Annotated in this window: 72 protein-coding genes, 2 pseudogenes and 1 riboswitch; of the genes and pseudogenes, 33 read left to right on the top strand and 41 right to left on the bottom strand. The window is 69.5% G+C overall.

Going from position 1 to position 84490, the window contains the following annotated elements:
* The 3 genes and pseudogenes from AB0I19_RS26605 to AB0I19_RS26615 all read left to right on the top strand — a co-directional run.
* Positions 1-324: pseudogene (locus AB0I19_RS26605) on the top strand (acetyl-coenzyme A synthetase); the annotation flags it as partial.
* A gap of 89 nt (positions 325-413) precedes the next feature.
* Positions 414-1034, top strand: coding sequence for an LON peptidase substrate-binding domain-containing protein (locus AB0I19_RS26610; protein ID WP_357152330.1), 621 nt, complete (start codon positions 414-416; stop codon positions 1032-1034).
* Positions 1035-1298: 264 nt separating this feature from the next.
* Positions 1299-1706 (top strand): Rieske (2Fe-2S) protein, encoded by a 408-nt coding sequence (locus tag AB0I19_RS26615; RefSeq protein WP_357152219.1) that lies wholly within the window; start codon positions 1299-1301, stop codon positions 1704-1706.
* Positions 1707-1745: 39 nt separating this feature from the next.
* On the opposite strand, the gene AB0I19_RS26620 is transcribed toward AB0I19_RS26615, so the two are convergent.
* Entirely contained in the window at positions 1746-2213 is a 468-nt protein-coding gene (locus tag AB0I19_RS26620; RefSeq protein WP_357152222.1) for a VOC family protein, read from the bottom strand.
* Positions 2214-2329: 116 nt separating this feature from the next.
* On the opposite strand from AB0I19_RS26620, the gene AB0I19_RS26625 reads away from it, so the two are divergent.
* Complete coding sequence (locus AB0I19_RS26625) at positions 2330-3178, top strand: TIGR03619 family F420-dependent LLM class oxidoreductase (protein ID WP_357152224.1); 849 nt, start codon at positions 2330-2332, stop codon at positions 3176-3178.
* Positions 3179-3362: 184 nt separating this feature from the next.
* On the opposite strand, the gene AB0I19_RS26630 is transcribed toward AB0I19_RS26625, so the two are convergent.
* A complete protein-coding gene (locus AB0I19_RS26630) occupies positions 3363-4073 on the bottom strand; it encodes a hypothetical protein (RefSeq protein ID WP_357152226.1) in 711 nt (236 codons plus the stop codon).
* Positions 4070-5017, bottom strand: a complete 948-nt coding sequence (locus AB0I19_RS26635; protein ID WP_225282275.1) for a hypothetical protein — start codon at positions 5015-5017, stop codon at positions 4070-4072. The genes AB0I19_RS26630 and AB0I19_RS26635 overlap by 4 nt, the downstream gene beginning before the upstream one ends.
* Before the next feature lie 164 nt (positions 5018-5181).
* On the opposite strand from AB0I19_RS26635, the gene lspA reads away from it, so the two are divergent.
* The 3 genes from lspA to AB0I19_RS26650 all read left to right on the top strand — a co-directional run bounded on the left by lspA (position 5182) and on the right by AB0I19_RS26650 (position 7404).
* Entirely contained in the window at positions 5182-5715 is a 534-nt protein-coding gene (lspA, locus tag AB0I19_RS26640; RefSeq protein WP_067643255.1) for a signal peptidase II, read from the top strand.
* Entirely contained in the window at positions 5712-6638 is a 927-nt protein-coding gene (locus AB0I19_RS26645; RefSeq protein WP_357152229.1) for an RluA family pseudouridine synthase, read from the top strand. Before lspA ends, AB0I19_RS26645 begins: the two co-directional genes overlap by 4 nt.
* A gap of 94 nt (positions 6639-6732) precedes the next feature.
* Positions 6733-7404: a hypothetical protein gene (locus tag AB0I19_RS26650; RefSeq protein WP_357152231.1), complete on the top strand. Its 672-nt coding sequence runs from the start codon at positions 6733-6735 to the stop codon at positions 7402-7404.
* A gap of 4 nt (positions 7405-7408) precedes the next feature.
* Here AB0I19_RS26650 and AB0I19_RS26655 read toward each other — a convergent pair whose 3' ends face one another.
* The gene (locus tag AB0I19_RS26655; RefSeq protein ID WP_357152234.1) at positions 7409-8227 is read right to left on the bottom strand and encodes a PhzF family phenazine biosynthesis protein; all 819 of its coding nucleotides are present in this window, start codon (positions 8225-8227) and stop codon (positions 7409-7411) included.
* Positions 8228-8297: 70 nt separating this feature from the next.
* Positions 8298-10718, bottom strand: coding sequence for an HAD-IC family P-type ATPase (locus AB0I19_RS26660; protein WP_357152236.1), 2421 nt, complete (start codon positions 10716-10718; stop codon positions 8298-8300).
* 35 nt (positions 10719-10753) lie between these two features.
* On the opposite strand from AB0I19_RS26660, the gene rarD reads away from it, so the two are divergent.
* Together rarD and AB0I19_RS26670 are read left to right on the top strand one after the other, a co-directional pair.
* On the top strand, positions 10754-11668 hold the full coding sequence (gene rarD, locus AB0I19_RS26665) for an EamA family transporter RarD (RefSeq protein WP_067497514.1): 915 nt from the start codon (positions 10754-10756) through the stop codon (positions 11666-11668).
* Between the two features lie 118 nt (positions 11669-11786).
* Positions 11787-12719 (top strand): ADP-ribosylglycohydrolase family protein, encoded by a 933-nt coding sequence (locus tag AB0I19_RS26670; protein WP_357152239.1) that lies wholly within the window; start codon positions 11787-11789, stop codon positions 12717-12719.
* 305 nt (positions 12720-13024) lie between these two features.
* Here the strand turns inward: AB0I19_RS26670 and AB0I19_RS26675 are convergent, their stop codons facing one another.
* The 3 genes from AB0I19_RS26675 to AB0I19_RS26685 all read right to left on the bottom strand — a co-directional run bounded on the left by AB0I19_RS26675 (position 13025) and on the right by AB0I19_RS26685 (position 18245).
* A complete protein-coding gene (locus AB0I19_RS26675) occupies positions 13025-16255 on the bottom strand; it encodes an arabinosyltransferase domain-containing protein (RefSeq protein WP_357152242.1) in 3231 nt (1076 codons plus the stop codon).
* Between the two features lie 73 nt (positions 16256-16328).
* Positions 16329-16823 (bottom strand): hypothetical protein, encoded by a 495-nt coding sequence (locus tag AB0I19_RS26680; protein ID WP_357152245.1) that lies wholly within the window; start codon positions 16821-16823, stop codon positions 16329-16331.
* Positions 16824-16868: 45 nt separating this feature from the next.
* Positions 16869-18245: a DNA polymerase IV gene (locus tag AB0I19_RS26685; RefSeq protein WP_357152248.1), complete on the bottom strand. Its 1377-nt coding sequence runs from the start codon at positions 18243-18245 to the stop codon at positions 16869-16871.
* A 94-nt stretch (positions 18246-18339) separates the two neighbouring features.
* Here AB0I19_RS26685 and AB0I19_RS26690 point away from each other — a divergent pair, with 94 nt between their 5' ends.
* Positions 18340-19215, top strand: a complete 876-nt coding sequence (locus AB0I19_RS26690; protein WP_067497501.1) for a UTP--glucose-1-phosphate uridylyltransferase — start codon at positions 18340-18342, stop codon at positions 19213-19215.
* Positions 19216-19675: 460 nt separating this feature from the next.
* Here the strand turns inward: AB0I19_RS26690 and ileS are convergent, their stop codons facing one another.
* The 22 genes from ileS to AB0I19_RS26800 all read right to left on the bottom strand — a co-directional run bounded on the left by ileS (position 19676) and on the right by AB0I19_RS26800 (position 44997).
* Entirely contained in the window at positions 19676-22810 is a 3135-nt protein-coding gene (gene ileS / locus AB0I19_RS26695) for an isoleucine--tRNA ligase (protein WP_357152251.1), read from the bottom strand.
* A gap of 269 nt (positions 22811-23079) precedes the next feature.
* Complete coding sequence (locus tag AB0I19_RS26700; protein WP_067497495.1) at positions 23080-23280, bottom strand: hypothetical protein; 201 nt, start codon at positions 23278-23280, stop codon at positions 23080-23082.
* 86 nt (positions 23281-23366) lie between these two features.
* Positions 23367-24230 (bottom strand): DivIVA domain-containing protein, encoded by an 864-nt coding sequence (locus AB0I19_RS26705; protein WP_181699249.1) that lies wholly within the window; start codon positions 24228-24230, stop codon positions 23367-23369.
* Between the two features lie 60 nt (positions 24231-24290).
* A complete protein-coding gene (locus tag AB0I19_RS26710; RefSeq protein WP_067497489.1) occupies positions 24291-24593 on the bottom strand; it encodes a YggT family protein in 303 nt (100 codons plus the stop codon).
* An 89-nt stretch (positions 24594-24682) separates the two neighbouring features.
* Positions 24683-25438, bottom strand: coding sequence for a cell division protein SepF (sepF, locus tag AB0I19_RS26715; RefSeq protein ID WP_067497486.1), 756 nt, complete (start codon positions 25436-25438; stop codon positions 24683-24685).
* 107 nt (positions 25439-25545) lie between these two features.
* Positions 25546-26283: a YggS family pyridoxal phosphate-dependent enzyme gene (locus AB0I19_RS26720; RefSeq protein WP_357152253.1), complete on the bottom strand. Its 738-nt coding sequence runs from the start codon at positions 26281-26283 to the stop codon at positions 25546-25548.
* Positions 26284-26317: 34 nt separating this feature from the next.
* Complete coding sequence (pgeF, locus tag AB0I19_RS26725) at positions 26318-27049, bottom strand: peptidoglycan editing factor PgeF (protein ID WP_357152255.1); 732 nt, start codon at positions 27047-27049, stop codon at positions 26318-26320.
* A gap of 150 nt (positions 27050-27199) precedes the next feature.
* Entirely contained in the window at positions 27200-28459 is a 1260-nt protein-coding gene (gene ftsZ, locus AB0I19_RS26730) for a cell division protein FtsZ (RefSeq protein ID WP_067497477.1), read from the bottom strand.
* A gap of 132 nt (positions 28460-28591) precedes the next feature.
* Positions 28592-29269, bottom strand: coding sequence for an FtsQ-type POTRA domain-containing protein (locus AB0I19_RS26735; protein ID WP_357152333.1), 678 nt, complete (start codon positions 29267-29269; stop codon positions 28592-28594).
* An 8-nt stretch (positions 29270-29277) separates the two neighbouring features.
* Positions 29278-30720 (bottom strand): UDP-N-acetylmuramate--L-alanine ligase, encoded by a 1443-nt coding sequence (gene murC / locus AB0I19_RS26740; RefSeq protein ID WP_357152336.1) that lies wholly within the window; start codon positions 30718-30720, stop codon positions 29278-29280.
* Between the two features lie 125 nt (positions 30721-30845).
* Positions 30846-31955, bottom strand: coding sequence for an undecaprenyldiphospho-muramoylpentapeptide beta-N-acetylglucosaminyltransferase (gene murG / locus AB0I19_RS26745; RefSeq protein WP_357152257.1), 1110 nt, complete (start codon positions 31953-31955; stop codon positions 30846-30848).
* Positions 31952-33400, bottom strand: coding sequence for a putative lipid II flippase FtsW (gene ftsW, locus AB0I19_RS26750; protein ID WP_357152259.1), 1449 nt, complete (start codon positions 33398-33400; stop codon positions 31952-31954). Before ftsW ends, murG begins: the two co-directional genes overlap by 4 nt.
* Positions 33397-34833 (bottom strand): UDP-N-acetylmuramoyl-L-alanine--D-glutamate ligase, encoded by a 1437-nt coding sequence (murD, locus tag AB0I19_RS26755; protein ID WP_067642884.1) that lies wholly within the window; start codon positions 34831-34833, stop codon positions 33397-33399. The genes ftsW and murD overlap by 4 nt, the downstream gene beginning before the upstream one ends.
* Before the next feature lie 50 nt (positions 34834-34883).
* Positions 34884-35960 (bottom strand): phospho-N-acetylmuramoyl-pentapeptide-transferase, encoded by a 1077-nt coding sequence (mraY, locus tag AB0I19_RS26760; protein ID WP_067497468.1) that lies wholly within the window; start codon positions 35958-35960, stop codon positions 34884-34886.
* Positions 35957-37456 (bottom strand): UDP-N-acetylmuramoyl-tripeptide--D-alanyl-D-alanine ligase, encoded by a 1500-nt coding sequence (murF, locus tag AB0I19_RS26765; protein WP_357152261.1) that lies wholly within the window; start codon positions 37454-37456, stop codon positions 35957-35959. The genes mraY and murF overlap by 4 nt, the downstream gene beginning before the upstream one ends.
* On the bottom strand, positions 37453-39084 hold the full coding sequence (locus AB0I19_RS26770) for a UDP-N-acetylmuramoyl-L-alanyl-D-glutamate--2,6-diaminopimelate ligase (RefSeq protein ID WP_357152263.1): 1632 nt from the start codon (positions 39082-39084) through the stop codon (positions 37453-37455). The genes murF and AB0I19_RS26770 overlap by 4 nt, the downstream gene beginning before the upstream one ends.
* 57 nt (positions 39085-39141) lie before the next feature.
* On the bottom strand, positions 39142-40902 hold the full coding sequence (locus AB0I19_RS26775) for a penicillin-binding protein 2 (RefSeq protein WP_245655503.1): 1761 nt from the start codon (positions 40900-40902) through the stop codon (positions 39142-39144).
* A 119-nt stretch (positions 40903-41021) separates the two neighbouring features.
* A complete protein-coding gene (locus AB0I19_RS26780; RefSeq protein WP_357152266.1) occupies positions 41022-41951 on the bottom strand; it encodes a hypothetical protein in 930 nt (309 codons plus the stop codon).
* Entirely contained in the window at positions 41948-42946 is a 999-nt protein-coding gene (gene rsmH / locus AB0I19_RS26785; protein ID WP_357152268.1) for a 16S rRNA (cytosine(1402)-N(4))-methyltransferase RsmH, read from the bottom strand. Before rsmH ends, AB0I19_RS26780 begins: the two co-directional genes overlap by 4 nt.
* Positions 42947-43138: 192 nt before the next feature.
* Positions 43139-43570: a division/cell wall cluster transcriptional repressor MraZ gene (gene mraZ, locus AB0I19_RS26790; protein WP_067497455.1), complete on the bottom strand. Its 432-nt coding sequence runs from the start codon at positions 43568-43570 to the stop codon at positions 43139-43141.
* 429 nt (positions 43571-43999) lie between these two features.
* Entirely contained in the window at positions 44000-44422 is a 423-nt protein-coding gene (locus tag AB0I19_RS26795) for a DUF3040 domain-containing protein (protein WP_357152270.1), read from the bottom strand.
* 125 nt (positions 44423-44547) lie between these two features.
* Positions 44548-44997, bottom strand: a complete 450-nt coding sequence (locus AB0I19_RS26800) for an SAV_6107 family HEPN domain-containing protein (protein WP_067497449.1) — start codon at positions 44995-44997, stop codon at positions 44548-44550.
* A gap of 100 nt (positions 44998-45097) precedes the next feature.
* On the opposite strand from AB0I19_RS26800, the gene AB0I19_RS26805 reads away from it, so the two are divergent.
* The 5 genes from AB0I19_RS26805 to AB0I19_RS26825 all read left to right on the top strand — a co-directional run bounded on the left by AB0I19_RS26805 (position 45098) and on the right by AB0I19_RS26825 (position 50307).
* A complete protein-coding gene (locus AB0I19_RS26805; RefSeq protein WP_357152273.1) occupies positions 45098-45733 on the top strand; it encodes an N-acetyltransferase in 636 nt (211 codons plus the stop codon).
* Positions 45730-47307 (top strand): NAD(P)/FAD-dependent oxidoreductase, encoded by a 1578-nt coding sequence (locus tag AB0I19_RS26810; RefSeq protein ID WP_357152276.1) that lies wholly within the window; start codon positions 45730-45732, stop codon positions 47305-47307. Before AB0I19_RS26805 ends, AB0I19_RS26810 begins: the two co-directional genes overlap by 4 nt.
* A gap of 163 nt (positions 47308-47470) precedes the next feature.
* Entirely contained in the window at positions 47471-48292 is an 822-nt protein-coding gene (locus AB0I19_RS26815) for a carotenoid biosynthesis protein (protein ID WP_357152279.1), read from the top strand.
* A gap of 97 nt (positions 48293-48389) precedes the next feature.
* Positions 48390-49133, top strand: coding sequence for a DUF3153 domain-containing protein (locus AB0I19_RS26820; protein ID WP_067497557.1), 744 nt, complete (start codon positions 48390-48392; stop codon positions 49131-49133).
* 1 nt (position 49134) lies between these two features.
* Positions 49135-50307 (top strand): glycosyltransferase family 2 protein, encoded by a 1173-nt coding sequence (locus AB0I19_RS26825; protein WP_357152282.1) that lies wholly within the window; start codon positions 49135-49137, stop codon positions 50305-50307.
* 84 nt (positions 50308-50391) lie between these two features.
* On the opposite strand, the gene AB0I19_RS26830 is transcribed toward AB0I19_RS26825, so the two are convergent.
* Entirely contained in the window at positions 50392-51099 is a 708-nt protein-coding gene (locus AB0I19_RS26830; RefSeq protein ID WP_357152285.1) for a hypothetical protein, read from the bottom strand.
* A gap of 258 nt (positions 51100-51357) precedes the next feature.
* A riboswitch (SAM riboswitch) is annotated at positions 51358-51454 on the top strand.
* A gap of 6 nt (positions 51455-51460) precedes the next feature.
* On the opposite strand from AB0I19_RS26830, the gene AB0I19_RS26835 reads away from it, so the two are divergent.
* The 10 genes and pseudogenes from AB0I19_RS26835 (at position 51461) to AB0I19_RS26880 (ending at position 63685) form a co-directional block, all read left to right on the top strand.
* A complete protein-coding gene (locus AB0I19_RS26835) occupies positions 51461-52531 on the top strand; it encodes an LLM class flavin-dependent oxidoreductase (protein ID WP_357152288.1) in 1071 nt (356 codons plus the stop codon).
* Positions 52528-54150, top strand: a complete 1623-nt coding sequence (locus AB0I19_RS26840; RefSeq protein ID WP_357152291.1) for an ABC transporter substrate-binding protein — start codon at positions 52528-52530, stop codon at positions 54148-54150. The genes AB0I19_RS26835 and AB0I19_RS26840 overlap by 4 nt, the downstream gene beginning before the upstream one ends.
* A 16-nt stretch (positions 54151-54166) precedes the next feature.
* Positions 54167-55210, top strand: coding sequence for an ABC transporter permease (locus AB0I19_RS26845; protein WP_357152340.1), 1044 nt, complete (start codon positions 54167-54169; stop codon positions 55208-55210).
* Between the two features lie 567 nt (positions 55211-55777).
* A complete protein-coding gene (locus tag AB0I19_RS26850; RefSeq protein WP_357152343.1) occupies positions 55778-56611 on the top strand; it encodes an ABC transporter permease in 834 nt (277 codons plus the stop codon).
* Positions 56608-58287 carry an ABC transporter ATP-binding protein gene (locus AB0I19_RS26855; RefSeq protein ID WP_357152294.1) on the top strand — a complete coding sequence of 560 codons (1680 nt, stop codon included), beginning with the start codon at positions 56608-56610 and terminating at the stop codon, positions 58285-58287. Before AB0I19_RS26850 ends, AB0I19_RS26855 begins: the two co-directional genes overlap by 4 nt.
* A pseudogene (locus tag AB0I19_RS26860) lies at positions 58284-59465 on the top strand (LLM class flavin-dependent oxidoreductase); the annotation flags it as partial. The gene AB0I19_RS26855 and the pseudogene AB0I19_RS26860, both read left to right, overlap by 4 nt.
* 215 nt (positions 59466-59680) lie before the next feature.
* On the top strand, positions 59681-61048 hold the full coding sequence (locus AB0I19_RS26865) for an NtaA/DmoA family FMN-dependent monooxygenase (RefSeq protein WP_357152297.1): 1368 nt from the start codon (positions 59681-59683) through the stop codon (positions 61046-61048).
* Positions 61045-61854 carry a DUF1684 domain-containing protein gene (locus tag AB0I19_RS26870; protein WP_357152299.1) on the top strand — a complete coding sequence of 270 codons (810 nt, stop codon included), beginning with the start codon at positions 61045-61047 and terminating at the stop codon, positions 61852-61854. The genes AB0I19_RS26865 and AB0I19_RS26870 overlap by 4 nt, the downstream gene beginning before the upstream one ends.
* Positions 61851-63002 carry an LLM class flavin-dependent oxidoreductase gene (locus tag AB0I19_RS26875; RefSeq protein ID WP_357152302.1) on the top strand — a complete coding sequence of 384 codons (1152 nt, stop codon included), beginning with the start codon at positions 61851-61853 and terminating at the stop codon, positions 63000-63002. The genes AB0I19_RS26870 and AB0I19_RS26875 overlap by 4 nt, the downstream gene beginning before the upstream one ends.
* Positions 63003-63100: 98 nt before the next feature.
* Entirely contained in the window at positions 63101-63685 is a 585-nt protein-coding gene (locus AB0I19_RS26880) for a DUF2867 domain-containing protein (protein WP_357152305.1), read from the top strand.
* 33 nt (positions 63686-63718) lie between these two features.
* Here the strand turns inward: AB0I19_RS26880 and AB0I19_RS26885 are convergent, their stop codons facing one another.
* Entirely contained in the window at positions 63719-64660 is a 942-nt protein-coding gene (locus tag AB0I19_RS26885; protein ID WP_357152346.1) for a methylenetetrahydrofolate reductase, read from the bottom strand.
* A 500-nt stretch (positions 64661-65160) separates the two neighbouring features.
* On the opposite strand from AB0I19_RS26885, the gene AB0I19_RS26890 reads away from it, so the two are divergent.
* The 4 genes from AB0I19_RS26890 to AB0I19_RS26905 all read left to right on the top strand — a co-directional run bounded on the left by AB0I19_RS26890 (position 65161) and on the right by AB0I19_RS26905 (position 70589).
* Positions 65161-66189: a polyprenyl synthetase family protein gene (locus AB0I19_RS26890; protein ID WP_357152349.1), complete on the top strand. Its 1029-nt coding sequence runs from the start codon at positions 65161-65163 to the stop codon at positions 66187-66189.
* A gap of 7 nt (positions 66190-66196) precedes the next feature.
* Positions 66197-67783 (top strand): phytoene desaturase family protein, encoded by a 1587-nt coding sequence (crtI, locus tag AB0I19_RS26895; protein ID WP_357152307.1) that lies wholly within the window; start codon positions 66197-66199, stop codon positions 67781-67783.
* Positions 67784-67884: 101 nt separating this feature from the next.
* The gene (locus AB0I19_RS26900; RefSeq protein WP_357152310.1) at positions 67885-69546 is read left to right on the top strand and encodes an alpha-(1->6)-mannopyranosyltransferase A; all 1662 of its coding nucleotides are present in this window, start codon (positions 67885-67887) and stop codon (positions 69544-69546) included.
* Positions 69543-70589 (top strand): phytoene/squalene synthase family protein, encoded by a 1047-nt coding sequence (locus AB0I19_RS26905; protein ID WP_357152313.1) that lies wholly within the window; start codon positions 69543-69545, stop codon positions 70587-70589. The genes AB0I19_RS26900 and AB0I19_RS26905 overlap by 4 nt, the downstream gene beginning before the upstream one ends.
* Before the next feature lie 83 nt (positions 70590-70672).
* Here the strand turns inward: AB0I19_RS26905 and AB0I19_RS26910 are convergent, their stop codons facing one another.
* Positions 70673-71041 (bottom strand): Rv2175c family DNA-binding protein, encoded by a 369-nt coding sequence (locus tag AB0I19_RS26910; protein WP_357152315.1) that lies wholly within the window; start codon positions 71039-71041, stop codon positions 70673-70675.
* Positions 71042-71168: 127 nt separating this feature from the next.
* Here AB0I19_RS26910 and pknB point away from each other — a divergent pair, with 127 nt between their 5' ends.
* A complete protein-coding gene (pknB, locus tag AB0I19_RS26915) occupies positions 71169-73088 on the top strand; it encodes a Stk1 family PASTA domain-containing Ser/Thr kinase (RefSeq protein ID WP_357152352.1) in 1920 nt (639 codons plus the stop codon).
* Between the two features lie 102 nt (positions 73089-73190).
* Here pknB and AB0I19_RS26920 read toward each other — a convergent pair whose 3' ends face one another.
* Complete coding sequence (locus AB0I19_RS26920) at positions 73191-74576, bottom strand: class II 3-deoxy-7-phosphoheptulonate synthase (RefSeq protein ID WP_357152318.1); 1386 nt, start codon at positions 74574-74576, stop codon at positions 73191-73193.
* A 193-nt stretch (positions 74577-74769) separates the two neighbouring features.
* On the opposite strand from AB0I19_RS26920, the gene AB0I19_RS26925 reads away from it, so the two are divergent.
* The gene (locus AB0I19_RS26925; RefSeq protein WP_067642942.1) at positions 74770-75267 is read left to right on the top strand and encodes a polyadenylate-specific 3'-exoribonuclease AS; all 498 of its coding nucleotides are present in this window, start codon (positions 74770-74772) and stop codon (positions 75265-75267) included.
* A gap of 54 nt (positions 75268-75321) precedes the next feature.
* Here AB0I19_RS26925 and AB0I19_RS26930 read toward each other — a convergent pair whose 3' ends face one another.
* From AB0I19_RS26930 to AB0I19_RS26945, 4 genes are all read right to left on the bottom strand, one after another.
* Complete coding sequence (locus tag AB0I19_RS26930) at positions 75322-76953, bottom strand: cytochrome bc complex cytochrome b subunit (RefSeq protein ID WP_356986135.1); 1632 nt, start codon at positions 76951-76953, stop codon at positions 75322-75324.
* Positions 76950-78089, bottom strand: coding sequence for a ubiquinol-cytochrome c reductase iron-sulfur subunit (locus AB0I19_RS26935; RefSeq protein ID WP_181699193.1), 1140 nt, complete (start codon positions 78087-78089; stop codon positions 76950-76952). Before AB0I19_RS26935 ends, AB0I19_RS26930 begins: the two co-directional genes overlap by 4 nt.
* 118 nt (positions 78090-78207) lie before the next feature.
* Positions 78208-79065 (bottom strand): cytochrome c, encoded by an 858-nt coding sequence (locus tag AB0I19_RS26940; protein ID WP_084457473.1) that lies wholly within the window; start codon positions 79063-79065, stop codon positions 78208-78210.
* 58 nt (positions 79066-79123) lie between these two features.
* Positions 79124-79735: a heme-copper oxidase subunit III gene (locus AB0I19_RS26945; protein ID WP_067497399.1), complete on the bottom strand. Its 612-nt coding sequence runs from the start codon at positions 79733-79735 to the stop codon at positions 79124-79126.
* Between the two features lie 180 nt (positions 79736-79915).
* Here AB0I19_RS26945 and AB0I19_RS26950 point away from each other — a divergent pair, with 180 nt between their 5' ends.
* The gene (locus AB0I19_RS26950; protein ID WP_181699190.1) at positions 79916-80335 is read left to right on the top strand and encodes a hypothetical protein; all 420 of its coding nucleotides are present in this window, start codon (positions 79916-79918) and stop codon (positions 80333-80335) included.
* A gap of 110 nt (positions 80336-80445) precedes the next feature.
* Positions 80446-81507 (top strand): anthranilate phosphoribosyltransferase, encoded by a 1062-nt coding sequence (trpD, locus tag AB0I19_RS26955; protein ID WP_357152321.1) that lies wholly within the window; start codon positions 80446-80448, stop codon positions 81505-81507.
* Between the two features lie 5 nt (positions 81508-81512).
* Here trpD and AB0I19_RS26960 read toward each other — a convergent pair whose 3' ends face one another.
* The 3 genes from AB0I19_RS26960 to AB0I19_RS26970 all read right to left on the bottom strand — a co-directional run bounded on the left by AB0I19_RS26960 (position 81513) and on the right by AB0I19_RS26970 (position 84299).
* Positions 81513-81788 carry an Lrp/AsnC ligand binding domain-containing protein gene (locus AB0I19_RS26960; RefSeq protein WP_067497390.1) on the bottom strand — a complete coding sequence of 92 codons (276 nt, stop codon included), beginning with the start codon at positions 81786-81788 and terminating at the stop codon, positions 81513-81515.
* A 4-nt stretch (positions 81789-81792) separates the two neighbouring features.
* On the bottom strand, positions 81793-82323 hold the full coding sequence (locus AB0I19_RS26965; RefSeq protein WP_357152324.1) for a hypothetical protein: 531 nt from the start codon (positions 82321-82323) through the stop codon (positions 81793-81795).
* 116 nt (positions 82324-82439) lie between these two features.
* On the bottom strand, positions 82440-84299 hold the full coding sequence (locus tag AB0I19_RS26970; RefSeq protein ID WP_357152327.1) for a DEDD exonuclease domain-containing protein: 1860 nt from the start codon (positions 84297-84299) through the stop codon (positions 82440-82442).
* Positions 84300-84490: the final 191 nt, after the last annotated feature.

Here is an 84490-nt window from a genome sequence, read left to right on the forward strand (position 1 = left end):
CTCGTCGGCCACCCCAGCGTCGCCGAAGCCGCCGTCGTCGGCGCCACCGACCCCACCACCGGCCAAGGCATCGTCGCCTTCGTCATCCTCACCGGCTCAACCACACCCGACGACACCCTCGTCGACACCCTCAAAGCCGAAGTCTCCAAACAGATCAGCCCCATCGCCAAACCCCGCGAAATCCACATCGTCCCCGAACTCCCCAAAACCCGCAGCGGCAAAATCATGCGCCGACTCCTCCGCGACATCGCCGAAGGACGCGAACTCGGCGACACCTCCACCCTCGTCGACCCCGCCGTCTTCGAGGCGATCGCCAAGGCATGAACGCTTGGGACCAGGGCTCTCGGCTCCCCGGCGAGTCCGAACACGGACAACGTGATCGAAACGGGCATGCTGTGACCGTGGAGATTCCGATGTTCCCCCTGGGTACCGTGCTGCTGCCCGGTGAGCCGTTGTCCCTGCAGATCTTCGAGCCACGGTATGTGGCGCTGGTTCGCGACTGCCTCGACGGCAGTCGCGAACCGGAGTTCGGCGTGGTGCTGATCGAACGTGGCAGCGAGGTCGGCGGTGGCGAGGTGCGCACCGATGTGGGTGTGCTCGCCCAGATCACCGATGTGACCGAACTGCCCGGCGACCGGTTCCGGCTGCGCTGCCTCGGCACCGAACGCCTGCGGGTTCAGCAGTGGCTCCCCGACGACCCGTACCCCCGCGCCGAGACCTCGGTCTGGCCGGACGAACCCGGCGCCGACGACACCGCCCTACTGGACGACCTGCGCGAACGCGCCACCCGCCTCCACGACCTCACCACCCGCCTCGCCCTGCGCAGCGGCATCCGCCACCCACCACCGTCGGCCACCCTCGACCAGCTCCCCACCGACCCGACCACCCGCTCCTACACTCTCACCGCCGCCCTCCCCATCTCCCTGACCGACCGCCAAACCGCCCTCACCGCCCCCGACCCCCACACCCGCCTCACCCACCTGTCGACAGCCCTCGACGACGCCATCGCCATGGTCGAGTTCCGCCTCCAATAGCGGGGCGCGGACTCAGGTGCGCGGCACCGGACGGTGCGGTGAACGGGTCGACCTTTCGGGATTCGCCAGGCACCGTTCGAGCGCACCGAAGGCCTCGAACACCTCGGGAGCCTCGAAGGCGCGATTGCGGCGCCCGACCGTGAGCCGGCGGAGGACGCCCGCCTCGACCAAGCCTGGCCCGTGTGTCGTTCGAACCGGGAGGGCATTCGTGCCGTTTTCTGAGGGAAGAGCGGAATCGGCCGCTCGGTGTTCGAGGAGGCGGCGATGAGCGGTGATGTTGTGGTGGGGCGACGGAGTGTGGTGGTGGGGGCCGGGGTGCTGGCCGCGGTGGCGGTGGTGCCTGCGTGTGGGGACGGGGGCGGGCCGGGGTCGACGGGGGCGCCTGTCGCGCCGGGGACGGCATTGGCCAAGACCGGGGACGTGCCGGTGGGTGGTGGGGTGATCGTCGGCGACACCGTGATCACGCAGCCGACGGCGGGGGCGTTCGTCGGGCTTTCGGCGACCTGCACGCATGCGGGGTGCAAGGTGACGTCGGTGAAGGACGGGGTGATCGTGTGCCCGTGTCACGGGAGCCGGTTCGAACTGGACGGGGCTGTGCGTGGTGGGCCCGCGCGCGACCCGCTGCCTACGAAACCGGTTCGGATCGAAGGGGATTCGATCGTTTCCGGGTAGCGGTTGCGCCGGGCTCCGGTCCGGAGCCCGGCGGTGCGCTCAGCTCGCGTTCATCATTTCGGCCATGCGCCGGTCCATTTCCTCCGGCGACACGTCCTCGATGTGGGTGGCCACGGTCCAGCGGTGACCCCACGGGTCCTCGAAGGAGCCGGTGCGGTCACCGTAGAACTGGTCGGCCATCGGGGTGATCTCCGAGGCGCCCGCTTCGAGGGCGGCGGCGAAGACGGCGTCGGCGTCGGGGACGTAGACCATCAGGTTCACCGGCGAGCCGCCGATGGACTTCGGGTCGACGAAGCCGATGTCGGGAACAGGGTCGCCGACCATCAGGACGGAGTCGCCGATCAGCAGTTCGCTGTGGACGATCGTGCCGTCGGGACCCGGCATGCGCATGCGTTCGGTGGCGCCGAGGACGGAAATGTAGAAAGCGAGCGCTTCCGCGGCTCCCGCACAGGCGATACCGGGACAGATTGCCGGATAACCAGCGGGAATGGGTGACACATCGGACATCGGAAACCTCCGGGTCGACGGTGTTGCTCGGATGCCGTCGAGCCTATTCCTCTGTCGCCCACACCGGAACCCTGGTAGAACTTGTTTCAGTTTTGACTATCCAGGAGGGCCGGGGCGTGCGGTACGGGATCGTGTTGTTCACCAGTGACCGGGGCATTACGCCCGCCGACGCGGCCTCGGCCGCCGAGCAGGCGGGATTCGACGCCTTCTACGTGCCCGAGCACACCCATATCCCGGTGGTCCGGGCCGCGGCGCATCCGCAGACCGGCGATTCCTCGCTGCCCGACGACCGCTACCTGCGCACCCTCGACCCGTGGGTCGCCCTGGCCACCGCCGCCGCGGTCACCAGCCGGATCACCCTGTCGACGGCGGTGGCGCTGCCCGCCGAGCACCACCCGATCACCCTGGCCAAGTCCATCGCCTCGCTCGATCACCTCAGCGGCGGCCGGGTGGAACTCGGTGTCGGCTTCGGCTGGAACACCGACGAACTCGCCCACCACGGGGTGCCCGCCAACAAGCGCCGCACGGTGCTGCGCGAACATCTCGACGCCATGCGGACGCTGTGGTCGAACGAGGAGGCCGAGTTCGACGGCGATTTCGTGAAGTTCGGGCCGAGCTGGTCGTGGCCGAAGCCGGTGCGCGCGGGAGTTCCGGTGCTGCTCGGCGCGGGCGGCACCGAGAAGACCTTCACCTGGCTCGCCGCGCACGCCGACGGCTGGATCACCACTCCCACCGAAGACGACCTCGGCGCGAAAATCGAACTGCTGCGGCGTGTCTGGAAGGAAGCCGAGCGCGAGGGCAACCCGCGCGTGATCGCGCTCGCGGGCAAGCACAATGCCGAACAGCTCGCTCGGTGGGCCGATCTCGGTGTCACGGAGGTTGTCTTCGGACTGCCGGACCGGGACGCTGCCGAGGTGACCGGCTACATCGCGCATCTCGGCGGAAAGCTCGGCCTGCTCGGCTGACGAGCGGGCCCACTCCGGCCGCACCTGTCACACCTGCGGCCGCCGCTCCGGCCGCACCGGTAGCTCGTGCGGCCCGCTCCGGCCGCCGGTTATACCTGTGCGGCTGACCAACTGCCCCGGTCACACCTGCGACGCCGACCGGCCTTCGGACGCGCCGGGGTGGAGCCCGGCCGGCGGTCGACGCTCAGCCGCGCAGCTTGCGCACCTGAGCCGCCGTAAGGTCGGCCAGTACGCCGGGATCGACTTCTTCCGGAGCGGTCACGACCACCTGGACCAGCGTGTTGCCCACCTGAACGAGTGAGGTTGCAGAAGTCAGGGTCAGGCCCTCGCTCGTGGCAGTCAAGGTGAACGCCGAACCCGCGTCACCGACCGGGGGCTGATCCAGCGGGGCGGTCCGGTAGTCGATGCGCACACCCGCGTCGTCACCTGTGTAGCTGGTGCAGCGGCGTGGTCTCGATTGCAGCGAGTCGAACGCGGCGGCGAGCGCGGTGTCGGGATAGCTCGCGGCGTCGATATCGATGGTGGCGAAGCTCGGTCCGGCGAATTGGACCGAGGCGGCGGCGGCCGAGCCGGGCCACTGCTGGGCGATCGGTGTGAGCAGCCTGCCGCAGTCGGCGGGGTCGGTCGGCGCGTCGGCGGGCACCGCGGTGTCGTCGCCCGCGCTGCGGGGTGGGACCGCCGTGAAGTCGCCGGGCAGGTCGGTGGCGGCGAGCAGGCCCGCGGTCAGCTGCGCTTGATCGCGCACGACGGGTCCGGATCCGGGAGCCACCGCGGCGGGCGAGGGCCAGGTCGTCGCACAGGACGCACCGCAGTCGTCGGATGTCGACGAGCACGCTGCCAGCGCGGCGCAGGCCGAAGCGACCGCACCCGCGCGGGCCAGGGCCGATCGCATCATTCGGTCCAGGAGATGCGGGTCGACTGGGTCTGCACGAGCGTGCTCACGCTGCGCGGATCGTGATAGGTCTGCTGACCGCCCACCTCGATGGCACCCGAAACGGGCAGCGGCAGACCGAGATCGACGGTGATCGTGCCCGCGCCCTGCATCACGTAGTTCTGGATGTCCAGGGCGCCCGCGTTGTTGGGCAGCGTCCACACGTTTCCGGTGGGGGTCTGGTTCACCTGCAGGTCGATGGTGAGCCGGTCGCCGTCGCGGCTCACCAGGGTCGCGGTGGTGACCTGATCGAGGGTGACGCCGCCGGTGATCTGCTGATGCACGGTCCACACCGCGCCGACTCCGACGGGCTCGTCGGGGAACGCCACGGACTGGTACACCGCCTGGTAGAACGCCTGCTCGAGCGCGGCCCGCGCCGAATTGGGCGTCTCGGGTGAGGGCGCCATCCGCAGCTCGGTGATGGCACCGAGGTCGCTCATCGCGAGCCCGGCCTGGGAACCGTCGGCATTGGTGAACGCCTTGTTCAGCGCCGGGTCGGGGGTGGTGACGGTGCCGACCGTCAGATCCACGCCGTCGACATCGGCGCGCGCGGTCATCGGGATGGTGAGCGCGGCGGGCGAGAAGTCGCGCACCGGTTGGTCGTTGACCTGCTGCTGGATGCGGTAGTCGGTGCGCAGCGTCACCTCCTGGGTGGCGCCGACACTGTAGAGGGGGCGCAGTCGGCTGCGCGGCTCGTCGCCCGGGGAGACGACGGTGGCGACCGCGGCCGTGATCGGCACGGTCACTTCCTTGCCGATACCGAGCGGCTCGAGGCCCTCGGAATCGGCGGTCGACGGCGACCGATCGGCGCACCCGGCACCGAAGGTCGCGAACCCGAGCACGAGCGCCACCAGAAACACCCCGGGGCGCGCGATGCGGGGTAAGCGAGAACTAGACAACACCGTCACAGCGATCAGGGTACGACCGCTTCCTGAGGAACTGCTGGGACTCCGGCCGGTCCGCGACGCGGCTCCGCGAACGACTAAGGAATGATGGACACGTGAGTGAAGACCGGTCAACCGACAACGCCGCAGTCCCCGCGACCGGCGACGCCGCCGACGCACCGGAAACCATCGCGGTGACCGAGACCGAAACCCCAGGTCGCCGCCGGTTGACAACGCTGCTGATCATCGCCGCCGTGCTGTTCGGCCTCGACCTGCTGACCAAGTGCCTCGCGGTCGCCTACATCGATCCCGACGACCCGGTGCCGATCATCGGCGACTTCGCGCGCCTGGACCTCGTGCGCAATCCGGGCGCGGCGTTCTCGATGGCGACCGGCATGACCTGGCTGCTCACCTTGATCGCGGCCGCCGTGGTGGTCGGCGTCATCCGCATCGGGCGCACCTTGCGTTCGCTGTGGTGGGCGATCGGCCTGGGCATGGTGCTCGGCGGGGCGATGGGCAACCTGGTGGACCGGATCTTCCGCTCCCCCGGCCCGCTGCAGGGCCATGTCGTCGACTTCGTCGCGATCGGCTGGTGGCCGGTGTTCAACGTGGCCGACTCGGCCATCGTGTGCGGGGCGATTCTGCTGGTCGCGCTGACGATCTTCGGTTTCGAACCAGACGGCACCCGCAGCGGTCGCAAACACACGGAGGAGACCGCGTGAGAGAAACACGAACCATGCCCGTACCCGACGGGTTGGACGGGATGCGGGTGGACGCGGGACTCTCGCGGCTGCTCGGCCTGTCGCGCACGGCGGTGGCCGCGCTCGCCGAGGAAGGGTCGGTGCAGCTCGACGGTATCGCCGCGGGCAAGTCCGACCGGCTCACCGCGGGCGCCTGGCTGGAAGTGATCTTCCCCGAACCCAAACGTGAACTGACCGTGGAAGCGGCCCCGGTGGAGGGGATGAAGATCCTCTACGCCGACGACGACATCGTCGCGGTGGACAAGCCGATCGGTGTCGCCGCGCACTCGGGTGTCGGATGGACGGGCCCGACCGTGGTCGGTGGACTGGCCGCGATGGGTTACCGCATCTCGACCTCCGGCGCGCACGAACGGCAGGGCATCGTGCACCGCCTCGATGTGGGCACCTCCGGCGTGATGGTCGTCGCTCAATCCGAACACGCCTACACGATGCTCAAGCGCGCCTTCAAGGAACGCACGGTCGACAAGCAATACCATGCTCTCGTGCAGGGACACCCGGATCCGAGCAGCGGCACCATCGACGCGCCGATCGGGCGGGCGCGCGGCAACGACTGGAAGTTCGCCGTCACCGGCGACGGCAGGCCGAGCATCACCCACTACGACACCATCGAGGCGTTCCAGGCGGCGAGCCTGCTCGACGTGCATCTCGAGACCGGGCGCACCCATCAGATCCGCGTGCATTTCTCCGCGATCCGTCACCCCTGCGCGGGTGATCTCACCTACGGCGCCGATCCCACGCTGGCCAAGCGGCTCGGGCTGGAACGGCAGTGGCTGCACGCGCGTCAGCTGGGTTTCCATCACCCGGCCGACGGGCGCTGGCTCGAGATCACCAGCGAGTATCCCGCCGACCTGGCGGGCGCCCTGGACGTATTACGCAATGCCTGACGACCCGCGGTCGTCCGAACCGGCGTCGACGACGGCGCCGGACGATCGCGGGGATCTCGTCGCGCCGACTGTCCCGCCCGAAGAAGTAGCGGGCGTGGACGATTCGACCGGTCTGTCGGGACGGTCGAAGGTGGTGCTCGGTGCGGCGGCGGCGCTGGCCGTGGTGCTGCTGATCGTGGCGTTCACCCGTCCGCACGCGGCGGGTCACGTGGCGACCGATCGCCTGGGGCCCGCGCAGGGCGAGCAGGTCGACGACTACCTCGCCGACGCTCGAGCCTCCCTCGACGGCACCGATGCCGATCCGCGCTGGGCGCTGGTGTCGTTCACGGAATACCTGACGCCGCAACAGCTTCCGGGTATTGCGGACGGGCTGCGGATCTCCGGGGTGATCCAGCACGTGCCGATCGATCGGGTGCAGACCCCGGTCGTCACCGTCGCTACGCCCGCCGGCGACGAACCCGCCGTACGCTCGGGCGACGCGGCTGCGGGGCTGCTCGAATCGCAGCAGATCCGGGACGGGCGCAGTGCCGAGGTGGTGCGCGTGAGCGTTTCCCGGCTGCGGGCCGGATGCGCGTGCACGGCCGGGATCGTCGTCCGTGGCACCCTTCCCCAACTCCGCGATCTCGCCGAGATGCCGGGAGTGCGTGCGGTGCAAGCACTTCCGGCCGACGCCCTCGCCGGGCGCTTCGCGGTGAGCCCGCTGCTGCCGGAGAACACCGGCACCATCACCCCGACTCCCGACGACGGTCCTGTTCCCGCTGAGTAGGGCCTCAGTCCGGCAGGGTGACGACTCCGTCGAGATACCGCCTGCATCGCCCCAGGAGCAGGACCCGGTTGTCGGCGAGTTCGCCGCGCAAGGTGCCGCCGCGGCGGGACAGTTGGCGGGCGGTGAGGGTGGAGCGCCCGAGTTCGCGGGCCCACAGGGGAACCAGCTGTGCGTGGGCCGAGCCGGTGACCGGGTCTTCCGGAACGCCGACGCCGGGGCCGAAGAAGCGGGAGACGAAGTCGCTCGAGCGACCGGGAGCGGTGAGGACCGCGCCGCGCGGCAGCTGCGGAAAGGCACCGAAATCGGGTGTGGCCGAACGCACTTCGTCTTCGTCGTCGACCACGATGATTTCGTCCTGGCCGGTGTAGGCGCGCACCGGGGTGACACCTAGCGCCGCGACCAGGGCGGGGTCGGGGTCGACCTGGACCGAGGCGAGGGCGGGCAGGTTCAGGACGTATTCGTCGTCGTCGGTGCGGTCGACGTGCAACCAGCCGGAACGGGTGTAGAAGCTGACGCGGTCGTGTTCGGGGTGGATGTCGGAGATGATCTGAGCGGCCGAGGCGAGGGTGGCGTGCCCGCACATGTCCACCTCGACCGCCGGGGTGAACCAGCGCAGGTGGAACGCGGGCCACTCACCGGGCGGGCCGCCTGCCTCCGGGGGTAATTGGGAGGTATAGAACGCCGTCTCGGCGAGGTTGTTCTCCTCGGCGAGCTGTTGCAGCAATGTGTCCGGCAGCCAGGTGGGCAACGGCATGACCGCGGCCGGGTTGCCCGAGAACGGCGCGTCGGCGAAAGCGTCGATCTGGTGCAGCAATACCTCCATAACCGGCAAAGGTACTCCAACACCGAAACTTCGCCCGGCACAAGGGTTCTCGAGGCGCGCCCGGCCCCGGCTACGCCCCCTGTGCCCCGACCGGCGGGACGAGCTTGCCCGCGTTGCCGGTCAGTCGCGCCTGCACCCACCAGGCCAGTTCCACCAGCACGATGCCGATCACACCGCACACCACCGCGGCCAGGGTGAGCCGCGGATTCGACGGGTCGAGCTTGAAGAACTCGCGGGTGAACGGAATCGTGAACAGCGCGACATAGGCCAGCACCGACACCGCGATCAGCACCACCTTCCACCACACGTACGGGCGCGCGACCAGCGCGAGCACCCACACCGCGATCATGATGAGCGTGATCAGCGCGGTGGTCCCGGCCTGCACCCGCTGCGTCTCCGAGGCCTCGGGGCCCGCGTACGCGATCAGGTAGGCCACGAACGTCGCGACTCCGATCACCACACCCGAGGGCACCGCCAGCCGCATCACCCGGCCGACGAACCCGGTGCGAGCGCGCTCGTTGTTGGGCGCGAGCGACAGCACGAACGCCGGGATGCCGATGGTGAACCAGGCCGCGATGGTCACGTGGCGCGGCAGGAACGGATAACCGATGGGGTCGTAGCCGAAGATCTGCGAACCCACACCCGCCAGGCCGACCAGGAAGGCCAGCAGCACCGAATACACGGTCTTGGTGAGGAACAGATTCGACACCCGCTCGATATTGCCGATGACGCGCCGCCCCTCCCCCACCACGTACGGCAGGGTCGCGAACTTGTTGTCCAGCAACACGATCTGGGCCACCGCGCGGGTGGCCGGGCTGCCGGCGCCCATGGCGACACCGATGTCGGCGTCCTTGAGGGCGAGCACGTCGTTGACGCCGTCACCGGTCATGGCGACGGTGTGGCCGCGCGACTGCAGGGCGCCGACCATGGCCCGTTTCTGGTCGGGGCGCACCCGGCCGAAGGTGGACTTCCCGTCGAGCACGTCGGCGAGTTCGTCGCGATCCTCGGGCAGGGTGCGCGCGTCGACGGGATCGGATCCACCGGGCAGGTCGAGCGAGGCGGCGACGGCGCCGACCGAGACGGCGTTGTCGCCGGAGATCACCTTGATCGAGACATGCTGGCTCGCGAAGTATTCGAGGGTGTCCTTGGCGTCGGGACGCACCTTCTGTTCGAGCACGACGAGGGCGGCGGGCTCCACCCGGCCCGGCGCGTCGGGGGCGTCGACCGGGCGGTCACCGCGCGCGAGCAACAGCACCCGCAGACCCTGGGCACCCACCTCCTCGGCGTGTGCCGCGGTCTCGGAGGTGGGGTCGAGCAGCACGTCGGGAGCGCCGAGGAGCCAATCTCCGTGGACGCCATAGGAAATGCCGCTCCACTTCTTGGCCGAGGAGAACGGGGCGACGGCCGTCCCGGTCCAGTCCGGGCGGTCGGGCAGCGCCTCGCCGATGGCCTGCACACTGGCATTGGGACGTGGATCGTCTGCCGCCAACGCGGCGAGTACCCGACGCACGCTCGCCTCGTCGAAGGAACCGAGTGGTTCGACGCGGGCCAGGCGCATGCCGTTCTCGGTGAGGGTGCCGGTCTTGTCCGCGCACACCACGTCGACGCGGGCCAGGCCCTCGATGGCGGGCAGTTCCTGCACCAGGCAGTTGCGTTTGCCGAGGCGGACCACACCGACCGCGAAGGCGATGGAGGTCATCAGCACCAGGCCCTCGGGGACCATCGGGACCAGGGCCGCGACCATGCCGGTCACCGCCGGGCGCCACGACTCGCCGCTGGAGACGAGCTGGTTGTAGATGCTGAGCAGGCCGGCCGGAATCAGCAGGTAGGTGATGAATTTCAGGATCTTGTCGATACCCGAGCGCAGTTCCGAGTGCACCAGGGTGAACTTGCTGGCCTCTTCGGCCAGCTTGGCGGCGTAGGCGTCCCTGCCGACCTTCGTCGCACGGTAGGCGCCCGAGCCCGACACCACGAAACTGCCCGACATCACCGGCGCGCCGACACCCTTGTCGATCGGATCGGCCTCACCGGTGAGCAGCGACTCGTCCACCTCGAGGGCGGCGGCCTCGGTCACCTCGCCGTCGACCACGATCTGGTCGCCGGGGCCGAGCTCGATCAGGTCGTCGAGCACCACCTCGCCCGGGGCGATCTCCTTGGCGACGCCGTCGCGACGCACGGTCGGCATGGCCTGGCCGACGATGGCCAGCTGGTCGAGGGTGCGTTTGGCGCGCACCTCCTGGATGATGCCGATCGCGCTGTTGGCCACGATGAGCAGCCCGAACATGCCGTCGATGATCGAACCGGTCGACAGCACGAGCAGGAAGAGCACACCGAGGATGGCGTTGATGCGGGTGAACACGTTCGCGCGAACGATCTCGCCGACCGACCGGCTCGCCCGCGCGGGCACGTCGTTGGTCTGACCGTCACGGCGCCGCTGTTCGACCTCTGTTGCGCTGAGCCCGGTGGCGGGCTCCCGCACGGATATGGACATGCTCGACAGGCTACGTCAGTCGTAACATGGGATGAATGCAGCCAAGAACGTCCCCGCCCGGTGTCGTCTTCGGGACGGGGGCTTATCTGATCTGGGGTCTGTTTCCGGCGTTCTTCGGGTTGCTGGCGTTCGCGTCGGCCGTGGAGGTGGTGGCGCAGCGGATCATCTGGACCCTGGTCGTCGTGGTACTGGTGTTGCTGCTCAGCGGGCGGCTGCGGGAGATGCGGGCGATCGACGCGCGGACCTGGCGGCTGGCGGCGGTCGCGTCGGCGGCGATCTCGATCAACTGGGGCGTCTACGTGTTCGGGGTGATCTCCGGGAATGTGGTGGAGTGCGCGCTCGGGTACTTCATCAATCCGCTGGTGACGGTGGCGTTCGGGGTGGTGTTCTTCCGGGAACGGCTCTCCCGGGCGCAGTGGGCCGCGCTCTCGCTCGGTGCGCTGGCGGTGGTCGTGCTCACCGTCGACTACGGCCGACCACCGGTGATCGCCCTGGTGCTGGCGTGTTCGTTCGCCACCTACGGGCTGGTGAAGAAGGTGATCCGGCTCGACGCGCTGCGCGGGATCGCCGCCGAGGGGATGGTCGCCGCCCCGTTCGCGCTGGCGTTCGTGATCGTCTTGCTGGCTACAGGGCGCAGTGAGTTCACCTCCAGTCCCGCGCATTTCGGGCTGATGATGGCCACCGGGCCGGTCACCCTGATCCCGCTGCTGCTGTTCGCCGTGGCCGCCCAGCGCGTCCCTCTGTCGACCATGGGCATCCTCCAATACCTCACCCCCGCCCTCCAGATGGCCTGGGGTGTCGCGGTGATGCACGAACCGATGCCGCCCTCCCGCTGGATCGGTTTCGCCCTCATCTGGACCGCGCTGGCTGTCTTCACCACCGATGCCCTCCGCCGAGCTCACCGCAACCGCCACCCCGCTCCCCAGCCCGCCGAAAGCCTGGATGCCTGACCACCACACTTTTGTGGCGCGATTCAGCCCGATGTCGGCTGCGGCGGCAGCGGCGGTGTTGGATTATCGGAGCCCGGCTGAGCGGAGTGTGGCGGTACGGTCGGGTCGACTTATTGTGATGAAAGGGGTGGATGCCGTGCGTGGTTCGGGGTTTGCGGATCGGGTGGCCGGGGTGCTGGTGGGGACGGCTGCCGGGGACGCGCTGGGGGCGGGGTACGAGTTCACCAAGCCCGGGGCCGATGTGGTGATCGACATGATCGGCGGTGGGCCGTTCAACTGGGCACCCGGTGAGTGGACCGACGACACCTCGATGGCCTTGGTGGTCGCCCAGGCCGCGGCACAGGGGCCCGGGATCGACCTGGACGCGGTGGCCGAGGGGTTCGTGCGCTGGTACGACACCGATCCGCCGGATATCGGCAATCAGACCAGGGCGGTGCTGTCGATGAAGCCGAGCTCGGCGCTGGACATGCAGGCGGCGGCGATGTCGCTGACCGGGCGGACCGGCGGGAACGGGTCGCTGATGCGCACGGCGCCGGTGGCGCTCGCCTACCTCGACGACGCGGCCGAATGCGTGGTGGCGGCCGGGCGGGTCGGCATGCTCACCCATTACGACGAGCAGGCGGTCGAAGCCTGCAAGATCTGGACCTACGCCATCCGGCACGCCGTACTGCACGCGAACTTCGACGGCGTACGCGAATACGTCAGCGGCTCAGCGTATTCCGACTACTGGACCGCCCGCCTCGACGAGGCCGAATACGGCACCCCCGCCGACTTCCCCAACAACGGCTGGGTCGTCCACGCCCTGCAGACCGCCTGGTGGGCCATCACCACCACGGACGGCTCGTCGCCGACCCATCTCCCGCTCGCCCTCGAGGCATGCGTCCGCGCGGGCAACGACACCGACACCACCGCCGCCATCGCAGGCGGCCTCCTCGGCGCCCGCTGGGGCGCCTCCGCCGTCCCCACCCGCTGGCGCGACATCCTCCACGGCTACCCGGGCCTCACCGCCCCCGACCTCCCCACCCTCGCCCACCGCATCACCACCACCTGACACCCGCGCAGACGCAACCCCGCCCAGGCACGCAGGTTCGCTCAAATGCCCTGGGCGTCGGCGGCAACCGCGCACATCGAGGCCGCCGCTGCCACTGGACAACCGATCACCACGCCGTGATGGCGGGCTTCGGTCCCGAATCAATCCACCACAGCGTGGTGAGCAACCGTCGGGGCGGCGCCCGAAATCGAGCCGCCACAGCGTGCCTCAGGGCATGGGGCGATTGGACGAATGATCACCACGCCGTAGTGGCGGATTTCGGGGTGAAATCCAGCCACCTGAGCGTGGTGATCAAGTGTCCGGGGTTACCAGGCGGTGATGACCGGGCCGGGAGTCCAGGTGCCCCACTCGGTGCGGGGGTTCACCGAGACCTCGGCGGGGGTGGCTGTGGTGTCTCGGGGGAGGTATTGCTCGAGGGAGCCCCAGTCCTTGTCCCAGTCGTTGTTCAGGTAGGTGGGGAGGGTGCGGGCGGTGAAGAGGAGTTGGGTCCAGCCGAGTGGGCCGCCGCCGTCGTGGCCCTGCCAGAGGTTGGTGATGGTGGCGCCGTTGCGGTCGGGGAGGATGCGGTATTCGGGGTGGGCGGCGACGCCGTTGTGGGTGGGCAGGTGGTTCTGGCACGGGAAGTGCAGGCCGACAGCCCAATCCAGCAGCACGGGGGTGTCGCGGCCGAGCAAGGCGTTCAGGGTGGTCGTCTGGGGCATGCGCGGCGGGGTCACCGCGAGCCACTGGTCGGGGCCGAGATCCTTGTCGGCGGCGACCAGGCGGACCGCCGTGGCGTCGGCGGGGAGCTGGTCGAGCGGGACACGCAGATTGCGCCAGACGGGCGCGGGGCCGATGTCGATCGGCATGACCTGACCGGTGACCCGCACCGTGCCGTCGGGTGCGGCGGTGCCGTATTCGACCGTCAGGTCCTGGCCGGGGTGCACGATGCCGTCGGCGTCGACCGACCGGATCCGGCCTGCCACCGACACCGCGAGCAGCGGGCCGCGCGGGCCTTCGGGCAGGCGGAACCAGCCGGTGGTCAGGGAGGCGGGTTCCTGCGTGCCCGGCCGGTAGCTGCCGAGTACCGGGGTGGTGGCCGGGTCGAGGCCGAACGGGAGCTGCAGCGAACCCTGGCGTGATTCCGAGCCGGCCGACGTGGTCGCGTCGCGCAGCTCGTCGGGGTCGTCGGAGACCGAATTCGCTTGGCCGGTGGTGGATTCCACCTCGTCGGAGGTGAGCACGGGAGCCACGCCGTCGGGGCGGAAACCGGTCGATTCGCCCGTCATGGTCGTGGTCATGTCACCGGCGAGCGGGGTGAGCATCGAGGCGTTGGCGTCGGTTTCGACGAGCACCTCGTCGGCCATCCCACAGCCACCGCCGAATGCCGCGTTCAGGTTCGAGCTCGCCACCGAGTACGCCGGGTACTGGGCGACGGCGGCCTTGGCGAACGACGCCACCTCGAACAGCACCATCATCGCGGCGGCAACCGCGAGCACGGGCACACCGCTCAGCCGCGTCGGCTTGGCCGACGGACTCGGGTGGATGTGGAACCAGGCGGCGATCAGCAGCGCGAGACCGGTGAGCCCGGCGAACACGGTGGACACGCCGAACCCGGCGACCGACGGCGGCTTGTCCCACCACGGCACACCCCACGCCGACACGTACCAGTAGCCGTTGGCGCCGACGAAGGTCACCGCGAGCGCGAAGAACACCGCGGCGGCGAACAGCGCCCGGTTGCGCAAGGGCCGCAGCACTTGCGGGCTCACGGCGACCGCGGTGACGGCGGCGACGCAGGTGGCGAGACCGGCGAACACACCGAACTGGTGTGTCCACTTGGTCGGCGAGAACATCATCAGCACCATGGCGGCGAGGGTGATGCCGAGCAGGCGCCGGGTGGGGCCGACGGCGGTGCCGGGAATGTGACCGCCGCGCCGCAGCATGGTCGCCGCGCACACGACGAGGCCGAGCAGCATGACGAACACCCCGAAACGGCGGGTGAGCCAGCCGTCGGCGTTGATCTGCAACAGGAACTGGTAGCGCAGGAACTCGAAGAACCAGGACTCCCCCGGCCCGATCTTCTCGTGCACCGCGAACATCTCGCGCACACCGGCCAGGGTGCGGTCGGCGAAGACGACGGTGAGCACGACAACGCCCGCCGCGAGGATCGGCAACAGCTGCGACAGGTAGCCGATCGTCTTGGCCCGGCGCACGATCACCGCCGTCATGGTGCGCGCACCGGCCACCAGCGCGCCGAGGCAGATCAGCCCCGACGGCGCACCGGTGAGGGTGAAGGCGGCCACGATCACCGCCACCGCGTACGGCAGCAACCGTCGCGTGGCGATGGCCCGCTCCACCGACACCCAGGTGACCAGAACACCGAGGGCGACAACGAATTCCGCGCGCAAGCCGTTGTTGTAGGGCAGCCAGAAGGCGAGGAACACCAGCGCCGCGGTCCAGGTGACGAGCTTGCTGTGCCGCAACGCGATACCCAGGCGCGGCAGCACTTCACGGCTGATCAACCACCAGGTGAGCACACCGGCGAGCAGCGCGGGCAGGCGGACGAGCGGGCTGACGGTGGAGATGTGGGTGAGCCAGCCGATGATGTCGGTGTAGGGGGTGTAGAACGGGCCCTCGTCGACGCTGAACCAGCGGTAGTAGTTCGACATGTTGCCCGAACTGCGCGCACCCCTTGCCATCCCGAGGATGTAGCCGTCGTCGGAGGTGTTGGCGCCGATGAAGTGCCAGACGCCGAGCACCGCGAACACCAGCCAGTCGACCGGGCGCAGCCGCCACCAGCGCTGCGGCAGGAACCGGCGCGCTGACCGGCCGTCGGCGGCGTCGAGCCGGTGCAGCGCGAACAGGGCCACGAGCGTCGCGAGCACGCACAGCGCGATCACCGCGAGCTTGGGCCAGGTGGGTGAGGTGATGTAGCGCGAATCGACGTCGACCCGCACCGTCAGGTCGGCGGGTGCGGCACCGGTGAGCTCGCTGAACACCCCGACCACCTGTGGGCGGAGATCACCGGCGAGGGTGGCGCCCTCCCCGAGTCCCGTTGTGGTGACCGTTGATCCGGTCGGCGAGAGGGTGACGGTGAGCGCGCAGGACCGGTCGAGCACCTCGGCCAGCGGCGCGGTCCACACCAGCATCGAGCGCGACACCACGTCGACCCGGCCGGGGCGCTCGGGGGTATCGGCGACGACCTTGACGACGAAGCCGTATTTCTCCATGTCGGCCGACTGCCGCGGCACGGTGGACACGACAACCCCGCCGGTCGCCGCGACCGAACTCAATGCCGCGCACGGCACCGTCGCCGTCAGCGCGGCCGGGGCGTAGGCCACGAGCGGTGCCTCGACCGAAGCGGGCGAGCCCTGCTGCGGCCAGGACACGCTCGCGGCGTCGACGCGGACCGGCAGGAAGGGGATGGCCGCGGCGCTGAGCACCGCGATCAGCCCGGCGACGATCGCCACGACCCGCGCCCAGCCGGGCGAACCCGGTCGCACCGGCTCCGAAGCACCCTTGGGCGGATGCCCCTGCCGCACGATCGTCTCAACCACGGGGCCTGATCCTAACCGCGCGCCCGCCCGCGCCCCAGCCGCCCCGGTGTGGAGCCGTCGGCACAGCGGAATGTCAGACGCACGCGACCGACTGCTGACCGAGATTCGTCAGCATGGTGCAGGCCCACGCCTTCTGCACCTTCCACTTACCGGCGTCGGCGACGAAGGGCACGTCCACCACATTCGTCTGCCCGTTCACCGTGAAGTTCGCCTTGGCGTTCACGCTGTCACCGAACGACGTTACCTCGGTGACCTGCACCTGCGCACCGGCGTCGCGGGCGGCGACGGCCAGGCGGTTCGGCAGCTCGGGATCGGCCTCGCCGCCCTGCACGAAGTCCAGCTTCTGCTCGTTGGGCACCGACGGGTCGAGCGCGGTGTTGAGCTGGGCGTTGAGCTCCTCCACCGACGGCACCGGTGGCAGCGCGTCGTCGGTGGCGGTCGTCGTGGTCGCCTTGGCACTGGTGGTGGTCTTGGCGGCGGGCTTGTCTTCGGTGCACGCGCTCAGCCCGAGTGCGGTGATCACGGCCAGGCTGGCGATCGCGACACGGCCGATCCTGCGGTGGGTCAACTGCTCGTCCTTCGGTTCGAGGGGCGGGCTGCCGGGCGTGGCCGCTCAGTCGAGGCTGGCGAGCGGGTCGGCGGGCGACAGTCCCGTTTCGTCGGCAGGAAAGGTACGCGCCGGGCCGGGGCCTGTCGAACTGGTCTCGAAACGCACTGTCACCACGCCGTAGCCCGCCCCCTGCACCCACCCGTGCCCGAATTCCGGATGCCGCACGTCCATACCCGGAAGCCATTGCCCCACCGGCATTTCCGGTTGCTCGGCCGCCGGCTCGGGCGCCTCGACGGAGTCGGTGTCGATATCGGCGGGCAGCGCCTGGTCGAGTTCGGGGAACAGCGATTCCTGGCGAACCAGGGTGAGCCCGCCGTAACCGACCCCGACCAGCCGGATCGGCCCGAGTTCGGTGGGGTCGATGGCCGAACGTTGCGCGGCCGCGGCGAGCGTGCCCAGTTCGGTGGTGGCATACGGCAGCGTGAACGAGCGGGTCACGATGCTCATGTCGGACTTCTTGAGTTTGAGGACGACGGTGCGGGCGGCGCGACCGTCGCGTTCGAGTCGGCGGTGCGCCGAGGCGGCCATGGCGGTGATCGCGGTGCGCAGGTCGGCGAGGGTGACGATGTCGCGTTCGTAGGTGTTCTCGGCGCTGATCTGCTTGGCCTCGGCACGCTCGCTGACCGGCCGGTCGTCGATTCCGCGCGCCAGCCGGTGCAGCGCGGCCCCGACACTGCCGCCGAGGATCGAGGCGGCCTCGGATTCCGGCAGCGCGGCGAACGCGCCGACGGTCTCGATACCGAGGCTGCGTAAGCGCGATTCGGCAACCGGACCGATGCCCCATAGTTTGCGCACCGGCAACCCGGCGAGTAGCGCGCCCTGTTCGGCCGGCGAGATCACCCGCATCCCATCGGGTTTCGCCAGCCCGGAGCCGATCTTGGCCAGCTGTTTTCCGGTGCCCGCCCCGATGGAGGCGGTGAGACCCGTCCGCGCACGGACCAGCGCGCGCAGCATCGCGCAGTACTCCTCGACCGTGGCGACGCTCGCCCCGGCGAGCTCCGCAGGCTCGGCGAACGCCTCGTCGAACGACAACGTCTCGAGCACCGGTACCCGGCTGCGCAGCGCGTCGAACACCCGCCCGCTCAGCACCGAGTACACGGCCCCGCGTGGCGGCACAACCACCGCCGAGACGCCGACCAGCCGCCGCGCCTGATGCATGGGCATGGCCGACCGCGCACCGAACACCCGCGCCTCATAGCTCGCGCCTGCCACCACCCCGCGCTGACCGACGCCACCCACGAGCACCGGCCTACCGCGCAGGGTCGGCCGGGTGAGCTGTTCGGCCGAGGCGAAGAAGGCGTCCATATCGATGTGCAGCACCCACCGACGTGCGGTGACCGCAGCATCGGGCCTGGCCTCGACCGGGACATGGGTACTCACGAGCGCAATGTACGCGGCCCCACCGACAGATCCTCGACACCCGGCCGCCACCGAGGCACCGCACAGACACCTCGAAATGTGTGATGATCGGGTGATGAAGATCCGTAAGGCTGTTATCCCGGCCGCGGGAATCGGCTCCCGGCTGCTGCCCCTGACCAAGGCGACGCCGAAGGAGATGCTGCCGGTCGGCGACAAACCCGTCATCGAGCACACGGTGCGCGAGCTGGTCGCCTCCGGTATCACCGACATCACCATCGTGGTGACCAGTGGCAAGTCGCTGATCCAGGACCATTTCCGGCCGAACCCGGCGCTGGTCGCCCAATTGCGCGCCGACGGCAAGTCCGCCTACGCCGACGCCGTGGAGGAGGTGGGTGAGCTATCGCGCGAGGGCCACATCACCTACCTCGACCAGCACGGCCCGTACGGCAACGGCACCCCGGTGCTGAATGCCGCCCGCCACCTGGGCGACGAACCGATGCTGGTGCTCTGGCCCGACGACGTGTTCGTCGCCGAGGTACCGCGCGCCCAGCAGCTCATCAAGGCCTACGAGTCCACCGGCTGCCCGGTGCTCGCCCTGATGCCGATGGAACCGGGCGAGTCGCAGCGCTACGGCGTGCCGGTGGTGCGAGAGGACCTCGACGACGGGTTGCTGCGCATCTCCGGGCTGATGGAGAAGCCGAAGCCGGAGGATGCGCCGTCGGCGTACGCGGCCATCGGCGGGTACGTGGTGACGCCGGGCATCATCGACGAGCTGCAGCTGCAGACCGACAACTGGTACACCCATCGCACCGGCGAGGTGTACCTGACCGACGCGATCAACAAGTACGCCGCCGAACACGCGGTGTACGGGCAGGTGATCCAGGGCCGCTGGTACGACACCGGTAACCCCGCCGACTATCTTGTCGCCCAATTCGCTTCTGCGCTGGCCCATCCCGAGTACGGGCCACTGCTGCGTCAGCTCGTGGACTAGCGGTTCGCCTGCGCCGCTCCCGCGCGGCGCAGGCGAGCGGTCAACACCGTTTGTCCGCGAGAACGAGGTTCGTCGCGATCGTCGCCACGAATCCGAACAGCAGGCGCCGCAGAACTTTTCGCCGCACAGGTGGACTCCCCTCGTCCCGGCGACGGGTCGCCGACTGGTCGGTTACCGGGCGGCATCTCACCGATCGCGGCACGCCGCCCGTCGATCCGGCGCCGCGACGGAGGTGCGCTCACTTCCGCCGCGGCCCCGTTTCCACAGGACACTCATCACGAACCGTCGCTGTCACCTCAGCGTGTTCCATGCGCATGTGCAGCAACTCGACCCATTGTGCCCGAAGTGGCCCGAGAAAGTCGCCATTTCAGCAACCTTCCCGCGAACTGTCCCGTCAGCCTGCGATTTTCGGCCGGAAATAGTGTCCGGGGCCGGGCGAGGCCGACCCCGGACGGGCGATTCAGGCCTTGCTGAGGGCCACCTTCACACCACCGGTGATTTCCGGGGAATCCGCGTCGACCGCACCGAATGTGAGTGTGGTCGCGAGGATTTCGCCTGCGATGAGGTCGCGGTGGGTTTCGGCCCACTCGGCCCGCTCGGCGGGCACCTCTAGCACCACGCTGATGCGGTCCGACACGTCGAGACCCTGCGACTTGCGGGTTTCCTGCAGGTCACGGATAAGGTCGCGGGCCCAGCCCTCGGCTTCCAGTTCCTCGGTGACCACCGAATTCAGCACCACCAGACCGGCATTGCCGGGCAGGGCGGCCGTGGATTCGGGTTCGGCGGCGACCAGGCGCTGGGTGTATTCCTCGGGCAGCAGCGTGATCCCGGCGGCGGTGACGACACCGTCGGCCGATTCCGACCACTCCCCCGCCTTCACGGCCTTGATCACCGTCTGCACCTGCTTGCCCAGGCGCGGCCCGGCGGCGCGCGCGTTGACGGCCAGCTCGAACCGGCCGTGCGCGGCGACGTCGGTGGTCAGGTCGACCTTCTTGACGTTGACCTCGTCGGCGATCAGCGCGGTGAACGGAGCGAGTCGTTCGGCGTCGGCCGCCGCGATCGTCACCTCGGCCAGCGGCAAGCGCACCCGCAGGTTCTTGGCCTTGCGCAGGCTCAGCACCGTGGAACACACGGTGCGCACCTCGTCCATGGCCGCCACCAGCTCCGGATCGTGCGGCAGCTCGGACTCGGCGGGCCAGTCGGCCAGGTGCACCGAGCGTTCGCCGGTGAGCCCACGCCAGATCACCTCGCTGATCAGCGGCAGCAGCGGCGCGGCCAGCCGGGTGGCCACCTCGAGCACGGTGTGCAGGGTGTCCACCGCGTCGCGGTCCTCGGACCAGAAGCGCGAACGCGACCGGCGCACATACCAATTGGTGAGCGCGTCGGCGAACGAGCGCAGCTCGTCGCAGGCACCGGCGATGTCGTAGGTCTCGAGCGCCTCGGTCATCACGTCGCGGGTCACCGCGAGCTTGGCCAGGATGTAGCGGTCGAGCACGTTCGGCGAGTCCGTGCGCCACACACCGGGCTTCGAGGCGTAGAGCTGCAGGAAGGTCCACGCGTTCCACAGCGGGCGCAGCGCGTGGCTGACGCCTTCGCGGATGCCGCGCTCGGTGACGATGAGGTTGCCGCCGCGCAGGATCGGCGAGCTCATCAGGAACCAGCGCATCGCGTCGGAACCGTCGCGGTCGAAGACCTCGTTGACGTCGGGGTAGTTGCCCTTGGACTTCGACATCTTCAGGCCGTCGTCGCCGAGCACGATGCCGTGCGCGGCAACTGTTTTGAACGACGGCGAGTCGAACAGCGCGGTCGAGAGCACGTGCAGGGTGTAGAACCAGCCGCGGGTCTGCCCGTTGTACTCGACGATGAAGTCGCCGGGGAAGTGGCTGTCGAACCACTCCTTGTTCTCGAACGGGTAGTGCACCTGGGCGAACGGCATCGAACCCGACTCGAACCAGCAATCGAGCACCTCGGGGACCCGGCGCATGGTCGACTTCCCGTTCGGGTCGTCGGGGTTGGGCCGGGTGAGGTCGTCGATGCCGGGACGGTGCAGGTCGTCCAGGCGCACGCCGAAGTCGCGCTCGAGTTCGTCGAGCGAACCGTAGACGTCCACGCGCGGGTGGGCCGGGTCGTCGGACACCCACACCGGGATCGGGCTGCCCCAGTAGCGATTACGGCTGATGTTCCAGTCGCGCGCGCCCTCGAGCCACTTGCCGAACTGTCCGTCGCGGATGTGTTCGGGCACCCAGGTGATGTGCTTGTTCAGCTCGACCATCCGGTCGCGGAACTTGGTGACCGCGACGAACCAGGACGGGACCGCCATGTAGATCAGCGGCTGACCCGAACGCCAGCTGTGCGGGTAGGAGTGCTCGATCGTCTCGTGGCGCAGCAGTTTTCCGGCAGCCTTGAGGTCCTTGATGATGACCGGGTTGGCGTCGAAGACCATCAGGCCCTCGTACGGCGGCACCATCGAGGTGAACTTGCCCGCCGGGTCGAGCGGCTGCACGATCTCGATCCCGTTGGCCGAGGCCACGTCCATGTCCTCCTCACCGAAAGCCGGTGCGAGGTGGACGATTCCGGTGCCGGAGTCGGTGGTGACGTAGTCGGCGGTGAGTACCCGGTGTGCGTTCGGATGTCCGAGGAAGAAGTCGAACGGCGGCCGGTAGGACAGCCCGGCCAGGGCTGCGCCGTCGTACTCGCCGAGCACGGCCGGTTCCTCGCCGAATTCACGGTCATAGTGCGAAACCCGTTCGGCCGCAAGGAGATAGCGCTTGCCGTCGGCGGCCTGCAGATGCACGTAGCGCACGTCGGGGTGCACCGCGATCGCGAGGTTGGACGGCAGGGTCCACGGGGTGGTCGTCCAGATCAGCGCGTTGGCGCCGTCGAGCGCGGCAAGGGGGTGCTCGGCGGGGACCGACAGCACCATGTCGACGGTGACCGCCGGGTCCTGGCGCATCTTGTACGCGTCGTCGAGGCGGGTCTCCTGGTTCGACAGCGGAGTCTGCTCGTACCAGCTGTAGGGCAGCACCCGGAAGCCCTGGTAGATGAGCCCCTTGTCGTAGAGGGACTTGAACGCCCACATCACCGACTCCATGAAGTCGAGATCGAGGGTCTTGTAGTCGTTGTCGAAGTCGACCCAGCGCGCCTGGCGGGTGACGTACTCACGCCACTCGTTGGTGTATCGCAACACCGAGGACTTGCAGGCGGCGTTGAACTCGGCCAGCCCCATCGCGTCGATCTGCGACTTGTCGGTGATGCCGAGCTGCTTCTCGGCCTCGATCTCGGCGGGCAGGCCGTGGGTGTCCCAGCCGAAGCGCCGGTCGACCTTCTTGCCACGCATGGTCTGGAAGCGCGGGATCAGGTCCTTGACGTAGCCGGTGAGCAGGTGGCCGTAGTGCGGCAGGCCGTTCGCGAAGGGGGGTCCGTCGTAGAAGACGAACTCACTGTTGCCGTCGCGGTTGTCGATGCTGGCGCGGAAGGTGTCGTCGCGGGCCCAGTAGTCGAGCACCGTGGTTTCGAGTTCCGGGAACGTCGCGCCGGAACCGGCACCGAAATCGACCCGGGGGTACGCGCCACCGGTGGTTGTCTCGTCCGCCATTGCGGAATGCTCCTCGTGCCGCCGCGCCGCCGGCGCGGATCCGTGGCACGGGGACGATGCCGGCGCAGGTGCGCCGAAACCGCGGTACCACCCCGTTTGCCCGCGCCGGGAAAGCACGCGAGCCTCTCGTTGCGAGCTGTGACGGGCTCACCCGTTCGGTTCTACTGAGCGCGAGTGCGCCGTTCTTCCGAAGGCTCCCCGGTGATGGCCGGATCAACGCCGTGTATCAGTCGATTCTAACCGGGCCCGTCCAGCCCATTTCCGCGCGGTCAGTCCTTGCGGGCATGCCGCCCCGGCGGGACCGGGTCGTTCTCGGGTCTTCCACCGGCGAGCGCGCTCACCAGCAGGGTGCCCGCGCCGATGACGCAGATCAGGATGCAGCCCCACGCCCACGCCACCGAACCGGTGGCGAGTGCCGCCACGAGCAGTGCGAATCCGATCGCGGCCAGAACGAGCGTCAAGACGAGCATGCTGACTCCCAAGCAACCGAGCAGCCCGACGGACTGGGCGTTCCCGAATCACGCGACGCGCTGCGCCGCGCGACCCGGGTTCCAGTTTACTTGGCGCCCTTGGCGAAGGAGGAGGCCGGAGCCAAACTGTTGGACGATCCGTTGGTGTCGCCCGCGAACTCGCCGCCGTCGACCGGAACGGCCGAGCCACGGTTCTCCAGCTCCTCGAGCTGCGACTCCAGGTAGGACTTCAGGCGCACGCGGTACTCGCGCTCGAAGGTCTTGAGCTGCTCGATCCGGCTTTCCAGCACCGTGCGCTGCTGGGTGATGGTCGCCATGATCTCGGCGTGCTGACGCTCGGCGTCGGCGGTGAGGGCCTCGGCCTTGTCCTTGGCCTGGCGGATCTGGGTCTCGGAGCGGTTCTGCGCGTCGGCGAGCATCGCGTCGGACTTCTGCCGCGCGTCGGCGATCATCGCCTCGGAGCGGGTGCGGGCGTCGCCGACCAGACGCTCGGAGTTTGCCCGCGCGTTCGACAGCAGGCTCTCGGCCTCGGTCTTGGCATCGGTGGTGAGGCGGTCGGCCATCTCCTGCGCCAGGGTGAGGACCTTCGCGGCCTGCATGTTGGCGTCGGGGCCCGAGTTGTCGCGGACGGGCGCGGCCACCGGCATCGGCGCGGGCGGCGCCGCCGGGACCGGCGCCGGAATAGGTTCGGGTGCGGGCGGCGGTGCCTGTTGGACCGGGGCCTTCACGGCGGCGACCGGGGCCGACCCGCGATTCTTCTTGGCGTCGGCTAGCTCGGTGTCGAGCTCGGCGACCCGCTGACGCAGGTCGGCGTTCTCCTCGATCAGGCGCGAAAGCTCCTGCTCGACGAGATCCAGGAAGGCATCGACCTCGTCCTCGTTGTAGCCGCGCTTACCGATCGGCGGTTTGCTGAACGCGACGTTGTGCACATCGGCGGGAGTCAGCGGCATCGAAGGATCCCTTCACGCGGTCTTTGGAGAACTAGCAAGCGGTCTTCTCGACTCATTGTGTCACACGGAGGTCACGGGCTGCCCGAGCCTACCCACGATGGACATCAGGATGAACACGACGAAGAGCAGAACCATAATCGACAGATCGAGCCGAATACCGCCCAGATTCACGGGAGGTATCAAGCGTCTCAACAGTTTCACCGGCGGGTCGGTGACGGTGAAGATGAACTCCAACACGATCACCACCACGCCGGTCGGGCGCCAGTCACGCGCGAAACTGCGGATGAACTCCACGATCACCCGGCTGATCAACAACAGCCAGAAGATGAAAAGCACGAGGTACAGAACCGCGAACAGGGCCACGGGTTCACTCTGCCGCAAAATCGGCGACGTGCAAAATGGCCGCGCCGCGCAATGCGCGGGCGGCCATCATGACAGTTCACCGGTTGTCGCTATTTCTGGTTGTAGAAGCCGTTTTCGGCGATCCGGCGGCGCTCCTCGGCCGATACATCGACATCGGCGGGTGAGAGCAGGAACACCTTCGTCGCCACCTTGTCGAACGAGCCACGCAGCGCGAACGCCAGCCCGGCCGCGAAATCGACCAGCCGCTTGGCATCGGCGTTGCTCAGGTCGACCAGGTCCATGATGACCGGGTTTCCCTCGCGGAAACGCTCACCGATGATCCTGGCCTCGCTGTAATCGCGCGGACGCAGCGTGGTGATCTTGGACAAGGGACCTCCGTCCTCGAAGATCCCGGGCCGCCGCACGGGCGCGGGCTCGGGGCGCAAGCGCTCCTCCAACCTGCGCTCCTCGGCGTCGGGATCGACCGCGAGCGCGCCACGGGTCGAGCCGCGCATCCCCGGCGCGACCCCGCCCGCCCGGAACGCACGGCCCGACGAGGGCGCCGTCTCGATCCTGGTCGGGCGCCGCGGCGGCTCGTAGCGATCCTCGGCGTAGGCGTCGTCGACGTAGTCGTCGCGACGCGCCTGATAAGCCGGCTTGTAGGCGGGCTGGGGGAAGTCGTCGGCTTCGTCGCCGAAACGTTCGGAGCCGTAACGATCTTCGGCGTAGCGGTCGTAGCTGCGCGGGCGAGTACGGCCGGCGCGCTCCTCGGGGCCGCGCGAGGCGTGATCGTCGACGTAGTCGTCTTCGTACTCATCGAGCGGAACCATGCCGAAGTACGCCTTGAACTTGTGCAGCGTGCTCATCCTGGACGACCTTCCTTCGGCCCCGGTGGCGGCCGGGTGTTGAAGTTCTTGCTCAGCGCCTCGTCGGCCAATCGTATGTGTCGAATGTGACTGATGAGGTTTCTTTGCTACGCCGAGGTTATCGGTCGGGCGCCCATCAAGGCGGTACCGACACGCACACACGTCGAACCGTGTTCGACCGCGATCTCCAAATCACCCGACATACCTGCAGAAAGTTCGGTGGCATCGGCGTGTTGCGCGAGCAGCGAAGTGTGCAAAGTCGCAAGCTTCGCAAAGGACGCATGAATGTCGGCGTCAAGGGGTGGAATCGCCATCAGACCGGCCAGATGCAGTCCGGGCGCCTTCGCTACCAGGTCGGCGAGGGCGGGCAGATCGGCCGGTTCGACACCCCCGCGTCCGGGGTCGGCGTCCAGGCTCACCTGTAGCAGCACACGCAGGGGCGCGGTACGCTCGCCGGCTGCCTGTGCGTCGGTCACCGCCCGGTCCAGCACGTTTGCCAGCCGTTCGCTGTCGACCGAGTGCACGGTGTGTGCCCATCGGGCCACGGCGCGGGCCTTGTTGCGCTGCAAGCGGCCGATCATGTGCCATTCGACGTCGTCGTAGGCCAGCTCGGCGACCTTGGCCGAGGCCTCCTGCTCACGCGACTCGCCGAACTCGCGCCTGCCGAGGCGGTAGAGGATGTCGACATCGGCGGCCGGGAAGAATTTGGTCACCGGCAGCAGCCGCACCGAGCCCGCGGGGCGACCCGCGGCGGCCACGGCGGCGTCGAGCCGCGTGAGCAGCCCGTCCAGGCGGGTGGATAGTTCGCTCGCGCGATCGGTGCCGGTCGAGGTCTCCTGGGTCATGCGGCCTCCCCTCGCCGGGTGGTGTGCTTTCGGTTCATGCGGTCGCGTCCATCCAGATCACACCGGCGATGCGGCCGGTCGGGGCGCCGCGGCGGTGGCTGAACAGGGTTTTGTCCTCGATGGTGCAGCGCGGGTCGAGGGCGATCCCGCCGACGCCCGCCTCGGTGAGCTGCCTGCTGATGCCCGCGCGCAGGTCGAGGCCGGGGGTCTTGCGGACCGTGGTGGTTGCGCTGCCGGGCAGGTGGGCTTCCACGTCGGCGCGCATGGCGGCGGGCACTTCGTACTGGCGGCCCGACGCGGCGGGTCCGAGGAAAGCGCCGATGCGCTCCACGCGCGCGCCTACCGACACCATCGCCTCGAGTACCCGGGGCACGATGCCGATTCTGGCGCCGATGCGGCCCGCGTGCACCGCCGCGATCACGCCCGCCTCGTCGTCGGACAGCAGGATCGGCACGCAGTCGGCGGTGAGGACGACCAGGGCGAGGCCGGGCACCGTGGTGACCAATGCGTCGGTCACCGGGACCGGTTCGGCGCGCGGCCCGTCGACGATCTCGACATTGCGGCCGTGCACCTGCTCCATCCACACCAGCCGGTCGGGGGTGAGCCCGATGCCCTCGGCCAGGCGGATCCTGTTGCGGCACACGGCCTCCGGATCGTCACCGACGTGATCGCCCAGGTTGAACGAGTCGTACGGGGCGACGGAGAAGCCACCGGCGCGGGTGGTGGTCACCCGGCGAACGGTCACGGTGGGGGGTGCGGAAGTCATGGTTCGAGGGTAGTGCGGTCAACGGGCCTATCGGTGCGCGCGCGGGGTGACATCGGTCAACCCGGCCGCTGGTCCCGGTGGCCCCGGGCCCGAGCCGGAGACGCGAAAGCGCCCGAACTCATCGGGGAGTTCGGGCGCTGTTGTCCGTGCCTAGCGGCGCATGAAGATCGGCACCTCGATGTCGTCGTCATCGTCGCCGTCGTCGCGCGGTTCGGGATTGTTGACGCGGTTGAGCGCCTGCTCGGTGACCCGCTGACGCTCCGACTCCCGGTACCGCTCGGTGTCGCGGTAGTTGGGCGCCGCCGCCCGTCCGCTCGACATCCCCGCGGTGGCGGGCTCGGTGGGCCGGGCCGGGGCCTCCGTGCTGCGGCTCTGCCCGACCTCGCCCGCACGACCGGAGCCGATCGGGTTGGACGAGGACCGGCCGGTCTGCATGGTGTTCTCGACCGCGCGCCGCGAGGGCCCGCCGCCGTCGAAACCGGCGGCGATCACGGTGACGCGCACTTCGTCGCCGAGCGAATCGTCGATGACCGTACCGAAGATGATGTTGGCCTCGATGTGGGCGGCCTCCTGCACCAGCGAGGCGGCCTCGTTGATCTCGAACAGACCGAGATCGGAACCACCCGCGATCGAGAGCAGCACGCCGTGCGCACCGTCCATCGATGCCTCGAGCAGCGGCGAATTGATCGCCGTCTCGGCCGCTTTCACCGACCGGCCCTCACCGCGCGCCGAGCCGATGCCCATGAGCGCCGAACCGGCACCCGACATCACGCTCTTGACGTCGGCGAAGTCGACGTTGATCAGGCCGGGGGTGGTGATCAGGTCGGTAATACCCTGAACACCGTTGAGCAGCACTTCGTCTGCCGACCGGAAGGCATCCATCAGACTCACCGCCGCGTCGCCCAGCTGCAGCAGCCGGTCGTTCGGAATGACGATGAGGGTGTCGCACGACTCGCGAAGCAGGTTGATGCCCACTTCGGCCTGGTTCCCACGCCGTTTTCCTTCGAAGGAGAACGGCCGGGTCACGACGCCTATAGTCAGCGCGCCCAGCTTGCGGGCGATGCTGGCGACGACAGGGGCGCCACCGGTTCCGGTACCACCGCCTTCGCCCGCGGTGACGAAGACCATGTCGGCGCCCTTGAGCACCTCTTCGATCTCGTCCTTGTGGTCTTCGGCCGCTTTGCGACCGACTTCCGGATCGGCTCCGGCGCCAAGTCCTCGGGTGAGTTCGCGACCGACATCGAGCTTCACATCGGCGTCGCTCATCAGCAGGGCCTGTGCGTCGGTATTGACCGCGATGAACTCGACTCCCTTGAGTCCCTGTTCGATCATCCGGTTGACGGCGTTCACGCCGCCGCCGCCGATACCGACGACCTTGATCACGGCAAGGTAGTTGTGCGGGGGCGTCATGGGCTCTCGCCTTCCTTCGATCTTAAAACCCTCAACCTCAACCATAGGGTTGGCGTTATGTCAAGTATCCGACTGCTGCGGAACGCTATTCGCAGCCACCGCGATCCCGGCGCAGGCGCGCCGAAGTTTCGCTCACTTTACCGTGACCAGATTCGGACTCGAAACGTCGAACACGGTGCCTTCCCGGGTGAGCAGCGGCATTACGACGGCAGCTTTGCGCTCCCCGTCGCCCGTGCCGCCCCACACTACCTTTCTTCCGTCGCGCAGGTTGAGCGAGACATCCGAAACCGACCGTGCGACAACCTCACCCACCTGCACCGACAGCGCGGGCGGCAGCGTGACCAGCACGGCGACGGCGGCGCGGGCCGCGTCCGGCCCGGACACCGAGCCTTCGGTGACCAATTCGGGCACACCGATCGGCGGTGCGGGCTCGATCGCGAATTCCACACTCTCGGCGTCGATCAGGTGGGCGCCGTCGGGTGCGTCGATGTACACCACCGGAGTTCGCTCCACGACCGTCACCAGCACCGTCGACGGGAACTTCCGCTGCACCCGGACCGAGCGCACCGTGGGAATCGCGGCCACGCGGCGGGCGATCTCGGTGGTGTCGATGCGCAACATCGAACGCCCGTCCGGGATTTCGAGCCGCTCGCGCACCTGTTCCTCGGGCACGGCGGTCAGGCCGTCGATCCGCACGGTCCGTACCGACAACGCCGGGGTGAACCACGCGAGCACCGCGAGCACGGTGACGACTACCAGCCCGACCGCGGTCCAGAGCCGGTAGCCGTGCCACCCGCGCGCGGCGGGCATCGGCAATCTCACCGGCCGCCCTGCTGCGGACGGGCCCGCAAGCCGTCGAGGATCTGGTTGCCCAGCATGGTGACGTCGCCCGCGCCCATGGTGATCACGACATCACCGGGCTGCGCGAGCGCCGCGACCTGACGGCCGACCTTCGACATATCGGGCTGATAGTGCACGGGTTTGGTCACCGACTGGGCAACCAGCGCACCGTTCACGCCGGGCAGCGGTTCCTCGCGCGCGCCGTAGACGTCGAGCACGACCACCTCGTCGGCCAGGCTCAGCGCGGTGCCGAACTCGGTCGCGAAAGTGGCGGTGCGGCTGTAGAGATGCGGCTGGAAGACCACGATCACCCGGCCGCGTTCGATGCGCGCTCCGTCGCGCGCCTCCTGCGCGACGAGCTGCGCGGCGGCCTCGAGCACGGCCCGCACCTCGGTGGGATGGTGTGCGTAGTCGTCGAAGACGCGCACGCCGTTCTCGCGACCGGTGAACTGGAACCGGCGGTGCACGCCTCCGAAACCTTCCAGGCCCTGCACGATCTCGTCGATGTCGGCACCGGTCGCCCGGGCCGCGAGCAGCGCGGCGAGGGCATTGAGGGCCATGTGCCTGCCGGGCACCGACAGGCGGACCGTGCGCGGCGTCGTCTCGCCGCCGAGCTGGAATTCGACGATGCCGCCGACATCGCGCGGCTGCCAGTCGAGCAGCCGGGCACCGACGGGCACGGGCGCGCCGGTCAGGTCGCCGGAGCCGTAGCCGAGCACCTGCACACCGCGTTCGGTGAGCCGGGGCGCGACCCGTTCGGCCAGGGCGAGCGAGCCGGGATCGTCGAGGCAGACCACCAGCAGGCCACCGGGGGCGAGCCGGTCGGCGAAGTCGTCGAAGACCTGGATGTAGGCCTCGTCGGTGCCGAAGTAGTCGAGGTGGTCGGATTCGATATTGGTGACCACGGCGACGTCGGGGTCGTACTGCAGCAGCGAACCGTCGGATTCGTCGGCCTCGGCGACGAAGATGTCACCGCTGCCGTGGTGGGCGTTGGTGCCTGCCTCGTTGAGTTCGCCACCGACCGCGAACGAGGGGTCGGCGCCGCAGTGCTGCAGCGACACGATCAGCATCGAGGTGGTCGAGGTCTTGCCGTGGGTGCCCGAGACGAGCAGGGTCTTGTGCCCGCGCATCAGGGCGGCGAGCACGGTGGGACGCATCAGCACCGGGATGTCGCGCCGTTTCGCTTCGACCAGTTCAGGGTTGGTCTTCGGGATGGCGGCGTAGGTGGTGACGACGACGGTCGGGCCGCCGGGCAGCAGGTCGAGCGCGTCGGCGTCGTGCCCGATGCGCACCTGCGCGCCGCGGGCCCGCAGCGACAGCACGCCACGGCTCTCCCTGGCATCGGATCCCGACACCGCACCGCCTCGCGCCAACAGGATTCGCGCGATACCGGACATGCCCGCACCGCCGATCCCCACCATGTGCACCCGCGCGAGTTCGGCGGGCAACGCCGAACCCACCGGCTCGCCCGCGGCGTTCACCGCGGTGCCCGTGCCCGGGCGGCCCGGCTGGTCACGCTCGGCTTCCGCCTCCGGCCGCTGACCGCTCATCGGGCGAGCCCGGCGACGATGCGTGCCACGGTGTCGGCGGCGTCGCGGTGACCGGCGCCTGCGGCGGCGCGGCTCATCTCGGCGAGTCGGGCGGGGTCGAGCAGCAGCGGAATCACCTCGTCCATCACGAATTTCGGGGTCAGCTCGGCGTCGGGGACAATTCTGCCACCCCCCTTGGTCACCACGGGGCGCGCGTTGAACTCCTGCTCGCCGTTGCCGTGCGGCAGGGGCACGTAGAACGCGGGCAGCCCGACCGCCGACACCTCGGCGACGGTCATGGCGCCGGAGCGGCAGACCACCGCGTCGGCGGCGGCGTAGGCCAGATCCATCCGCGACAGGTACGGCACCGCCACGTACGGTGCGGGCGCGTCGGCGGTACTCACCTCGACGCTGTTCTTGGGGCCGTGCGCGTGCAGCACCGAGATCCCGGCGGCGGCCAATTGCGGTGCGGCGCCGGAGATCGCCTCGTTGAGGCTGCGCGCGCCCTGTGAACCGCCGAACACCAGCAGAACCGGGCCTTCGGCGGGCAGACCGAAGTGCGCACGGGCCTGCGCGCGCAGCGCGGACCGGTCGAGTTCGGTGATGGCGGCGCGCACCGGGATGCCGACGACCTCGGCCCCGGCCAGGCCGGAGTCGGGTACGGCGGCAAGTACTTTGGTGGCCAGCTTGGCGCCGACCTTGTTGGCGATGCCCGCCTTGGCGTTGGCCTCGTGCACGACGACCGGAATCCGGCGCTGCCTGCCGATGCCGCGCGCGGCGAGGTAGGCGGGCAGGGCGACGTAGCCGCCGAAGCCGATGACGACATCGGCCTGCACCCGGTCGATCACCGCGCGGGTGGCGCGCACCGAGGAGAACACCCGTCCGGGCAGGCGAAGCAGGTCGGCCGACGGCTTGCGTGGCAACGGAACCGGCGGGATCAGCTCGAGCGGGTACCCACGGTCGGGCACCAGTTTCGTCTCGAGTCCGCGCTCGGTGCCGAGTGCTGTCACCCGGATCGAATCGTCGAGTCTGCGCAAGGCGTCGGCCACCGCCAGCGCGGGTTCGATGTGGCCTGCGGTTCCCCCGCCTGCGACGATCACCGACAACCCGGATCGCGGGCTACTCACTTGGATCTACCTCGTTCTCTAGCGTGTGGCATCGGATAGGTCGGTTCCCATGCTCTGGTCGACCGTAGCGAACTGGTGCCGCGGCTTTCCGGCGCGCGTCGTCTGCGCGGGGCATCGGGTTGGCGGCGTGGGGCCTGACGTGGGCGTTCGGTTTTCGCGCGCGGCGCGGGCTTGCGCGGCGCCGGGGTGTACACCTCGGGCACCGGAAGCCGCAGCAGCCTGCTGAGCCTGCCGTCCTGGCCCGCTTTGAGCGCCGAGACCGCCTCGGGCTCGTGCCTGGCCGCGCTGGCGATGATGCCGAACATGAACAGCGTGATCGCCAGCGACGAACCACCGGCCGACACCAGCGGCAGCTGCAGACCGGTCACCGGCAGCAGGCCGACGACGTAGCCGATATTGATCAGGGCCTGCGCGGTGATCCAGGTGGTCGCGGTGGCGGTGAGCAGGCGAAGGAACGGGTCGACCGAGCGCAGCGCGATGCGGATGCCGGTGTAGACGAACATCGCCAGCAGGGCGAGCACCGCCATGCAGCCGAGGAAGCCGAGTTCCTCGCCGATGATGGCGAAGATGAAGTCGTTGTGCGAGTTGGGCAGGTAGCTCCACTTGGCGCGGCTCTGCCCGAGTCCGCGACCGAGGATGCCGCCGTCGGCCAGCGAGTACTTGGCCTGGCGTGCCTGATAATTGGCGCCCTGGGGATCGTCACCGGGATTGAAGAACGCGCGCACCCGGTCGGACCGGTACCCGGCCGACAGCGCCAGCACCGACGCCACGACCAAGCCGCTGACCATGATCCCGACGAACAACCGCACCGGCAGTCCACCGAACCACAGCAGCGCCATCAGCACGATGCCGAGCGCGATCGTGGTCGACAGGTTCGGCTCGAGCACCACGAGCAGACACACCAGCAGACCGGCGGGCACCAGCGGTACCAGGATGTCCTTGAGGTGTGCCCCGCGCCGCGAGGCGAGCAGGTGCGCACCCCACACCACCAGGGTCACCTTGACGACCTCGGACGGCTGGATCGAGATGGGCCCGATGTCGAACCAGCGCCGCGCGCCACCGTGCACCGCGCCGATACCAGGAATGAGCACGAGCACCAGCGCGATCACCGAGATGCTGAACGCCGGGAACGACCACTGCCGCAGAACCCGCAGCGGCAACCGCAACGCGATGTAGAACGCGACGGCGCCCAGCCCGGCGAACATGGCCTGCTGGATGAACAGCGAATACGCCGATCCACCACCGGCATAGGCCTCGACGCTCGAGGCCGAGAGCACCATCACCAGGCCGAGCACCGTCAGCAGGGTGGCGATGGTGACGACGAGGTGGAACGAGGCGAGCGGACGGGCCAGCCATGCGCCGAAACGCTCCCCCGCCCATCCCGGCTGCGGGGCGATCCGTTTCCGGCGCCCCCCGGTCGGGGTGGTCTGGCCCGTCGATGTCATAGGGCCCGCCCGATGTCACCGTCTTCCAGTGCCGTGACCGCGTCGACGAAGCAGCGTCCGCGGTGGGTGTAGTCGTCGTACATGTCCAGGGATGCGGCCGCGGGTGCCAGCAGCACGGTGTCTCCCGCCCGTGCCATGCCCGCCGCGGCGCGCACGGCGCGGCCCATCACCGCTTCGGCACGCTGCGATCTCGACGACTCCATGTCTGCATCGTCTCCCGCGTCCAGTGCGATGACCGGGACTTCGGGCGCGTGTCGCGCCAATGCGGCGGCGATCACCGGCGCGTCGGCCCCGAACAGGACCGCGCCGACGAGCCGGTCGGCGACCTCCTCGATGAGGTCGTCGATGGTCGCGCCCTTGAGCAGGCCACCGGCGACCCACACCACGTGCGGGTGCGCGAGGATCGATGCGCGCGCGGCGTGCGGGTTGGTCGCCTTGGAGTCGTCGATGAAATCGACGCCGCCCAGTTCCCGCACGAACGCGGTGCGGTGCGGGCCGACCTTGTGTTCGGCCAGGCCCTCTTTCACGAACTGCGGTGCCACGTCGATGGCCCTGGTCAGCGCCGAGGCGGCGAGCGCGTCGGCGATGCCCGCGGGCCCCTGCGGGCTGATGTCGGAGGTCTCGGCGAGGATCGCGGCCTTGGTGAAGGCACGGTCGAGGAGTTTGCCGTCGACCACGCCGAGTTCGCCGTCGGCGGGCACGCCCACGCGGAACCCGACCGTGCGCCGCGCCTTGGACTTGCGCGCCAGCGCACCGGCGACCGGATCGTCGAGGCCGACCACGCCGATGCGGCCGGTGAGGGCACGCGCCTTGGCGGCGGCGTAGGCGTCGAGCCCGCCGTGCCAGTCGAGGTGGTCCTCGGCGACATTGAGCACCACGCCGGCCTCGGGCCGCACCGACGGCGCCCAGTGCAGCTGGAACGACGACAACTCGACCGCGAGCACCTGCGGACCGGGATTGCGGCGCAGGGCGTCGAGGATGGGCAGGCCGATATTGCCGCAGGCCACGCTGGCGATGCCCGCGGCGCGCAGGATCGAGTGCGTCATCTGGGTGGTCGTGGTCTTGCCGTTGGTTCCGGTGACCACCAGCCACTTGCGGACCGGGCCGTAGATGCGGGCCTGATCGACCCACCAGGCGAATTCGACGTCACCCCAGACCGGGATGCCCTCGGTGACCGCCGAGACGAGCACCGGCGAATCGGGCCGCCAGCCGGGGCTGGTGATGACGAGGGCGAACCGGGTGAGGTCGGCGTGCTCGAGTTCCACCGTGGTGGCGATCTCGAGCCCGAGTTCGGCTGCCTCGGCCAGGGCCTTGGCGCCGCCGTCGGTGACGACGGGGTGCGCGCCGATATCGCGCAGCGGTTCGATCAGGGAGCGTCCGGAGACACCCCAGCCGGCGACGAGAACGTCACGGCCACGCAGGAATTCGAGCATGGGGCCCGGGGAACGCAGGGCACGGGGCGAGTGTTCTACCATTTCCGCTCTCACCCGACCTGGGACAGGTATTCGCTGTAGAACAGTCCGAGACCCACGGCGGCCGCGATGCCTGCCAGGATCCAGAACCGGATGATCACCGTAGTCTCCGCCCACTTGCTCAATTCGAAGTGGTGGTGGAACGGCGCCATCTTGAACAATCGGTTGCGGGTGGTGCGGTACACCGCCACCTGCAGCACCACCGACGCCGCCTCGGCGACGAACAGCGCGCCGATGACGACCATCAGCAGCTCGGTGCGGGTGGTGATGGACAGACCGGCCAGCATGCCGCCGAGGGCCAGCGATCCGGTGTCGCCCATGAAGATCTTGGCGGGCGCGGCGTTCCACCACAGGAAGCCGATGCACGCGGCGGCGGCCGCCGCGCAGACCAGCGCGAGGTCGAGCGGGTCGCGCACGTTGTAGCACCCGGGCCCGGGGCTGGTGGCGCAGGCGTTGCGGTACTGCCAGAAGGTGATGATGACGTAGGCGCCGAGTACCAGGCTCATCGATCCGGCGGCGAGACCGTCGAGGCCATCGGTCAGGTTGACCGCGTTGGACCAGGCCACGACCAGCAGACACACCATGATCACGAACACCAGCGCGCCCATCGACACCGTCGACCAGTCACGCACGTACGAGATGTGCTTGCTGCCGGGCGTGAGCCCGTTGTCGGCCCGGAACTGCAGCACCAGCACCGCGAAGATCACCGCGGCACTGATCTGGCCGATGTACTTACCGGCGGCCGACAACCCGAGGTTGCGCTGTTTGCGCAGCTTGATGAAGTCGTCGAGGAAGCCGACCACACCGAGTGCGGTGGTGAGCCCGAGTACCAGCAGGCCGGAGGCCGTCGGACCCTCGGCGTCGTAGCCGAGGCCGATCAGGTGCGAACCGAGGTACCCGGCCCACATACCGATCAGGATGGCGACGCCACCCATCGTCGGGGTGCCGCGTTTGGCCTGATGGCTGGCCGGGCCGTCGACCCGGATCTCCTGGCCGAAGCCCTGTTTGGCGAAGACCCGGATCAGGAACGGCGTCAACAGGATCGACACCGCGAGCGCGATCCCCGCCGCGAACAAAATCTGCCTCATCGAGCTGCCTCCGAGCTACCTTCCCCTGCCCTGGTCAGGTGTTCGGCGACGGCCCAGAGACCGACCGCTTTCGACGCCTTGACCAGTACCACATCGCCGGCGGCGATTTCGTCGTCGAGCAGCGCGATGGCCGCCGAGATATCGGGTACGAGGATCGACTCCTCGCCCCATGAGCCTTCCATCACCGCTCCCTGGTGCATTCCCCGGGAGGGTCGTCCGGTGCCGACCACGATCAATCGGTCGACGTCGAGGCGCACGGCGAGCCGTCCGATCGCGTCGTGTTCGATGACCGAGGTGTCGCCGAGTTCGCCCATCTCCCCGAGCACGGCCCAGCTGCGGCGCGGTTCGGGGCCCGACTTGGCGAGGGTGACCAGCGCCTTGAGCGCGGCCCGCACCGAGTCGGGGTTGGCGTTGTAGGAGTCGTTGATGACGGTGATGCCGTCGGGCGTGGTCCGCACGTCCATCCTGCGCACCGACGCGGCCGACGCCCCGGACAGCGCCTGGGCGACGGTGGCCAGGTCGGCGCCGCATTCCAGGGCGACGGCGGCGGCCGAGAGCGCGTTGCCCACCTGGTGTTCACCGTGCACGGCCAGCTGCACCGGCACCGATTCGCCACCCGCGTGCAGGGTGAAGCGGGCGCGGGCCTGGTCGTCGGTGGTCACGTCGGTGGCACGGATATCGGCGTCGCCGGACAGGCCGACCATCACCACACGGGCTTTCGTGCGCGAGGCCATGGCGGCGACGTTCGGGTCGTCGGCGTTGAGCACGGCCAGGCCCTCGGCCGGGAGTGCTTCGACCAGTTCGCCCTTGGCCTGCGCGATGGCCTCGCGGCTGCCGAACTCACCGAGGTGGGCGGTGCCGACATTGAGCACCACACCGATGCGCGGCGGCGCGATGCGGGCCAGGGCGGCGATGTGGCCGACGCCGCGCGCCGACATCTCGAGGGCGAGGAACTTGGTGTCGGCGCCGGCGCGCAGGGCCGTCCACGGGTGGCCGAGTTCGTTGTTGAACGAACCGGGCGGGGCGACCACGGGACCCAGCGGTGCGAGCACGGCGGCCAGCAGGTCCTTGGTCGAGGTCTTGCCCGACGACCCGGTGACGCCGACGACGGTGAGACCGGTGCGCTCGGCCAGCCGCTCGGTGCTCACGCGGGCCAGGTCGGCCAGGGCCGCGAGTACGGCGGCACCGGAGCCGTCGCCGTCGTGGCTCAGGGCCACCGAGGTGGCGGGCACGGTGCCCGCGTCCGGCGCGACGACGATGGCGGGCACGCCGACCGGGCGTGCCGCCAGCACGGCGACAGCTCCGGCCTCGACCGCGTTCGCCGCGTAGTCGTGTCCGTCGGAGTTGGCGCCGGGTAGTGCGAGGAACAGATCACCGGGACCGATTCGGCGCGAATCGAATTCGACCGACCCGGTCACCAGTGCCTGGGGGTCGGGTACGTCGTGCAGCTCGCCGCCGACGACGTCCGCGATCTCCCGCAGTGTCATCTCGATCATGAAACCGTCAAGTCCTCCGAGTCCGTGTGCGGACTGTGTTGTGCCAGTAGAGAATCCAGCTCCGCGGCGAGGACCTCACGGTCGTCGAAGGGATGCTTGACGCCCTGGATCTCCTGACCCGCCTCGTGGCCCTTGCCCGCGATGAGCACCACGTCGCCGGAACGCGCCCAGGCGAGTGCGGCGGCGATGGCCGCCGCGCGGTCACCGATCTCGCGGATCTCGCCGCGGTCGGTGGCCGGGAGTTCGTGCGCACCGGCGACCACGGCGGCGCGGATGGCCGCCGGGTCCTCGGTGCGTGGATTGTCGTCGGTGACGATCACCAGGTCGGCACCGCGTGCCGCCGCCGCGCCCATGAGCGGGCGCTTGGCCGCGTCCCGGTCGCCGCCCGCGCCGACGACCACCGCGAGCCTGCCGCGGCCCGCGTCGGCGAGGTGCGCGCGCAGGGTGGCGACCACCGATTCGATCGCGGCGGGCTTGTGCGCGTAGTCGACGACGGCGAGGAAGTCCTGTCCGCGTTCGACGCGCTGCATGCGCCCGGGCACGTCGACGGTGGCCAGCGCGGGCGCGGCGATCGCCGGATCGACCCCGGCGGCCGCGCAGGTGGCCACGGCGAGCAGGGCGTTGGCGACGTTGTAGCGGCCGGGCAGGCGCAGGCGGACGGTCAGCTCGCCGTCGGGCCCACTCGCGGTGAATTCCTGCTCGCCACCAGCTGCTTTCACCTCACCCACGACCTGCCAGGTAGCGGCCTCGGGCGCCGGGGCGGCGGCATCGTGCGTGGCAACGACCTCGGTGGTGGCGACGGTGACCGGGTCGACCAGATCCGCGGCCAGGCGGCGGCCCCACTCGTCGTCCACGCAGATCACCGAGGTGCGCGCGGCGATCGGCGAGTCCGGTTCGAACAGGCGGCGTTTCGCGGCGAAGTAGTCCTCGAAGTCCTTGTGGAAGTCGAGGTGGTCCTGGGAGAGGTTGGTGAACGCGCCGACGGCGAAGCGCACACCGTCGACCCGGCCGAGAGCCAGCGCGTGGCTCGACACCTCCATCACCACCGCCTGCACACCCTGCTCGACCATGGCCGCGAACATCGCGTGCAGTTGCGGCGCCTCGGGAGTGGTGAGCGCGCTCGGCACCCGCTGCCCGCCGATGCGGGTTTCGATGGTTCCGATCAGCCCGGTCGACAGGCCCGCCGCGACCAGACCCGCCTCCACCAGGTACGACGTGGTGGTCTTGCCGGAGGTGCCGGTGATGCCGACGATGCGCAGGCGATCGCTGGGGTGACCGTAGATCTCGGCGGACAGCTCGCCGAGCACGGCGCGTGGGTCCTCGCGCACCAGCACGGGTACCGCCACCTCGCCGATCAGTTCGGCACCGGCCGCGTCGGTGAACACCGCGACCGCGCCGCGCGCGACGGCGTCGACGGCGAAACGGGCGCCGTGCGAGGTGGCGCCGGGCAGGCCGGCGAACAGGTCACCGGGACGGACGGCGTTGGATCGTTGCTCGATGCCGGTGACGGTCACCTCGGCCGGGGCCGGGGTGAGCGTGGTGGCGCCGGTGAGCTCCAGCAGGGCCTGCAGCGGCGTCGACGGCGGGGTGTTCGGCCGGAGCGCGTGCGGGCTGGGCTGCGCGGGCACAAGGCTCCTCTCTGAGAGTGATCGAGCGCGTGGGCAAGACGACGAGTCAGGTTACCGTCAGAGCCCGGCCTCCAGCACCAGCGGCCTAGGCTCCGGCGACGGTGGCACCCGGTCGCGCTGCAACGCCCAGGAAGCGATGGTGTGGAACAGCGGCGCGGCCGACCCGCCACCGGACCCGTCGGAGCTGCGTACCGGCGCGTCGAGCATCATCCCGATCACGTAGCGCGGATTGTCGGCGGGCGCCATCCCGGCGAAGGTGATGTAGAACGACGAGGTCGAATAGCAACGGCACGCCGGGTCGACCTTCTGCGCGGTGCCGGTCTTGCCCGCCACCTGGTATCCCTCCACGGCGGCCTGCGGCCCGGTGCCCATCTGCACACCCATCGGGTCCTTCTGCACCGTCGCCTGGAAAACCGTGCGCAAGGTGGCGGCGGTCTGTGGGCTGACCACTCGCACGGGCTCGGGCTGCAGTTCCTCGGTGCGGGTGCCGTCGGGGGCGATCCTGGCCTTCACGATGCGCGGCGGGATGCGCAGGCCGTCGTTGGCGATGGCCTGGTACATGCCGGTCATCTGCAACGTCGTCATCGAAAGGCCCTGACCGATGGGCAGATTGGCGAAGGTGCCGCCGGACCACTGGTCGCGGGCGGGCACCTGCCCCGGGCTCTCGCCCGGCAGGCCGATGCCGGTGCGCTTACCGAGACCGAAGCGGTCGATCATATCGGCGAAGCGGTCCTCCCCCACCCGTTGCGCGAGCATGAGGGTGCCGACGTTGGACGACTTCCCGAAGATGCCCGTGGTGGTGTAGGGCGCCACGTCGTGCTGCCAGGCGTCGTTGACGGTGACGCCCGACATCCTGATCGAACCCGGCACCTGCAGCACCTCGTCGGGGTTGGTCAGCCCGTACTCGAGCGCGGCGGCGGCGGTGACGATCTTGTTCACCGAACCCGGCTCGAAGGGCTCCGACACCGACGGGTTGCTCATGTTCGCCGAGGCCCAGTGCTGAGGTCCCAGTGCGGGATTGAAGGTGTTGTCGTTGGCCATGGCCAGCACCTGGCCGGTCTTGGCGTCGAGCACGACCGCCGAGGCCGAGGCCGCACCGGAGAGCTGTTTGGCCTGCTGCACCTGCTGCTGCACGAAGTACTGCATGTCCTCGTCGAGGGTGAGCTCCACGCCGTGCCCGTTCACCGCGGGCTGCTGGTCGCGGTAGCTGCCGGGGATCACCGCGCCGTCGGAGCCACGATCGTAGGTGCGGGAACCGTCGGTGCCCGCGAGCACCGAGTCGAGTGCCGATTCGAGGCCGATCTGGCCGTGCCCGTCCCAGCCGGTCGCACCGACCACATTGGCCGCCAGCGCCCCGCCGGGATATTCGCGCAGGTCCTGACGTTCGGAACCGACCTCAGGGAACTTGGTGGTGATTTCGGAGGCGATCCGGGGATCGACATTGCGGGCCAGATAGTGGAAGGGCTTGTCGCTGCGCAGCTTGTCGAGCAGCTCTTCCTCTTTCGGGCCGCTTGCGCCGAGCTTGTCGTGCACGAACTTCGCGATGTCCTTCAGGCGCTGCTCGGGGTCGGGCGCGTTCTCCTTGGTCTTCTTCGCGTCGGCGAGCTGCTGGCGCACCCGGACCGGTTGGAACGTCAGCGCTTTCGCCGTGATGGTGAAGGCCAGCGGGTTGCCGTAGCGGTCGGTGATCGGGCCGCGCACAGCGGCCTCGGTCTCCTTGGTCGTGCGCTGCGAGGCGGCCTGCGCGGAGAGTCCCGGCGCGGCGATGCTCTGGATGTAGAGCAGTTGCAGCGCGACCACCGCGAGGGTGGCCAGCATGGTGACCCGGCCGACGCCCAGGCGCAGCCGGATCGGCCGGTCCGGCGAGAGCGACCCGCTGCGCCGGGCCCTCGACGAGACCGGCCCGCGTCGCTGTTGCGACGCGGGCCCGCTCTGCCTCATCGGCCTGCCTCGGGAGCGACGATCTGCGGCGTCTCGCTCGGCGGGCCCGCGTCCGGTAACGGCGCGACATCCGGTGCCGGGGGCGGCGTGTCGGCCGGTGCCGCGGCAACCTCCACCCGATCGGGGACCAGTTGGGGTGCCGGTGCCTGAACCGGCGATTCCGACGGTGCCACGGGAGCACCCTCGCCCGCGGGCGGGACCTGTGCCTGCGGCGAACCCGGTACATCCTGCGGCGGTTCGGGCTGGGCCTCAGGCGGATTCACCACAGGTGCGCTCGGCGCTCCGGCCTGGCCGCCCGGTGCCGCGAGCACCGCGGGCGGAGTGTTGTTCGGAGCGGCGGGGTCGGTGGCCGGGGTGCCCGGCTGTACCGGAACCACCCGCTCGCCCTGTGCCTGCTGACCCGGCGCCGGGTTCTGTGTGGTCGTCGGCGGCCCGTTCAACGGCGGCGCGGGTGCGCCCTGGGCGGGCGTCGGTGTGCCGATCACGGTCACTTCCCCGCCGGGACCGATCACCAGACGCGCCGGATCCTTGGCCGGGATCATGCCGAGTTCCCGTGCGCGCGCGGCCAGTTCGGGAGCGGAGTCGGCAGCCGCGACCTCGCGCTGCAATGCGGCCCGCTCGTCGGCCAGCGTTCGGTTGTCCGCGCGCATGTCGCCGAGCAGGTAGCTGTCCTCGGCGGCACGGGTGGTGAGCAGCAGAGTGAGCGCGAGACCGCAACCGAGCAGACCGATGATCGCGGTGACGAACGGGATGCGCCCGGCCATGGTCGAGGAACGATCGGGCAGCGATATCCCGTCGAGCAGCTGCTGGCGGGTGCGTTTGCGCGCGTAGGCCCGCTGCGCGGCACCGGACTTCACTCGTTCGGCCGCCTGCACGCGCCGGGCGGTACGCCCCGGCACGGCAACGGTGCTCGTCCGCACGCTCATCGTGTCCCCTCCTGTGTCCTCCCTGACCTCTCCGTGATCCGTTCGGCCGCACGCATCCGCACCGGAGCGGACCTCGGGTTGGCCTCGATCTCGGACTCGGTCGCCTTTTCCGCGCCGCGGGTGAGCATCCTGAACTCCGGTCCCATGCCGGGCAGTTCGACCGGCAGGTCCATCGGGGACCGGGACACGATCCGTGGCGCGAATTCCTGCTTCACCAGCCGGTCTTCGAGCGACTGGTACGACATCACGCAGATCCGCCCGCCCACGCGCAGCGCGTCGAGCGCCGCGGGCAGCGCGGCCCGCAGCGAGTCGAGTTCTCCGTTGACCTCCACCCGCAGCGCCTGGAAGGTGCGCTTGGCGGGATGCCCGCCGGTGCGCCGCGCGGCGGCCGGGATGGTGGCGTACAGCACCTCGACAAGTTCGGCGCTGGTGCTGAACGGTTTGACGGCGCGGCGGCGCAACACCTCCGAGGCGATCTTGCCCGCGAACCGTTCGTCGCCATAGGTTTTCAGCACCCGGGCCAGGTCGCCGTGGCTGTAGGTGTTGAGCACGTCGGCGGCGGTGATGCCGGTGGTGGGGTCCATCCGCATGTCCAGCGGCGCGTCGACGGAGTAGGCGAAGCCGCGTTCGGCCTCGTCCAGCTGCATCGATGACACGCCGAGATCCATGAGAATCGCTGACACCGAACCGGTTTCGGCCAGTCCCGCCTCGGCGAGCGCCTCGGGGATGCCGTCGTAGCGGGTGTGCACCAGCGTGATCCGGTCGGCGTAGGGCGCCAGGCGCTCGCCGGCCAGTTTCAGCGCGTTGGTGTCGCGGTCGAGTCCGACCAGCCGCGCGTTCGGGTAGGTGCGCAGGAAGTGTTCGGCGTGCCCGCCGAGGCCGAGGGTCGCGTCGAGGTAGACCGCGCCCGGCTCGTCGAGTGCCGGACCGAGCAGGTCGTCGGCACGCTCGAGCAGCACCGGCACATGACGGGGGTTCTCGGTGTCATGGTTCACCTCGACCTCCCGGGATACTGCCTCGCGTCGCAGACGGGTCGCCTTGCCACACAGTGCTTTTGGAATGAGTTGCTTACTCGGATGAGTGCGAATGCGTCGAGGTCTCTGACCGGGGCGCGGCACCTGGCGTCGGGGAAGTACGTCAGGGTCCACGCCCGGGCAGAGGCCTCGCAGCACTCGCGTGCTGCGGGGTCAGAAGATCCCGCCCAGCGACTCGTCTCTGGCTTGCGCGTAGTCCTCCTCGTGCTCGGCGAGGTAGGACTCCCACGCCTGCTTGTCCCATATCTCGAGGAAGTCGACCGAACCGATGACCACGCAATCCCGAGTGAGTCCGGCATAGCGTTTGTGGTCCGGCGACAACGTGATCCGGCCCTGCGCGTCCGGACGCTGCTCGTCGGTTCCGGCCGCCAGTGCCCGGACGAAAGCCCTTGCCTGCGGGTTGCTTCGAGACGCCGCCGCGGCCCGCCGGGCGAGCGCGGTGAACTCTTCTTTCGGATACACGGCAAGGCTGTGGTCTTGACCCTTCGTGACCATCAACCCTCCCGCCAGATCGTCTCGGAACTTCGCAGGCAACGTCAGTCGCCCTTTGTCGTCCAATCGGGGGGTGTAGGTACCGAGAAACATTCCCGGCCACCTCCCTACTGGATCACCTGGCCGTACGGCCTCTCCTGTAGTGCGCGACCCACATTACCCCACTTTCCCCCACTTTCAATCGAAACCCTGGGTGATCCTGCTCCCCGCCAACACAATTCCGCAGGTCATGTCAGCTATCAATGAGATTCGGGATTATCGCGTGTTAGGACAACCCGCGCGGGTCGGCAATCCCCGGTTCCGACAACGTTCAGCAAACTTCCCAGGTGCCACCGGCGGACCTGTCGTTCGACGGCGTACGAGACTGCCCTGGTGGGGGATGGTGGGGAAGGTGGGGGAACCGCCCTGCGCGCGCGATCCGCGCCGACCCGGACAAGGGCATGCGAAAGCGGTGCCGCACCCGCGACCGGGTGCGACACCGCTTGCTATGCCGTTGTGCTCGACCTCACGGTCGGAGCAGGGCTACTCCTGCTCGAATCTGCGGCGGAATCGATCTTCCATCCGCTCCGAGAAGCCGCCCGACTTGCGCGGCCGCTGGCCGCCGCGCCCGCCCGACGGGCTCGCGCCCGCCGACGGTTCACCGGGGGCGTCTGCCGCACCCGGCCGACGCGAGCTGCCGATCATCAGGAGGACACCCGCGCCGAACATGGCGATGAAGCCCACGAGACTGATGATCGGGAACCCGCCCGGCTTGAACGGGGCGGCGATGCCGGCGACGAGCAGGAACAGGCCGACGGCGAACAACGCCGCAGCTTGGAGCCTACGTCGACTCGACGTGGAGCGAAGTCGTCCGCCGCGGACGGACGAGGCGAACTTCGGGTCCTCAGCATAGAGAGCGCTCTCGATCTGTTCGAGCATGCGCTGCTCGTGCTCGGAGAGTGGCACGGTACCTCCCCCGGCACTAGGCGTGGCTGGTCGCCTCCGGGTAGGCGACGGGTAGCCGACCTTGGCGGCTATCTGCTCCCCATGATACGAGTTCGATCGAGGCCGTACCACCTACTCGGTGATAACTAAGCGGTCATGTCCCGGTCGCGACTCGGCTGCGGGCGTGTCTTGGCGGCGGCGACCAGCGCATCGTCGACGTCGTAGAGGAACGCGCCCACCCGCGAACAGAACTCGTCGGCTTGTGTGTCGGTGATCGTGCGGTCCAATCCGGCCTCCAGGGCGGCCCGCAGCGGCGAGTGCGCCTCGAAGTAGTCGGCCCACATCGCGAACTCCGGCGTTGCGCGTCTCAGTAATACCCAGGCGCTGCGCGAACGGGCCCGCGGCGCGCGGTCGGCGCCGGTGAGCGCGATCATCGCACCCGCGCCACGCAGCGCGGCCAGATAGGCGGTGCGGAACCGTTCCCCCGGCTCGTGCTCCCAGGCCGAGTCGGTGAGCAGCGCATCGGCCTGTCGTAGCAGCCCGCCGGCGCGGCCGTCGTGGCCCGCGTGCGCTCGACCATCGTTGTGACCAGGCATCTGCTGCCCCTTTCGCCCCTCGCACAGATCGAACAACCATTCGAACGTTTGAATTGAGATTGAATATAGGGACACCCACCGACAAGTTCCGACGAGAGCGATGACAGCCGTCAAGCCCAATCACCACACTCCAGCACCTGTGGTCGTCGACCTGAGCGTCGCCGCCCTGCGGGCCCGCCTGCACGACGCCCTCTCGGTGTATGTGGCCGCGATGGACTATCCGCGCGGCACCGAACATCACCGGGCCCCGATGTGGAACGAGCACACCACCCGGGCGGGCTGGCGGGCGGTGGCCGCCGTGCTGCCCGACGACGCGGGCGCGGTCGACCTGCGCACCGCCCCGCTGCTCGCCATCGCCTACGGATACAGCGGCGCACCACGGCAGTGGTGGCATCAGCAGGTACACACCGGGATGCGTCGGTGCGGCTGGCCGGAGGCGGCCGCGCGCGAGCTGCTCGCCGACTACTTCGAGCTCACCGAACTGCACGTGCACCCGGCCGCGCAGGGTCGCGGGATCGGGGCGACGCTGCTCGAGCGGTTGCTCGCCGACCGTCCCGAGGCGGCGGTGCTGCTGTCGACGCCGGAGGTTCCCGAGGAGGACAACCGAGCGTGGCGGTTGTACCGGCGGGCGGGATTCACCGATGTGATCCGCAATTTCGTCTTCGCGGGTGATACCCGGCCGTTCGCGATCCTCGGCCGCAGGCTGCCGATGCCACCGGCGGGCGAACGGGCGTGAGCCGGAGCGAGACAACGGTCGTCGTCGGATCGGGGCACAACGCGCTGGTCGCCGCCTGCTACCTGGCGCGGGCCGGGCAGCGGGTCCAGGTGCTCGAGCGGGACACGGTGCCCGGCGGGGCGGTGTCGACGGTGGAACGGTTCCCCGGCCACCTTGTGGATCGCGGTTCCTCGGCGCACATCATGGTCCGGCACACCGGGATCATCGAGGAACTCGAGCTCGAGCGGTTCGGGTTGCGCTATCTCGACTGTGATCCGTGGGGATTCACGCCGTCCGACGGTGTGCGCCCACCGATCGTCTTCCATCGCGATCTCGACGCCACCTGCGCGTCGATCGCGGCGGCGTGCGGGGCGAAAGACGCCGAGGCCTACCGCCGTTTCGTCGCGGTGTGGGGTGAGCGAAGCGCGCGGGTGATGCGGGCGTTCGGTGGTCCGCCGACGCCGGGGAGGCTGGTTCGCGCGTTCTGGGGGCTGGACGCGCGCGACGGCGGGTCGGCGCTGTCGCGGGAATTTCTGCAGACCGGCGACGCGCTGCTGGACTACTGGTTCGACGACGAACGGCTCAAGGCGTCGCTGGCGTGGTTCGGTGCGCAGTCGGGTCCGCCGATGTCGGAACCGGGGACCGCGCCGATGGCCGGTTTCGCCGCGCTCATGCACACCTTGCCGCCGGGGCGGGCCGTGGGGGGAAGTGGGGCGCTCAGCGCGGCGCTGATCGCGCGGCTGCGTGCCGACGGCGGTGAAGTCCACACCGGTGATGCCGTCACGGAGCTGCGGCGGTCGGGGCGCGGGTGGCAGGTGCGCACGGAATCGGGGCGTGAGCTGCGCGCCGACACCGTGATAGCGGGCTCGCACATCCTCGCCACCCTCGACCTGTTGCGCGCGGGCGGTTTCGACGAGGCGGTGCTCGACGACTGGCAGCGCCGCATCCGGGTCGGTCCCGGCATCGGCATGGTGGTCCGCCTGGCCACCGACCGACTGCCGTCCTACCCCGGCGCATCGGCTGCGGAGTCCGCGCACGGCCTGCAGTTCCTCGTGTCGGACCGCAGGCAGTTACGGGCGGCGCACGGCGCGGCCTCAGCCGGTGCACTGCCGCCACGGCCGGTGGTGCTGGCGATGAGTTTCAGCGCGCTCGACCCGACCATCGCCCCACCCGGTGAACACCAGCTGTCGCTGTGGGCGCAGTGGCATCCCTACGAGCTGGCCGACAGGAGTGACTGGTCGGCGCACGCCGATCGCGAGGCCGACCGGATCATCGCCGAAGTCGACAGGTACGCACCGGGATTCGCCGATTCGGTGCTGCGCCGTTTCGTCCAGACCCCGGTCGACCTGGAACGGGAGATGGGCCTGCGCGGCGGCAATGTGATGCACGTGGAGATGTCGCTGGACCAGATGATGCTGTGGCGGCCGCTGCCGGAGCTGTCGGGTCAGCGGGTGCCCGGCGCGCCAGGCCTGTACCTCACGGGCGCGTCCACCCACCCGGGTGGCGGGGTGTCAGGAGCCAGCGGACGCAGTGCCGCCCACCTGGTACTCGGCGACCGACGCACCCGCCGATTCCCCTTGTCGCGCAGGCGATGACAGCGCCCGATCCGCGTGCCCCGTGGAGCAGCCGTCCCCGGGACGCCCGCGAATCGCCGCCGTGTGACACCGAGACCGATCGGCAGAGGTCGTGACTACCAACCGCACGCTCGGCCGAATCGCAGCCACTGCCCAGGAATGGGTTGGTGTCCGTCGTCAGCGCATGATCCCAGCGTTCGCGGCGGTGGCGCTGGTGCTCGTACAGATCGCCTATCCGTTGAGTGCGGGCGTGGCGCGGGATCGGGTCACGGTGGCCGTGGTGGTGTTGTCGGTGTCGACCGCGCTGCTGCATGCGGTAACTACTCGTGGGTGGCGTTGGGCAGCAGGGTTTTTCGTCATCGTCTCCGGGATAGGACTCGGGTCCGAGATCGTGGGGACGGCGACGGGGGTGCCCTACGGTGCCTACGTGTACGCGGCGGATCGGCTCGGGCCCGCGCTCGCGGAAGTGCCGCTGGTGGTGCCGCTGGCATGGACCGGCGGGCTGTATCCGATCTGGGTCGTCGCGGGCCTGCTCGCCGGGATCGATGCGGCAAGCACCGGTGGCCTCGGAGCGGGAGCCGCCGGGGCGGACAGGGTCACCGCGCGAGCCCGCGTCAAACGTGCCGCACTGCTTGTTGTCGGGGCGGTGGGATGGGATCTGTTTCTCGATCCGCAGATGGTCGCCGACGGGCAGTGGACGTGGGCGGTCACCGACGCAGGTCTGCCGGGGCTGGCGCAGATCCCCTACACCAACTATCTGGGCTGGATGCTCGTCGCGTCGGTGATGGCGGCGCTGCTCACCGCACTCGACCTGCTGCTCCCCCGCGCCCACGATCCGTCGGTGGCGGTGCCGGTCGCGGTGTTCGCGTGGACCTGGCTCGGCTCGGCCCTCGCGCACGCGGTGTTCCTCGGCCTTCCCGCATCGGCGGCCTGGGGTTTCGCCGGGATGGGACTGCTCGGAATCCCGTTGACTCGCCAGGCTGCCGCACGGTGGCGAAATCCCTGATCGCGGCGGGTGGCGGGAGGTGGTTGGGCCCGTCGTGTGGGTTCTGCGGCCCGAGCCTGGCACGATGTCAACCGTGCAGCCGAGTCTCGTCGCCGACATGCCTTCCCCCTCGCGCCGTTCCGGGCCCGCCCGGCGCGTCGCGGCGGTCGCCGTTCTGCTGGCCCTGCTGGTGCCCGCGCTGACCGGATGCCTGCGGGTGCAGGTGTCGATGGGGGTGTCGTCCAACGACCGGGTATCGGGACGGATCGTCGCCGCCGTGGCCCCGCAGGGCCCCGACGACAAGGGCCCGCAGCTGAAGGCGCCCGAATCGCTGGCCGCGAAGGTGCGCGTCGACCCGTACAACCAGGACGGTTACGTCGGCACCCAGGTGTTCTTCGACGACCTGACCTTCGGTGAGGTCAGCCAGCTCGGCAGCCTGTCGGATCAGACCCAGGGCATGTTCACCCTCGAGTTCAAACGCAACGGCGACCTGGTGAGCCTCACCGGTCGCGTCGACCTCGAGTCGGTGCCGCCGCACGGCTCGGACGTGCAGTTCTCCATCGCGTTCCCGTCGCGTGTCGCCAAGACCAACGGCACCCGCGAGGGCGACAACACCGTGTCGTGGAAGCTGCCCGCCGGTGAGTCCTCGACCCTGCGTGCCGAGGTCAAATACGCCGACCCCAATACCCGTTCGTTCGCCGGCTGGGCGGGCATCATGGGCGGCATCACCCTGGCCGTGGCCGCGATGATCGCCGGTCTCGCCTACCGCGATCGCAACCCGCGCCCGCCGAACGCGCCGCGCCCCAACTTCTCGCCGTCGGAGATGTGGCGCGAGATCACCCAGCGCAGGCTGGGCCGCTGACATGGGCGCGGCGGGACGCTACCTGACCTGGGCGGGCACCGGTCTCGCCGTGCTCGGCGCCGGCACCGCCGCCTACAACCTCGCCACCCTGCGCACCCTGCCCCGGCAGGTGTCGGGGGTGATCGAACCGGTCACCGTGTGCGTGCCCGCCCGTGACGAAGCCCAGCGGCTGCCCGACCTCATCGCCGACCTGCGCGCCCAGACCGGGGTACCGCGGCTGCGAGTGCTGATCCTCGACGACGCCTCCACCGACGGCACCTACGAGGCCGCGCTCGCCGCGATCGGCGGCGACGAACGATTCACCGTGCTCCGCTCGGCCGCCCACCCGGCGCCGGGATGGACCGGGAAGGCCGCCGCCTGTGCGCGGCTGGCCGCCAGGACCGATGCGGCGGCACTGGTCTTCGTCGATGCCGATGTGCGCCTCCAACCGCAGGCGATCGCCGCCGCGGTGACCGAATTGCGCAAGCGCGGCGCGGGTCTGGTGTCGGCGTGGCCGACGCAGGATTCGGGTTCGGTCGCCGAGCAGCTGGTTCAGCCGCTGCTGGCCTGGTCGTGGGCGTCGACGCTCCCGGTGGGTCCGGCCAATCACAGCTTGCGGCCGTCGACGGCGGTGGCGTGCGGGCAGTTCCTCGCCGTCGACGCCGCGGCGTACCGGGCGGGTGGCGGTCACGCCGGTGTGGCGGCCAGTGCCACCGAGGATCTCGATCTCGCGCGGGCGCTGCGCCGGGCGGGTCATCGGACCGCGCTCGTCACCGCCGGGCCTGCCGCCCGCACCCGCATGTACACCGGCGCCGACGATCTCGCCGGTGGCTACACCCGCTGGTTGTGGTCGGCCTACGGCGGCCGGGTCGACACCGGCGCGGCCATCGGTGTCCTTGCCGCCCTTGCCTATTGGGTTCCGCCGCTGGCGGTTCTCGTCGGTCGTGGCCGGGTGCGCCGGGCGGGTCTGCTCGGCTATCTCGCCGCCGTCACCGGTCGGCTCGCGGCGCGAACCGTCGAAACCCGGCGCCCACCCACCGGCGCCGACCTCGGCTCGGCACTGGCCCATCCGGTGTCCGTCGGCTACTACCTCACCCTGTGGGCTCGCTCGCACCGCCTGCATCGCACCGGGCGGCTGCGCTGGAAGCAGCGTCCCCTCGTCGCACCGGAAACGCCGCTCGCTCGTCACGGCTGACCCACGCGGTCAGGTACTCCACGCCGCTCGGTGGGTCCACCGGAAGACGTGCGCTGTCGACGGTCCGCCCTCGCGGAAACCGGATCAGGCGACCTCGGTGATGCCGACGGTCGGGAAGAAGAAGCACGAGCGACCCGCGTTGTCGGTGGTACCGAAGACGGCGGCGAGGACGGTGCCCTTCCCGGTGTCGACCGGGACCGCGCGCACACCGCCGACGGGGATGGCGGTGCGCAGGAAATCGCGGATGACGTTCTCGGCTAGCGGCCGGAGTTCGGCGGGAACCTCGGGCGGCACCATCGCCCGGACGATGTCGGCGATCGTCCCCATCGAGGCCATCCCGCCGCGCCCGGTGCTGATATTGAGCCAGGCCACCTGCATACCGGAAGTCTTGGTGGCGGCCGTGTCCGGTGCCAGGCCGTACGGGAGGAAGGTGAACAGCGTCTGGCCTGATTTCACGGCCGTGAGGTCGAGTCCCGGAATCGGGAGGGTGTTCGTCGGCCACGGGCCGGGAACCGCACCCGCGACGGCCGGGACCAGGCCGAGACCGTCACCGGAACAGTTCGCGGCGACCGTCGGGTACAGGAAGGGCTGGATGCCGAGGGTCTCGAGGGTTTCGACGACCGTCTGATAGGCGGCGAGGAGGTCGCCGGGGCCCGCGGCGGGTGTGGCGGGAGCGTCGCGGGTGACGGCGGGCCGCACCGGTGGATCGGCGGCGACGGGGGCGGCAAGCAGCACGGCGGCGGCGCAGGCCGTCAGCGAGGCCAGTGTGGTCAGACGACGCGCAACAGTCACGGCGAACTCCTCATCGACGCTGAGAAGGCCGAGATTACTCCGGCGAGCCGATGAATCCGCGCAGGTGAAGTGACCGAGCATTCGGCGCGTCGTGTACCGCCACAGTGGGGTCCTGGGGTGGGTCGACCGGGCCCGACGTCGGCGATTGTGCCCGCACCCGTACCCGATTCCAACCGCTGCGCTCACGCTGATTTCTACCGTTGTGCGCCATCACAGCTGTGCCACATGCTGATCCGGCTCGACGCTTCGGCAGCGGGCGCACCATCCAGAGCGACTGAGAGACCTGGCTCTACGACGTCGCAGCAACCCGCCCGGTCTGTCCGGGTGTGGGTGCTTCTGCCGGGTTCGATGGAGGAGATCGATGAAATTCCTGCTCATGACGTTGATCACCCGGGTTCCCGATCCGGTGACCGGTGTCGTGCCGAGCACCCGTGACCGCTTCCGTGAGGTTGTCGAACAGGCCAGGCGCGCCGAGGAATTGGGCTTCGACGGGTTCGCGGTCGGCGAACGGCACGAAGACCCGTTCCTGTCCGCCGCTCCCCCGGTGGTGCTCAGCCACCTGGCGGCGGTCACCTCGCGGATCACCCTGTTCACCGCGGTCACCACCTTGAGCCTGCTCGACCCGGTGCGCGCCTTCGAGGACTACGCCACACTCGACAACCTGTCCGACGGGCGGCTCGAGCTGATCATCGGCAAGGGCAACGGCACCGCCCAGGCGCAGCTCTACCACGTGACGACCGAGGATCAGTGGGACCGCAACCGCGAAGGATACGAACTGCTGCGCGCGCTGTGGGACCGCGACGAAGTGACGTGGTCGGGCCGGTTCCGGCCGCCGCTCACCGACGCACGAGCCTTGCCGCGCCCGTTGCAGCCGAAGCTGCGGATCTGGCATGGCAGCGCGACGAGCCGGGAATCGGTGGAACTGGCCGCGCGCCACGGTGATCCGGTGTTCTCGGCGAACGTAACGCACCCGATCGAGCCGTACGCCGAGCTGATCCGCCATTACCGGCAGCGCTGGGTGGACTACGGGCGCGACCCCGCCGACGCTCTGGTCGGTGCGGGTACGGCCGGTCTGCACGTGGCGCGGACCTCCCAGGAGGCCGTCGAGGTGTATCGCCCGCTCTACGAGGCCCGCACCGCGTTGCAGCGGCAGGTGGGCAACCCGGTGGTCTTCGAGACCCTCGAGGATTTCCTCACCCGTTCCTCCGCCCTGGTCGGCAGCCCGGAGCAGGTGATCGACAAGGTCGGCCGGTACCACGAGCAGTTCGGGCACGAGGTGATCCACCTGTCCGCCGATCGTGAGGGCCGAGCCGAGTCCGACTACCTGGACAGTCTCGAACTGTTCCAGGCCGAGGTGGCGCCGGAGTTGCGCCGCCGCATCCCGAGCCGTCCCCTGGCCGCAGGCCGTGAATTCGCTGGAGTTGTTTCGTGATTCGACATCGCATCGCCGCGTTCGCCGGTGTTCTCGCCGCCACCGCGACGGTCGTCGCCTGCGGCGGCGGTGACACCGTCGGCGGCGGACAAGCCGGTCCCCCACAACCCGGTGGCACCCTGCGCTACGGGCTCTCGCAGGCACCGTCGTGCTCGGATCCCGCCCAGGCCGGGAGCAATCAGACCATCTACGTGACCCGGCAGATCGTGGACTCGCTCACCGATCAGGATCCGGCGACCGGGGCGATCACCCCGTGGCTGGCACGCAGCTGGGAGGTCAGCCCCGATGCGAAGGTCTTCACCTTCACCCTCACCGACGGGGTCACCTTCAGCGACGGCACGCCGCTCACCGCCGAATCGGTGCGCGACACCTTCGACGCCGTGGTCCGGCTCGGTGGGGCCAAAGCGCCGCTCGGCGTGAGCTACCTGGCCAACTACGTCGGCACCACCGTGGTCGACAAGCTCACGGCCCGGGTCGAATTCAGTGCGCCGAACGCGCAGTTCCTGCAGGCGTCCTCGACCTCGCAGCTGGGCATCCTCGCCCCGTCGACCAACGCGAAGCCGGCGGAGGCGCGCTGCGCGGGCGACAACATCGGCAGCGGACCGTTCACCTATGCCGAGTACAAGCAGGACGTCTCGGTGACGTTGGCCAAGCGCGCCGGATACCACTGGGGCTCGCAGGTTTTCGCCCACGAGGGTGAGGCCTATCTGGACCGGATCGAGTTCACCGTCGTGCCGGAGTCGGGGGTGCGTACGGGCAGTCTGGCTTCCGGTCAGCTCGACGCGATCAGTGATGCCCTGCCGCAGGACGCGCCGCAGATCGAGGCGGTCGGCGGACGGGTGCTCTCGACGTCGAACCCGGGCCTGGTCTTCGGTTTCCACCCCAATGTGACGCGTGGGCCGCTGCGTGATCCGGCGGTGCGGCAGGCATTGCTGCCCGCGCTGGATCGGCGTCAGCTGATCGATACGGTCCTGAGCCCACAGTTCGAACCCGCCACCTCGGTGCTGGCCGCGTCGACCCCGGCCTATACCGACCTCTCGGCCCGGCTCGGCTACGACCCCGCGAAGGCGAAGACGATTCTGGATCAGGCGGGCTGGCTGCCCGGCGCCGACGGTATCCGGGTGAAGGGCGGTGAGCGCCTGAGCTTCGGGGTGACCTTCAGTCAGGTATTCGCAGGCAACCAGGCGATTCTGGAACTGGTGCAGCAGCAGTTGCGGCAGGTCGGGGTGGATCTGCGGCTCGACCTGGTGTCGTTCTCGGAGCAGACGGCCCGGCAGAACAGCAAGGACTACGACGCCGTCTACGGCAACTCCACCCGTGCCGACGGTGACATCCTGCGCACCTCGTTCGCCCTCACCGGCCGCAATCTGTCGGTGCGCGGGCCGGTTCCGGCTCTCGACACCGCCCTCGATCAGCAGCTGGCCACCAACGATCCGGCGGCGCGGGCGGCGCTCATCGCCACCGCGCAGCGGGAGATCCTCGACAACGGGCTCTACGTGCCCACGATCGAGTTGTCGCAGGCGATCGGTGCCGCCGCCCACACCCAGGACCTGAAGTTCGAGGCCTCGGCGCGACTGCAGTTCTTCGACACCTGGCTGAGCGGTCACGGCGATGACTGAGCTGATCCGGCGACCCATCGTGCGGTACGTGGGTTCGCGAGTACTGCAGGCGATCTGGGTGCTGTGGGCGGCGTTCACGGTGTCGTTCGTCGTGCTGTACCTGCTGCCCGCCGACCCGGTCTCGATGGCGGCCGACAGTTCCGGTTCCGGCACCCCCGTCGACAAGGCGGCGATCGCGGAGCTGCAGGCCCGCTACGGGTTGGACAAACCGCTGTGGGAGCAGTACGTCACCGCGCTCGGCAATGCCGTCACCGGCGATCTCGGCCGCTCGGTCAACACCGGACAGCCGGTCACCGAGGCGCTCGGTGACGCGCTGCCCGCTACGCTCGAATTGGCATCGCTCGCATTGTTTTTCGCCGTGATCGGTGGAACTGCCCTGGCGTTCGCCGCCACCTACACGCGTCGGCCGTGGCTGCGCAACGCCTTGAGTGCGCTTCCGCCGCTGGGTGTTTCGGTGCCGACCTTCTGGACCGGGCTGTTGTTGTTGCAGCTGTTCTCGTTTCAGCTGCGCTGGTTCCCGGCTTTCGGCGGCACGGGGTTGCGCGGCACGATCCTGCCCGCGCTGACCCTCGCCCTCCCGATCGGCGCGGTGATCGCGCAGGTGCTCGCCGCCGGGCTCACCCAGATGTGGCGCCAGCCGTTCACCGAGGTGGCGCTGGCCAAGGGCGCTTCGCGCTGGTGGGTGCAGCGCAGGCACGTGGCGCGGTTGGCGAGCGTGCCCGCGTTCACCATCGCCGGAGTGCTGGTGGGCACCATGCTGGCCGGTTCGGTGGTGGTGGAGTCGGTGTTCGCCCGGGCGGGCGTCGGGCGGCTCACCCAGACCTCGGTGCTCAATCAGGACATCCCCGTCGTGCAGGGGGTGGTGCTGTTGTCGGCGCTGATCTTCGTCGTCGTGAATCTGGCCGTCGACCTGCTGTACCCGCTGCTCGATCCGCGGATCACCGGCGCCGGTCGGGTCGCGAAGGCGGCCGACGCGCCGTCCATCGTTGAGCCGGTATCCGCGCCTGCCGCTCGCGCCCTTCCGAACGTCACCGACACGAAGGTGGCCCGCGATGTCTGACCTCCGCGGACACGGTCGTCACGGTGCCGCGCGGCGCACCTGCGGCCTCGTAGCGGCAGCTGAAAGCTCGAGCGGTTCGCCGCGATCTGCCCCGCACGGCGGGCGAAGGGAGTGACGATGTCGATACTGCAGCGCGCCGACCGACAGCGTGACGGGCAATCCGCCGATCCACCGGCCCAGCCGGTCACCCAGCCGCACGCGAAGAATGTCGGCATCGCCCGCGATGGGGACGGCGACATCCGCCGTGGGGATGACAACGCCAACCGTGGCACCGACATCACCCACGCCGGCGCTGGAACCAGTCACCGTGGCGCCGAGATCGGTCACCGTGGGGCGCAAACCGACCCCCTTGGCACGCAGACCGAGCCCCGTAGCGCTCAGGCCGACCGGCCTCGCACGCAGACCGAGCTCCGTGCCGCTCAGGCCGACCGGCGTGGCGCGCGGATCGGCCGCCGTGGCAGGCAGACCGACCGCCCTGCCGCGCCGATCGGCCGTCGTGGGGCGCTGATCGGCCGTCGTGGGGCGGTGATCAGCCGTCGTGGGGCGGTGATCAGCCGTCGTGGGGCGGTGATCAGCCGTCGTGGGGCGGTGATCGGCGGGTGGATTCGCGGGCACCTCGGACTCGCGCTGTCCGCTGTCGTGCTGGTGATCGCGGTCGGGTGGGCGGTGGTGCCGTCGGTGTTCGCGCCGGGTGATCCGTTGACCGGGGTGCCCGGCGAGAAGTTCCAGGCGCCGAGTGCGGCGCACTGGTTCGGCACCGACAATCTCGGTCGCGACCTGTACACGCGAATGGTGCACGGTGCGGGGTTGTCCCTCACCGCCACCCTCACCGCGGTCGGGATCGCGCTGGTGGTCGGTTCGCTGCTCGGGCTGCTGTCGGGGGCGGCGGGTGGGATCGTCGATACCGCGATCATGCGGGTGGTAGACGTGCTGCTGTCGATCCCGTCGCTGCTGATGGCCTTGGCGCTGGTGACCGCGCTGGGCTTCGGCACGCGCAATGTCGCTCTCGCCGTGGGTATCTCGCTGATCGCGAACTTCGCCAGGGTGATGCGTTCGGAGGTGCTGCGGGTGCGGCACGCGCCCTACGTCGAGGCGGCGCACGCGTCGGGCGTGCGCTGGTACGCGGTCCTGCTACGACATGTGCTGCCCAACTCGGTCCAGCCGGTGCTGGCCTTGGCCGCCGTCGAGTTCGGGATGGCGGTGCTCGCGGTCTCGTCGCTGAGTTTCCTCGGTTACGGCACCAAACCGCCTACGCCCGAATGGGGTTCGCTGATTTCGGAAGGCCGCAACTTCCTCGCCGCCGCCTGGTGGCTCACCACCCTGCCCGGCCTCGTCATCGTCGCCGTGGTGCTGGCCGCCCAGCGGGTGGGCCGATTCGCCGGAAGGAGCGATCAGCGATGAACGAGTCGGCCGTGACTCCCACTACGTCCGGTTCGGCGGCGGATATCTCGCCGTCGACAGTGCCCGTCTCGGACGACGGGGCGACGCTGCTGCGGGTCGACGACCTGCGCGTCTCCTACCGCTCGGGAGCAGGTCCCGTGGCCGCGCTGCGCGGTGCGTCCATCGAGGTGGGTGCGGGTGAAGTCGTCGCGCTCGTCGGCGAATCCGGTTCGGGGAAGTCGACCTTGGCCCATGCGGTGATCGGCCTGCTCGGTGACAACGCCCGCATCGATTCCGGCCGTGTCGAATTCGGGGGCGAGCATGTGGATCCCGCTGACGAGAAGTCGCTGCGGCGGTTGCGCGGACGACGTGTGGGCTTCGTTCCGCAGGATCCCGGCTTGTCCCTGAATCCCGTTCTGCGCGTGGGCGACCAGGTGGCGGAGGCCCTGCTCGTGCACCACCTCGCCGACAAGCGCACCGCACGGCTGCGGACCCTGGATCTGCTCGAGGAAGTGGGGCTGGACCGGCCCGAACAACGCGCGCGCCAGTACCCGCACGAACTGTCCGGTGGGCAGCGACAGCGAGTACTGATCGCGATCGCGCTGGCCTGCGGTCCGGACCTGATCATCGCCGACGAACCGACCAGCGCACTGGACGCCACCGTGGCCCGCCAGGTCCTCGACCGGTTGGCGGAACGAATCGCCGCACGTGGGACCGCGGTGCTGCTCATCACCCACGATCTGGCCGTGGCCGCCGAACGGGCCGACCGGCTCGTGGTGCTGGAAGGTGGTGAGGTCGTGGAATCCGGGCCGATCGCGCAGGTTCTCGCCCACCCGGCACACCCCTACACCCGGCGTCTGCTCGCGGCCTCGCCCGCGCTGGCCCCCACGCCTTTCCGGCCGGTCCGGGCCAGGGCGGCCACACCGTTGCTGTCGGTACACGCGCTGCACAAACGCTTTCACCAGGCGGGTATCACCGCGGTCGACAATGTCGAATTCTCGCTGGACCGAGGCGAAACCCTCGCACTGGTCGGCGAATCCGGTTCCGGCAAATCGACCACCGCGCGCATCGCCCTGCGGCTCACCGACGCCGACAGCGGGACGGTGACCTTCGACGGTCACGATCTCACCGGCGCTCGCCGGAAACGCCTGCGCGCGTTGCGCAGACGGTTCCAGGTGGTGTACCAGAACCCGTATTCCTCCCTCGACCCGCGCTGGAACGTGGGCGACATCATCGCCGAACCGTTGCGCGCCTTCGGCATCGGCGACCGCCCCCAGCGGGTGCGTGAGTTGCTCGACCAGGTGGCGCTGCCCACGGATTTCACCCGGCGCAAACCCGCCGAACTGTCCGGCGGACAACGGCAACGGGTCGCGATCGCCCGCGCGCTGGCCCTGCGGCCCGACCTGCTCGTCCTCGACGAACCGGTGTCCGCACTCGACGCCTCGGTGCAAGCCCAGATCCTCGACCTGCTCGACGGCCTGCAAGCCGAACTGGACCTGGGTTACCTGTTCATCTCCCACGACCTGGCCGTGGTGCGGCGCATCAGCGACCGGGTGGCGGTGATGCGGCACGGGCGCATCGTCGAAACCGGCCCGACCGCGTCGCTGTTCACCGCCCCGCAGAACCCCTACACGCGGGAACTGCTCGCGGCCATCCCCGCACCGGACTTCGACATCGACGGAAAGGAGACCCGATGAGCGCGCTGTTCCTCGGCATCGAGACACCGGGCACCGGAACCCACCCCGCGTCCTGGCGGCGTCCCGATTCCCGCGCCGAAGACCTGTTCACGGCGAACTACTGGACCGAGGTGGTCACCGCCGCCGAGACACTCGGGTTCGACGCGGTGTTCCTGCCCGACTCGTTCGCCCTCCAAGAAGGCGGGCCCGAGGTGGTGCGGGGGCGGCTCGACGCGGTGGCCGTCGCCGCCCGCACCGCCCCGCTGACCCGCCGCATCGGCCTGGTCCCGCAGGTGCCGGTGACCCACACCGAGCCCTTCCACGTGTCCAAGGCGATCGCCGCGCTCGACTTCGCGAGTCTCGGTCGTGCGGGCTGGGAAGTCACCGTGTCCACCGGCGAGACGGAGGCAGCCGCGTTCGGCCGCAAGAAGATTCAGGACACGGCCTCGCTCTGGCACGAGGCCGACGAAGCGGTGGAGGTGGTGACGCGGCTGTGGGACAGCTGGGAGGACGACGCCGAGATCCGCGATGTGCCGACCGGCCGGTTCATCGACCGCGACCGCCTGCACTACATCGACTTCGAGGGTGACAACTTCTCGGTGAAGGGCCCGGCGATCACCCCGCGCTCACCCCAGGGTCAGCCGATCGTCACGGTGCGTGCCGACCCGTCCTCGACCGAGATCGCCGTCCACCGCGCCGACCTCATCCGCATCGCCGCACCCGACCTCGCCACCGCCGCCGCCCACCGGTCCGCCCTGCGGGCCGCACTGGCGAACGCCGGACGGGACCCGGACGCGGTTCGGGTGCTGCTGGATCTACCTGTGCACCTGGCCGATTCGGTCGCGGCTGCACACGCCGACATCGACGAACTCGACCGCTGGGCGGAGTCGCCACAGCACGCAGGGCCGTCATCCGCGCCCGGGAGTGAACGACACCAGCTGGACCGGCCGCAGGCCACCGCCGCGCCGGATCACGCGAACCCGCCCGAAGACGCACACGGCGGAGTCGATCGGACGAGCACGGCCGGTCGCATCCGGAACGCGCTCGGCAGGGAGACGGATCGCTCGGCCGGGGATGTCGCGGGAAGCGGTGGGCTGCGGCACGTGGGCACAGCCGCGACCCTCGACGATCTGCTCACCGAGATCGTGCGGTCCGGGGCTGCCGACGGTGTGGTGCTGCAACCGTTGGCTGTCCATGCCACCTTGACGGTTCTCACCGCCAACCGCCGACCCCCCACACCGAACGGTGCGCGAACTGAGACGGACGGCTCCCGATCGGTCGATACCGCGGCAGCAGACGCACGGGAGGCCACCCCTGCGGACTCCGCCTCTTCGGCACACCGCCGTGACCCCACCTTTCGCGACCGCCTCGGTCTCCCCCGCCCCATCAGCCGATACGCCGCAGGAGCAGCGCTGTGACCTCGAAACCGCGCAAACAGATCCATCTCGCCGCGCACTTTCCCGGCGTGAACAACACCACCGTCTGGGCCGACCCGGCCTCGAAATCGCAGGTCGAGGTCGCCTCGTTCGAGCACCTGGCCCGCACCGCCGAACGCGGCCTGTTCGACTTCTTCTTCCTGGCCGAGGGGCTGCGGCTGCGTGAGCATCGCGGCCGGATCCACGACCTCGACGTGGTGGGCCGTCCCGACACGTTCACCGTGCTCAACGCCGTGGCGGCGGTCACCGAACGGCTCGGACTGGCGGGCACCATCAACAGCACCTACAACGAACCGTTCGAACTGGCCAAGCAGTTCGCCGCCCTGGATCACCTGTCCGGTGGCCGGGCGGCCTGGAACGTGGTCACCTCCTCCGACGCGTTCACCGGCGAGAACTTCCGGCGAGGTGGTTATCTCGAGCACGGCGCCCGGTATCAGCGCGCCGCCGAAGTGGTCGAGGCGGCGCGGGCGCTGTGGGACAGCTGGCCCGCCGACACCCTGGTGGTCGACCGTGAGCGCGGTGTGTTCGCTCGCGAGGTCCCCGAAACCTCCTACCGGAGTACGCAATTCGACATCCGCGCGCCGTTCGTCGTCCCACCCGCACCGCAGGGTCACCCGGTGTTGCTGCAGGCGGGCGATTCCGACGAAGGGCGTGAGTTCGGTGCGAAGACGGCCGATGCCATCTTCACCGCGCACGGCACCCTCGAGGCGGGTCAGCGGTTCTACGCCGACATCAAGGGGCGGCTCGCGAAATACGGGCGCACACCCGATGAGCTACTGGTCTTCCCCGCCGCGACCTTCGTCCTCGGTGACACCGCCGACGACGCGCACGAGCGGGCCCGCCACATCCGCTACCAGCAGGTGAGCCCGGCCACCGCCATCGCCTTCCTCGAACAGGTCTGGGGCCGAGAGCTTTCCGCGTACGACCCCGACGGACCGCTGCCCGACGTGGAACCCGACCCCGCCACCGAGATCACCCGTGGCCGGGTCAGGCACGCGAAAGACCCACTGGCCGTGGCCAAGGCGTGGCGTGAACGCGCCGAGGCGGACAACCTCAGCATCCGGGAACTCGTCATCGAGGTCACCGCCCGTCAGCAGTTCGTCGGCACCGCCGCCCAGGTGGCCGAGCAGATCGACCACTACGTGCAGTCCGACGCGGCCGACGGATTCATCCTCGTCCCCCACCTGACCCCCGGCGGACTCGACGAGTTCGTCGACTCCGTGGTGCCGGAACTGCAGAACAGAGGCAGTTTCCGCACCACCTACACCGGCACGACCCTGCGCGACCACCTCGGTCTGCGCCATCCCCGTCACCGCACCGTCACCGAAGGAGCCCGCGCGTCATGACCGTCACCATCGACAACCTCGACACCACAACCACTTTCGCCGACGACTGGGCCCGCTGGCACCACGCCCGCGAGGACGGGCTGCGCGACCCGCTCGGCTGGCTCAGCCTCGCCGGACTGCACTGGCTCACCGATCGTCCCGAACGCCTCGACGGCGTGCCAGGTACCTGGTGGGTCACCGACGAGAAGGTGTTCGTCACCGCCCAGCCCGCCGACCGGCTCGATGTGGAGGGCGACCGGATCGCCGGAGTCCGCATCCTCGAACCCGGCGAGGGCGCGCCCGGAGTAAGCGTGTTCAACGAGGAGCGCGTCCTCGAAGTGATCCGGCGCTCCGGGCAATTCGCGGTCCGCGTGCACGATCCGGCCGCACCCACCCTGGTCGAGTTCACCGGCGTGCCCGCCTACCCGGCCGACCCGCGCTGGGTGGTGACCGGCCGCTTCACCGCGTTCGAGCAGCCACGCACCGTCACCACCGGCGCGGTGGTCGAAGGGCTCGAACACCACCACCCGGCGGCGGGCATCATCGAGTTCCGCCTCGGTGACAGCCATGAGGCGTTGCTGGCCTTCGGCACCCCGGACGATCTGAAGGTGCTGTTCACCGACGCCACCAGCGGGATCACCACCTACCCGGCGGCGCGCTCGCTCGCGATCGGCGCGGTGGCCGCCGACGGCACCGTCACCCTCGACTTCAATCGGGCGGTGAACCTGCCGTGCGCGTTCACCGACTACGCCACCTGCCCGGTGGCCCCGCGGGAGAACCGGCTGCGGGTGGCGGTGGAAGCGGGAGAACAGGATCCGAGATCATGAGTGTGCCGCTCTCGATCCTGGATCTGGCACCGATCAGCGAGGGGTCGAGCGCCGCGGCGGCGGTGCGCAACAGCATCGATCTGGCCAGGCACGCCGAGCAGTGGGGTTATCACCGGTTCTGGTTGGCCGAGCACCATTTCGCGTCGGTGGCCAGTTCCGCCTCGCTCACGCTGCTCGGTCTGGTCGCGGCGGCCACCGACCGGATTCGGGTCGGCACGGGCGCGGTGCAGGTGGGTCAGCACACCTCGGCCTCGATCGTCGAGGCGTTCGGCACCGTCGACGCGCTGCACCCGGGTCGGCTCGATCTCGGTCTCGGCCGGTCCGGACATCGGCGCACCCAGTACGGCGCCGCGACCACCACCGCGAAGGGCGGGCGGCCGGTGCTCGACGCGGTCGTCGGACGCACCCAGGTGCGTGACGGGGTGGTCGTGCCACCACCGTTCGACCCGCGACGGGTCCTCGATCGGTCGAAATTCCTCGCCTCGCTGGAGGCGCTGCAGCAGCCCGGCGCGCGATCCCTGGACTTCGCGGACCAGGTCGCCGAGATCAGAGCCCTGCTCGACGGCACCTACACCACCTCCGATGGCGTTGCGCTGCACGCTGTTCCGGGCGAGGGCATCGATACCGAGCTGTGGATCTTCGGCAGTTCCGCCGGGGAGAGCGCGGAACTGGCAGGCCGGCTCGGGTTGCCGTTCGCGGCGGCCTACCACGTGGCACCGGGGACCGCGCTGGACGCGGTGGCGGCGTACCGGGCGGCATTCCGCCCGTCGCGGGTGCTCGCCGCGCCGTACGTCATCGTGTCGGCCGACGTGGTCGTGGCCGCCGACGACGACACCGCCCGCAGGCACGCGAGCACCTACGGGCACTGGGTGCACAGTGTGCGCAGCGGAGCGGGCGCGGGTGAGTACCTCGATCCAGCCACCGCCGCACCGCTCACCGACGACCAGTTCCGCCTGGTCGAGGACCGGTTGGCCGCACAGATCGTCGGCTCACCCGCCACCGTGGTCGAACGGCTCGACGCCCTGCGCCGGGTGAGCGACGCCGACGAGCTGCTGGTCACCACCATCACCCACGCGCACGCCGACCGGCTCGAATCGCATCGGTTGCTGGCCGGCGCATGGGGTTTACAGGGGTCACTGGCCGCGTAGCCGAAGTGTGCGACGGCACGGCGAGCAGAGCTGTACGGGGGCGTATAACAGCGGTAGCCTCAGTTGTTATACGCCCCCGTACAGATCGAGGTCATGTCATGCGACTTCCCGCCTCCGCACACTCCGCCCAGCCGTGGCGCATCCATGAGATCGCGCCCGACTTCGATACCGAAGACGTCTGGCAGTTCCGCACTCCCGGCGCGGGCCCCGACGATTTCCCCGCCTTCCTCGCGGCACTCCAAGCGGAGAAGGCGTCCGAGAGCTCGGGCATCAGCGGGATGCTGTTCAAGATCCGCTGGAAACTGGGCGAGATCTTCGGCTGGGACGACGAATCGGCGGGCACCGGCACCCGCGTCGGCTCCCTGCGCGACCGCCTGCCCGCCGACCTGCGCGACACCCCGACTCCCGAGGACAGCGACAGCCCGCTGACCAGCCTCTACGTCCTCGACAACGAGTACGCGGCCGAAATCGCCAACGGCACCATGCACGGCGTCGCCCACTTGGGCTGGGTGCCCGACGACACCGGCTACCACCTGCAGATGGCCGTCCTGGTCAAACCCAACGGCCGCCTCGGACGCCTCTACATGGCCCTCATCAAGCCCTTCCGCTACCTCGTCGTCTACCCGGCCATGACCCGCAACTGGGAACGAACCTGGCAGACCCTCGCCGCCGCGAGGCGGTGACAACGCGCGGAAAGCCGCTAGTCCAGCTGCCGACTAGGCGCTGAGCGGGGCGGCGGTGACGCCGTAGCCGAGGTTGGTGAGGACCTCGCTGGTGGCCTTGGCGAAGTTGAGGGTGATGAAGTGCAGGCAGGGCGCGTCTTCGTCGATGAGGCGCTGGGCCATCTCGGTCGCGATCTGGATGCCTTCGGCGCGCACGGCGGCGCGGTCCTCCTCGGGGCCCGTGCCCGCGGCGCGGGTGAGGCGGGCGACGATGTCGGCGGGCACCGGGCGGCCGGACAACTCTTCGGCGCGCGCGACCGTGCGCAGCGAGGTGATGGGCATCAGTTCGGGAATGATCGGCTTGGCGCCCTCGGCGGGGTCCATGGCGATCACGCGGTCGCGCAGGCGCAGGTAGTGCTCGACGTCGAAGAACATCTGGGTGATCGAATACTCCGCGCCCGCACGCAGTTTCGCGCACAGGTGACGGGTGTCGTGGTCCAGGTCGGGTGAGCGGTGGTGGCCCTGAGGGAACGACGCGACACCCACATGGAAGTCGCCGAGATCGCGGACGATGCGCACGAGTTCCTCGGCGTACTCGACCCCCTCGGGGTGCTTGCGCCACTCACCGAGCGGGTCGCCGGGCGGGTCGCCGCGCAGCACGAGGACGTTGCAGATGCCGGAGTCGGCGTAGGAACCGACCAGCGAGCGCAGTTCGGCGATGCTGTGGCCGACGGCGGTCAGGTGGGCGACCGGCAGCAGGGTGGTCTCCTGCGCCAGGGCGCCGGTGATGCGGACCGTGCGGTCGCGGGTGGAGCCACCCGCGCCGTAGGTCATCGACACGAAGGCGGGGTGCATGCGTTCGAACTCGCGCACCGCGCGCCACAGCCTGGCCTCGCCTGCCGCGTCGCGGGGCGGGTTGAACTCGACCGAAAACGGCACGCCCGTGCCCGAATGGGTGCGCAGACTCTGCACCACCGAGGGCGTGTTCGAGACGATCGACTGCTGCTTGGCGGGCCGATCGGGGGTCGAACGTCCCCGTCCACTGTCGAAAGTCACCGGCTCAGTCTAGTGGGACGTTCCGGGCCCACGGCGCCGACCGGGGAACTCCGATACCGGTCACGGCACGGCCCCGCCGGGCACAACCCCGCAGGCCGCGGCACCCGCCGAGGGGAAATCCCCTGTTCGGAGCGGAGAATGTCAAGCCGGATGGACACATGGACCGGAGAGCCCCGGGCCCGAGGAAACGCCGGGTGTGGGATCGGTCGCAGCGGCCCTGTGCGCCCGCTGACGCTCCGCGCGGCCCGCGTATCGTCGAGACGACGCTGTGCACGCACCGCGAGGGTGCGTCATCGGATCCTGACGCTCGCCATTTGGAGGCCGCCCTGTCCGCCGGAATCGGTACCCCGCTCTCCCGGTCCGCCGCCGACGTGCTGACCTCGGTCGACCTAGTCGCGCTCACCCCCGGCACACCGGCCTTCGTCGCGGCGGTCGAACAGGTGCTCACGGAGTTCTTCGCGAGCCGCCGCGAGATCGTCGAACCCCTCGGTCCGGTGTTCGTCGACGCGGCCGAGGCGCTGGAACAGTTCGTGGTGCGCGGCGGTAAACGCACCAGGCCGGGCTTCGCCTGGACCGGCTGGCTCGGCGCCGGTGGCGACCCGTCCGCCCCCGAGGCGGCCTCGGTGCTCACCGCGTGTGCCGCGCTGGAACTGGTGCAGGCCTGCGCGCTGGTGCACGACGACATCATCGACTCCTCCCGCACCCGGCGTGGCTTCCCGACGGTGCACATCGACTTCACCGATCGGCACCGCACGGCCGGTTGGTCCGGTGACGGCGAGGCATACGGGTCGGCGGTCGCCATTCTGATCGGCGATCTGGCGCTGGCCTGGGCCGACGACCTGGTGAACGCGGCCGGACTCGACACCGCGTCCTTCGCCCGGTTCGCCCCGGTATGGGCGCGGATGCGCACCGAAGTGCTCGGCGGGCAACTGCTCGACATCAATGGCGAGGCCGGTGGCGACGAGTCGGTCGAGGCCGCGCTGCGCATCAACCGCTACAAGACCGCCGCCTACACCATCGAACGGCCGCTGCACCTGGGTGCCGCGCTGGCCGGCGCCGACGACGCTCTGGTCGCGGCCTTGCGCACCTATGGAACGGATGTGGGTATCGCGTTCCAGCTGCGCGACGACCTGCTCGGGGTGTTCGGCGATCCGGCCGTCACCGGCAAACCGTCGGGCGACGATCTGCGCGAGGGCAAGCGCACCGTGCTCATCGCGGAGGCGCTGCGCCGTGCCGACCCGGAGTCGGCCGCGCTGATCCGCACCGGACTGGGCACCGACCTCGACGACGAGGCCGTCGACCGGTTGCGCACGGTGCTCATCGACCTGGGCGCCGTCGACGACGTGGAGCGCCGCATCACCGAGCTCACCGAAACGGGTCTGGCCGCGATCGCGCACAGTGCCGCCACCCCCGCCGCCAAGCATCTGTTGCACGATATGGCGTTGGCCGCCACTCGCCGTACCGCCTGAGGACGTTGTGAAAACTGTTGTGGGACAAGCGAATCATGTCGTCGTCGTGGGAGCCGGGTTGGCCGGGCTCGGCGCCGCGCTGCATCTGCGGGGTGCCGGGCTCGAGGTGACCGTGCTCGAGCGCGCCGATCACCCCGGCGGCCGGGTGGGCCGTTACCGCTTCGCCGACTACGAGATCGACAGCGGCGCAACGGTGCTCACGCTGCCCGAAACCATCGATGACGCCCTCGCGGCGGTCGGGCAGACCCGGGAGGACGTCGGGCTGCGCATCCATCGCCTGGCTCCGGCCTATCACGCGCGCTTCGCCGACGGCAGCGACATCCGGGTCTTCGACGACGCCGAGCAGATGGCGGCCGAGGTGACCCGCGCGTGCGGTCCCCGCGAGGCACGTGGCTATCGGCGTCTGCGCGATTGGCTCGGCCGGATGTACGAGGCCGAGTTCGACGAATTCATGAACGCCGATTTCGATTCACCTCTCGACATGGTCCGCACACCGGCCGCCCGGTCGGCGCTGGCCCGGGTGGTGCGCCTCGGCGGGCTCGGCAAACTCGGGCCGCGGGTGCGCTCGTACCTCCGCGACGAGCGGCTGACCAGGCTTTTCACCTTCCAGGCGCTCTACGCGGGGACGGCACCGGACCAGGCCCTCGCCGTCTACGGCGCCATCCCGAACATGGACACCTGCCTCGGGGTGTACTTCCCCGAGGGCGGAATGCGAGCCGTCACCGCCGCGCTGGCCGAGGCGTTCACCGCCGCGGGCGGGCGGCTCGAGCTCGGCACCGAGGTCACCGGCATCGAGTACGCGACCCGCAAGGGCACCGCGTCACCCGGTGCCCGCCACGCCGAGGCCGTCCGCACGGTCGACGGGCGAAGTGTCGCCTGCGACGCGGTGGTCATCACCGCCGACCTGGGCTCGATCCGCCGCTTCGGGCTGCGCAACCGGCGCGGGTTGCGGGCTTCGCCGTCGGCCGTCGTCGCGCACGGCACCGTGCCCGCCGAGGTTGCCGCGCGGTGGCCGGTGCAGGCCCATCACACGATCGAGTTCGGGGCCGCCTGGGAGCAGACCTTCCGCGAGATCGCCGCGGGCAAGGGCCGGGGCAAATTGATGAGCGACCCGTCGCTGCTGCTCACCCGCCCCGCGCTCACCGACGCGGGCCAGTTCGTCGACCGCGCCGACGGCCGCTGGGAGCCGCTCTCGCTGCTCGCACCGTGCCCCAACCTGGCCTCGGCGCCGCTGGACTGGGACCGCATCGGCCCGGCCTACCTGCGCGAACTGCTCGCGACGCTCGAGCAGCGCGGTTACACCGGAATCGGTGAGTACTTCCGCGTCGATCACCTCGACACCCCGGCGACCTGGGCGGCCCAGGGGATGATCGCGGGCACACCGTTCTCGGTGGCGCACCTTTTCCGGCAAACCGGGCCGCTCCGTCCACGCAACCTGCCAAGGGGCGTAGACAATGTCGTTCTCGCAGGTTGCGGCACCACTCCGGGGGTCGGTGTGCCCACCACGCTGCTGTCGGGCGAACTGGCGGCGGCGCGAATCACCGGCAGCCGGGCGCACACCGGTAGCGACCACCGGGTTAGTGTTCGGAACTGAAGCCGTAAACTGACGGCCGACTTATCAGCTCGCGGTTGCGACCGCCGACCATCCGGGGGGACCGACCGAAGATGCCGCCCCCCGAGACGACCGTAGGCCCCATGGACACCACGCGCACCCTCGAACCGCAGCGCCATCTGCCCGCCGGGACCGATCCCGGCGCCCGGTCGCGGCTGCGCACTGTCGGCGATTTCGCCCGGAGCCCCGAAGGCCACGCGGCCTTCATGGGGTTCTTCGGCGCCATCATGATCACCTTCGGCGGTTTCGGTGCGGGCGCCGTCCGCAAACGCGATCCGCTGCTCGAGGCGCTGCACCTGTCGTGGCTGCGATTCGGCCACGGTTACGCCCTGTCGATGATCGTCATCTGGGCCGGTGTGCTGCTGATGATCACCGCGTGGGTGCGCCTGGGCCGCACCCTCATCGGCAACGGTGAACCGAAGGTCACGCTCAACGAGCTGCGGGTGATCGTCGGAATCTGGATCACCCCACTGCTTTTCGCGGCCCCGATGTTCAGCCGCGACGCCTACTCCTATCTCGCCCAGGGTGCGCTCCTGCGCGACGGTTTCGACCCCTACCAGGTGGGTCCCGTCGCCAATCCCGGTGTGCTGCTGGACAATGTGAGCCCCGTGTGGACCACCACCACCGCGCCGTACGGGCCGGTGTTCCTGCTGATGGGCCGCGCGATCACCACGCTCACCGGTGACAATGTGATCGCCGGGACCATCGCGTTGCGCTTCGTCATGCTGCCCGGCCTGGCACTGATGGTGTGGGCGGTGCCCTATCTGACCAAGCACCTCGGCGGTAAACCGACCGTGGCGCTGTGGCTGGCGGTGCTCAATCCGCTGGTGCTCGTGCACCTCATCGGCGGCGTGCACAACGAGATGCTGATGGTCGGGCTGATGTGCGCGGGTATCGCGTTGGTGCTCGAGCGTCATCATGTGGCGGGCATCGTCGTGGTCGCCATCGGTGTCGCGATCAAGGCGACGGCAGGCGTGGCGTTGCCGTTCCTGGTGTGGATCTGGATCCTGCACGAGAAGGAACGGCGGGCGGCCGAACGTCGGGCCCGAGCCGACTCCGATGCCGGTCTCGCCGAGGAACTCAAGCATCCCGACGCGGCGCGGCCCTCGGCCGATATGCCGCACCCACTGCTCGTGTTCACCAAGATCGCCGGCATCGGCATCGGCGTCTTCGCACTGGTCTTCGGTGCGGCATCGGTGATCGCCGGCGTCGGCTTCGGCTGGGTGACCGCGTTGCAGGGCTCGAACAAGATCATCAACTGGCTGTCGCTCCCGACGATCCTCGCCCACATGGTCACCTGGGTGACGCCGTGGTCGCTGGATTCGGTGCTGTCCGTCACCCGCGAACTGTGCAAGGTCGCGCTGGTGGTCCTGCTCGTGGCGACCTGGTGGCGGTTCCGCCACAGCGAGCGCGAGGCCGTGATGGGCATCATCGTCGCGTTCGTGGCGATCGTGCTGCTCTCCCCCGCCGCCCTGCCCTGGTACTACTCGTGGCCGCTTGCGCTGGCCGCCGGTTTCGCGCTGTCGACGGTGACCCTGCAGTGGCTGGTCGGTATCTGCACCTGGCTGATGCTGGTGTTCCAGCCGGACGGCTCGATCGGCCTCTACAACTTCTGGCACGTGGCGCTGGCGACATTCGCCGCCGTGGTGGCCGCCGTGTCGCTGCGCCACGTCGACCCGCTGCACCTGCGTTCAGCGAGTTCCCGCGCGATAGCCAAGGAACACGCACCGCCCGTCACGGCATGAGTGTTTCCACCGCGCTGGACGACGCCTACGCGACCTGTCGCCGCATCGCCGCCGAGCACGGACGCACCTACTTCCTCGCCACGGCCCTACTCAGCCCGGAGCGGCGCCGGGCCGTGCACGCGCTGTACGCGTTCGCACGAATGGTGGACGACATCGTCGACCACACCGACGACCCCGCGTGGGTCCTGGACCCGGCCGACCGGCCGCAAGCGCTCCCGTCCCGCGCCACCCCAAGCGCACACGGTCCTGATCGTCGCCTCGCCCACGACGGCGACGGCATCTCCCCCGCTCAGCACCTCGATCTGGTCGAGAAGCAGCTCCGGCTGGCCATCGAGCAGGGCAACGTCGATACCGCCGACCCGCGGCGCCGCCAGATCATCACCGCGACGGCCGACACCATCGCCCGTTACGACATCGCGCACGCCCACATCTGGACGTTCCTCGATGCCATGCGCATGGACGTCCCCGGTACGACCGTTCACCGCAGGCGCTACGCGAGCATGGCCGAGTTGGGCGAGTACATGCGTGGGTCGGCCGCCGCCATCGGTCTGCAGTTGCTGCCGGTGCTCGGCACCGTGGTCCCGGTGGCCGAGGCCGAACCCGCTGCCGCCGCGTTGGGCGAGGCGTTCCAGGTCACCAACTTCCTGCGTGATGTGGCCGAAGACCTCGATCGCAACCGCATCTACCTGCCCGCCGACGAACTGGCCGCGTTCGGTGTCGACGAGGCGCGATTGCGCGCGTGCCGGACGGCCGGGCGAACCGATCAGCCGACGCGACGCGCCCTGGCCCATCTGATCGCCGTCAACCGCGACATCTACCGTCGCGCGGTCCCCGGGATCGATCTGCTGGCTCCCCGGGTCCGTCCGGCGATCCGAACCGCCGCCGTGCTCTACGCCGAGATCCTCGACCAGATCGAAGCAGCCGACTACCAGGTCTTCGCCACCCGCGCGACGGTTCCCAACCGCCGCCGAATCGTGGTCGCCGCCAAGGGTTTAGCGACTCAGCGCCGAGACCGGCCGGGGCTCGGCTCCCGCGCGAGGTAACCCACCCCGAAGCCGACGCCCCGCAAGGGCGCACTGGCCATCCGGTCCGCCGGGCGCGTCCGCTCAGCCTGTTCGGCAGGTCCTCAGAAAGGCTCGGCGGCGGCGCGGCGGACGACTTCGCGGGCCAGCGGGCCGTGCAGGGCGTCGACCGGGCGGCCGGGCAGGGAGTCGTCCTCGGTGTAGATCCAGCGCAGGATGTCCTCGTTGCTGTACTTGCCGTCGCGCATCACCGTGATCAGGCCGGGCAGCATGCGGACGATCTCGTCGTTGTCGTCGAAGAAGCGGGACGGAATGCCGACGACACCGCCCCGTCGCACCGCGAGGAGCTGGTGATCGCGCAGCATCTGGTGCACCGAGGTCACCGGGACGCCGAGTATTTCGGCGGCCTCGGGCAGGGAGACGAGGGTTTCGGTGTCGGGCAGCACGTCGTCGCTGCAGGGGAAGGCACTCACCCGCACAACGGTAGTACGTGACGTGGCGCATCCATCGGCGGGCATGCCGTCGCACCCGGTTACGATCGTGGGGGCCGCACCACCGTGGCCAGTTTGTCGTACGCCGGAGGAACCTGTGATCGGCCAGATGCTGGAAGGGCGCTATCGCATCGACGCGCCGATCGCGCGCGGCGGAATGTCGATGGTGTTCCGCGGAACCGACACCCGGCTCGACCGTCCCGTCGCCATCAAGGTGATGGACCCCAAGTTCGCGAGCGACCCACAGTTCCTGAGCCGCTTCGAGTTCGAGGCGCGCGCGGTGGCCAAACTCAAGCACCCGTCGCTCGTCGCGGTGTACGACCAGGGTGTCGACGGCGAACACCCCTTCCTCATCATGGAATTGGTCGAGGGCGGCACCCTGCGTGAGCTGCTGCGCGAACGCGGCCCGATGCCCCCGCACGCCGTGCGGGCCGTCGCCGAACCGGTGCTGCGCGCCATCGGCACCGCGCACGACGCCGGCCTGGTGCACCGCGACATCAAGCCGGAGAACGTGCTGATCTCCGACGCGGGCGAGGTGAAGATCGCCGACTTCGGCCTGGTCCGCGCCGTGGCCGCCGCCAACACCACCTCCGCCAGCGTGATCCTCGGCACCGCCGCCTACCTGTCGCCGGAGCAGGTCACCACCGGCACCGCCGACGCGCGCTCGGACGTGTACTCCTTCGGCATCCTGATCTTCGAACTGCTCACCGGCCGCGTGCCGTTCACCGGCGACAATTCGCTGTCGGTGGCGTATCAGCGCGTGGAGAACGACGTACCGGCGCCGAGTCAGTTCATCGACGGTGTGCCCGCCGAATTCGACGCCCTCGTCGCCGAGGCCACCTCCCGCGACCCCGCGAAGCGCTTCGCCGACGCCAATCAGATGGCGGCCAACCTGCAGGCCGTCGCGATGACCTTGAACCTGCCGCCGTATCGCGTTCCGGCACCCCGTGATTCGGCCGAGCATCTCAGCGAGGCCTTTCGCGCACCCGTGGCCGCGGCGAATCCCGTTGCACCCCCGCATGAACCCGCACCGCCGCGTCCGGTCGCCCAGCCGCAGCACACCCGGGTGGTCACCGCGCAACGGCCGCGGCTCGACGAGCACGCCAACCCGCCCGCGCCCCTGCACAATCCGTTCGTCCCGGCCGAGACCCATACCCGCCGCACCGGCCTGGTGTGGGTGGGTATCGTCACCGCGCTGACGCTGCTGGTCGGCATCGGTGGCTGGTGGCTCGGCGTCGGTCGCTACACCGCGGTGCCGCCGATCGCGGGCATGGACAGCGAGCGGGCCGTCGCCGTGCTGGAACAGGCCGGATTCGAGACCGTACTGCGGCAGAAGGCGTCCGACACGATCCCGGTGGGCGGCGTGGTCGGCACCGACCCGTCGGCGGGCTCACGAGTCACCAAGAGCTCCACCATCGCCGTGCTGATCTCCAACGGCAAACCACGCGTACCCGAGGACATCGAGCCCGGCGACCAGATCAGTGCCGTGAACGCCGCCATCCGCGACATGGGCCTGCAACCCATCGACAGCGGCGAAGCGGCCAGCACCGCCCCCAAGGGCTCACTGGCCAGGGTCGAGCCCGCCCCCGGCACCGTGCTGCCGATGGGCGCGCAGGTGAAGGTGTACCGCAGCAAGGGCTCCCAGCCGGTGAACGTGCCCGATGTGCGCGGCAAGACCACCGAGGAAGCCACCCAGGCGCTCACCAAGGCCGGACTCACCGTCCGCGAGGTGAAGGTGCAGTTCGACAAGAGCATCGAGGCCGACAAGGCCATCGGCACCGACCCCGCCGTCGGCACCACCCTGCAGTCCGGCGACAGCGTCACCCTGCTCGTCTCCAACGCGATCAAGGTGCCCAACGTGATGGGTCAGAACGTCGGCAACGCCCGCGCCAAACTCCAGCAGCTAGGCCTGCGGGTAGAGGTCAAATCCCTCACCGACTCCGACAGCTCCCTGGTGATCGGCCAGGTCCCCGGCATCAACACGAACGTGGAGGCGGGCAGCGTCGTATCGCTCACCGCCCTACCTTGAAGAGATCGCGCCCCGGAAAAGGACGAAAAGCCCGACAAGGACGGCGACAAGGAAAAGCCCGGCCGCGGCGGTAACCGCTGACCGGGCTCTACCGAAACCAGCTCAGCGCAGCATCTCCGCCACCAGGAACGACAGTTCCAGCGACTGCTGAGTGTTGAGCCGAGGATCGCAGGCGGTCTCGTACCGCCCACCGAGATCCAGGTCGGAGATGTCCTGCGCACCACCCAGGCATTCGGTGACGTTCTCACCGGTCAGCTCGATGTGCATGCCGCCGGGGTGGGTGCCGAGCGCGTGGTGGACCTCGAAGAACCCCTGCACCTCGTCGACGATGCGATCGAAGTGGCGGGTCTTGAACCCGGTGGACGACTCGTGGGTGTTGCCGTGCATCGGGTCGCACTGCCAGATCACCTGGTGGCCGGTGGCCTGCACCTTCTCGATGATCGGCGGCAGCACATCGCGCACCTTGCCGTTGCCCATGCGTGCCACCAGGGTGAGCCGGCCGGGTTCGTTGTTCGGGTCGAGCCGCTCGACGTATTCCACCGCCTGGTCGGGGGTGGTGGTCGGGCCGATCTTGAGGCCGATGGGGTTGGCCAGCAACTCGGCGAAGGCGATGTGGGCACCGTCGAGCTGACGGGTGCGCTCACCGATCCACAGGAAGTGCGCCGAGAGGTCGTAGAGCAGTGGTTCGCCCGTCTCGCTCTCGCTGAGGCGGAGCATCGCGCGCTCGTAGTCGAGGACGAGCGCCTCGTGCGAGGCGTAGATGCGGGCGGTCTTGAGGCTCGGGTCGTTGACCTGACACGCCGCCATGAACCGCAGACCCTTGTCGATCTCCTCGGCCAGGGTCTCGTAGCGCGCACCCGCGGGCGACTGGGCGACGAAGTCACGGTTCCAGTCGTGCAGGCGGTGCAGGTCGGCGGTGCCCGCGCTGGTGAGGGCACGAACCAGGTTCATCGCGGCGCTCGCGTTGGCGTAGGCGCGGACCAGGCGTGACGGGTCGTGGCGGCGCAGCTGCTCGTCGGCGACCAGGGAGTTGACCATGTCGCCCCGGTAGGACTTCAGGCCGAGCGCGTCGATGTCGGCCGAGCGCGGCTTGGCGTACTGACCGGCGATGCGCGCCACCTTCACCACCGGCATGCTCGCGCCGTAGGTGAGCACGACAGCCATCTGCAGCAGGGTGCGGATATTGCCCTTGATGTGGGGTTCGGTGTTGTCGGCGAAGGTTTCCGCGCAGTCACCGCCCTGCATCAGGAAGGCCTCGCCGCGCGCCACCTGCGCCAGCTGCGCCTTGAGGTCCTCGACCTCGGCGGGCAGGCAGATCGGCGGCACGCTCTCGAGCACGGTGCGCATCGTGGTGGCCTCGTCGGCGTCCCAGGACGGCTGCTGCAGGGCGGGGCGAGCCAGAGCGGCGTCCAGTCGCCTGCGCAGATCGTCAGGCAGCGGCGGCAGTTCCGGCAGGCGGTCAATCGGTACGTCGACGGTCCAGGTCACCAGATCAGAATACGGACTCAACGAAGCGGGCGAATATCCGGCGTACCTGCGACGGGCCGACGGGACCCCGGCGGCGACCCCTGCGCACCACGCGTGAAGTGCCCGCATAGGGTTTCACTCAATTCATCGTGGGTCCGCCTGCCTCGTCGCGCCGGACGGGACGGGCGCCCACCGGCACGAAGAGGCGATCTCCCTGCGATATTTCTACGATTCGGAATTCGTCGAGGACGGCGTGACGATCGATCTGATCTCGATCGGTGTCGTCTGCGAGGACGGACGCGAGTACTACGCCGTCTCCACCGAATTCGACGCCGGACGGGCCGGGCCTTGGGTGCGCCGCAATGTGCTGCCGAAGCTGCCACCGGCCGGTTCGCCGCTGTATCGCACTCGGGCACAGATCCGTGACGACCTGTTCAAGTTCTTCCTGCCCCGGCCCGGCGTGTATCCGGAGCTGTGGGCCTGGGTCGGCGCCTACGACCACGTGGCGCTGTGCCAGCTGTGGGGTGACATGACCGCCCTGCCCAAGAACATGCCCCGCTACACCAACGAACTGCGCCAGCACTGGGTGGCCCACGGCAGCCCCGAACTGCCGCCCATCCCCGACGACGCGCACGACGCGCTGGCCGACGCCCGCCACAACCTGGCCAAGTTCGAGGCCATCGAATCCCACCGCCGCACGCCGCGCCTTTGAGAACGACGAAGGCCCCGAGTCGAAACCGACTCGGGGCCTTCGTTGTTCGCGGAATCAGTGACCGCTGTGGTCACCGTTGCCGGTGCGAGCCTGGTGCTCGGCGAGGGCGCCGAGCATCTTGTGCTCCTCGGCCTCCTCGATCTCGGCCCAAGCCTGGCCCTCGGCGCGCGGGTCGGGGCGAAGGAAGCTGCCTGTACCCGGCTTGCCCGCCGAACCGAGGCGGTTCATCTTCTTGGGCACCGGGGCACCCTGGTACTCCAGCGGGATGGCGTGGCCGTGCGCGTCGACCCCACCAAGGGGCTGGTGCACCTCGATGTACTCACCGTGCGGCAGACGCTTGATCACACCGGTCTCGATGCCGTGCTCGAGCACCGCGCGGTCGCTGCGCTGCAGGCCGATGCAGAACCGGTAGGTGATGAAGTACGCCAGCGGCGGCAGCAGCAGCAGGCCGATACGACCGATCCAGGTGGTCGCGTTCAGCGAGATGTCGAACTTCAGCGCGATGATGTCGTTGACGCACGACAGCGTGAGCACCACGTAGAACGCGATGGCCATCGCACCGATCGCCGTGCGCACAGGCACGTCGCGCGGACGCTGCAGCAGGTTGTGATGCGCGGTGTGGTCGTTGGTGAGGCGCTTCTCGATCCACGGGTAGGCGATCAGCAGCGTGAACACCAGGCCCATGACCAGCGCGACCCAGAACGCCGCCGGGATCGTGTACCGGCCGAGGTAGAGCTCCCAGGCAGGCATCAGACGCGCCATACCGTCGGTCCACATCATGTAGAAGTCGGGCTGCGAACCCGCCGACACCTGCGACGGGTTGTACGGACCGAGGTTCCACACCGGGTTGATCTGCAGGACACCGCCCATGATGCCGACGATGCCGAGGGTGAAGGCGAAGAACGCGCCCTGGTCGGCGGCGAACACCGGGACGATGCGAGCACCGACCACGTTCGTCTCCGTGCGGGCCGGGCCGGGGAACTGGGTGTGCTTCTGGTACCAGACCAGCGCCACGTGGGCACCGATCAGCGCCAGGATGATGCCGGGCAGCAGCAGCACGTGCGCGATGTAGAGGCGCGGAATGATGATGTCGCCGGGGAAGTCGCCGCCGAACATCAGCCAGTGCAGCCAGGTACCGACCACCGGGACACCGATGGTGATGCCGGAGAACGCGGCACGAAGACCGGTGCCCGAGAGCAGGTCGTCGGGCAGCGAGTAACCGAAGAAGCCTTCGAACATCGCCAGGATCAGCAGCAGCGAGCCGATCACCCAGTTCGCCTCACGCGGCTTGCGGAACGCGCCGGTGAAGAAGATGCGGAACAGGTGGATGATGATCGACGCCGCGAACAGCAGGGCCGCCCAGTGGTGGATCTGGCGGACGAACAGACCACCGCGCACCTCGAAGGAGATGTTCAGCGTCGTCTCGTAGGCCCGCGACATGCCGACACCGCGCAGCGGCTGGTAGGCGCCGTCGTACACGACGTGCGCCATCGACGGGTCGAAGTACAGCGTCAGGTAGATACCCGACAGCAGCAGGATGATGAACGCGTAGAGCGCGATCTCACCGAGCAGGAACGACCAGTGGGTCGGGAAGACCTTGTTGATCGACCGCTTCACGAACGCGGCGGCACGATACCGCTCGTCCATTTCGTCGGCCTGGTTGGCCATGATAGTTCCAGCACTCATGAACGACGCTCCCAGAAGGCCGGGCCGAGCGGCTCGATGAAGTCGCCCGCGGCGACCAGGAAGCCCTCGGAGTTGACGGTGATCGGCAGCTGAGGCAGCGCACGGGCGGCCGGACCGAAGACCGGCTTACCCCACTCGGTCGCCGAGAACTGCGACTGGTGGCACGGGCACAGGATCCGGTTGGTCTGCTGCTCGAACAGCGAGGTCGGGCAGCCGAGGTGGGTGCAGATCTTCGAGTAGGCGAAGTAGTCGCCGTAGTTGAAGCTCTCCTGGCCCTTGCGCTTGATCGCCTTCTCGGCGTCCTCGGTGCGCAGACGGATCAGCATGACGGAGTTACGGATGCCGCGCAGCGACTGCAGGGTGGCGTGCGAATCGCCGCGCCACTTCTCTTTCCAGGGGAAGACGGTTTCCATCGCGCCCGCGTCGAGATCCTCCGGGCGCACCAGGACGATGTCGTCGGGGCGGCCGGTGTCGCGGCGGATGTAGATGGTCTCGCCCGGGTAGTCCGGGGTCCAGCCCGACACCCACAGCGGCGACTTGTCCTTCTTCGCCCACGGGTTCTTGATCATGCCGCCGATGAACACCATCGCGGCACCGAGGCCGAGCACACCGACACCGGCACCGGCGGTGCCGAGCATCATCTTGCGGCGACCGAGGGTGGAGGTCTCGAGCGCGTCCTGCAGCTCGGCGGCCAGGGTACGGCGCTCGACCTCGTCGGACGGGCCGTCGTGGCGCTGCTGGATGGAGATCTCGGCGGGGATGAACCGCTTGCGGATCAGCACCACGGCGATACCGATGACCAGCACCGAGATGCCGAAGGTCAGACCGATGAGCGGGGTGAACAGCGAGTAGGCCTCGTGGCCCTCGTCGCCCTTGCCCTTCCACTCCCACGGCCAGAACAGGAAGACACCGATCAGCGCGGCGGCCGCGAGACCGGAGATGGCGAACCAGAACGTGACGGCACGCTCGGCCCGCTTCTCGGCCCGGGTGCCTGGCACCGGCCAGCGCTCGCTGCGGTACACGACCTCGACGTCGTCTCGCGCGGTACCGAGTTCGACGAGCTCGTCACGCGACATCGCGTCCAGTTCGTCTTCGGTGGGTTCGCGACCCATGTCGCTTCGCTCCTGTCCACTCATGACTGTGTCCTATCCGACGCGCCGAGCGCGACCTGCCCGATCACGTGCTGTGTCCGATTGGACATGCTCGGGCGCGCCGCGTGGTTACGCTGCGCCACCACCTCCGCACGCTGACCGATCATGTCCGGGAACCGATCCACATAGCGGCGCCGACCACAGCGGTGATGCCGATGACCCAGATGGCGAGACCTTCGGTCGCCGGACCGAAACCGCCGAGATCCCATCCGCCGGGCGACTTCTCCTCGGCGGAATTCTTGACGTAGGCGACGATGTCGCGCTTCTCTTCCGGCGTCAGCTGCCGGTCGGAGAACTTGGGCATGTTCTGCGGGCCGGTGAGCATCGCGTCGTAGATCTGCTGCTCGTTGGCCGGCTCGAGCGGCGGAGCGAACTTACCGCCGGACAGCGCGCCACCACGGCCGGTGAAGTTGTGGCAGGACGCGCAGTTCATGCGGAACAGTTCCGAACCGCGGCCGATGTCGTCGCCGCGCAGCGATTCCTGGGCGATCTCGCCGTTGGCGTCGCGGATCACCGAGGGGCCACCGCCGTTGGCGGCGACGTAGGCGCCGAGCGCGTCGGTCTGATGCGCGTCGAACTTCTCCGGCTTACGCATGGCCTGGGCCTCGTTGCGCACCATCGGCATACGGCCGGAGGAGACCTGGAAGTAGACGGCGGCCTCACCGACACCGATCAGGCTCGGACCACGATCGGGCACACCCTGCAGGTTCGCACCGTGGCAGGTGATGCACGAGGTCTCGTAGAGCTGCTTGCCCTCACGGATCAGCGCGGACTGGTCCTCGTTCGCGGTGGCGATCTGCGGCTCGGGGGTGAGCGCGCTCGCCAGGAAGCCGGCTCCGACGAGGCCGACCATCAGCGCGAGCGCACCCGCGATACGACGGCGGGCGCGACGCTGCTTGCGCGTCTTGGCAGCCTGACCGGCGCCTGCGGGCTCGGGGGCCGACGGGGGAGATGAACTCATCTGTAGTCCCTTTGGAGTAGACGGAACCGACTTGTGCAAAAGCTTGTGTGCCCGCGGGCTAGCTGACGAAGTAGATCGTGGCGAACAGCCCGATCCAGACGATGTCGACGAAATGCCAGTAGTAGGACACCACGATGGCGGCGGTGGCCTGAGCGGGGGTGAACTTGCTCAGCGTGGTGCGGATGAGCAGGAACACGAACGCGATCAGACCGCCGATCACGTGCAGACCGTGGAAGCCGGTGGTGATGTAGAAGACCGAGCCGTAGGAGCTGCCCGCGATGGTCGTGCCCTCGTGCGCCAGGTGGTAGTACTCGTACGCCTGACCGGCGACGAAGAAGGCACCCATCAGCAGGGTGATCGTGTACCAGCGGCGCAGGCCGAACACGTCGCCCTTCTCCGCGGCGAACACGCCCATCTGGCAGGTGAACGACGATGCGATCAGCACGGCCGTCACCGGAACAGCCAGCGCGAGGTTCAGCTCGGTGGGCTCCGGGGGCCAGTTGCCGTGCGCTTGCGCGCGCGCAACGAAGTACATGGCGAAGAGGCCGGCGAAGAACATCAGCTCGCTCGACAGCCAGATGATGGTTCCGACGCTGACCATGTTGGGCCGGTTCAGCGAATGCACACGCTGAGTAATGGCCGATCCTGGGGTGCCTACTGCGGTCGTCACGGGGTAAGTATGACTCTTCGTAGTACGACAGCTGTACCCGGGTACGAAAGTTTGTCGCGCGGACCGGAAAACCCACGTACAGAGGGGGTCCGAAGCAACCGTCGGCGTGTTGGCGACTCTTCGCGTGACAACCCATTGTGACAGCGTTGGATGTGGATAGGCTGAGACGAGGAGGCGACGATGGTCGTAGTGCGGATGTGGCGGCGGCTCTTCGGTGGGCAACCCGGTGGGCTCGATCCCACGCGCGAGGATCTGGTCGTCGTCGCGTCGAGCTTCGACGACGCGGAGGCGTCCTCGGTGGCGCTCGACCGGGCCGTCGATCTCGACCGTGGCGCTCAGGCGGTGTTGCGGCACCATCTGCGGCTGCCCGCCGATCGCATCGACGAGGCCTGTGAGATAGCCGGATACGACGGATACGAGCGCGCGGAGGCGGTGCGCGGGGTCTCCGACGATCTCGTACCCGTGCTGCTGCAGCGGGTACAGCTGCTCGACCCGCTGACGATCTCGCAGGAACGTTCGCGGATGGCGGGCCTCGCGCAACGCCACGACGGGGTCGCCGACGGGTGGGACGCGCTGCAGCCGCCACGTCCCGCGGCCTAAACTGGCCACCCGGCACCACTTCGGTGGGGTCATCCGGTCGCGCCGTGCGATGACGCGACCTGTTCGCGCAACCTCGTTGCGCCCGTCGTCGAAACGGAGATGCAGAGCAGATGAGCGTGCGCAGTTGGGCCCAGGTGCTCGGGACCCTCGCCGACGGCGGCGATCTGACCGCCGAGGACACCACCTGGGTGATCGACGAGATCTTCACCGACAACGCGACCGCCGCCCAGATCGCGGCCTTCGGCGTCGCCATGAAGATCAAGGGCCCGACTCCCACCGAACTGGCGGGCATGGTGTCGGGGATGCTCGGGCACGCGCGGCTGGTGCACGTCGACGGGGACGCGGTCGACATCGTCGGCACCGGCGGTGACCGTTCCGGGTCGGTGAACATTTCCACTATGTCCTCGGTGGTCGTCGCGTCTGCGGGTGTGCCGGTGGTCAAACACGGCAATCGGGCCGCCTCGTCGAAGGCGGGTGGCGCCGACGTGCTCGAGGCGCTCGGCGTGAAACTGGCGCTCGGCCCGCAGTCGGTGGCGCGGTCGGTGCGCGAGGCGGGCATCGGGTTCTGCTTCGCGCCGCTGTTCCATTCGGGGCTGCGTTTCGCCGGTGCGGCGCGCAAGGAGATCGGCATCCCGACCGTGTTCAATGTGCTCGGCCCGCTGACCAATCCGGCGCAGCCGCGCGCGGGGCTGATCGGGTGCGCGTTCGCGGATCTGGTGCCGGTGATCGCGGGTGTGTTCGCCCAGCGTGGGGCCAGTGCGCTGGTGGTGCGCGGGCGCGACGGGCTCGACGAGATCACCACCTCGGATCTGACCGATGTGTGGGTGGTCAGCGGTGGGCGCGTCAAGCAGACAGTGCTCGACCCGACCGCGCTCGGCATCCCCCGCGTCGATCTCGACGAGTTGCGCGGCGGCGATGCGGCCGAGAACGCGCGGATCGCGCGGGAGGTCTTCGCCGGGACGCCGGGGCCGGTGCGGGACGCGGTGCTGCTGAATTCGGCCGCGGCGATCGTCGCCTACGACCTGTCACGTGGTGTGGGCGATGTCGATCTCGACCTGGACGCCGCGCTCTCGGCGGCGATGGAACGCGCCGCCGCCGCGGTGGACAGCGGCGCGTCCGCGAAGTTGCTGCAGACCTGGGCCGAACTCACCCAGGTCCTCGACGACAACTGAAAGCCCTACTCCCCCAGGGAGAATCCGGCTTCCACGTCGGCACTGGAATACGACTTGAAGGCGATGTGGGTGGTGGTGCGGACCACCCCGTCGACCTTGTCGATGCCTTCGGTGACGACCTCGGCGATGCGCTCGTGATCGCGTACCCGCACGATCGCGATCAGGTCCACATCGCCGGCGCAGGAGTACACCTCGGCGACTCCTGCGGTATCGGCGAGCGCCTGTGCGGTCTCGGGGATGCGAGAGTTCTCGGCCTGGATCAGCACGATCGCGGTAATCATGGGATCAGCCTAGAACTTCGGGCCGCTCGGTGGCCGCTTTGAACCGTCGCATGAGGTCGTAGCTCTTCACACCCGGTGCCGTTTCCAGCGAACTCGACACGTCGACGCCGTAGGGACGGTGGCGGGCGATGACGTCGGCGACATTGTCCGGGTCGAGGCCACCGGCGAGGACCACCCGTCCCGGCTGGGCGCGCACCCAGTCGGGGAAGTCCTCGAAGACCCCGCTGCCCGCGCTGGCGTCGTAGAAGAAGTATTCGCTGGTCTGCTCGGGTGCGGGCGGGGTCGAGGAGCAGAAGGCCAGGTTCGGCAGGTCGGCCCACCGGTAGAGCTGCACGACGTCGAAGGCGTCGGCCACCTCGGCGACTTCGGCGTGTTCCAGCGCGACCGCGAAGGTGGTGATGCGACCGCGCGCGTAGTCGGCGAGGGCACGGGCCTGCTCGGGCGTGCGGTACCGCTTGCTCTTGGGCGTGACCATGACGCCGATCGCCGAATAGCCCAGCTCGACCGCCCAGTCGATCTGTTCCTCGGTGGTCAAGCCACACACCTTCACGAACACCGCCACCAGTCCTTTCCACCGTGAACGCCACCATCCATGATCCAGGACGGGCCGGGTGCGTGTCGGTCCGGGCGGTGGAACGTCGCCGGTCGCGTTCACCGCTCCGCCAGATACTGCTCCTGCTCGGACCGCACTTCCGCCGCCTCCCGGGCCAGCTGCGCCCAGGCGACCCAGCGGGCGGCACCGTGCAGCGGTTCGCAGTACCCGTCGCTGGTCCGGACGATCCTGGCGCCGGGTTTGGCGAGCCAGCGCGCGATCACCCCGACCTCCTCCGGCGGCGCACCGAGGAGTGGAGGTACGTCGTCGGAGAACATGAGCTGCCGATCCGCGCTGTCCGCGGTTGTCGTTGCGGCGTCGGGAATCCCGGGGATCGGCATCGCGTGTCGGTGCAGTGCGCTCCCGTTGCTCGCGGCCGCGTCGCCGAGGTCGGGCACGACCGTTTCCGCGGCCGCCACGATTTGATCGACGACAGCCATGGGTGGGGTGCCGCGGCGGGCGACGCCCGCGGCGGCGAGGCGGCCGTGGCGGATGACGGAGAATTCCCAGCCGCCCGCGCCGTCGGGAAGGGCGATGATCAGTTCGGCGAGGCGGGCCAGGGCAGCGAGTCGTTGGGTGCGAGCCAGTTTGGTGACCACGGCGGCGGTGCGATCACGCAGGCGGGCAGCCGCCTCGAAATGCTCTGCCGTGGAATAGGTTTCGATGCGCTCGAGCATGGCGCGCAGGAGGGTGTCGGAGCGACCCGTGAGCAGATCCCGGACCGAATGGGCGGCGGGTGCGTAGGTGGCGGCATCCGCGCCGTCGTCACCGGCGGCCGGGCATCCGCCGACGATCGCAGGTTGGCACATGTGTTTCGCGGCCCGGGTGAGCCGGGTCGCACACGTGCGCAGACCCGCGAATTCGGCGATGGTCAGGCCGACATCTACGGCGTCGGCGCGAGAGTTGAACGGGCCCAGAGCAGTTCGGGTCGGCGTGCGAACGGCGACCAGGCGCGGGAAGGGTTCGTCGGTGAGTGTGAGCCACCAGCCACGCTTGGGGAACTTCGAACGGCGGTTGTAAGGCGGGGCGTGGGCGGCGAGCAGTCGCAGTTCGCGAACACCGGCTTCGAGTCCGTGCGCGCAGACCACGTGGTCGACGCGTTGTGCCAGCGCGACCATCTCTTTCATGCGGCCGCGCGTCTCCGAACCGGTGAAGTAGTTGCGCACGCGGCGGCGCAGATTCACCGCCGTCCCTATATAGAGGACTTCGTCGGAGGGGCCGCGGAACAGATACACACCCGGCGCGGCAGGTAGATCGTTGGCGAATGCCCTTTTGGCGCGCTGTGTTCCGGTGACACCTGGCAGGTAGTCGAGCAGCTCCGTCAGGCTCTGCACACCCTGGTTACCGACGCGGGCGATCAGCGCGTGCAACACGTCGACAGTGGCGCGGGCATCGTCGAGAGCGCGGTGCGTCGGCGTGGTCGACGCACCGAGGATCTGTGCCAGCACCCCCAGCCGCGCCGACGGCGCCTCGTCCCGAGTGAGCACCCGCCGCGCCAGCTTCACCGTGCACAACACCTGCGGATTCGGCCACGGAATCTCCTGACGCGCGGCAGCGGCTTTCAGAAAAGCCGTGTCGAACCGGGCATTGTGCGCCACCAGCACCGCCCCCGCCGCGAACTCGAGAAACCCTGGAAGCACTGCCTCGATCCGCGGCGCGGCATACACCATGGCCGTGGTGATCCCGGTGATCTGCACGATCGCGGGCGGAATCTCGTACCCCGGATTCACCAGGGTCGCGAACTCCCCCAACACCTCTCCCCCACGCACCTTCACCGCCCCGATCTCGGTGATCGCGTCACCGTCGGGGCTGGTCCCGGTGGTCTCCAAGTCGACGACGACGAAAGTGGTGGCATACAACGGCGTATCGAGCTCGTCGAAGGCCAGCTGCCGCGCGGCCGGGAGTACAGGGTCGGGCACGGACAGCAGAGTAAGGAAGGGGTCCGACAGTGTTGGTTGGAGCGCTGGCGCGCTCGAGTCGGCGGCCCCGCAAGTCCCGACGATCAGGCGCCGTTGCTTGCTCCTTCGTCGCCTACGCACCGGCACCTGATCGTCGGGACGGCCGCCGACCCCCCCGGCGCGGCGCAACCACCACCAAGGCGGGGGGTGGG

The organism is Nocardia sp. NPDC050413, from assembly GCF_040655475.1.
GTDB classification, from domain to species: domain Bacteria; phylum Actinomycetota; class Actinomycetes; order Mycobacteriales; family Mycobacteriaceae; genus Nocardia; species Nocardia coubleae.

What these genes read in the sequence shown, in the direction of transcription:
- sepF (WP_067497486.1), bottom strand. Translation starts at nt 25,438, where the DNA reads ATGAGCACGCTGCACAAGTTCAAGGCGTACTTCGGCATGGTTCCGCTC.
- AB0I19_RS26800 (WP_067497449.1), bottom strand. Translation starts at nt 44,997, where the DNA reads ATGCCTGGTCACAACGATGGTCGAGCGCACGCGGGCCACGACGGCCGC.
- AB0I19_RS26780 (WP_357152266.1), bottom strand. Translation starts at nt 41,951, where the DNA reads ATGAGCGTGCGGACGAGCACCGTTGCCGTGCCGGGGCGTACCGCCCGG.
- ftsW (WP_357152259.1), bottom strand. Translation starts at nt 33,400, where the DNA reads ATGACATCGACGGGCCAGACCACCCCGACCGGGGGGCGCCGGAAACGG.
- ftsZ (WP_067497477.1), bottom strand. Translation starts at nt 28,459, where the DNA reads ATGACGCCCCCGCACAACTACCTTGCCGTGATCAAGGTCGTCGGTATC.
- AB0I19_RS26905 (WP_357152313.1), top strand. Translation starts at nt 69,543, where the DNA reads ATGAGTGTTTCCACCGCGCTGGACGACGCCTACGCGACCTGTCGCCGC.
- AB0I19_RS26720 (WP_357152253.1), bottom strand. Translation starts at nt 26,283, where the DNA reads ATGACCCAGGAGACCTCGACCGGCACCGATCGCGCGAGCGAACTATCC.
- AB0I19_RS26930 (WP_356986135.1), bottom strand. Translation starts at nt 76,953, where the DNA reads ATGAGTGCTGGAACTATCATGGCCAACCAGGCCGACGAAATGGACGAG.
- AB0I19_RS26670 (WP_357152239.1), top strand. Translation starts at nt 11,787, where the DNA reads ATGAAAGGGGTGGATGCCGTGCGTGGTTCGGGGTTTGCGGATCGGGTG.
- AB0I19_RS26775 (WP_245655503.1), bottom strand. Translation starts at nt 40,902, where the DNA reads ATGCTGGCCACCCTCGCGGTGGTCGCGCTGCAACTGCTCTACATCCAG.
- mraY (WP_067497468.1), bottom strand. Translation starts at nt 35,960, where the DNA reads ATGAGGCAGATTTTGTTCGCGGCGGGGATCGCGCTCGCGGTGTCGATC.
- AB0I19_RS26805 (WP_357152273.1), top strand. Translation starts at nt 45,098, where the DNA reads ATGACAGCCGTCAAGCCCAATCACCACACTCCAGCACCTGTGGTCGTC.
- AB0I19_RS26960 (WP_067497390.1), bottom strand. Translation starts at nt 81,788, where the DNA reads ATGATTACCGCGATCGTGCTGATCCAGGCCGAGAACTCTCGCATCCCC.
- AB0I19_RS26950 (WP_181699190.1), top strand. Translation starts at nt 79,916, where the DNA reads ATGGTCGTAGTGCGGATGTGGCGGCGGCTCTTCGGTGGGCAACCCGGT.
- pknB (WP_357152352.1), top strand. Translation starts at nt 71,169, where the DNA reads ATGCTGGAAGGGCGCTATCGCATCGACGCGCCGATCGCGCGCGGCGGA.
- AB0I19_RS26655 (WP_357152234.1), bottom strand. Translation starts at nt 8,227, where the DNA reads ATGGAGGTATTGCTGCACCAGATCGACGCTTTCGCCGACGCGCCGTTC.
- mraZ (WP_067497455.1), bottom strand. Translation starts at nt 43,570, where the DNA reads ATGTTTCTCGGTACCTACACCCCCCGATTGGACGACAAAGGGCGACTG.
- murF (WP_357152261.1), bottom strand. Translation starts at nt 37,456, where the DNA reads ATGATCGAGATGACACTGCGGGAGATCGCGGACGTCGTCGGCGGCGAG.
- murC (WP_357152336.1), bottom strand. Translation starts at nt 30,720, where the DNA reads ATGGTGGGGATCGGCGGTGCGGGCATGTCCGGTATCGCGCGAATCCTG.
- AB0I19_RS26630 (WP_357152226.1), bottom strand. Translation starts at nt 4,073, where the DNA reads ATGATGCGATCGGCCCTGGCCCGCGCGGGTGCGGTCGCTTCGGCCTGC.
- AB0I19_RS26620 (WP_357152222.1), bottom strand. Translation starts at nt 2,213, where the DNA reads ATGTCCGATGTGTCACCCATTCCCGCTGGTTATCCGGCAATCTGTCCC.
- AB0I19_RS26835 (WP_357152288.1), top strand. Translation starts at nt 51,461, where the DNA reads ATGAAATTCCTGCTCATGACGTTGATCACCCGGGTTCCCGATCCGGTG.
- pgeF (WP_357152255.1), bottom strand. Translation starts at nt 27,049, where the DNA reads ATGACTTCCGCACCCCCCACCGTGACCGTTCGCCGGGTGACCACCACC.
- AB0I19_RS26880 (WP_357152305.1), top strand. Translation starts at nt 63,101, where the DNA reads ATGCGACTTCCCGCCTCCGCACACTCCGCCCAGCCGTGGCGCATCCAT.
- AB0I19_RS26735 (WP_357152333.1), bottom strand. Translation starts at nt 29,269, where the DNA reads ATGCCCGCCGCGCGCGGGTGGCACGGCTACCGGCTCTGGACCGCGGTC.
- AB0I19_RS26940 (WP_084457473.1), bottom strand. Translation starts at nt 79,065, where the DNA reads ATGAGTTCATCTCCCCCGTCGGCCCCCGAGCCCGCAGGCGCCGGTCAG.
- murD (WP_067642884.1), bottom strand. Translation starts at nt 34,833, where the DNA reads ATGCTCGAATTCCTGCGTGGCCGTGACGTTCTCGTCGCCGGCTGGGGT.
- AB0I19_RS26935 (WP_181699193.1), bottom strand. Translation starts at nt 78,089, where the DNA reads ATGAGTGGACAGGAGCGAAGCGACATGGGTCGCGAACCCACCGAAGAC.
- AB0I19_RS26855 (WP_357152294.1), top strand. Translation starts at nt 56,608, where the DNA reads ATGAACGAGTCGGCCGTGACTCCCACTACGTCCGGTTCGGCGGCGGAT.
- AB0I19_RS26705 (WP_181699249.1), bottom strand. Translation starts at nt 24,230, where the DNA reads ATGCCGCTGACTCCCGCCGATGTGCACAACGTCGCGTTCAGCAAACCG.
- AB0I19_RS26700 (WP_067497495.1), bottom strand. Translation starts at nt 23,280, where the DNA reads ATGCTCGTCTTGACGCTCGTTCTGGCCGCGATCGGATTCGCACTGCTC.
- AB0I19_RS26690 (WP_067497501.1), top strand. Translation starts at nt 18,340, where the DNA reads ATGAAGATCCGTAAGGCTGTTATCCCGGCCGCGGGAATCGGCTCCCGG.
- AB0I19_RS26870 (WP_357152299.1), top strand. Translation starts at nt 61,045, where the DNA reads ATGACCGTCACCATCGACAACCTCGACACCACAACCACTTTCGCCGAC.
- AB0I19_RS26660 (WP_357152236.1), bottom strand. Translation starts at nt 10,718, where the DNA reads ATGTCCATATCCGTGCGGGAGCCCGCCACCGGGCTCAGCGCAACAGAG.
- AB0I19_RS26825 (WP_357152282.1), top strand. Translation starts at nt 49,135, where the DNA reads ATGGGCGCGGCGGGACGCTACCTGACCTGGGCGGGCACCGGTCTCGCC.
- AB0I19_RS26900 (WP_357152310.1), top strand. Translation starts at nt 67,885, where the DNA reads ATGGACACCACGCGCACCCTCGAACCGCAGCGCCATCTGCCCGCCGGG.
- AB0I19_RS26615 (WP_357152219.1), top strand. Translation starts at nt 1,299, where the DNA reads ATGAGCGGTGATGTTGTGGTGGGGCGACGGAGTGTGGTGGTGGGGGCC.
- rarD (WP_067497514.1), top strand. Translation starts at nt 10,754, where the DNA reads ATGCAGCCAAGAACGTCCCCGCCCGGTGTCGTCTTCGGGACGGGGGCT.
- ileS (WP_357152251.1), bottom strand. Translation starts at nt 22,810, where the DNA reads ATGGCGGACGAGACAACCACCGGTGGCGCGTACCCCCGGGTCGATTTC.
- trpD (WP_357152321.1), top strand. Translation starts at nt 80,446, where the DNA reads ATGAGCGTGCGCAGTTGGGCCCAGGTGCTCGGGACCCTCGCCGACGGC.
- AB0I19_RS26875 (WP_357152302.1), top strand. Translation starts at nt 61,851, where the DNA reads ATGAGTGTGCCGCTCTCGATCCTGGATCTGGCACCGATCAGCGAGGGG.
- AB0I19_RS26610 (WP_357152330.1), top strand. Translation starts at nt 414, where the DNA reads ATGTTCCCCCTGGGTACCGTGCTGCTGCCCGGTGAGCCGTTGTCCCTG.
- AB0I19_RS26815 (WP_357152279.1), top strand. Translation starts at nt 47,471, where the DNA reads ATGATCCCAGCGTTCGCGGCGGTGGCGCTGGTGCTCGTACAGATCGCC.
- AB0I19_RS26820 (WP_067497557.1), top strand. Translation starts at nt 48,390, where the DNA reads ATGCCTTCCCCCTCGCGCCGTTCCGGGCCCGCCCGGCGCGTCGCGGCG.